At 54.8% G+C, this 115,343-nt stretch carries 102 protein-coding genes and 1 riboswitch (1 of these 103 only partly in view); of the genes, 38 read left to right on the forward strand and 64 right to left on the reverse strand.

Going from position 1 to position 115,343, the window contains the following annotated elements; all coding sequences use genetic code 11:
* A partial coding sequence (locus H8K27_RS09885) for a hypothetical protein (RefSeq protein ID WP_186862999.1) occupies nucleotides 1-231 on the forward strand: 231 nt, incomplete at its 5' end.
* 289 nt (nucleotides 232-520) lie between these two features.
* On the opposite strand, the gene H8K27_RS09890 is transcribed toward H8K27_RS09885, so the two are convergent.
* From H8K27_RS09890 to H8K27_RS09915, 6 genes are all read right to left on the reverse strand, one after another.
* Nucleotides 521-1,690 (reverse strand): ribonucleotide-diphosphate reductase subunit beta, encoded by a 1,170-nt coding sequence (locus H8K27_RS09890; RefSeq protein WP_186863000.1) that lies wholly within the window; start codon nucleotides 1,688-1,690, stop codon nucleotides 521-523.
* 135 nt (nucleotides 1,691-1,825) lie between these two features.
* Complete coding sequence (locus H8K27_RS09895) at nucleotides 1,826-4,744, reverse strand: ribonucleoside-diphosphate reductase subunit alpha (protein ID WP_186863001.1); 2,919 nt, start codon at nucleotides 4,742-4,744, stop codon at nucleotides 1,826-1,828.
* A gap of 483 nt (nucleotides 4,745-5,227) precedes the next feature.
* Nucleotides 5,228-6,667: a sigma-54-dependent transcriptional regulator gene (locus tag H8K27_RS09900; RefSeq protein ID WP_186863002.1), complete on the reverse strand. Its 1,440-nt coding sequence runs from the start codon at nucleotides 6,665-6,667 to the stop codon at nucleotides 5,228-5,230.
* Entirely contained in the window at nucleotides 6,664-8,430 is a 1,767-nt protein-coding gene (locus tag H8K27_RS09905; protein ID WP_186863003.1) for a sensor histidine kinase, read from the reverse strand. The genes H8K27_RS09900 and H8K27_RS09905 overlap by 4 nt, the downstream gene beginning before the upstream one ends.
* Nucleotides 8,431-8,451: 21 nt before the next feature.
* On the reverse strand, nucleotides 8,452-8,679 hold the full coding sequence (locus tag H8K27_RS09910; RefSeq protein WP_186863004.1) for a PP0621 family protein: 228 nt from the start codon (nucleotides 8,677-8,679) through the stop codon (nucleotides 8,452-8,454).
* The gene (locus tag H8K27_RS09915; RefSeq protein WP_186863005.1) at nucleotides 8,676-9,482 is read right to left on the reverse strand and encodes a cytochrome C assembly family protein; all 807 of its coding nucleotides are present in this window, start codon (nucleotides 9,480-9,482) and stop codon (nucleotides 8,676-8,678) included. Before H8K27_RS09915 ends, H8K27_RS09910 begins: the two co-directional genes overlap by 4 nt.
* Nucleotides 9,483-9,741: 259 nt before the next feature.
* Between H8K27_RS09915 and H8K27_RS09920 the strand changes: the two genes are divergently transcribed.
* Complete coding sequence (locus H8K27_RS09920) at nucleotides 9,742-11,904, forward strand: S46 family peptidase (RefSeq protein ID WP_186863006.1); 2,163 nt, start codon at nucleotides 9,742-9,744, stop codon at nucleotides 11,902-11,904.
* A 67-nt stretch (nucleotides 11,905-11,971) separates the two neighbouring features.
* Here H8K27_RS09920 and H8K27_RS09925 read toward each other — a convergent pair whose 3' ends face one another.
* From H8K27_RS09925 to nosZ, 7 genes are all read right to left on the reverse strand, one after another.
* A complete protein-coding gene (locus H8K27_RS09925) occupies nucleotides 11,972-12,616 on the reverse strand; it encodes a nitrous oxide reductase accessory protein NosL (protein ID WP_230419148.1) in 645 nt (214 codons plus the stop codon).
* Nucleotides 12,617-12,664: 48 nt separating this feature from the next.
* Nucleotides 12,665-13,195, reverse strand: a complete 531-nt coding sequence (locus H8K27_RS09930; RefSeq protein ID WP_186863007.1) for a nitrous oxide reductase accessory protein NosL — start codon at nucleotides 13,193-13,195, stop codon at nucleotides 12,665-12,667.
* Nucleotides 13,196-13,203: 8 nt separating this feature from the next.
* Complete coding sequence (locus H8K27_RS09935; protein ID WP_186863008.1) at nucleotides 13,204-14,016, reverse strand: ABC transporter permease; 813 nt, start codon at nucleotides 14,014-14,016, stop codon at nucleotides 13,204-13,206.
* 11 nt (nucleotides 14,017-14,027) lie between these two features.
* Nucleotides 14,028-14,987 (reverse strand): ABC transporter ATP-binding protein, encoded by a 960-nt coding sequence (locus H8K27_RS09940; RefSeq protein ID WP_186863009.1) that lies wholly within the window; start codon nucleotides 14,985-14,987, stop codon nucleotides 14,028-14,030.
* Complete coding sequence (locus tag H8K27_RS09945) at nucleotides 14,962-16,233, reverse strand: nitrous oxide reductase family maturation protein NosD (protein WP_186863010.1); 1,272 nt, start codon at nucleotides 16,231-16,233, stop codon at nucleotides 14,962-14,964. The genes H8K27_RS09940 and H8K27_RS09945 overlap by 26 nt, the downstream gene beginning before the upstream one ends.
* Complete coding sequence (locus H8K27_RS09950; RefSeq protein ID WP_230419193.1) at nucleotides 16,230-18,794, reverse strand: 4Fe-4S binding protein; 2,565 nt, start codon at nucleotides 18,792-18,794, stop codon at nucleotides 16,230-16,232. The genes H8K27_RS09945 and H8K27_RS09950 overlap by 4 nt, the downstream gene beginning before the upstream one ends.
* A 178-nt stretch (nucleotides 18,795-18,972) precedes the next feature.
* Nucleotides 18,973-20,895 carry a TAT-dependent nitrous-oxide reductase gene (gene nosZ / locus H8K27_RS09955; RefSeq protein ID WP_186863012.1) on the reverse strand — a complete coding sequence of 641 codons (1,923 nt, stop codon included), beginning with the start codon at nucleotides 20,893-20,895 and terminating at the stop codon, nucleotides 18,973-18,975.
* Between the two features lie 394 nt (nucleotides 20,896-21,289).
* On the opposite strand from nosZ, the gene H8K27_RS09960 reads away from it, so the two are divergent.
* Nucleotides 21,290-21,694 carry a c-type cytochrome gene (locus tag H8K27_RS09960; RefSeq protein ID WP_186863013.1) on the forward strand — a complete coding sequence of 135 codons (405 nt, stop codon included), beginning with the start codon at nucleotides 21,290-21,292 and terminating at the stop codon, nucleotides 21,692-21,694.
* 70 nt (nucleotides 21,695-21,764) lie between these two features.
* The gene (locus tag H8K27_RS09965; RefSeq protein ID WP_222610642.1) at nucleotides 21,765-22,856 is read left to right on the forward strand and encodes an FAD:protein FMN transferase; all 1,092 of its coding nucleotides are present in this window, start codon (nucleotides 21,765-21,767) and stop codon (nucleotides 22,854-22,856) included.
* A 21-nt stretch (nucleotides 22,857-22,877) separates the two neighbouring features.
* Here the strand turns inward: H8K27_RS09965 and H8K27_RS09970 are convergent, their stop codons facing one another.
* Entirely contained in the window at nucleotides 22,878-23,276 is a 399-nt protein-coding gene (locus H8K27_RS09970; RefSeq protein ID WP_186863014.1) for a MarR family winged helix-turn-helix transcriptional regulator, read from the reverse strand.
* A gap of 342 nt (nucleotides 23,277-23,618) precedes the next feature.
* On the opposite strand from H8K27_RS09970, the gene H8K27_RS09975 reads away from it, so the two are divergent.
* The 5 genes from H8K27_RS09975 to H8K27_RS09995 all read left to right on the forward strand — a co-directional run bounded on the left by H8K27_RS09975 (nucleotide 23,619) and on the right by H8K27_RS09995 (nucleotide 29,621).
* Nucleotides 23,619-24,188: a YIP1 family protein gene (locus H8K27_RS09975; RefSeq protein WP_186863015.1), complete on the forward strand. Its 570-nt coding sequence runs from the start codon at nucleotides 23,619-23,621 to the stop codon at nucleotides 24,186-24,188.
* 287 nt (nucleotides 24,189-24,475) lie between these two features.
* Nucleotides 24,476-25,264 carry a type IV pili methyl-accepting chemotaxis transducer N-terminal domain-containing protein gene (locus H8K27_RS09980; RefSeq protein WP_186863016.1) on the forward strand — a complete coding sequence of 263 codons (789 nt, stop codon included), beginning with the start codon at nucleotides 24,476-24,478 and terminating at the stop codon, nucleotides 25,262-25,264.
* 129 nt (nucleotides 25,265-25,393) lie between these two features.
* Complete coding sequence (locus tag H8K27_RS09985) at nucleotides 25,394-26,860, forward strand: pyridoxal phosphate-dependent decarboxylase family protein (protein WP_186863017.1); 1,467 nt, start codon at nucleotides 25,394-25,396, stop codon at nucleotides 26,858-26,860.
* A 29-nt stretch (nucleotides 26,861-26,889) separates the two neighbouring features.
* Nucleotides 26,890-28,137: an ATP-grasp domain-containing protein gene (locus H8K27_RS09990; protein ID WP_186863018.1), complete on the forward strand. Its 1,248-nt coding sequence runs from the start codon at nucleotides 26,890-26,892 to the stop codon at nucleotides 28,135-28,137.
* On the forward strand, nucleotides 28,134-29,621 hold the full coding sequence (locus tag H8K27_RS09995) for a hypothetical protein (RefSeq protein ID WP_186863019.1): 1,488 nt from the start codon (nucleotides 28,134-28,136) through the stop codon (nucleotides 29,619-29,621). The genes H8K27_RS09990 and H8K27_RS09995 overlap by 4 nt, the downstream gene beginning before the upstream one ends.
* 62 nt (nucleotides 29,622-29,683) lie before the next feature.
* Here H8K27_RS09995 and H8K27_RS10000 read toward each other — a convergent pair whose 3' ends face one another.
* From H8K27_RS10000 to H8K27_RS10020, 5 genes are all read right to left on the reverse strand, one after another.
* Nucleotides 29,684-30,115, reverse strand: coding sequence for a flagellar protein FlaG (locus tag H8K27_RS10000; protein WP_186863020.1), 432 nt, complete (start codon nucleotides 30,113-30,115; stop codon nucleotides 29,684-29,686).
* Between the two features lie 181 nt (nucleotides 30,116-30,296).
* On the reverse strand, nucleotides 30,297-31,094 hold the full coding sequence (locus tag H8K27_RS10005) for an ABC transporter ATP-binding protein (RefSeq protein WP_186863021.1): 798 nt from the start codon (nucleotides 31,092-31,094) through the stop codon (nucleotides 30,297-30,299).
* Nucleotides 31,095-31,913 carry an ABC transporter permease gene (locus tag H8K27_RS10010; RefSeq protein WP_186863022.1) on the reverse strand — a complete coding sequence of 273 codons (819 nt, stop codon included), beginning with the start codon at nucleotides 31,911-31,913 and terminating at the stop codon, nucleotides 31,095-31,097.
* A gap of 124 nt (nucleotides 31,914-32,037) precedes the next feature.
* Nucleotides 32,038-32,997, reverse strand: a complete 960-nt coding sequence (locus tag H8K27_RS10015) for an ABC transporter substrate-binding protein (protein ID WP_230419195.1) — start codon at nucleotides 32,995-32,997, stop codon at nucleotides 32,038-32,040.
* 178 nt (nucleotides 32,998-33,175) lie between these two features.
* Nucleotides 33,176-34,321, reverse strand: coding sequence for an ABC transporter substrate-binding protein (locus H8K27_RS10020; protein ID WP_230419149.1), 1,146 nt, complete (start codon nucleotides 34,319-34,321; stop codon nucleotides 33,176-33,178).
* A 301-nt stretch (nucleotides 34,322-34,622) separates the two neighbouring features.
* Here H8K27_RS10020 and ffh point away from each other — a divergent pair, with 301 nt between their 5' ends.
* Nucleotides 34,623-35,990 (forward strand): signal recognition particle protein, encoded by a 1,368-nt coding sequence (ffh, locus tag H8K27_RS10025; protein ID WP_186863024.1) that lies wholly within the window; start codon nucleotides 34,623-34,625, stop codon nucleotides 35,988-35,990.
* 241 nt (nucleotides 35,991-36,231) lie between these two features.
* Nucleotides 36,232-36,561, forward strand: coding sequence for an SWIB/MDM2 domain-containing protein (locus tag H8K27_RS10030; RefSeq protein ID WP_176802828.1), 330 nt, complete (start codon nucleotides 36,232-36,234; stop codon nucleotides 36,559-36,561).
* Between the two features lie 144 nt (nucleotides 36,562-36,705).
* Here H8K27_RS10030 and H8K27_RS10035 read toward each other — a convergent pair whose 3' ends face one another.
* Entirely contained in the window at nucleotides 36,706-37,329 is a 624-nt protein-coding gene (locus H8K27_RS10035; protein WP_408058432.1) for a lytic transglycosylase domain-containing protein, read from the reverse strand.
* Between the two features lie 102 nt (nucleotides 37,330-37,431).
* Nucleotides 37,432-39,162 carry a proline--tRNA ligase gene (locus tag H8K27_RS10040; protein WP_186863025.1) on the reverse strand — a complete coding sequence of 577 codons (1,731 nt, stop codon included), beginning with the start codon at nucleotides 39,160-39,162 and terminating at the stop codon, nucleotides 37,432-37,434.
* A gap of 225 nt (nucleotides 39,163-39,387) precedes the next feature.
* Between H8K27_RS10040 and H8K27_RS10045 the strand changes: the two genes are divergently transcribed.
* Entirely contained in the window at nucleotides 39,388-39,954 is a 567-nt protein-coding gene (locus H8K27_RS10045) for an RNA pyrophosphohydrolase (RefSeq protein WP_186863026.1), read from the forward strand.
* A gap of 3 nt (nucleotides 39,955-39,957) precedes the next feature.
* A complete protein-coding gene (locus H8K27_RS10050; protein ID WP_186863027.1) occupies nucleotides 39,958-40,500 on the forward strand; it encodes a CNP1-like family protein in 543 nt (180 codons plus the stop codon).
* An 81-nt stretch (nucleotides 40,501-40,581) separates the two neighbouring features.
* On the opposite strand, the gene proB is transcribed toward H8K27_RS10050, so the two are convergent.
* The 4 genes from proB to rplU all read right to left on the reverse strand — a co-directional run bounded on the left by proB (nucleotide 40,582) and on the right by rplU (nucleotide 43,931).
* Nucleotides 40,582-41,700: a glutamate 5-kinase gene (proB, locus tag H8K27_RS10055; RefSeq protein ID WP_186863028.1), complete on the reverse strand. Its 1,119-nt coding sequence runs from the start codon at nucleotides 41,698-41,700 to the stop codon at nucleotides 40,582-40,584.
* A 218-nt stretch (nucleotides 41,701-41,918) separates the two neighbouring features.
* On the reverse strand, nucleotides 41,919-43,031 hold the full coding sequence (obgE, locus tag H8K27_RS10060; protein ID WP_186863029.1) for a GTPase ObgE: 1,113 nt from the start codon (nucleotides 43,029-43,031) through the stop codon (nucleotides 41,919-41,921).
* 286 nt (nucleotides 43,032-43,317) lie between these two features.
* Complete coding sequence (rpmA, locus tag H8K27_RS10065; protein ID WP_176802834.1) at nucleotides 43,318-43,575, reverse strand: 50S ribosomal protein L27; 258 nt, start codon at nucleotides 43,573-43,575, stop codon at nucleotides 43,318-43,320.
* 44 nt (nucleotides 43,576-43,619) lie between these two features.
* Nucleotides 43,620-43,931, reverse strand: coding sequence for a 50S ribosomal protein L21 (gene rplU / locus H8K27_RS10070; RefSeq protein ID WP_162020347.1), 312 nt, complete (start codon nucleotides 43,929-43,931; stop codon nucleotides 43,620-43,622).
* Nucleotides 43,932-44,206: 275 nt separating this feature from the next.
* Between rplU and ispB the strand changes: the two genes are divergently transcribed.
* The 7 genes from ispB (at nucleotide 44,207) to H8K27_RS10105 (ending at nucleotide 50,993) form a co-directional block, all read left to right on the forward strand.
* A complete protein-coding gene (ispB, locus tag H8K27_RS10075; protein WP_268977342.1) occupies nucleotides 44,207-45,187 on the forward strand; it encodes an octaprenyl diphosphate synthase in 981 nt (326 codons plus the stop codon).
* A gap of 254 nt (nucleotides 45,188-45,441) precedes the next feature.
* Nucleotides 45,442-47,178: a type IV-A pilus assembly ATPase PilB gene (pilB, locus tag H8K27_RS10080; protein WP_186863031.1), complete on the forward strand. Its 1,737-nt coding sequence runs from the start codon at nucleotides 45,442-45,444 to the stop codon at nucleotides 47,176-47,178.
* 15 nt (nucleotides 47,179-47,193) lie between these two features.
* Nucleotides 47,194-48,420, forward strand: a complete 1,227-nt coding sequence (locus H8K27_RS10085; RefSeq protein WP_186863032.1) for a type II secretion system F family protein — start codon at nucleotides 47,194-47,196, stop codon at nucleotides 48,418-48,420.
* A complete protein-coding gene (locus tag H8K27_RS10090) occupies nucleotides 48,420-49,286 on the forward strand; it encodes a prepilin peptidase (RefSeq protein ID WP_186863033.1) in 867 nt (288 codons plus the stop codon). Before H8K27_RS10085 ends, H8K27_RS10090 begins: the two co-directional genes overlap by 1 nt.
* Nucleotides 49,286-49,909 carry a dephospho-CoA kinase gene (gene coaE, locus H8K27_RS10095; RefSeq protein WP_186863034.1) on the forward strand — a complete coding sequence of 208 codons (624 nt, stop codon included), beginning with the start codon at nucleotides 49,286-49,288 and terminating at the stop codon, nucleotides 49,907-49,909. The genes H8K27_RS10090 and coaE overlap by 1 nt, the downstream gene beginning before the upstream one ends.
* A 126-nt stretch (nucleotides 49,910-50,035) precedes the next feature.
* Nucleotides 50,036-50,791, forward strand: coding sequence for a cell division protein ZapD (zapD, locus tag H8K27_RS10100; protein ID WP_186863035.1), 756 nt, complete (start codon nucleotides 50,036-50,038; stop codon nucleotides 50,789-50,791).
* Between the two features lie 7 nt (nucleotides 50,792-50,798).
* Nucleotides 50,799-50,993, forward strand: a complete 195-nt coding sequence (locus H8K27_RS10105) for a DNA gyrase inhibitor YacG (protein WP_186863036.1) — start codon at nucleotides 50,799-50,801, stop codon at nucleotides 50,991-50,993.
* 17 nt (nucleotides 50,994-51,010) lie between these two features.
* Here H8K27_RS10105 and H8K27_RS10110 read toward each other — a convergent pair whose 3' ends face one another.
* The 10 genes from H8K27_RS10110 to H8K27_RS10155 all read right to left on the reverse strand — a co-directional run bounded on the left by H8K27_RS10110 (nucleotide 51,011) and on the right by H8K27_RS10155 (nucleotide 64,238).
* Nucleotides 51,011-52,570, reverse strand: coding sequence for a sigma-54-dependent transcriptional regulator (locus H8K27_RS10110; RefSeq protein WP_186863037.1), 1,560 nt, complete (start codon nucleotides 52,568-52,570; stop codon nucleotides 51,011-51,013).
* A 17-nt stretch (nucleotides 52,571-52,587) separates the two neighbouring features.
* Nucleotides 52,588-53,148 carry a hypothetical protein gene (locus H8K27_RS10115; protein WP_186863038.1) on the reverse strand — a complete coding sequence of 187 codons (561 nt, stop codon included), beginning with the start codon at nucleotides 53,146-53,148 and terminating at the stop codon, nucleotides 52,588-52,590.
* Entirely contained in the window at nucleotides 53,145-54,437 is a 1,293-nt protein-coding gene (locus tag H8K27_RS10120) for a D-amino acid dehydrogenase (RefSeq protein WP_186863039.1), read from the reverse strand. The genes H8K27_RS10115 and H8K27_RS10120 overlap by 4 nt, the downstream gene beginning before the upstream one ends.
* Complete coding sequence (gene alr, locus H8K27_RS10125; RefSeq protein WP_186863040.1) at nucleotides 54,434-55,636, reverse strand: alanine racemase; 1,203 nt, start codon at nucleotides 55,634-55,636, stop codon at nucleotides 54,434-54,436. The genes H8K27_RS10120 and alr overlap by 4 nt, the downstream gene beginning before the upstream one ends.
* A 410-nt stretch (nucleotides 55,637-56,046) precedes the next feature.
* Nucleotides 56,047-56,484 carry an NUDIX domain-containing protein gene (locus H8K27_RS10130; protein WP_186863041.1) on the reverse strand — a complete coding sequence of 146 codons (438 nt, stop codon included), beginning with the start codon at nucleotides 56,482-56,484 and terminating at the stop codon, nucleotides 56,047-56,049.
* Nucleotides 56,477-57,355: an ATP-binding protein gene (locus H8K27_RS10135; RefSeq protein ID WP_186863042.1), complete on the reverse strand. Its 879-nt coding sequence runs from the start codon at nucleotides 57,353-57,355 to the stop codon at nucleotides 56,477-56,479. Before H8K27_RS10135 ends, H8K27_RS10130 begins: the two co-directional genes overlap by 8 nt.
* A gap of 8 nt (nucleotides 57,356-57,363) precedes the next feature.
* Nucleotides 57,364-58,602, reverse strand: a complete 1,239-nt coding sequence (gene argJ / locus H8K27_RS10140; RefSeq protein ID WP_186863043.1) for a bifunctional glutamate N-acetyltransferase/amino-acid acetyltransferase ArgJ — start codon at nucleotides 58,600-58,602, stop codon at nucleotides 57,364-57,366.
* Between the two features lie 156 nt (nucleotides 58,603-58,758).
* Nucleotides 58,759-59,967: an acyl-CoA dehydrogenase family protein gene (locus H8K27_RS10145; protein WP_186863044.1), complete on the reverse strand. Its 1,209-nt coding sequence runs from the start codon at nucleotides 59,965-59,967 to the stop codon at nucleotides 58,759-58,761.
* A gap of 383 nt (nucleotides 59,968-60,350) precedes the next feature.
* Entirely contained in the window at nucleotides 60,351-63,110 is a 2,760-nt protein-coding gene (secA, locus tag H8K27_RS10150; RefSeq protein ID WP_186863045.1) for a preprotein translocase subunit SecA, read from the reverse strand.
* Nucleotides 63,111-63,281: 171 nt separating this feature from the next.
* On the reverse strand, nucleotides 63,282-64,238 hold the full coding sequence (locus H8K27_RS10155) for a M23 family metallopeptidase (RefSeq protein ID WP_186863046.1): 957 nt from the start codon (nucleotides 64,236-64,238) through the stop codon (nucleotides 63,282-63,284).
* A 61-nt stretch (nucleotides 64,239-64,299) separates the two neighbouring features.
* On the opposite strand from H8K27_RS10155, the gene H8K27_RS10160 reads away from it, so the two are divergent.
* Nucleotides 64,300-64,800, forward strand: coding sequence for a DciA family protein (locus tag H8K27_RS10160; RefSeq protein WP_186863047.1), 501 nt, complete (start codon nucleotides 64,300-64,302; stop codon nucleotides 64,798-64,800).
* Between the two features lie 33 nt (nucleotides 64,801-64,833).
* On the opposite strand, the gene H8K27_RS10165 is transcribed toward H8K27_RS10160, so the two are convergent.
* Nucleotides 64,834-65,385 carry a cob(I)yrinic acid a,c-diamide adenosyltransferase gene (locus H8K27_RS10165; RefSeq protein ID WP_186863048.1) on the reverse strand — a complete coding sequence of 184 codons (552 nt, stop codon included), beginning with the start codon at nucleotides 65,383-65,385 and terminating at the stop codon, nucleotides 64,834-64,836.
* 301 nt (nucleotides 65,386-65,686) lie between these two features.
* Here H8K27_RS10165 and H8K27_RS10170 point away from each other — a divergent pair, with 301 nt between their 5' ends.
* Nucleotides 65,687-66,574, forward strand: coding sequence for a LysR substrate-binding domain-containing protein (locus H8K27_RS10170; protein WP_176802853.1), 888 nt, complete (start codon nucleotides 65,687-65,689; stop codon nucleotides 66,572-66,574).
* A 78-nt stretch (nucleotides 66,575-66,652) separates the two neighbouring features.
* Here the strand turns inward: H8K27_RS10170 and H8K27_RS10175 are convergent, their stop codons facing one another.
* The 4 genes from H8K27_RS10175 to H8K27_RS10190 form a co-directional block, all read right to left on the reverse strand.
* A complete protein-coding gene (locus H8K27_RS10175; RefSeq protein WP_186863049.1) occupies nucleotides 66,653-67,573 on the reverse strand; it encodes an aldo/keto reductase in 921 nt (306 codons plus the stop codon).
* Nucleotides 67,574-67,667: 94 nt separating this feature from the next.
* Nucleotides 67,668-68,318 carry a DsbA family protein gene (locus H8K27_RS10180; RefSeq protein WP_186863050.1) on the reverse strand — a complete coding sequence of 217 codons (651 nt, stop codon included), beginning with the start codon at nucleotides 68,316-68,318 and terminating at the stop codon, nucleotides 67,668-67,670.
* A 79-nt stretch (nucleotides 68,319-68,397) separates the two neighbouring features.
* Nucleotides 68,398-69,522, reverse strand: coding sequence for an anhydro-N-acetylmuramic acid kinase (locus H8K27_RS10185; protein WP_186863051.1), 1,125 nt, complete (start codon nucleotides 69,520-69,522; stop codon nucleotides 68,398-68,400).
* A gap of 78 nt (nucleotides 69,523-69,600) precedes the next feature.
* A complete protein-coding gene (locus H8K27_RS10190; RefSeq protein WP_186863052.1) occupies nucleotides 69,601-70,968 on the reverse strand; it encodes a M23 family metallopeptidase in 1,368 nt (455 codons plus the stop codon).
* 296 nt (nucleotides 70,969-71,264) lie between these two features.
* Here H8K27_RS10190 and tyrS point away from each other — a divergent pair, with 296 nt between their 5' ends.
* The 3 genes from tyrS to H8K27_RS10205 are packed head-to-tail and all read left to right on the forward strand — an operon-like array spanning nucleotide 71,265 to nucleotide 73,697.
* Nucleotides 71,265-72,533, forward strand: a complete 1,269-nt coding sequence (gene tyrS, locus H8K27_RS10195; protein WP_186863053.1) for a tyrosine--tRNA ligase — start codon at nucleotides 71,265-71,267, stop codon at nucleotides 72,531-72,533.
* Nucleotides 72,530-72,985 (forward strand): D-aminoacyl-tRNA deacylase, encoded by a 456-nt coding sequence (dtd, locus tag H8K27_RS10200; protein WP_186863054.1) that lies wholly within the window; start codon nucleotides 72,530-72,532, stop codon nucleotides 72,983-72,985. Before tyrS ends, dtd begins: the two co-directional genes overlap by 4 nt.
* 58 nt (nucleotides 72,986-73,043) lie before the next feature.
* On the forward strand, nucleotides 73,044-73,697 hold the full coding sequence (locus H8K27_RS10205; protein WP_186863055.1) for a histidine phosphatase family protein: 654 nt from the start codon (nucleotides 73,044-73,046) through the stop codon (nucleotides 73,695-73,697).
* Here H8K27_RS10205 and H8K27_RS10210 read toward each other — a convergent pair.
* Nucleotides 73,685-73,933, reverse strand: coding sequence for a hypothetical protein (locus tag H8K27_RS10210; RefSeq protein ID WP_186863056.1), 249 nt, complete (start codon nucleotides 73,931-73,933; stop codon nucleotides 73,685-73,687). The two genes, H8K27_RS10205 and H8K27_RS10210, sit on opposite strands and share 13 nt — an antisense overlap.
* A gap of 154 nt (nucleotides 73,934-74,087) precedes the next feature.
* Here H8K27_RS10210 and dusB point away from each other — a divergent pair, with 154 nt between their 5' ends.
* The 6 genes from dusB (at nucleotide 74,088) to ruvB (ending at nucleotide 79,455) form a co-directional block, all read left to right on the forward strand.
* A complete protein-coding gene (gene dusB, locus H8K27_RS10215) occupies nucleotides 74,088-75,098 on the forward strand; it encodes a tRNA dihydrouridine synthase DusB (protein ID WP_186863057.1) in 1,011 nt (336 codons plus the stop codon).
* Between the two features lie 86 nt (nucleotides 75,099-75,184).
* The gene (locus H8K27_RS10220) at nucleotides 75,185-75,418 is read left to right on the forward strand and encodes a helix-turn-helix domain-containing protein (protein WP_110258221.1); all 234 of its coding nucleotides are present in this window, start codon (nucleotides 75,185-75,187) and stop codon (nucleotides 75,416-75,418) included.
* 54 nt (nucleotides 75,419-75,472) lie between these two features.
* Nucleotides 75,473-77,038, forward strand: coding sequence for a bifunctional phosphoribosylaminoimidazolecarboxamide formyltransferase/IMP cyclohydrolase (gene purH / locus H8K27_RS10225; RefSeq protein WP_186863058.1), 1,566 nt, complete (start codon nucleotides 75,473-75,475; stop codon nucleotides 77,036-77,038).
* Nucleotides 77,039-77,072: 34 nt separating this feature from the next.
* Complete coding sequence (gene ruvC / locus H8K27_RS10230) at nucleotides 77,073-77,615, forward strand: crossover junction endodeoxyribonuclease RuvC (protein WP_186863059.1); 543 nt, start codon at nucleotides 77,073-77,075, stop codon at nucleotides 77,613-77,615.
* Nucleotides 77,616-77,820: 205 nt separating this feature from the next.
* Complete coding sequence (ruvA, locus tag H8K27_RS10235) at nucleotides 77,821-78,402, forward strand: Holliday junction branch migration protein RuvA (protein ID WP_186863060.1); 582 nt, start codon at nucleotides 77,821-77,823, stop codon at nucleotides 78,400-78,402.
* Between the two features lie 15 nt (nucleotides 78,403-78,417).
* Nucleotides 78,418-79,455 (forward strand): Holliday junction branch migration DNA helicase RuvB, encoded by a 1,038-nt coding sequence (ruvB, locus tag H8K27_RS10240; RefSeq protein ID WP_186863061.1) that lies wholly within the window; start codon nucleotides 78,418-78,420, stop codon nucleotides 79,453-79,455.
* 176 nt (nucleotides 79,456-79,631) lie between these two features.
* Here ruvB and H8K27_RS10245 read toward each other — a convergent pair whose 3' ends face one another.
* Both H8K27_RS10245 and H8K27_RS10250 read right to left on the reverse strand, forming a co-directional pair.
* Nucleotides 79,632-80,657 carry a porin gene (locus tag H8K27_RS10245; RefSeq protein WP_186863062.1) on the reverse strand — a complete coding sequence of 342 codons (1,026 nt, stop codon included), beginning with the start codon at nucleotides 80,655-80,657 and terminating at the stop codon, nucleotides 79,632-79,634.
* A gap of 416 nt (nucleotides 80,658-81,073) precedes the next feature.
* The gene (locus H8K27_RS10250; RefSeq protein WP_186863063.1) at nucleotides 81,074-82,216 is read right to left on the reverse strand and encodes a porin; all 1,143 of its coding nucleotides are present in this window, start codon (nucleotides 82,214-82,216) and stop codon (nucleotides 81,074-81,076) included.
* Nucleotides 82,217-82,560: 344 nt separating this feature from the next.
* Here H8K27_RS10250 and coq7 point away from each other — a divergent pair, with 344 nt between their 5' ends.
* The gene (gene coq7 / locus H8K27_RS10255) at nucleotides 82,561-83,193 is read left to right on the forward strand and encodes a 2-polyprenyl-3-methyl-6-methoxy-1,4-benzoquinone monooxygenase (RefSeq protein ID WP_186863064.1); all 633 of its coding nucleotides are present in this window, start codon (nucleotides 82,561-82,563) and stop codon (nucleotides 83,191-83,193) included.
* A 16-nt stretch (nucleotides 83,194-83,209) separates the two neighbouring features.
* Here the strand turns inward: coq7 and H8K27_RS10260 are convergent, their stop codons facing one another.
* The 11 genes from H8K27_RS10260 to H8K27_RS10310 form a co-directional block, all read right to left on the reverse strand.
* Nucleotides 83,210-84,472 (reverse strand): putative Na+/H+ antiporter, encoded by a 1,263-nt coding sequence (locus tag H8K27_RS10260; protein ID WP_186863065.1) that lies wholly within the window; start codon nucleotides 84,470-84,472, stop codon nucleotides 83,210-83,212.
* Nucleotides 84,473-84,596: 124 nt separating this feature from the next.
* Nucleotides 84,597-86,879 (reverse strand): UvrD-helicase domain-containing protein, encoded by a 2,283-nt coding sequence (locus tag H8K27_RS10265; RefSeq protein ID WP_186863066.1) that lies wholly within the window; start codon nucleotides 86,877-86,879, stop codon nucleotides 84,597-84,599.
* Nucleotides 86,880-86,958: 79 nt separating this feature from the next.
* Nucleotides 86,959-87,669 carry a purine-nucleoside phosphorylase gene (gene deoD, locus H8K27_RS10270; RefSeq protein WP_186863067.1) on the reverse strand — a complete coding sequence of 237 codons (711 nt, stop codon included), beginning with the start codon at nucleotides 87,667-87,669 and terminating at the stop codon, nucleotides 86,959-86,961.
* Nucleotides 87,651-89,036, reverse strand: a complete 1,386-nt coding sequence (deoA, locus tag H8K27_RS10275) for a thymidine phosphorylase (protein WP_186863068.1) — start codon at nucleotides 89,034-89,036, stop codon at nucleotides 87,651-87,653. The genes deoD and deoA overlap by 19 nt, the downstream gene beginning before the upstream one ends.
* A 4-nt stretch (nucleotides 89,037-89,040) precedes the next feature.
* Nucleotides 89,041-89,811, reverse strand: a complete 771-nt coding sequence (deoC, locus tag H8K27_RS10280) for a deoxyribose-phosphate aldolase (RefSeq protein ID WP_230419150.1) — start codon at nucleotides 89,809-89,811, stop codon at nucleotides 89,041-89,043.
* Nucleotides 89,812-89,947: 136 nt separating this feature from the next.
* Nucleotides 89,948-90,565 carry a thiamine phosphate synthase gene (gene thiE, locus H8K27_RS10285; RefSeq protein WP_230419153.1) on the reverse strand — a complete coding sequence of 206 codons (618 nt, stop codon included), beginning with the start codon at nucleotides 90,563-90,565 and terminating at the stop codon, nucleotides 89,948-89,950.
* A gap of 10 nt (nucleotides 90,566-90,575) precedes the next feature.
* Nucleotides 90,576-91,433, reverse strand: a complete 858-nt coding sequence (gene thiD / locus H8K27_RS10290) for a bifunctional hydroxymethylpyrimidine kinase/phosphomethylpyrimidine kinase (RefSeq protein ID WP_186863069.1) — start codon at nucleotides 91,431-91,433, stop codon at nucleotides 90,576-90,578.
* Nucleotides 91,433-92,236 (reverse strand): thiazole synthase, encoded by an 804-nt coding sequence (locus H8K27_RS10295; RefSeq protein WP_186863070.1) that lies wholly within the window; start codon nucleotides 92,234-92,236, stop codon nucleotides 91,433-91,435. Before H8K27_RS10295 ends, thiD begins: the two co-directional genes overlap by 1 nt.
* 85 nt (nucleotides 92,237-92,321) lie before the next feature.
* Nucleotides 92,322-92,522 (reverse strand): sulfur carrier protein ThiS, encoded by a 201-nt coding sequence (gene thiS / locus H8K27_RS10300; RefSeq protein WP_186863128.1) that lies wholly within the window; start codon nucleotides 92,520-92,522, stop codon nucleotides 92,322-92,324.
* Nucleotides 92,523-92,534: 12 nt separating this feature from the next.
* On the reverse strand, nucleotides 92,535-94,448 hold the full coding sequence (thiC, locus tag H8K27_RS10305) for a phosphomethylpyrimidine synthase ThiC (protein ID WP_186863071.1): 1,914 nt from the start codon (nucleotides 94,446-94,448) through the stop codon (nucleotides 92,535-92,537).
* Between the two features lie 82 nt (nucleotides 94,449-94,530).
* Nucleotides 94,531-94,634, reverse strand: a riboswitch (TPP riboswitch).
* Nucleotides 94,635-94,723: 89 nt separating this feature from the next.
* Nucleotides 94,724-96,817 (reverse strand): tetratricopeptide repeat-containing diguanylate cyclase, encoded by a 2,094-nt coding sequence (locus H8K27_RS10310; RefSeq protein ID WP_186863072.1) that lies wholly within the window; start codon nucleotides 96,815-96,817, stop codon nucleotides 94,724-94,726.
* A gap of 237 nt (nucleotides 96,818-97,054) precedes the next feature.
* Here H8K27_RS10310 and H8K27_RS10315 point away from each other — a divergent pair, with 237 nt between their 5' ends.
* From H8K27_RS10315 to H8K27_RS10330, 4 genes are all read left to right on the forward strand, one after another.
* Nucleotides 97,055-99,940, forward strand: coding sequence for a valine--tRNA ligase (locus tag H8K27_RS10315; RefSeq protein WP_186863073.1), 2,886 nt, complete (start codon nucleotides 97,055-97,057; stop codon nucleotides 99,938-99,940).
* A 215-nt stretch (nucleotides 99,941-100,155) separates the two neighbouring features.
* Nucleotides 100,156-100,599, forward strand: coding sequence for a DUF2147 domain-containing protein (locus H8K27_RS10320; RefSeq protein WP_186863074.1), 444 nt, complete (start codon nucleotides 100,156-100,158; stop codon nucleotides 100,597-100,599).
* A gap of 458 nt (nucleotides 100,600-101,057) precedes the next feature.
* Nucleotides 101,058-102,665 (forward strand): methyl-accepting chemotaxis protein, encoded by a 1,608-nt coding sequence (locus tag H8K27_RS16680; protein WP_186863075.1) that lies wholly within the window; start codon nucleotides 101,058-101,060, stop codon nucleotides 102,663-102,665.
* A 115-nt stretch (nucleotides 102,666-102,780) separates the two neighbouring features.
* Nucleotides 102,781-103,029, forward strand: coding sequence for a YdcH family protein (locus H8K27_RS10330; RefSeq protein WP_186863076.1), 249 nt, complete (start codon nucleotides 102,781-102,783; stop codon nucleotides 103,027-103,029).
* 250 nt (nucleotides 103,030-103,279) lie between these two features.
* On the opposite strand, the gene H8K27_RS10335 is transcribed toward H8K27_RS10330, so the two are convergent.
* The 10 genes from H8K27_RS10335 to H8K27_RS10380 form a co-directional block, all read right to left on the reverse strand.
* Nucleotides 103,280-104,083, reverse strand: a complete 804-nt coding sequence (locus H8K27_RS10335) for a DUF3025 domain-containing protein (protein WP_186863077.1) — start codon at nucleotides 104,081-104,083, stop codon at nucleotides 103,280-103,282.
* A 5-nt stretch (nucleotides 104,084-104,088) separates the two neighbouring features.
* The gene (pyrC, locus tag H8K27_RS10340) at nucleotides 104,089-105,141 is read right to left on the reverse strand and encodes a dihydroorotase (protein WP_408058434.1); all 1,053 of its coding nucleotides are present in this window, start codon (nucleotides 105,139-105,141) and stop codon (nucleotides 104,089-104,091) included.
* 243 nt (nucleotides 105,142-105,384) lie between these two features.
* The gene (locus H8K27_RS10345; RefSeq protein WP_176802882.1) at nucleotides 105,385-106,113 is read right to left on the reverse strand and encodes an amino acid ABC transporter ATP-binding protein; all 729 of its coding nucleotides are present in this window, start codon (nucleotides 106,111-106,113) and stop codon (nucleotides 105,385-105,387) included.
* Nucleotides 106,114-106,183: 70 nt separating this feature from the next.
* Nucleotides 106,184-106,876, reverse strand: a complete 693-nt coding sequence (locus H8K27_RS10350) for an amino acid ABC transporter permease (protein ID WP_186863078.1) — start codon at nucleotides 106,874-106,876, stop codon at nucleotides 106,184-106,186.
* A gap of 2 nt (nucleotides 106,877-106,878) precedes the next feature.
* On the reverse strand, nucleotides 106,879-107,631 hold the full coding sequence (locus H8K27_RS10355) for an amino acid ABC transporter permease (protein ID WP_186863079.1): 753 nt from the start codon (nucleotides 107,629-107,631) through the stop codon (nucleotides 106,879-106,881).
* A gap of 234 nt (nucleotides 107,632-107,865) precedes the next feature.
* Entirely contained in the window at nucleotides 107,866-108,813 is a 948-nt protein-coding gene (locus tag H8K27_RS10360) for a transporter substrate-binding domain-containing protein (RefSeq protein ID WP_186863080.1), read from the reverse strand.
* A 191-nt stretch (nucleotides 108,814-109,004) separates the two neighbouring features.
* Nucleotides 109,005-109,901: an amino acid ABC transporter substrate-binding protein gene (locus H8K27_RS10365; RefSeq protein WP_186863081.1), complete on the reverse strand. Its 897-nt coding sequence runs from the start codon at nucleotides 109,899-109,901 to the stop codon at nucleotides 109,005-109,007.
* Nucleotides 109,902-110,179: 278 nt separating this feature from the next.
* Entirely contained in the window at nucleotides 110,180-111,466 is a 1,287-nt protein-coding gene (locus H8K27_RS10370; protein ID WP_176802887.1) for a Glu/Leu/Phe/Val family dehydrogenase, read from the reverse strand.
* Between the two features lie 299 nt (nucleotides 111,467-111,765).
* Entirely contained in the window at nucleotides 111,766-112,737 is a 972-nt protein-coding gene (locus H8K27_RS10375) for a LysR family transcriptional regulator (protein WP_186863082.1), read from the reverse strand.
* A 62-nt stretch (nucleotides 112,738-112,799) separates the two neighbouring features.
* Complete coding sequence (locus H8K27_RS10380) at nucleotides 112,800-114,689, reverse strand: ABCB family ABC transporter ATP-binding protein/permease (RefSeq protein ID WP_186863083.1); 1,890 nt, start codon at nucleotides 114,687-114,689, stop codon at nucleotides 112,800-112,802.
* A gap of 204 nt (nucleotides 114,690-114,893) precedes the next feature.
* Between H8K27_RS10380 and H8K27_RS10385 the strand changes: the two genes are divergently transcribed.
* Nucleotides 114,894-115,313, forward strand: coding sequence for an acyl-CoA thioesterase (locus H8K27_RS10385; RefSeq protein ID WP_230419158.1), 420 nt, complete (start codon nucleotides 114,894-114,896; stop codon nucleotides 115,311-115,313).
* Nucleotides 115,313-115,343, forward strand: the 5' portion of a protein-coding gene (locus tag H8K27_RS10390) for an alkaline phosphatase D family protein (protein ID WP_186863084.1). The gene runs 1,553 nt beyond the window's last position; only the first 31 of its 1,584 coding nucleotides appear in the window; the start codon lies at nucleotides 115,313-115,315; its stop codon lies off the right edge, out of view. Before H8K27_RS10385 ends, H8K27_RS10390 begins: the two co-directional genes overlap by 1 nt.

The raw sequence follows: 115,343 nt of genomic DNA on the forward strand, positions 1-115,343 counted from the left end.
ACAGTTTTTTTCGCTGCTGGTTTCGCTGCGGCTTTCTTTGCAGTCGCCTTAGCTTTTTTCGCGCCGACTGGCTCGTCTGGAGACGGTTGTGGTGCTGTTGCCATGGTGTTTCTCCTTCAATCGAGATGGAAAAAATCAGATAAAAGTAAAATCCGCTCTATCCTTTCAAGCGGATTATTCATCGGCACAAACAAGATCGCTGTTTGCGCTAATGAATTCGGCACCAGCTAAGAACACTGCGCCTCCTCGATCTGAAGCAGTATCTCAGCTATGGCTCATTTTCTGATCACGAAAATGACGCCTGACACCCGCATTCCGCAGGCGTTGGTATCTGTTTACAGCACGAGCTCAAAGCCAAAAACCGCAATATCCGACCCAGCCAGATATTGCGGCACTAACAGTGTTACATCCTGTAAGCTGTAACTGTTCATTCAGTTTGATGAGGCCTCTCGAGTTTTACATCTCGTGCAAACCATGAGCATTCCATTTCAGAATCCAGAGGCGCAGTACATGTCTGCTGCTATTCCCAATTCAGGGCTCCGCCAGTCTGATACTCAATGACGCGTGTTTCAAAAAAGTTGCGCTCTTTTTTCAGGTCGATCATTTCGCTCATCCATGGGAAGGGATTTTCTTCCTGCGGGAATAGCTGATCAAGACCAATCTGCTGTGCCCGACGATTTGCGATAAAGCGCAAATATCCTTTGAACATTGGCGCATTTAATCCGAGCACTCCACGCGGCATTGTATCCTCTGCGTAGCGATATTCCAACTCCACCGCACGCAAAAACAACGATTTAATTTCGTCGCGAAATGCAGGAGTCCACAAATGCGGATTTTCCATCTTAATCGTATTGATCAGATCGATCCCGAAATTGCAGTGCATCGATTCGTCGCGCAAAATGTACTGGTACTGTTCAGCCGCACCCATCATTTTATTCTGCCGGCCTAATGCCAGAATCTGCGTGAAGCCAACGTAGAAAAACAGTCCCTCCATCAGGCACGCGAACACGATCAGCGAACGCAGCAAAGTCTGGTCGGCTTCGGTCGTGCCGGTCTTGAATTCAGGATTCGTCAGCACGTCAATGAAAGGAATCAGGAACTGGTCTTTGTCGCGGATGGATTCGATCTCGTTATACGCGTTGAAGATTTCACCTTCATCCAGACCCAGCGATTCGACGATGTACTGATAGGCATGTGTATGAATTGCTTCCTCGAACGCCTGGCGCAATAAGTACTGACGGCATTCCGGCGCAGTGATGTGGCGATAGGTGCCGAGCACGATATTGTTGGCAGCCAGCGAATCAGCCGTGACAAAGAAACCGAGGTTGCGCTTGACCAGACGACGTTCGTCTTCAGACAGACCGTTCGGATTTTTCCACAGCTCAATATCGCGCTGCATATTAATTTCCTGCGGCATCCAGTGATTGGCGCAACCGGCCAGATATTTATCCCATGCCCATTTGTATTTGAAGGGCACCAGCTGGTTAACGTCGGTCTGGCCGTTGATGATACGTTTGTCGGCAGCGTTCACGCGGCGTGCGGTATCTTCGGCACTGACTGCATGCGGCTGGCTGATGACCGCAGGATTGAGCGCCACTTCCGGCATCTGCAAGCCAGGTGCAACTGGCAAAGGTTGTACCGGCGCCTGTCTGGTGGTGCTGGACGTTTCTTCATCATCCCAGGATAACATTTCTTAATTCCTTACAAAAAAGCGCTTCGATATCCATATCAGATCAAAGCGCAAAAACAGTTTATCTGCTGCAATCATTGATACGGGATAGCCGCATGGCAGGCTATCCCGTATAGCGAATATGAATGCGGGGTCTTATTGACAGGCTTCACATTCTTCAAAACCAGGGTCACCCGGACGCAGGTAACAAGCTGCACCATCTGCTTCCGCCGCCACTGCCGGCACAGGTGTCGCTGCGGGAGCCGCATTAAAGGCGCCGCTGCCGCCATCCACCGCCACCGCATTCAGGGCACCGGTCTTGGTTGTCGATTTTTCGGTATGTGTTGCACCGATCGTACGCAGGTAGTAGGTGGTTTTCAGACCACGCAACCAGGCCAGTTTGTAGGTTTCATCGAGTTTTTTACCCGATGCGCCCGCCATGTAGATATTCAGGGATTGCGCCTGGTCTATCCATTTCTGACGCCGCGCAGCGGCCTCCACCAGCCAGGAAGGGCTGACTTCAAAAGCGGTGGCATACAGGTCACGCAGATCTTGCGGAATGCGGTCAATGCGGGACAGGCTGCCATCAAAGTATTTAAGATCGGCAATCATGACCTCATCCCACAGGCCACGCAGTTTCAGGTCGCGCACCAGATATTCATTGATTTCTGTAAACTCACCCGACAGGTTCGACTTCACATACAGGTTCTGATAAGTCGGTTCGATACAGGCTGATACGCCGATGATGTTAGAAATCGTCGCGGTCGGCGCAATGGCCACGCAGTTCGAGTTGCGCATGCCGAATTGCTTGATGCGGTTACGCACCACGCTCCAGTCCATCATTTCGGAGAAATCTGCTTCCAGATAACCGCCGCGCTCTTCCGCCAGCATTTTCAGCGAATCCTGCGGCAGGATGCCACGATCCCATAAGGATCCTTGGTAGGAGCTGTAAGTGCCACGCTCTTCCGCCAGCTCAGTCGATGCCAGGTAAGCGTAATAGCAAACGGCTTCCATCGATGTATCAGCAAACTGCACCGCTTCATTCGAGGCATATGGCATACGCATGATGTGCAGGCAATCCTGGAAACCCATGATACCCATGCCGACCGGACGGTGGCGCAGATTCGACTGACGCGCCTTTTCTACGGCATAGTAGTTAATGTCAATGACGTTATCCAGCATGCGCATCGCTGTGCGGATGGTTTTCTGCAGTTTGACATGATCCAGCTGACCATTTTTCATGTGCGCAGGCAAATTCACGGAACCCAGGTTACAGACAGCGATTTCGCTTTCATTCGTGTTCAGTGTGATTTCAGTACACAGATTGGAGGAATGCACCACGCCGACATGCTGTTGCGGTGAACGGATATTGCATGGATCTTTGAATGTAATCCATGGATGACCGGTTTCAAACAACATAGACAGCATCTTGCGCCACAGATCCAGCGCCGGGATTTTTTTGAACAATCCGAGCTCGCCGGAAGCAGTTTTCGCTTCATACGCCAGATAAGCCTGCTCAAATGCTTTGCCGTATTTATCATGCAGATCAGGAACATCGGAAGGCGAGAACAGTGTCCATTCCCCTTTTTCCATCACGCGCTTCATGAACAGGTCAGGAATCCAGTTGGCCGTGTTCATATCGTGCGTACGGCGACGGTCGTCACCCGTGTTCTTGCGCAGGTCGAGGAATTCTTCGATATCCATATGCCAGGTTTCGAGATAAGCGCAGACTGCACCTTTGCGCTTACCGCCCTGATTCACCGCCACAGCCGTGTCATTCACCACCTTCAGGAAAGGCACCACGCCCTGTGACTTACCATTGGTACCTTTAATATGGGCGCCGAGCGCACGTACCGGTGTCCAGTCATTTCCCAGACCACCGGCAAATTTAGCCAGCAGTGCGTTTTCCTTCAGTGCATCATAAATACCGGCCAGATCATCGGACACGGTGGTCAGATAGCAGGAAGAAAGCTGGGAGCGCAGCGTGCCGGAATTGAACAGTGTCGGCGTCGAGCTCATGAAATCAAAGCTGGACAGCAGGTTATAAAACTCGATGGCACGGGCATTGCGATCTTTTTCTTCCAGCGCCAGCCCCATCGCCACGCGCATATAGAAAGCCTGTGGCATTTCGATGCGGGTGCCGCGCACATGCAGGAAATAGCGGTCATATAAGGTCTGCAGACCGATATAGCTGAACTGCAGATCACGGTCAGCGATGAGCGACTTCGCAAGACGATCCAGATCGAATTCGGCCAGACGCGCATCCAGCAATTCGGCAGCAATCCCTTTCTGGATAAACTGCGGGAAATAAGTGATGTATTCTGCTGCTGCGTCCTGCTGCGCCACTTCCTTACCGAAAACTTCTTTACGAACAGTATGCAGCAGCAGGCGTGAAGTCACCTGACTGTATGCAGGCTCTTTTTCCATCAGCGCACGCGCTGCCAGAATTGCCGATTTATGCAATTCCTCGACCGGTACGCCGTCATACAGGTTTTTCAGCGTTTCAGTCAGGATTGCTTCCGCATCGGCCAGCTTATCCAGACCTACGCAGGCTGCCGTAATCAGGGCGCGGACTTTTTCGATATCCAGCAGCACTTTTTCACCATCGGCCACCACGTGAATCTGCGGCAGCTTCGCCTGGGAAGCACGTTGCGCCTCCTGCGCCAGACGACGTTCTTCCTGATGTTTGGCACGATACAGCACATAAGCACGGGCGACGTCATGCTCACCGGAACGCATCAGCGCCAGCTCAACCTGATCCTGAATGTCTTCAATGTGGAAGGTGCCGCCAGCCGGCTGCCGGCGTAACAGCGCGGCCACGACAGTTGCCGTCAGCTGCTCAACCAGTTCGCGGACACGTGCCGACGCAGCACCCTGGCCGCCATTGACCGCCAGAAATGCTTTCGTCATTGCAATCGCGATTTTTGACGGTTCAAAACCAACCACGGCACCGTTACGGCGTATCACGCGGTGCTCACTGTATGTATGTGCAGACGTGCCTGACTGGGAAGCCGTGCTCAGCAAAGTACCGGGATCGGAATATGATGGCGTTGTTGTTTCAATTGAAGAGTGCATTGAGCCTCCAGAGTCGGGATTGGTGTCATTCCTGATCAGTCAGGATGACGCGCGGGTTAATTGAATATTGCGCCTAACTACTAGCCGGGTTCCCCCATTCAGAATGGCGGAAAACCTTGTCATTTCTTTGTTTTTAAGTCGGTTTCCCCTTGAATTGAAGTGCCGTTCAAGGGAAATGAAGCAAGAAAGGTAAAACCAGAAAAACCACTACATATAGTGCACAAATAACGAATGAACCTAATTCTAGTACCCGAGTTCGACAGATGCAACCGCTTTCCGTGTTATATTTTTTATTGTTTTTCACACAGGGTGATTGACTTTCAGGGATACTCAGAAATCCTTGTAAAGTGACGCAAGTGAGCACTAACAGAAAACCGGTCTGCAATACATCTGCCGGACGGCGTGTCAGAAAACAACCTGCGCTGGCAGGCTGCCATGTGATGGTGGGGTTAGGGATTGAAGGCGCAAGACTGAGGAAGGAAATCAGTCCTGAATTTTGAGCTTTTGTATCTGGTAACGCAGCTGGCGGAAACTGACGCCCAGCAAGTCCGCTGCCTGCGTCCGGTTATGGCGGGTTTTTTCCAGCGCCCGGCGAATCATCTCGCGCTCAATACTTTCCAGATAATCCGGCAGCGAGCAGGGCAATTCAGGAAACCCGAAATTTTCAGTATGTGGCGCTGCCTTTTCCCGCTCAGGCGCCGCGATGCTGGCACTGGGCACCGGAAGCGCGGGTAAACCTGGCTCCGGCATGGCGGTGACCGGTTTTCCACTTAATGCCAGGTCATCGGGCTGAATGCAGCCCTCATTTGCAAAAGCCAGCGCCCGCTCCAGAATATTTTCCAGCTCCCGGACATTGCCGGGAAAGCGATAGGCGCGTAAGGCTTCCAGCGACGCCGCCGACAAAGTCACGCTGCTTCCCGCCAGCCGCCCCAGAATTCCGGCCGCCAGCAATTCGATATCTTCCAGCCGTTCCCGCAACGGCGGCAAATGCAGCTCAATCACATTCAGCCGGTAATACAGATCCTGACGGAAACGCCCTTCTCTGACGCACTGCGCCAGATTCTGGTGTGTGGCACTGATAATACGGACATCGACCGACTCCTCCGTCGTCGCACCGACCTTACGGATACGCCGCTCCTGAATCGCACGCAGCAGCTTCACCTGCATGGCGAGCGGCAGATCCGCCACTTCGTCCAGCATCAAGGTTCCGCCGTTCGCTGCCTGAAAAAAACCTTCGCGATCATCCATCGCACCGGTAAATGCGCCCTTACGGTAGCCGAAAAATTCGGCTTCCATCAGATTTTCCGGTATCGCTCCGCAATTGACTGCAATAAAGGGCTTGCTCATGCGCGAACTGGACATGTGAATTTCCCGCGCCGCCAATTCCTTGCCGCTGCCGGATTCGCCGGTAATGATGACCGGCGCCATACTGCGCGCCAGCCGCTCTATCTGCGTCCGTACCTGCCGCATTCCGGCCGATTGCCCGATCAGCAAGGAGGCGACGACAGACTGCGTATCTTCAGTTTTTACCTGCGGCACTGCATTAATATTGAGTGCGGAATAGACCAGCTTACGCAGATGGTCGAGCGCCACTGGTTTTGAGACGTAATCAAACGCGCCGGCTTTCAGGGCATTGACTGCATTGTCTGCACTGCCAAAAGCAGTGATCACAGCCACCGGCGTATTTTTGTAACCGGCACTGATCTCAGCCACCAGCTCCATGCCTGAGCCGTCCGGCAAACGCATGTCAGTCAGAACCAGGGCATAGCTCTTATTTTGCAGCAACTGGCGCGCTTCAGCCAGATTTTCGGCACTATCGACATCCAGCCCCATCTTGATGAGCGTGATTTCGAGCAGCTCCCTCAGGTGAGCTTCATCATCCACCACCAGGATCCGCGGACAGGTCGCCACATTGATCGTCATGCATTCAGTCCAGAAAAATTAATCACAAACCGGCCGCTGGGTTCAGCATCAGCGGAATCAGTATCCACCCGGTATTCATAATCCAGCAGACAGTGGTTGTTCAGACACAGTTCACGCGCCATATACAGGCCCAGTCCGGTGCCCATGCGGGATGTTGTATAAAAAGGTTCAAACAGATGCGCCCTGACATCGTAACTGATTGCGGGGCCATCATCCTGAATATGCAGCTCCTGACGCCCGTTCACGCTGATCTGCGCATACAGACGAATGCTGCCAGGCTGACCGCTGGCATAGCGCACCGCATTCGACAACAGGTTATTCACCACTTCCATTAAATGTCCCGGATCAAAACTGATCTTGAAATCAGTGTCCTCGAAAACACGGATCAGATCAGGAGCTATCCGTCTGGTTTCCGAAAAATCCTGCACGCAATCACGCACCAGTTTCATCAGAAAATAGGGTTCGACGTCATTTTTGGCCTTACGCGACAACTTCAGGATATCTTCAATCAGCTGGTTCAGACGCGCCACATTATCATCCACAATCTTCAGCAAACGCCTGGCCTGACCAAGGTCTCCGTCTTCCTGGCCGCGATCGGCCAGATCTTCATTGAGCAAGGACGCGGCGTATGAAATCGAAGACAGCGGATTCCTGACTTCGTGCGCAATACTCGCCGTCAGGCGTCCCATGGATGCCAGTTTTAACTGCTGTGCCTGGTTTTCAATATCCGACACATCCTGCATGAAAATGACGGTGTAATTATGTCCGCTCGTCTGCAAGCCGGTAACTGCCGTGTCAGTCACGATCATAAACCGCAGCTTCAGGTGCGTCACGAAATGAGGATGATCAATGCGGCCCGGCAGGCTGGCAATGTCTCCCTCGGGACGCAAACCGGCCCTTGTTTCATCCAGATAGCAGGGGATGGATACGAAAGAAATATCCCCTTCCGGATTATTCACGGTCCGCGCGTTCTGATGCAGCTCCATGCTCATTAGCACATCCGCCATAGGACGCAGTGCAATGATATCGGTCAGCCGCGTGCCGATCATGGACTTGTCCAGATGCCCCCCGAGCATGCGTTCTGCGGCCGGATTAATCTCAAACACACAGCGATGCTGGTCAAGCACCAGAATCCCGTCATCCATATCATTAATAACCAGATGATTGATCGCCTGCTGTAATGCCAGCTCATTGCCGCGCTGCAACGCCAGTTGTTCCTGCCGGATCAGGTTGCTGGCGAGCCGGTTCACCACGTAGACCACGGCAAAATAGGAAGCGCCGAACAGCCCCGCCTGCGACACCAGATTTCCGTCGCTCTGTTCCAGCAGGCGGTAACTGGCTTCCAGCAGCATCAGCAGGCTGACTACCGCACAAAAAAAGAATGCCCATAGCAAGGGCGCCAGAATCGAAACACCCGCCAGAGGAAACAGGAACAGGATATGCAAACCGCCCTTGCCGCCGCCAGACCCGATATACAGCAAGGAGATGATCAGGATATCAATCGCAATCTGCGATAACAGTTGCAGGATGAAATGCCGGGTATGCACCAGTTTCAATACTGCAAAACCGATGCTCAGGAACAGATAAACGATGCAGATGTCGCGAGCAAACAAATGGGAATAAACCCAGATATCTTTGGTGCTGCGCAGATTCAGCAACAGCAGCAGACTGATCGCGACCATCACCCGCGAAATGTTCAGGGTCTGCAGCGAACGCCAGAATGAAGGGCTGGGGTCAGGGAAAGTGGAGAGTGGAATCAACATGGCAACTGATGGCGCACTGCATCAGTGCAGGTCAGCATGGGCTGTCGAGCAAAAGGTCTGCTGCCCGCGGATCACCGCTTCAGACGCCGGCAGGTAGATCTGGCAATGCGCGCAGCAGACCATGGTCTCGGCGTCTCCCGCAGCAGACGGTGCAACAGGCGGCGGCACATCCTGCGCCACCGGCCGGGCTTTTTTACGGATGGCAAGAATCACCAGCAGCCCAAAAACCAGCCAGATCAGCAATCTCATGTCAGGCTCCTGTGCAACAGAACTTCCAGCACAAAACGGCTGCCGACATACGCCAGCAGCAAGGTCAGGAATCCGGTCAGGGTAAAGTTCAGTACGGTCCTGCCGCGCCAGCCGCGCCAGTGACGGCCTGCCAGCAAAATGGCAAACAGCAGCCAGGACAGCAAAGACAGAATGGTCTTGTGATCCCATTTAAATGCGACCCCCAGCACCTGCTCAGAGAACACCACGCCCGACAAGACGGTCAGCGTCAGCAGGATAAATCCCAGCGTAATCATATGAAACAGGACTTTTTCCATCGTCATCAGTGCCGGCAGCTTGTCGATTACCGCATTCAGCCAGGGCCGGGTCTGCGACTGCAATTTGTGCAGATGCTTATCCTGCAGGCTCATGATGACCGCATGAAAGGCCGCGATCGTCAGCGTGCTGTAGGCCAGCAGCGCAACCGCAACATGCCATGGGAACATGGTCGTCTTACCGGTCAAGGCAATCATATTTCCGGGGAAAATCGCCGGTAACACCACAACAGCGACCGCTGGCGGAAAAATAAAAAATTTCAGCCCGTCCAGCGCGACATTCCGGTTCTCTACTAAGTAAACAGAAACCGTGACCCAGAGCGCAGCGGACAACATCACAGCAAAGCCGACCCGCAATGCATCGCCAGCCAGCAAGGCCTGCCACAGCGATACGCCGTGCAACAGCCAGGCCAGCATACCAGCGCTGGCAGCCAGACGGCGGCGTGTCAGCGGAATCGCCAGTGCAGCCAGATACATCAGTGCTGCCAGAAAAGATAAATAGATTTGCATCTGTTGAGTTTACACCATGTTGTTGCGATTGTTGATGATGAGAAGCCTGTGCAGAAGGCGACAAAAATCAAATACCGGCAGGATTTCTGGTCAGTGAGGAAAATATTTTCATTTATACAACAAAAATTCATGCGCCGGGCTTGCTGTTGTCATTGAACTTTTTTTGATTTTTTAACACTAAGCTGCTTGCGCTCACGCCATGCTGGGCGCACCAAGGGATAGTATTAATCGATTTTTATCACTTTTCTAGAATAAAACGATGAAAAAGACACTTATAACACTGGCCGTTCTCAGCACAGCGTCCGTCGCTTATGCCGACGAGGGGATGTGGATGCCTCAGCAATTGCCGCAAGTGGCAAAAGAACTGAAAGCAGCAGGTCTGAAACTGGACCCGAACACCCTGACCAAGCTGACCGAATTCCCGATGGGCGCGATTGTCAGCCTGGGCGGCTGCTCCGCCTCATTCGTCTCGCCGCAGGGTCTGGTTGCCACCAACCACCACTGCGTCTATGGCAGCGTTGCCTACAATTCCAAGCCGGAACGTAATCTGCTGGCCAATGGCTTTCTCGCCAACTCACTGGAAGAGGAATTGCCGGCGGCACCCGGCTCACGCATTTTCGTGACCAAAGAAGTCACCAACGTGTCTGACAAAATCATCGATAAAGAGGTCGCCAGACTGACTGGCAAGAAGCGCGTTGACGCGATTGAAAAAAATTCCAAGGCGCTGGTTGCTGAATGTGAAAAAGATGCCGGTCACCGTTGCAATGTGTATCCATACTACGGCGGGCTTGAGTTTTACATGATCAAGCAAATGGAAATCCGCGACGTGCGCCTGGTGCATGCTCCGGCTGAAGGTGTTGGCAAATTCGGCGGCGACACCGATAACTGGATGTGGCCGCGCCATACCGGCGACTACGGCTTCTATCGCGCCTACGTCAGCAAAGACGGCAAAGCCGCAGACTACAGCAAGGACAACGTCCCTTACGTTCCCAAACACTACCTGAAACTGGCGAAAGATGGCCTGAAAGAAGGTGATTTCGTCATGGTGCTGGGCTATCCTGGCCGCACCAACCGCCACCGCCTGCCATCGGAAGTCGCTTATACGTTCGACTGGAATTACCCGGCATTCGTCAAAGCCTCCGGCGAAGCGCTGGCGATCATTGCCAAAGAAACCGCCGACAGTCCGGATGCCAAACTGAAATACGCCAGCCAGGTGGCAGGCATCAACAATTACTACAAAAACCGTCAGGGCATGCTCGACAGTTATGCGGGCAGCGATTTCCTAGCACGCAAGACCAAGGAACATGAAGAACTGAAGACATGGATCAACAGCAATCCGGCACGTGCCAAAGAATTCGGTGACGATATTGTCCAGGTTGAAAAGCTGATCGCAGAACGCGATGCGAAGGATAAACATGACTTCTTCCTCGAACGCTCTTTCCCGCGTCTGCTGTCGACTGCGCGTGCGTTGTACCGCCTGGCGAATGAAAGCGCCAAGCCGGATGCAGAACGCAAAGCCGGTTTCCAGGTACGCGACCTGCCTCGCTTCAAGGCCGGCGTGGAAGCAGTTGAGCGCAACTACGTCGAAAACGTCGACAAGGCACTGGTGCTGAACAGCCTCAAACAATACGCTGCGCAGCCGACCAAAGACCGGAATGTCGATTTTGACAGCATCATGGGTATCAAGGACGGCATGAGCGAAGCCGATCTGAAAGCCTTGCTGGATAAAATGTACGCTGGCAGCAAGCTGGCTGACAAAGCCAGCCGTGCCGCCTGGTTATCCGCCAAACCGGAGGATTTCAAAGCCAGCGACGACAGCTTTATCAAAGCTGCGGTAGCAATGTATCCAGTCAGCATGAAGCGTGAAGCGGAAGATGAAGAACTGGCAGGTAAAATCCAGCAGTCTTACGCCAACTACATGAAAGCGAAAATTGCTTACATGAAGAGCAAAGGGCAAGCTGTTTATCCTGATGCCAACAGCACCCTGCGCGTGACTTTCGGTAAAGTGGCCGGACGCGACCACGGTACCGCTGACGGTCTGGCATGGACGGCATTTACCACAGTCAACGGCATTCCGCCGAAAGCCACCGGTCAGGGTGAATTCAATGCGCCTGCGGCACAGCTGGCAGCGATCAAGGCCAAGGACTTCGGCAAATACGTCGATCCGCATCTGAAAGCCGTGCCGGTCGCGTATCTGGCGACACTCGACATTACCGGCGGTAATTCCGGTTCTGCAGCACTCAATGCCAAGGGCGAACTGATTGGCCTGGCATTTGACGGTACGCTCGATTCCATCATTTCCGACTGGGATTACAACAAGGCCAACACCCGCTCGATTCAGGTGGATCTGCGCTACATGCTGTGGCAGATGAAACACGTTGATAAAGCAGATCGTCTGATCAAGGAAATGGGCGCAGAATAAACGCTTCCATCCCCCGAAAAAGCCTGACCATCGTGTCAGGCTTTTTTTATTACCTGCAGCCATCGGCTCAATGCGTGTGACGGCGCGCACCGTGCAACTGCTGCAGCAAAGCGGCATCCAGCTGCGTGCTGCGCAAGACCGAGCCGCCATGCGCACTGACGTAATCTCCGGCTGCCGCCAGATCGGAAAAAGCAGGCAGATTACCTGCCCGCATCGGCCCCGGCGTATCTGAACCGCGCACGTACCAGGCGCTGGCTGCAGCCAGCCATGTCCCTTGACGCAGGTCACGCACATAGGCAACGGCGACCTCGCTCTGCTGGCGGCCACGACTATAACGCCCGACATCCTGCAAATACACGAAGAGCGTCAGCGGCGAATCAAAAAACTGCGCATCGCCATTCCGGAAAATCAATTGCGCCGCCCATGTCCCGGTTTTGGCAGGATACATGCCGCAAACCGGGCAACGCGCATCGGGCGGCACCGGGCGGGCTGCATACATGCTCAAGCCGGATGCCGGATCAAACGGCTGCGGTGGCGCCACCACGCAGATCTCACCGCTCAGCACAGGTCCTGTGTTCACTTCATGCGTCTGCAACGGTAACAGGTGCACCAGACTGCCGGGCATCCACTGAAGACTGGCAAGTACAGACAAGCCTGCACAGGCGCCCCATACCCATCTCCACGCCACCAGCTTCACACGGTCAGTCAGCATGATTTTTTCTCCGTTTTTTATTGCAGGGTATCGCAGCCGGTACGTCTGCTACATCTTGCTGTCGTGCAGCGCACCGCCGCTCAGATCGACCATCTCAGCGCGGATATCGGCATAACGCAACAGCCGGCCGCCCCACTGGGTTGCAAACTGGCTGGCAGCACTCTCCTGTGAAAAACTCGCAATCGTTGTTCCCATTGATCCGCGCCGCCGGCTGCCAAATACGTAGTAAGCGGCATTCGCATCAATCCAGTTTCCCTGCGGTTGCTCCCAGTCCGCCTTACCCATATCCTGCACATAAACTGCCTGCACTTTCCTGACCTGCTCCGGCGCCAGCAGGGTATGAAACAGTTCAACGGTATCGCAAAAAAATACCGGATTATTCTGTCCCGCATAAAACACCTGCGCCTTGGGACCGGGAAAGTCCGACAGCAACATACCGTCCAGATCGCAGGTGGTGCGCGGATCGATCTCCAGCGGCGTCACGGACTGCTCTATTTTTTTCTCTCCGCATCCTTGCAGGATTCCCAGCATCACCGCCGTCAGCAGTACGGCGCGTCGTTTGTGATTGATTGCATTCATGATGTTCCTTATTTAAATCTCCAGCGCGCGACTGCCAGCGGCAGCACGATCCAGCCCAGCATGACCGTCGTCAGCAGCCAGGGCTGCGCCAGCATGGCCGGAACAATGCTGTTCAGGCCATACAGCCCGCGCATGTCTTCCAGCGAAAATACATTCAGGATGCGAAATACATCTGCCGGATTAAGCAGCAGCAGATAAGCAAAAATATCACCGCCGTATGCGCCGCCGGTGGCCACCAGCCCGCCCAGCAATAACAGATCAAACACCAGCACGAAGAAAAACCACAGCGCAATCGCCAGGCCTGAAGCGCGAGTCCGCTCGCGGGCCAGCACCGAGACGCAGACCGCCAGGCTGAGAAACACCAGCCCCAGCAAAACTGATGTCAGGACAAAGCCGAGATAGTGATACAAACCACCCCAGGAAAACTGCTGGAACAGCAGGACAGCGACCAGCGCAAATCCGCTGCAGGTCGACAGGCTGAGTGCCGCAGCCAGGCCGAGATATTTGCCTAACAGGATTTCGAGACGGGTAATCGGCAATGCCAGCAGCAGGTCGAGCGAACCGCGCTCACGCTCACCGACAATGGCATCGAACCCCAGCAGCAAGGCAATCAGCGGGATCAGATAAATCACCAGACTGACCAGACTTGCAATCGTGAATTCAATCGAGCGCAGGCCGATCTGCCCTTGTTGCGCACCGCCGAAATAAGTGATCACCAGCGAAAAAACGGTAAATACCAATGCAACTGCCAGCACCCAGCGGTTGCGGATACGGTCGCGGAATTCCTTGAACGCGAGGGTCAGAATTTGAGCAATTTCCATCTTCCTGTCCCTTAGTCCGACAAACCAAAAAAAACATCTTCAAGCGATGATTCACGCACACTCAGATCAGTCAAATCCGATCCCAGCGTCATCAGCGCAGCCAGCGCAGCCATTTTGTCGGCGCGCGGACAGCTCAGCTGCCAGCTACCGCTATCGTCCTGCGCACTCCACCTTACCTGCGGCAAATGCGCAGTCAGTTGTGCGGCGCGCTGGCCTATGTGCGCGCTGCAACGGATTTCCAGATGCAGCGGCATCTGCATCTGCTCGCGCAGATGCTGGACCGTGCCGCTGGCCTGAATTTTTCCGCCTGCCATGATCGCCAGACGATCAACCCTTTCCTGCAGTTCGGCCAGGATATGAGAAGTAATGATGATGCTGACGCCCTGATCGCGCAGCGTATGCAGGGTTGCGTAAAAATCACGGATCGCCTGTGGGTCAAGACCATTGGTCGGCTCATCGAGAAACAACAACCGTGGTGTTCCCAGCAAAGCCTGCGCAAATCCCAGACGTTGCCGCATACCTTTGGAATAATCGCGCACCGGTCTTTGCATCGCCTGCGCCAGCCCGACCCGCTCCAAGATGGTGCTGCACTGTGCCTGCGGTGCGTGTTTGAGCTGCGCAAAAAAGCGCAGCGTTTCCAGCCCGCTCAGATTGTCATAGAGCACCACATTTTCCGGCAGATAACCCAGTTGCCGCCGGGTGGCACGAAATGCCCGGCTGCTGGTTGCCGTACCGCAGATCAGCATCTGGCCTGCAGTCGGAGGAATCAGTCCGAGCATCATTTTGAACAGGGTGCTCTTGCCTGCGCCGTTATGACCGATGAGTCCGAAAATCTCACCTTGCCGGACTTCCAGATCAACACCGTCAACGGCATGCACTGCGCCGTAATGTTTTTTAATGCCGCTGGCATGAATCAGTGTGTCATCGCCGCGGGTGCCATCAGAATCAGTGGCCGGGGAAATGCTTGCCATGCCATGTACTCCATTCTTTGTGATTTGCCTGCATGTGCGGTCTGGGATCGACGATACCCGGCACCCGCAATACCGGAAACTGTTGCCCCAGCAGGCGCAGCGCCTGCAGTGCCGGACTCGCCAGCAGCAGCTTCATACCGGGATATTGCCAGGTCAGCCGGTCGACGATGTCGTTGGCTTCATAGGGCACATCGCCGATACCGTTGCCGTCACGATCCCAGCCCAGATAATTACTCCAGTAATTTCCTTCCTTGCGGCCCCAGCGTTCGTCACGGGCGCCGACGTAGCGAACCTGTTCACGATTGGCGATGAAGTCATTGTTTTCAACTGCATTGCGGGTCGAACCGGCAGAAATATGGACGCCGACAAAATTGTCCACCACCAGATTATTCCGGATGGTGGTGTACTCGACGTCATAGATAAATAAACCGCGCTGATTCCCCGCCACCACATTGTTTTCAATCACCGAATCCTGCGCGGTGCGCAACATGATGCCGTGATCGGAATTTCCCCAGGTGCGGTTGTTTCTGACCACGTTGTCGCGCACCTCCATCAGTGCCAGACCGCCACGGTTGTAGTAGCTGTCATTGTCTTCCCACAGATTAAAATTGGAATTCATGTAGTGCGTGCCATAGCGGCTGTGGTGCAGACGATTTTTCCGGAACACCGCATGGTGCGAGACATCCACATACAAAGCGTCGCGCACAAAGCTGATGTTGTTGCCGATGATCTGCGCCCCTGTCGTGTTATACAGCTGAATGCCATTGCCGCGCTGCGAGGAAGCATAGTCGCGCTTGCCAGTGATGACATTACCCTCAATGCGTACCTGATCAGATTTTTCTATCCACAACCCAAACAGGTTATAGCTCAGGTCACAATCCAGCACGGCAGCGCGGTGCGAACCCGGCCAGAGATAAATCCCGGCATTCTGATCCTTGAGACTGTCTCCCGAATCACGGACCTGCAATCCTTGCAGGGTGACGTCGGTCGCCTGTACCCGGATCGTGTCGCCGTGCAATCCGCCGCTGATGACCGGATGCTGAATTCCGCGCAGCGTCAGCGGCTTATCGATCACGAGATTTTCCTGATACAACCCGCGCTCGAGTTCCAGCACATCGCCCGCGGTTGCGCTGCGGACTGCCTGCTGAACGGATTGTCCGGCATGCACCCGGATCAGCGCAGCCTGCGCCGGGCCGCAGAGCAACGCGGCAGTCAGCAGCCAGCTGATCCGGTAATGGTATTTCATACCAGCAGCAATCCCAGTGTCTTGAGCGTCAGGAATAAGACCGCGCCAATCAGCAGATTCTTAAAGCCGACATAACTCAGCATATCCATCACGCTGGCATAGCGGTAATTAGCCTGCCACCATGGGCCGTCTTTCACATAGCGTCGCCCGGACAGACGGATCAGCACCTCATACACACTCCAGCCAAACCACCAGCCGATAATCGCTGCCGACGACAAGCGCCCCATCGCCGCCAGTAACCAGGCCAGGCTGACTGCCAGCGCCAGCGATAAACCGGCGATCTGCAAGGCCTTCTGGGATGCCCATCCTTCAGCACTCCAGGGCCAGAGATGGTCGCGCAATTCCAGCCACAGCCAGCGCAGACCGCGCGCACCAGCCTTATGCGGCGGCGCGACCGGATCGGTCGGCATGCGCGGATCGGGTCCCTGTTTTGTGCTGACGGTATTCACCGTATCGACCGATACCGGATGAATCGGAATAAAGTAGCCGTCACGGCCGATGGCAGTGATTTCCAGTCCGTCGCGCTCACGCCGTTTTCGCTCTTTGGCCAGCGGCGGACAGGCTTTGACATCGGTGTACAGCACCATGCAATCCAGGCAGTGCAGGCATTCGCGGTGATCGATCCGTCCTGCAGCATCAATCGCCAGCGAGCCGCAACCCACGGCGCAGGCTTTGCAGCTGTTGCAATCCTGTTTGCGGCGCAGGCCAAACCAGCGGAAGGTGCTCGGCATCGCCAGCGATGCGCCCAGCGGGCAGATGTATTTACAGTAAGGACGTTCAATGAACAGCGACAGCCCCAGCAAGGTGCAGACAAACAGACCATAAGGCCAGGCGCGGTGGCTGATGCCGACCAGGAATGTGGTCTTGAACGGCTCCACCTCTGCCAGCATTTCCGCCAGTCCCATCGAAAACACCGATATCGTGAGCAGACCAAAGAAAATCCCGTACTTGACCCATTTCAGCCTGTCATGCCAGACACGCGGCAGATGTCCCTGAAAGCGCTTCAGTCCGATCAGGCCACCAAGCTTGTACATGGCTTCGGATAAAGAACCGAACGGACACATCCAGCCGCAGAACAGCCCGCGTCCGAACAGGAACACGGTGACAATGATGAAAATCCAGAACAGGAAAATAAACGGATCCGTCAGAAATAAAGACCAGGTCCACTGAAACAGCAGTGCATGGAACCAGGTCAGCACCTGCGTAATCGAAGGCTGCGCCATCGCACCGAAACCGACGAAACCGATGCTCAGCGCCCAGGCACTGTATTTGAAGGCATTGACCGGCCATTTGTTCTTGTGGGTGGACAGACGGGTCAGTTTTTCCCGGAATGCATACACCACGCTGACCGCCACTAACAGCAGGGCAAACAGGGTTATCTCCAGCGCTTTGGATTTCCATACCCGCACCCAGGGTGCTGCCGCCTCTTCTATCTGTGGCCGGCCGCCTTCCAGATAACTGGCAGGCATCCAGTAAGCCGTATCGAAACTGGTAAAACTCTTGCTGCCGGTAGCGCGGTCAATACGGTTGCCGAGAAAGGAAAGTTTCCACGGATACGATGCCGAAAATCCCTTGGAGCGGATCACAAAGATCGCCGATTCCGTGTAAGCCGGCGCACCATCTGCGGCAATGCCGTACAGATTCAGATAATCCAGATCGCGGAAAGTAAACGAATCCCCACCCTGCTTCACCTGCACCCGGTCGTAGATGCCGCCGCGTACAAAACCGGAGCCTTTAAACGATTCCTTACCCGCTGTGCGTATCACGAACAGTGCATGCTCATGCGGCTTTAACTGACTGTGCAGATTATTCCAGCTGTTGTCGCCCAGGAGGCTGCGTCCGATATCAGGATGATTCAGATCGCCAAACCAGAGCTCGATGAACGGTGTGTCGCTGTGTTCCAGGCCAAGCTGTTCATTTTTCACCTGTACCTTTTGCAGCGCGCCCTCCTTCACCAGTTGTTCCCAGCTGTAATGCTGGCCGGTGACGGCATAATGCGCCGCTTCCCGCACCACCGGCGCCATGATGCCGACCTGACGCGCGACCGCCGCGCCGGAAGTCATCAGCACCTGATTCTGCGCAATCACCGTCACCGTGGCACCGGAAATCGCATCCACACCGAGCACGCCTTCATCGGCTCTGGTCTGACCGACTTCGATTTTGTCGGTGACCGATTTACCGACATATTGCTGGTTAAATTTCAGCAATGCCGATTCAGGAATACCGAGCAGCAAAATAGGCTCGGAATGTTTTAACACTTTAATGCCGGTGAAATGTCCTGTGACATCCATACCGATCAGCGTGACCACCGGCTTGCCTGAATAGGCCGGCGTATCGGTGATATCGGTCGACAGCATCACATAACCGAGTAATTTCTTTTTACCGGCCTCTGCCGTGCCGTAGGCTTCCACATACGGCGGCTGCCCCATACGGGGAGAAAAACTGCTGGCGGCCGGGAATACATCGGCACATGGCACCAGCGCGCATAAATCTTTTGCCGTATGCAGATCATCCGGCAATTTCGCTTCATAAGCCCCTGCCTGCGCCCGTGGCGCCATCATCAGCAAACTGCCCAGAAGGAAAAAAAATGCGGCCAGACGGTACGCAAAATCACGCACATCTCTGACCGCTAAGCTCTTGCAAAGTAAGTACATATTGTTCCCTGCGGAATCGGTAACGCAGCTCCGGCCATGCAGCGGAAAAACAGTTTCCGGTCTGTTTTTCCGCCTCAATGGACGATCAGCCCTCGACGATCATGCGTGTGCGCATCTCCAGATGCAAGGCATGACAGAAGTTGGTGCAATAGAGCCAGAATACGCCGGGCTTATCCGCCACAAAATTCACCGAAGCTGTTTCCAGCGGATTCACCACAAACTGCACGTTGTATTTGGGAATCGCAATACCGTGCGTCAGATCCTCGATCTTGTCCAGATTGGTCAGGATCAGGGTGACTTCATCGCCTTTTTTCAGCTTGAATTCGCGCATGCTGAATGCCGGCGCCTGCGAAGTCAGTTTCACCGTCACCTTCTTACCGTTGCGGAATACGCCGGACTCTTTCGGATCTTTGACTGCCAGCGGGAAATCATCCAGGTTGTACACCTGCTTCGGACGCAGCAGATCGCGCTTGAAGATGATGAAATCATGCGGCTCGCCCCGTACCGGATGGTCGGCCAGCAAGACCATTTTTTCGCCGGAGATATCGATGAACTGCTCGTTTTCCGGATGCAGCGGGCCAACCGGCAGGAAACGGTCTTTCGAGAATTTACAACCGACGGCGAGATATTTACCGTCTGCGGCGCGGGTTTCGGATTGCGAGGCATTCAGGTGACCCGGCTGGTATTGCACGTCAATCCGGTCAACCACATATTTCGCGTTCTTGTCGCCTTTGTGGAATTTAATCGCTGCATCAACATTCCATTTCACAACCTGGCTGTCCAGGAACAGCGTGGTGTAGGCATTGCCGCGGCCATCGAAGGCGGTATGCAATGGGCCCAGACCCAGCTCAACTTCCGCTACGATGGCATCATCGATTTTTTCCAGCTTGCCATCAAACCAGTCGAGCACTTTCGCCAGCTCGATCACCGTGGCAGTCGGAGACAGCTTACCGGCGCAGATGAAGTATTTGGCATCCGGGCTGGCGTTCACGCCGTGCGGATTTTTCGGAACGCTGACATAAGCCGTCAATGCGGTTTTCGGATCGCTATTCGCTGCATGCGTACCATCCACCACCGGTACTTTAGAGTCACCGATCGTCTTGAATTTGCCAGCCTTGACTGCCGCTTCGATACGCGCCACGTTGAAGAACAGGCAGGCATCGCGTTCCGCCGCCATCATGTCTTCATAATGCACACCCATTTCGGTGTTGTACTGATTGGTCGCTGCCAGCTTGCCGTCATACGACGTCGCCACCAGATCGCAGTTACCATCGATCAGCACCTGCCAGCGCACTTCCATGCTTTCTGCATCCACGCAGGTGAACAGGGAACGGTATTTGCTGCCGTCTTCGATACCGGCATTCGGCAGAGGAATCGAGAATTCGCCGCCGCAGAATACGCGGGTGGTGTAGTTGATTTTTTCATCCACCGGATCAGCCTTATCTGGGAAAATGCCGTGGAAGCCCTGCACATTCGGCAGATCGGTGATCTTGTCGCAGATGAAGTAATCGAGACGGATACGGGCAACGCGCGCATTGATCTTATCGTTGATCCAGGCGTAGCGGCCATCGTAGTTGCCGTCCTTGTAGGAAGCATGGGTGTGATGGGTGTCGGCGACGTTGTATTTCAGGCTGCCATCGGGTCTGGTGCCCATGACTTTCTTGGATTCATTGGTGATGCCCCAGCCAACCAGCGCATCCGGCACAAAGCAGGGGATGCGGTGAATTTCACGGCCGGACGGCAAGCCCAGCACGCGCATATCGCCGGAATGGCCGCCGCTCCACAAACCGTAGTAGGTATCGAGCTCACCCGGTTTCAGGTGAGTCACATCGGCGGCGCTGTGCGCTGCCGCACTGGCGCTGCCGGAAGCCTCTGCGGAAGCGGACGCGCCGGATTTGTTATTGCATGCCACCAGGCCAGTCAGACTGGCCAGGGCTGCCGTATTCATGAACTTACGACGCCCCATCGCCAACGCATTTTCTGTTGTCGGTTTTTGATCCTGACTCATGACAAGTTCCCCAATAAACGGCCGCTCCCTTTTCTCGCGAATGGCCTCGTTGATAAATTTTGACCGATGCAGATATTGCGGGATCAGGCGAATGCGTGATTGAGGTATATCAACACGCTCCCCGTCGGTGCCGCTGAGTTTTGAAAATCTTGACGCAAGTCATATTTTTGCCAATGGCGCTGTGAGAACATCGCTGCACTGAACAACAGATGCTTGTTCCGGGCAGGGTTTTTCCTTTTTTTTCTGTCGTCATCGCTGCTGCCTGACGCCCAGTAATTTGCGAAAAAAACCGCCGCCCGCTGCAGCCTTCCGCATGGTTTGCCGGGTGTTGCCCGCCAATGACGAAGCGCGCCGGATGCGCTGTATTTTTTAATTTTTTTGAGAAAGTCTCACGATGAAAATTGCTTCACTCGTTCTCGCCAGCATCAGCCTTGCCGTGCTGGCTGGCTGCGGTCAGAAAGCAGCGGAAACACCTGCAACAGAATCCGCCTCCACCCCGCCTGCAGCAGTCGCATCAGCGGCTGCGCCCGCCGCACCGGCTGAAAACAAAGTCGGAAAAACTGTATTCGGTAACACTTGCTCCATGTGTCACGCAGCCGGGGTGGCCGGTGCGCCGAAGCCGGGCGACAAAGCAGACTGGGGACCGCGCATCGCACAGGGCATGGACACGCTGTACAAGCATGCAATGGAAGGTTTCAGCGGCGCCAAAGGCCAGATGCCTGCACGCGGCGGCGCGCCTGCGCTGACCGATGATGAAGTCAAGGCCGGTGTGAACTACATGGTCGATCAGTCACGCTGATCTGCCGCGCCCCTGTGAACTCCGGTTCACAGGGCATCATCATTTTTTCATTTACCGTACAAGAGTCATCATGTCCGAATCTCAGCTGATATCTCGGCCGGCATCTCCGCCGATTCAAGCCGGACGCCGCCGCTTGGCGCTGGCGTTGCCGTTACTGGCCTGCGGCCTGATGCTGCCCTCTGCCCGCGCGGCAACACCTGCCGCACCAGATCTGTATCAGGTCAGCCGCCCGCTGATGGGAACGCAGCTGGATCTGGCGCTGCACGGCAAGGATCCGTCTGCCCTGGCCGATGCCGCGGATGCGGCATTGCGCGAAATGGCGCGGCTCGAAGCGATGATGAGCCGCTATCGTCCTGACAGCGCGCTGAACGCGATTCAGCTGGCAGCGGGCCTGCACGAAGTGGCCGTGCCGCCAGAACTGATGCAGGTATTGCTGATGGCGAGGCAGGCAGCGCAGCGTAACCCCGGACAGTTTGACCCGACGGTCGGCTCCCTCTGCGACTGGGATTTCGATCCTGCGCATCCGCATCTGCCGGAACCGGTACAGATCGCCCGTCAGTTACCGCTGGTTAATGCGCAGCATCTGATTCTGAATCCGCGCCGCAGCACGGCTTACCTGACGCAACGCGGTATGCGGCTCGATCTGGGCGGTATTGCCAAGCTGCCGATCCTGCAAGCTGGCATGGACGTTCTGCAACAGCACGGTGTACGGCATGCCATGATCAATGGCGGCGGCGATGTGCTGGTCAGCAGCCCGCCAGACCAGCGGCCGTGGCGCATCGGCCTGCGCGACCCGCACCAGCCGGAACGTTTGCTGGGCAGCATTGCGCTGCATCGCGGCTTCGTCGCCTCGTCCGGTGACTATGAACGGTATTTCATGCATGACGGACAGCGCATGCACCATATTCTCGACCCGAAAACCGGCTACCCGGCGCACGGACCGCATGGCGTTGTGCTGGTCAGTGAGCAGCTCAGTGAGATTAACGGTCTGGGTGCCGCCATCATGGTGGCAGGTGCAGAAACCGGCCGCAGACAGCTGGCCGGCATGCCGCGCACCGATGCGCTGATTGCCGGTGCCGGTGCCGGTGCCGGTGCCGGTGCCGGTGCCGGTCAGAGTATCTGGTTATCCGCCGGGATGCAACAGCGTCTGCAGGCAGTCTGAGACGACGACGGTTGCAGCGGCTCAGGCGTTCAGCAAACGCAGGACCTGCCTGACTTCCGCCAGCTGCACATGATGCAGCTGCGCCAGTTCAGCCACCAGCTGCGCACCTTTTGACGTCAGGTGAATTTCCACGCAGCGCCGGTCCTGCTGCCCGGGACGGCGCTCAATCAGCCCCGCTTTCACGCAGCGGCTGACCAGTGCGACAACGCCATGATGATGCGATTGCAGACGCTCTGCCAGCTCGGCAATGGTGGCCCATTCCCGTCCGGGAAAACCGCGTATCTGCAACAGCAGCAGGTACTGCAATCCGGTAATGCCGCGCTGGCTCGCCACCTCTTCACTGAAACGCAGGAAGCGTCTGAGCTGATACCGGAAAGCAGCCAGCATTTCAAAATCATTTTTAGTCAATGGCGACGTCATCGGAAACACCCGGCAAAGTTGATCGGAAGCAGGCAGTCATCATAGCGCAGATATTTCCTCGCCTGCGCGGTCTGCATCCACCTGCCTGGGCAGTCTGCGCGCTTCCTTTTTTCCGGTTTCATTGTATGGATTCCAGGTTTTCTTGACTTTTCCGATTTATATCATAGATTGATATAAATTCGGTTCATCGGCGACCGGCGCTGTCCGGCACCGATAACAGAATCTTTATATTGGAACCGGCGCACTCTGCTGCATCAGTCAACCGCCAGGGCGGCGGATCAGCGAATCACCACCTCCGCGTACGGCGACAATATTCCTGCCACCTCACAAGGACAAGACATCATGAATCTGCTGAATCTGGGAAAAATGCCTTTCTCTTTTCATGGCGGCTGGGACACAGTTGCCCGTATCCACCCGTCCGTGATCCGCAGCTTTGTGCTGCTGGTTCTGCCATGCTCGCTGATACCACCGCTGGCATTGCTGTATGCAGGCAGCCATCATGCCGGTCTGTACTGGGTCAGCGCCCCTTATCTGCGCTGGCAGGAAGTGGCCGCCGTGTTCTTCGTGATGGAGTTACTCAGCGTACCGCTGATGGGCTGGCTCATCGGCAGGATGGCGGCAGATCATCGGGTCACACTGGATTTCAAAGACAGTTTCCTGCTGGCGAGCATCACGGCAGTGCCGATGTGGCTGTCGAGCCTGGGCTTACTCTCCGCGGATCTGTGGCTGGTGATTGCCTGCGTGATCATGGGGCTGATGCTGGCTGCCAGTGTGCTGTACCACGGCCTGTATGCGATTCTGAAAATGGAAGATACGGTTGATGCTCAGGCGATGAGCTATCAGATTTTTTCCTTCGGCGGTGTGGTCTGGATCATGCTGTGCGGTTTCGTGGCGCTACCGCTGATGTTGTAATCACCGTTGAGCAATCTTTCATATCCGGTTTTTTTGATCTGTCCGGCAGGCATCTGCGCCGCCTGCCGGTGGCAGACTGCCATTCACATATACTCCCCCGTCTTTTTCAAAAAACAGCTCAGTTGTCATTATCAATAAACGGCCTTTTTACATACTCCCCGGAGTATATTTAAAGCATACGTTTCTGCGAGCATCTTCCCTGCGCTGCATCCGGCCTAGTTCCATTGACGAATAGACCAGACCGGCCGCGACGTTTAGCATCACCAGCATCATCCGGGAGATACACCATGAAACGCAGAACCTTCCTCATCGGCAGCCTGATTGCAGGCAGCGGCCTGATCGCACCGGCGCTGGCGCAAGTCACCAACATCAGCGATGCCATCAACAAAGCAGGACGACAGCGCATGCTGGCACAGCGGCTGGCGAAGGCCTATCTGCAGCTGGGTATGGATGTCGATACCGAACATGCCCGGAAGATTCTGGATCAGTCGCTGTCTGTGTTTGATCGCCAGCTGGTTGAATTGCGCACCTTCGCCCCGAATCCGGAAACGAAAGCCAGCCTGTCGGAAGCAGAAAAACTGTGGCTGGATTACAAGCAGCTTCTGGTCGGCAAAGCGCCGAATAAGAACGATGGGAAAAACATCCTCATTCTCAGCGACAAACTGATGCGGCTGGCGGACGACAGCACGATGCAGCTGGAAAAAATTGCCGGCAACAGCAGCGGCAAATGGGTCAACCTGGCCGGACGGCAAAGGATGCTGTCGCAGCGCATGGCCAAGCTGTACATGGCGATGCAATGGGACATCGCACCAGCCGATGCCGGTAATCTGCTCGATGGCGCCCGCAAGGAATTCATCGCAGCGCAAAATCTGCTCGGCAGCGCTTCCGTCAATACGGCAAAAATCAAGGATGAACTCGGACTGGCGCAGCAGCAATGGGTCTTTTTTGATCATGCGCTCCACCACGCCGAAGACCCGAAATCCCGGCATCAGTCAGCGGTGAATGTCGCCACCAGCAGCGAGCGCATCCTCGAGCAGATGGATAAAGTCACCAGCCTTTATCAGCAACTGGCCTGATCACGACTCTCAGCACGCATCCTGCCAGGCCCGCATTGCATGAGCGCTGCCATCGGCATGACCAGCGAAAGTTTGCTTAGTTGGTTTTTGAAGTGAGATAATCGGACATTGATTTTTTATGATGTGCCGATGAACAAGTCGCCTATCACCTCTCTGGACCCGGACGACTGGGTCGCATTTCGCCAGCAAAGCCATCGCATGATGGACGACATGCTCGATTATCTGGAACAGATCCGTCAGCGCCCGGTGTGGCAGGACATTCCCGAAGCAACCCGCGCCAAATACAGCGAATCCCTGCCGCGTGAAGCCATCAGTATCGCTGCCGCACACCAGCGCTTCATGGAAGAAGTGCTTCCCTATTCTGCTGGTAACAGCCATCCCGGCTTCATGGGCTGGGTGCAGGGCGGCGGCACGCCCGTCGGCATGCTCGCAGAAATGCTGGCCGCCGGCCTGAATGCCAATGTCGGCGGCCGCAATCAGATGCCGGTGGAAGTCGAGCGGCAAATCGTGCGCTGGATGCGTGAGTTGTTCTCATTTCCGGAAACTGCCAGCGGCGTGTTCGTGACCGGCACCTCGATGGCCAATCTGATGAGCGTGCTGATCGCCCGCACCGCAGCGCTGGGCAAGGACGTGCGGCAAACCGGCCTGTGCAGCGACCAGATCCGGCTCGTCGCCTATACCTCAGTCGAAGCCCACGGCTGCGTTGCCCAGGCGATGGATTTGTCCGGTCTCGGCAAACAGGCGCTGCGCCGCATTCCGGCCAATGCGCAACACCAGATGGATATCGCCAGCCTCAAAGCCGCGATCGCGGCCGACCGCGCAGCAGGCCTGCATCCCTTCTTCATTGCCGGCACAGCCGGTACCGTCGATGTCGGCGCAGTCGATGATCTGCATGCACTGGCTGCGCTGGCAAAAGCGGAACAGCTGTGGTTCCACATTGACGGCGCTTACGGCGCGCTGGGCATGATGTCGGACAAGGTACGCCCATTGCTGCGCGGCATAGAAAATGCCGACTCGATTGCCTTCGATTTTCACAAATGGGGCCAGGTTCCTTACGATGCCGGTTTCTTGCTGGTCCGCGACAGCAGCAAGCACATGGATGCGTTTGCCGCCCCGGTTGCCTATCTGCGGCGCGAGGCACGTGGCATCGCAGGCGGCTCGCCCTGGCCCTGCGACTTCGGTCCCGATTTGTCGCGCAGCTTCCGCGCATTGAAAACCTGGTTCACATTGCAGGTCTACGGCACCGAAAAATTAGGGCAAATGATTTCGCATACCTGCGAACTGGCGCAGTCGATCTGCAGCGCGGTTCAGGCGCATCCTGAACTTGAACTGCTGGCGCCGGTCGCACTGAATATCGTTTGTTTCCGCTATCGCGGCCAGCCATCTGCCCAGCTCACCGGTCATGAAAGCGACCGGCTGAATCAGGAAATCGTGTTTGAACTGCACGAGTCCGGCGTCGCCGCACCGTCGACCACGATTGTCGACGGCCGCCTTGCCATCCGGGCCGCGATTGTCAATCACAGGACCAGCGAGGACGATATTCAACGCATGCTGGCAGCAGTCATTGCCAGCGGCCGCAGACTGAGTTCCCGCTGACCGAAAAACCCGACCTATAAGGAGACTGTATGGCTGTTCCAGTCGAAGTTGCTGCACAGGCGTTTTCTCCGCTGATCGGCCTGGCGCCGATGATGCGGCATGTGTTTGAAGGTCAGGATTTACAGCCGCTCGCCACGGCATTGCTGAAACGTGCCGGCGATGATCCCGACGACGTAAATGCGATGATGGACTGCGTCACCGTCATGCAGCTGGCCGGCCACAAAGAACTGGCCATGACGATGCAGCAGCAGGCGATTGCGCAGCAATCTCTGTACACCTTCGCCCCCAAAGCACAGGTCGGGCTGAAGCTGCTGGTCATCATGGGACCAGGCGACCTGATGGCCAATACTCCGGTCGAATTGCTGCTGGAAGATTCCGATGTCGAACTGAGCCTGCTGTATCTGTCGCTCGATACACCGTGGCCGGAGATGGTGCCGGAACACGACGTGATGCTGGTGGCGATTGCCGAATCCAATGCCAATCAGGAGTTATTGCGCCAGGTCGGGCTGATGACTGCCAACTGGCCGCGCCCGGTGATTAATTTGCCGCAGCGGATTGCAGTCCTGTCACGCGATGGCGTCTGCGCCGTGCTGCAGGATTGTCCCGGCGTCGATATGCCGCTGACTGCCAGAGCAGAACGCGCCACCGTTGAGCAGCTGGCACAGGGACAGATCCCGCTTCGCAGCCTGCTGAGCGATGCAGATTTTCCGATCATCATCCGCCCGCTGGGTTCCCATGCAGGCACGCAGCTCGAAAAAATGAATACGCCGCAGGATTTGCTGCCGTATCTGCAGCAAGTCGGTGCGGCAGAATTTTATCTCTCGCGCTTCGTCGATTATTCAGGCAGCGACGGCCAGTACCGCAAGTACCGGGTCGCGGTTGTTGAGGGCAAGCCGTATATCTGTCATTACGCGATTTCCTCGCACTGGATGATTCATTACCTGAATGCCGGCATGGGCGAAAGCGCTGAAAAACGTGCCGAAGAAGCTGCCTGCATGGAACATTTTGACCAGGAATTCGGCCTGCGTCATCAGGCCGCGATTCTGGCGATCGACCAGCGCATGGGCCTGCCTTACCTCGGTATCGACTGCGCCGAAACGCAGGATAGCAAACTGCTCATCTTTGAAGTGGATAATGCCATGATCGTGCATGCACTGGATCCGGTGGATTTATATCCCTACAAAAAGCCGGCAATGGAAAAAGTATTCAAAGCATTCCGCCAGTTGCTGGAGCACGCCCGCCATTTTCCTGACACACCTGCTGCGTCCGCAGAATGAGTCAGTTAGCCTCTTGTGCAGCACTGCTGGTCAGCGGCGGTGATTCGCGGATCACTCCTGACCCGGCAACAGGCCGGAACAAATACGGCTGTCTGGCAACACCGGATACCGGCGTGATTGCACTGGGTTCGTCAACGGCTTCCTCTATTTCGGAAAAAGGATTCCGGGCCGCAGAAGCCCTGCTGCTGCGCTGCGAACAGCAGCTTGCCACAGCCAGCGAGGCAGAGGTGTATCGCCAGCAGATGGATCAGGTGCGCGGGGAATTGCTGACCTTGTGCGGCTGCGCTCCGGATTCGGGCGTGGAAGCCGTGATCGCAGCCTCCGGCACTGACATGCATCTGCTGATTGCCCAATTGTTGCAACTGCCGCTGACGCTGATGATCGATCAGGCTGAAACCGGAAGCGGGCTGGCGGCAGCACTGCGCGGCCAGCATTTCAGCAAAGATTCCACCTGCCGGGGCGGCATCCCGGACACGGCCAGCGTCAGCAACTGGCAAGGTAGCCTGCAGATGCTGCCAGCGCGCGACGAAACAGGGCAGGCGCTGACTGCCGGGCAGATGCGGGAATCCTTGTTTGCAGCAGCAGAACCTGCACTTGCAGCGGGCAGGCAGATATTGTGCATACTGACCGATGTCAGCAAAACCGGGCTGATTTTCCCGGACATTGCGAGCCTCAAGGCTTTGCAGCAACAATGGCCGCAACAGGTGCATGTACTGGTCGATGCCTGCCAGTTCAGGATCGCGCAATGCAGCCTGCAGGCCTATTTGCAACATGGCTTCATGGTCGCGCTGACCGGTTCCAAGTTTCTTGCAGGCCCCACCTTCAGCGGTGCATTACTGCTGCCAGCAGGCATTGCCGCGACATTGCGGTCACGCCCATTACCACCCGGTGCGCAGGCTTATTCAGTGGCTGGCGACTGGCCGGCCAGTTTTGCGGCGGCGCAAAGTCTGCCGCAACAGGCCAATTTCGGTCTGCTGCTGCGCTGGGAAGCGGCACTTGCAGAATTGCGCGACTTTGTCCGGCTCGATGAACAGCATATCCGTAATTTTTTATCCGATTTCAAACAGGCAGTGCTTGCCAGGCTCCGCAGCGATCCGCACTTCAGCGTGTTGCCCAATCCGGCGCTGGACCGCAGTGCGCTGCACGCCAGCGACAGCTGGGATGCAGAACAGAGCATCTTTTCATTCCTGTTATACCGCCCCGTTTCTGCCGGCAACAGACAGGTGCTGAACAGGGAACAAACGATGCAGATGTATCTGGCATTGCAACAGCCATCGGCTTCACACCGGTATCAGTTGGGGCAGCCCGTGCTGTGCGGGCTGCGCGACGGCATACCGGTCAGCGCTTTGCGCCTGTGCGTCAGCGCCGCCATGCTGAGCGCAGCGCACCAGAAACCGGTGGCGCAGCAACTGACCGACGGCGCCCTGGCGGCACTCGATCAGCTGGCGGTACTGATTGATGCAATGCAGCCACCCAGCACATAACGGCTTGAAATTTGTATTTCAGAAAAGTTTTACCTGTCCGGTAAACGACAACGGCAATCCGCTCAGGCGGATTCCCTGATGAGATGACCACTGCCGCCGCTGCCGATTGTTTCCGACAAAATCAGGGCTTCTTTGGAAGGAATCTGCAGCAGCAGATTATTGGTTTCTTTATCAATCACCAGCAACATCATCTTGCCTGAGCCGCTGTCAACGCTGAACTGCAGGCTGCCAAAATGCGGCTGCACATTCTGATTCAGCTGTTCGGCAGATTTTTTCAGCAAAGTGTGATTGTCGCTGCTCTGACTGGCAACACTGGCAGCCGTCGTATTGTCGCTGTCTGCCTGTACCGACTTAGCGGCAGCCACAGCTTGTGCAATCGTTGGCGAAGGCGGCAACGGTGAGAGCGCAACATCAGAGGGCGCAAGGTAAGCCTGTGCCGAGGTTTGCACCACAGCACCAGACTGATTACCGACAGAAAGTGTTACGCCGTCCATCCCCCCGCTCCCATCAACGCCTGTTGAGCCTGACTCATCCTAGCACTTAAGCCGGACAATCGCCAGTTTTTGTTGCAAATCATCAGCTTAGCGCATGAATGCAAGCTAATTATAAAATATTTAACTATTTTACAGGCAATTGACCGGCATTTCGCAGCACCGGTGCCATCTGCATCATGACTTAATCGACGGCGGCCATTTTCAGTTCATCGTTATGATGACGTTGCTGCTCCTCCATCACCAGTTGTCCCAGTTCACGCTTGAGCGCATTGAACTCGGGTGCTGCCGGATCGCGCAAACGCGGCAGATCGATCAGTAAATCTTTTTTGATTGTCCCGGGACGGTAAGTCATCACGATGATGCGGTCAGCCAGATAAATCGCTTCTTCAATACTATGCGTGACGAAGATGATGGTTTTTTTCAGTTCTGCCCAGATGCGCAGCAATTCGTCCTGCAAATTGCGCCGGGTCAGGGCATCTAACGCGCCGAAGGGTTCATCCATCAGCATAATCGGCGAATCCAGCGCCAGCACGCGCGCAATTGCCACCCGCTGCCGCATGCCGCCCGACAGGTCTTTCGGAAAGCGCTGCCGGAAATCCTTCAGCCCCAGCATGTCCAGCAACTCGGTGCAGCGGCGTTCGATACTGGGGTGCTCCAGCCCTTTGATTTCCATACCGAAAGCAATATTCTGCTCCACCGTCATCCACGGAAACAGGGCATATTCCTGAAACACCATGCCGCGATCCGGCCCCGGCTCGGTCACCCGCTGCGCATTCGCCATGATCTCGCCCGAAGTCGGCAAAGAAAATCCGGCAATCGCATTTAACAAGGTGGATTTGCCGCAGCCGGATGGTCCCAGCAGGCAGACGAACTGTCCCTGCGGAATCTCCAGCTGAATATCCCGCAGCGCTACCACTTCTTTATCGCCGGTCTGAAAAATTTTATTGACCGCATTGATGCGGATATGTGCCGTGCTCATTTAATTCTCCAGTCCGCGATGCCAGCGCAGCAGGTAGTTATTCAGTTTATTCATGGCGAGGTCAATTGCCAGACCCAGCAGGCCGATACTGATCATCCCGGCAATGATTTTGTCAGACCAAAAATATTCGCGCGCCTCCAGGATACGGAATCCCAATCCATTATTCACGGCAATCATTTCCGAAACGATCACCACGATGAATGCAGTGCCGATTCCTATCCTGACGCCGGATAAGATATACGGTACCGCAGCAGGCAGCATCACGCGCAGGAACAGCGTTCCCTGCCCTGCCCCCAGATTGCGTGCAGCGCGGATATAGATACCGTCAACATGGCGCACACCGGCAATCGTGTTCATCAGCACCGGAAAAAAAGCGCCGATCGAAATCAGGAATATCGCTGGCGGATTACCCAGCCCGAACCAGAGAATGGACAACGGAATATACGCAATAGGCGGAATCGGACGCAACACCTGGACCAGTGGATTGAGCCAGGCATACACCCGCTGGCTGGAGCCCATCGCCAGCCCCAGCGGCAATGCCAGAACGGTGCCGACAACAAAGCCGACCAGCACCCGGTACATACTGCCGATCGTATCGCGCACCAGTTCGCCGGAAAACATCCACGACAGGCGGCTCATGCTGGCAGGGTCATAGGCTTCCTGCGGCAAAGCGTACTCCACCCATTTCCTGACCACCGCCAGCGGGGACGGCAACACCTGCGGATTGACCCATTCGTTGCTGGTCACCAGTTGCCAGATTGCGATCAGGATCACGGGCACAATCAGCCCCGCGCCCATTTCACGCCATTTCAGTTTCATGTGTCATCCTCACAGTACCGGAAAAAAATGCAGGCTGGCGGCATGCGCCTTGCAGCCTGCGAATATGAGTCAGTGTTGGCCGGTGTTGACGGGCTTTGACTGGCGACTTGTCTGCCGATCTGACTTAGCGGATATTCAGGTTTTTCTTCGCCTGTTCCAGCAAGTCGGTTTTCACCCAGTCTTTCGCCACCGGCGGCTTTGTCATTTTGCCGATACCGTATTTCTGCATCAGATCCGTCGTGATCTGGATGTGCTCGGCAGTGACATCGTAAGAGTAAGGCGAATTCTCAATCGCATTCACAAAATCTTCATGGCTGACCTGGCCTTTGAACATATTTTCACGCACATATTTTTCGGCCAGCTCTTTGTTGTCGATAAAGGTTTTGGTAGCTTCAACGAAGCAGCGCATGAATTTTTCAGCCGTCGGCCGATGCTCTTTATAGAATTTTTCCGTCATCACCATGGTGCGCACCGGCTCACCGATCGGCGTATCGTAAGGCTTGATGATTTCCTTGCCAAAACCTTTGTTGATCGCCTGCGAAGAATACGGTTCAGATTGCATGATGGCATCCAGATTTTTGCCGAGCAGCGCCTGATTCAGATCGGGAAAGCCGAGGTAAATGATCTGCACATCTTTGCCCGGCTGATCGGAATACGTCAGGCCATTTTGTGCCAGCTCTGCCGCCAGCAGAATATCCTGGATGCCGCCCCGGGTCACACCGACTTTTTTCCCTTTCAGGTCTTTGACCGATTTGATACCGAGGTCAGCCCGGCCGACCAGACGCGCACCGCCTTTGGCGAAACCAGCCACCAGATAAATCGGCGTGCCGCTGGCACGCGCAGAAATCACGGCTTCTGAAGATACCGCACCGACATCGAGTTCCCCGGCAATCACTGCCTGCATGGCGTCGAGCCCTTTGGCAAACACGCGCTCCTCCACTTTGATACCGCATTTCGGCGCAATTTCCTTGATGTAGGAAACGGCTCCGTAGTGAGCAAATTTCAGATTTCCGAGACGCACGACTTCCTGTGCGTGCGCGCTGGCTGCCACACCCAGCAGGGTAGCCGATATCATGCCGAGCATCAGGGCTGTTTTTTGAATGGATGCTTTTTTCAACATACGATCTGTCTCCTTATAAATTTCTATGCTGCGACGGCGAGGATGCCGCAGGAAATAGCGTGGTCAGCCGGCTCTGTCTTGGCGGTTGCCTTGCTGTTGCAAGCCTGTGATTTTAGGCGGATTTTTCATCCCCGTCAGCGTATCAGCGAATGAAGTGCTTGTCGCGGCCGATCAGGGTCAGTTCGACAAACTCGCTGCCGCTGTGATCTTTTTCGCTGTAATCGACCATCAGCCCGCCAAAATCATGCCGCTTCACGCCCTCCAGCGCCCGGATCAATCCTTCTCTGGTCAGATTTTTTCCGGCGCGGCGCAAACCTTCAACCATGACTTTGGCAGACACGAAACCTTCCATGGCGGCGTAGGACTCGGGCACTTTATATTCTTTTGCGAGCTGCTTGAATTCCTGCCCCAGAACCGTGGACAGCAAATGCGGCGCAGGCATGATCTGCGACACCATGATGCCGGCCGCGTCCTTGCCAAGACTGTCAATAAATGATTGTGAGGCATTGTTGGACAAGGTCATGATCTGCACGCCGCTGCCCGCAGCGCGCAAGCCTTTGATCAGCTCGGCGGCCGGGCCGGCAGAGGCGACCAGAATCAGTGCTTTTGCCTGTGAGGCCTGCACGGCCTGTACCGCTGCCCGGACATCCGGCTTGGTGCGGTCATAACTGACGATGGCAGACGGCTTTAAGCCTTTCATCTCCATCGCGGCGCGGAATCCTTCCAGTCCGTCCTGCCCGAAGCTGTCATCCACATGCAGAATCGCAATCTCTTTCAGGCCGATCGTGGAAAACTGCTCGACCGCTTTCCTGACTTCAGCCTGATAAGTGGCGCGCACATTGAACACATAATGATTCACGGGACGGTGAAATACGGCTGCACCGGTGCTGGGGGCAATCAGGGGAATTTTGTGTTCGGCCAGCAAGGGCAGCAGCATCTGGGTGTGCGGCGTGCCACGGCTCTGAAACAGTGCAAAGACATGCTCCTGCCGGATCAGTTTGTCGGCATTTTTCGCCGTCAGCGCCGGATCGAACTGATCATCCAGCGTGCGGACATCGATTTTGCGTCCGTAGATACCGCCAGCAGCATTGATTTTCGCAAAATACGCATTGGCGCCCGCCATCATTTCCCTGACCGGACCGGCAATCTGACCAGTCACGCCGACCGTCTGTCCCAGTAACAGGCTGGTCTCTGTCACGCCCTCTTCCGCGCTGGCGGACAAAGGGGAAAACATGGCACCGATCAGCAGGCCGGCGAACCAGCGCCGCCGCAATCCGAACAAATTCATGAAGTCTCCTGAATAGCGATTTTATGCTGCTGCATCGCCGGATGCGGCAGTCTTTTTCTGGCTACACTGTATATCGCCGATCTGCCAATCAGAACACTGGGGATACTACTTAGCCTGTCCCGGTGCAGTGTGGTTGCAAGGCCGCTGGCAGTATGGCTGTATCGGCCACACAGCGTCAGGATTTTGGCTGGCATCCGGCGCCAATCGGTTAAAATGCAGGGTTGCCTGGCACACGACGGCATTCCGCCAGTCTGTGCGCAGGATGAAATTGCATTTACCTCAAAGATTTTACTGATCCGCTATGCTCGATAATCTCACCCAACGCCTCGCCAAAGTCGTCAAAACCATGCGTGGCGAAGCCCGCCTGACGGAATCCAACACGGCCGACATGCTGCGCGAAGTCCGCATGGCCCTGCTGGAAGCCGACGTCGCCCTGCCTGCCGTCCGCGACCTGATTGCCCGCGTGAAGGAAAAAGCGATGGGCGAAGAAGTGCTTGCTTCGCTGACACCGGGTCAGGCGCTGGTCGGCGTGGTACAAAAAGAGCTGGCCGTGCTGATGGGCGCCGATCTGGGGGACGAAGCGGCACAGCTCAGTTTTGCCTGCCAGCCGCCTGCTATCATCCTGATGGCAGGTTTGCAGGGTGCCGGTAAAACCACGACCGTCGGCAAGCTGGCGAAATACCTGCGCGAGCAGAAAAAGAAAAAAGTCCTGACGGTTTCAGCCGACGTCTATCGGCCCGCTGCGATCACGCAGTTGCAAACGGTCACGGAACAGGTTGGCGCCGATTTTTTCCCTTCCACGCCGGATCAGAAGCCAGTGGATATTGCCCTGGCAGCGCTGGACTACGCCAAAAAGCATTTCCATGATGTCCTGCTGATCGATACCGCTGGCCGCCTGGGCATCGATGAGGCGATGATGCAGGAGATCGCTGCGGTGCACGCTGCGGTCCGTCCAATCGAAACCCTGTTTGTGGTCGATGCGATGCTCGGTCAGGATGCGGTCAACACCGCCAAGGCTTTTAACGATGCCTTGCCACTGACCGGCGTCGTGCTGACCAAGCTTGACGGTGACGCGCGCGGCGGTGCCGCCCTGTCGGTGCGCCACATCACCGGCAAACCGATCAAATTTGTCGGTGTCGCAGAAAAACTCGACGGACTGGAAGCCTTTGATGCCACACGCATGGCGAACCGGGTGCTGGGCATGGGCGACATCCTGGCGCTGGTGGAATCCGCCCAGAAAAGCATGGACGTCGAAGCGGCGCAGAATCTGGCGCACAAGCTCAAGGACGGCGGCAAGTTCGATATGAACGATTTCAAGATGCAGATTTCCCAGATGAAAAACATGGGCGGTCTGGCCGGGCTCATGGACAAGCTGCCGGCCCAGATGCAACAGGCCGCAGCGGGCGCCAATATGGATCAGGCCGAAAAATCCGTGCGGCGCATGGAAGGCATCATCAACTCCATGACGCCGTTGGAACGCGCCAAGCCGGAACTGATCAAGGCATCCCGCAAACGCCGGATTGCCGCCGGTGCCGGCGTGCAGATTCAGGAAGTCAACCGCATGCTGGCGCAGTTTGAACAGATGCAATCCATGATGAAAAAACTGCGTGGCGGCGGCATGATGAAAATGCTGCGCGGCATGAAAGGCATGATGCCCGGTAAGCGCTGATCACGGATTACGCAGGCGCAGCAATGGGCTGGCACAGAGGATAAATACCCGGTGCCAGCCATTTTTTTAGATAGAAATCCAACGAAGCGGGAATTTCTGCCGGATTTCTTAAAAAATTCCAAAAAAACACTTGCATCACCGGAAAAACCGCACCACTATGAGCGAAGCGTGAAGTAACGCAATGCGGGAACCTGGCAACACGCCTGCGTTCCGTCGATGAAATTTGTGAAGGAGGCTATGTATGGCAACAGCAACGAAGAAAACAGCAGCAAAACCAGCCGCAGCGGCCAAGAAACCAGCGGCAGAAAAACCGGCAGCGCGCAAGCCAAATGCCGCATTCATGAAGCCGATGACAATTTCCCCAACACTGGCAGCAGTCATTGGCGCAGCGCCGATGCCGCGTACTGAAGTGACCAAAAAAGTCTGGGAATACATCAAGAAGCACAATCTGCAAGACGCAGAAAACAAGCGCAACATCAACGCAGACGACAAGCTGAAAGCCGTTTTCGGTGGCAAGAAGCAGGTTTCTATGTTTGAAATGACCAAACTGATCTCCGGCCATCTGTCCTGATTTCAGGCGCAGTCAGCGCCAGTTGCTTTGGGAAACTTCATGGGAAGTCTGCCCCATCCCAAACAAAAATGCCCGCATCGCGCGGGCATTTTTGTTTCCGGAGTCAGCTGAAATATTCAGGCTTTGCCGGATGCTGAAACCGTATCAGCCGTTACGGTTTTTATATTCCCAGTTTTTCCAGTTGGCCAGCACCGCGTTCGGATATTCTGGCCTGCCACGACTGCCGTTGTAACGGCCCAGTGCGAGAAACAGGTCACCCTTTTCCATATCGAGATACAAGCGCAGAATAGAGCAGCCATAGCGCAGATTGGTCTGCATCTGGAACAGCTTGGTCGCATCGCCATCCCCGATCGCACGCGACCAGAATGGCATCACCTGCATGTAACCACGGGCTCCGGCGGTGGAAGTGGCGTATTTGCGGAAACCGGATTCCACCTGCATTAACCCCATCACCATTGCCGTATCCAGACCGGCACGTTTTGATTCGTACCAGATGGTTTCCAGCAGTTCGATACGGGTCTGATAATCGGGTATCCGTTTTGCCAGCCGGGACGACATTTCACCCAGCCAGTGCAAATAACGAATACGGTCTTCGATATGGCTGAAATCGGGCTTCGGAGGACGCGGGTCAGCAATGGCTCTTGACAGCGCCAGCCGGACCGAATCGGCCATCGCCTCTTCCTGCTGATTACCGGCATAGACCGCACATGCCGGAAACAGCAGCATCAGCCACAACAGACGGCGAACTACAGCAAACAAACTGAACATGCTTTCCGATGACAAAAAAACGTGAAATCGGGGGAGTATCTGTAATTTCCGAGCGTTTGTCATTGTAAACAAAGGCTCGTTTTAGATACTCCCCCCAGTATTTTAAGCACCAGCAAGCTTGCCCTGAACGAAAGCCAGCATCCCGGCAACCGGAATATTGGTTGCCGCAGCGTCGCGGCGTCCGACATATTCCAGCTGACCTTCCTTCAGACCACGGTCACCGATGACGACCCGGTGCGGCACGCCAATCAGCTCCCAGTCTGCAAACATGGCGCCTGGACGTTCGCCACGATCATCCAGGATCACGTCGATACCGGCGTCCAGCATGGCCTGATACAGCTTTTCGGTCTCCGCTTTGACGGCTTCGCTGCGATCCATACCCATCGGACAGATCACGACTTCAAACGGGGCAATCGCAGTCGGCCAGATAATGCCTTTGTCGTCGAAATTCTGCTCAATCGCCGCGCCCAGAATCCGGGTCACGCCGATACCGTAGCAACCCATTTGCAACAACTGCGGCTTACCGTTTTCATCGAGGAAAGTCGCCTTCATGTCTTCCGAATAACGGGTGCCGAGCTGGAAAACGTGACCGACTTCGATACCGCGCTGAATTGCCAGCACACCCTTGCCGTCCGGCGAAGGGTCGCCGTCGACGACGTTGCGCAGATCGGCAACCACCGGTTCCGGCAAATCACGTCCCCAGTTGGCGCCGGTAAAATGGAAATCGGCTTCATTCGCGCCGCAGACAAAATCCGCCATATTCGCCACGGTGCGATCCGCAACCACGTTCACTGGTTTGCGGGTATTGATCGGTCCCAGGTAACCCGGTTTGGTACCGAACCATTCCACGATTTCGGATTCAGTCGCAAAACGGTAGTTCGCAAGGCCCGCGACCTTACTGGTTTTCACTTCATTCAGCTCATGATCGCCGCGCAGCAGCAGCAGCCAGACCTGCTTGTCTTCTTCTTTTTCGCCTTCCACGGTCAGAACGATGGATTTCACGGTGTTCTGCAAAGGAATCGCAAGCAGCTCCGCCACATCTTCACACTTGGCTTTGCCCGGTGTCGCGGTCTTGGTCAACGCCGCGCTGGCAGCAGGACGTGTCGCAGACAAGGCGACCGCTTCGGCAGCTTCCATGTTGGCAGCGTAATCGGAAGTCGGGCAATACACCAGCGCGTCTTCGCCGGTTTCGGCAATCACGTGGAACTCGTGCGAACCGGAGCCGCCAATCGCGCCGTTATCGGCAGCAACAGCGCGGAATTGCAGGCCGAAACGCTGGAAAATGCGGGTATAAGCGTCGTACATGATCTGGTACGACTGCTTCAGGCCTTCCGCATTGCGGTCAAACGAGTACGCATCTTTCATCGTGAATTCACGGCCACGCATCAGGCCGAAACGCGGACGGCGCTCATCACGGAATTTGGTCTGGATATGGTAAAAATTAATCGGCAGCTGACGGTAAGAACGGATTTCCGAACGCACCACGTCGGTGATCGCCTCTTCGGAAGTCGGCTGGATAATGTAATCACGTCCGTGGCGGTCTTTGACGCGCATCAGCTCCGGTCCCATCTTGTCCCAGCGGCCGGTTTCCTGCCACAGTTCGGCTGGCTGCACGACCGGCATCAGCATCTCTATGGCACCGGCCCGGTTCATTTCTTCCCGGATAATATTTTCCACTTTACGGATGATGCGCAAGCCCATCGGCATGTAGTTATAAATGCCGGAACCGAGGCGTTTGATCATCCCGGCACGCATCATCAGTTTGTGGCTGACGATCTCTGCATCGGCAGGGGCTTCTTTCAGTGTGGAAATAAAAAATCGGGTAGCTCGCATGACAGTGATTCTTTTTAAATGGAAGGTTATAATCAACTCAATTTTAAAGGATTAGCTGGCTAATGCGCCCACTCTTTGCATATTTGATGAAGGAAACCGCGTTTTGTTCGCCAGACTTGATGCTGCCCGTTCCCGGATCGGCATATTTTTGACGTAACCAACGCATTCAATTGCTTTTCAATTGCAGGATAAGCCGTTTAGCCACAGAAAGTTTTGAGGTTAAACATGCTAGATCGTGAAGGCTTCCGCCCTAACGTCGGCATAATTTTGCTGAATGCCAACAATCAGGTCTGGTGGGGCAAGCGTGTGCGCGAGCACTCCTGGCAATTCCCACAAGGCGGGATCAAATATGGCGAATCTCCTGAGCAGGCGATGTTTCGTGAACTGGAAGAAGAAACAGGACTGCTGCCGGAGCATGTCAAAATTATCGGCCGCACCCGTGACTGGTTACGCTATGAAGTACCGGATCATTTTATCAAACGCGAAATCCGCGGACATTACCGTGGACAAAAGCAAATCTGGTTTCTGCTGCGCATGATAGGCAGGGATTGCGATGTCAATCTGCGGGCATCGAATCATCCTGAATTTGATGCCTGGCGCTGGCATGAATACTGGGTGCCGCTGGATGTCGTGATTGAATTCAAGCGCGATGTGTACCAGCTCGCCCTGCAGGAACTGTCGCGTTATATCCACCGCAACGACCATCCTGCGACGCACCGGCAACGCAACAGGCAAAACCAGAAACCATCTCCTGCGCTGTCCACCGACACTGAACAGGAAAAATCGGAATAAACTATGCCAGACCTGATAATTCGCCGTATCCGCGCTCTTGCCGCCATCCCCCTGCTGATGCTGCTGCACCTGCCTTTGACGTCGGCAGCCGGCCAGCAGACAAAGCCGCCGGAAGACGATGAAGCCAGCAAGGAATGGCTGGAAACTGCGCTGCAGTTACCGGCCGCACCGACTGCTGAGAATCTGATCACGTTTTACAACAGCGGCAGCCAGTCTTTTGCGGTAGACCGTCTTTCGCTGTCCGTCGCAAAAGACGGCACCGTACGCTACACACTGATTGCAACCAGCAGCAGCGGAGTGAAAAACACCAGTTACGAAGCGATCCGCTGCGAAACATATGAGAAAAAACTGTATGCGTTCGGACGGACAGATGGCACCTGGTCTGCTTCCCGCCGCCAGGTCTGGGATCGCATCTCCAACACCGGTGCCAATAAACAGCACCATGTGCTGTTTACTGAGTATTTCTGCGATGGCACCACGCTTGCCGGAAAAGCACCGGAACTGCTGGATCGCCTGCAAGGGAAGCGGGTTCCCTACAGCCGCTGACCCATCACAGTCACACTGACAAGCTGCCCATAAAAAAGGACGCCGCAGCGTCCTTTTTTCATACTGTTCATGCACATCCGGTTACAACAACACCAGATTATCCCGGTGTATGAGTTCCGGCTCCTCGACAAAACCCAGTATGTTCAGGATTTCCGCAGAAGGTTTGCGGCGGATCCGGCGGGCATCAGCACTGGCATAATTCGACAGCCCGCGGGCAATCGCCCTGCCTGCCTCATCCACGCAGGTAATCACTTCGCCACGGCCAAATTCACCCGTCACATCCAGCACACCGATCGGCAATAAAGACTTGCCGTCCTGAGTCAGTTTCAATACGGCGCCGGCATCCAGCACCACCTTACCTACCGTCTGTAAATGGTCCGCCATCCATTGTTTGCGGGCTGCCAGCGGCGCCATGTCTGAAATCAGCTGCGTGCCGATCGCTTCACCCTGCGCCAGACGCAGCAGCACATTGTCTTCCCGCCCCCAGGCAATCACGGTGTGCGCGCCGGAACTGGCAGCACGCTTGGCCGCCAGAATCTTGGTCAGCATTCCGCCACTGCCCAGACTGGAACCCGCGCCGCCGGCCATCGCTTCCAGCGCAGCATCTCCGGCCCTGGCTTCATGGACAAATTCCGCCTCCGGATTTTTACGCGGATCAGCGGTGTACAAACCTTTCTGGTCCGTCAGGATAATCAGCGCATCAGCCTCAATCAGATTCGCCACCAGAGCGCCAAGCGTATCGTTATCGCCAAATTTGATTTCATCAGTGACCACCGTGTCATTTTCATTAATGATCGGCACCACGCCAAAACCGAGCAAAGTAAACAGCGTGGAACGCGCATTCAGATAACGCTCCCGGTCAGCCAGATCGGCATGTGTCAGCAAAATCTGCGCAGTTCCGGTCTGATGGGCCCGAAAACTGGTTTCGTAAATCTGGGCCAGTCCCATTTGCCCGACGGCAGCACAGGCCTGCAGCTCGTGGATTCCGGTAGGACGCTTGTCAAATCCCAGCCGTTGCCGTCCTTCGGCAATCGCCCCGGAGCTGACCAGCACCACCTCTTTTCCCATGGCGCGCAGCGCAGCAATTTGCGCTGCCCATTTTTCGATGGCAATACGATCCAGCCCTTTCCCATCATTCGTCACTAAAGAAGAACCGACTTTGATGATCAGGCGTCGCGCATGTTGGATCACAGAGTGCATAAAAAACCAGACAGAAATAAATTCAGAATGTCCAGATTATACTTTATGCCGAAAAATGCTTGTTATTCTGAATTAAATTCAGAACAAATAAAATTTTATTGATCATTGTCCTGAAAATTTGCATTCAGAAACTATCCGCATTGATCGCTGAGCGATTCATTTTCAGCATAAAAAAAGCCTGACACCAGCGTGTCAGGCTTTTCATCGATATCAGATAATCATTCTTCAATGATTTTAAAACGGGGATCATCCGGATCAATCGACAGGATACCCTGCGCCTCTTCTTTCATCTGGGTTTCCTGGGAGCGTTGCTCCTGCGTTCTCTTCTGCTCCAGATAAGCGTAAATCTCGGTAATCAGATCATCACAACCTTCACGGTTCAGAGCGGAAATTTCAAATACCGGACCTTTCCAGCCGAAGCGCTTGACGAAGTCTTTGACTTTCTTTTTGCGCTCATCGTCATTTAATACGTCAAGCTTGTTCAGCACCAGCCAACGCGGCTTTTCATACAGGCTTTCATCGTATTTGCGCAACTCCTTGATCAAAGCCTTGGCTTCCTTGACCGGATCGACATTTTCGTCAAATGGAGCCAGATCAACAATGTGCAGCAACAAACCGGTGCGCTGCAAATGCTTGAGGAACTGAATCCCCAAACCGGCACCGTCCGCTGCTCCCTCAATCAACCCTGGAATGTCTGCAATCACGAAACTTTTTTCATGACTGACGCGCACCATCCCCAGATTCGGGTGCAAGGTGGTGAATGGATAATCGGCAATCTTCGGGCGTGCGTTCGAGACAGCGGTAATGAAGGTCGATTTACCTGCATTCGGCATCCCCAGCAAACCAACGTCTGCCAGGACCTTCAGCTCCAGACGCAATTCGCGGCGCTCACCTTCCTTGCCTTCGGTACGCTGACGCGGCGCGCGGTTGGTCGAGGTCTTGAAGTGGATGTTGCCCCAGCCGCCTTCGCCGCCTTTGACCAGTTCAACTTGCTGTCCATGTTCGGTCAGGTCAGCAATCACTTCGTCGGTATTGCGGTCGGTAATTAAGGTTCCGACTGGCATGCGCAGGAAGATATCGTCGGCACCTTTGCCGTAACAATCAGCACCACGCCCGTTTTCGCCATCCTTGGCTTTATGCAGCTTGGAAAAACGGTAGTCAACCAGTGTATTAATATTGCGATCGGCCACTGCCCAGATACTGCCGCCACGGCCGCCATCGCCACCGTCCGGACCACCGAACGGACGGAATTTTTCGCGGCAAAAAGAGGCGACACCGTTACCGCCATCGCCAGCGATGACTTCAATTCTGGCTTCGTCAATAAATTTCATTTTTAAGCACCTAAAAAAGCTTGTATAAATCTTTGTTACCCAAATGGAACAATGGATTTATACAGGATCTCTCACAGACAATTTTTTTTGAACCAGCAGGGTTACATACCATTGTCCTGGCTAGGTGCTGCGATGCAGACAATCACATGCGGGACAAGGAGCTGTCATTCTGTCAGGGGAATTTTGCGTCAATACTAAACTAAAAAGGCTCTACCAATGGCAGAGCCTTTTTATTGTACTGGCTTGCGCCCTGGTTTGAATTACTTCAAAACGAACTCATCAAACCTTAAGCTGCAACAACAATTGCGTACTGGTGCTTGTTGGCACCTTTGATTGCAAATTGTACTTTGCCGTCAACCAGAGCAAACAAAGTGTGATCTTTGCCCATACCAACGTTTTCACCAGCGTGTACACGTGTACCGCGTTGACGAACGATGATACCGCCAGCATTGATTGCCTGGCCGCCGTAAACTTTAACGCCTAAGCGTTTCGACTCTGAGTCACGGCCGTTGCGCGTGGTGCCGCCGCCTTTTTTGTGTGCCATTTAATAGCTCCTTGATACAGGTAATAAACAATTAACCGGGAGGATTAACCGTTGATAGATACGATTTGCAGTTCAGTGTAGTTTTGGCGGTGGCCTTGACGCTTCTGGTAATGCTTACGACGACGCATTTTGAAAATGCGTACTTTGTCGTGACGACCGTGATCTACTACCTTAGCCAGCACCGTAGCACCTGCGACCAATGGAGCACCAAATTTAATGGTCTCACCCGCGCCCAATGCGAGCACTTGATCAATGGTGATTTCGGAGCCAATGTCTGCAGGTATCTGTTCTACTTTAAGTTTTTCACCGGCAACAACTTTATATTGTTTGCCACCGGTTTTTATGACCGCGTACATGGGAAACCTCATCAAATAAATAAAAAGAATTTTCTCCGCCCTGCCCATTACTGCCCGGGGAATTCGGGAAAACCCCAAATTATACATAGGCTGCAGCCTCAAGTCAAAGACAATTTGCACATTTTTTCAGCAGCCAATATACTGCCGCTGTCCCGGAATTGAGTGAACTTTCATGCTGCACATCAAAATCCGGCGTTCTTGCTATAGGTAACAGCGCAAATTCGATGACGGCGTCGTATAATCTCGCGGTCTTGGATTATTTAGCAGGATTCCCCTTGTCTGCCACTGCAAACCACAACCCCATTACTGAAGTGATTGCCACGGATATGTCGGCAGTCAATCAGGTTATCCGTCAGCAATTGCATTCCGACGTCACCCTGGTCAACCAGATTGCCGAATACATCATCAGTGCCGGCGGTAAGCGCATCCGTCCGATTCTCGTGTTGCTGATTGCCAATGCTTACGGATATCAGGGAAAACATCATCACGAACTGGCGGCGATCGTGGAATTTATTCACACCGCAACGCTGTTGCACGATGATGTGGTCGACGAATCTTCCCTGCGGCGCGGACGCCAGACCGCCAATGCCTTATTCGGCAATGCTGCCTCGGTGCTGGTTGGCGACTTCCTGTACTCCCGCGCTTTTCAGATGATGGTGTCGATCAACAGCATGCGCGTCATGCAAATCATGGCGGATGCCACCAATGTGATTGCCGAAGGGGAAGTTCTGCAATTGCTGAATATGCATGATCCGGATGTCACCGAAGAACGTTACCTGCAGGTTATCCGCTCCAAGACAGCCAAGCTGTTTGAAGCCGCTGCCGAAGTCGGGGCGCTGATTGCCGGCGCAAATGACGAGCAGATCAGCGCTGCGGGAGAATATGGGCGGAGCATCGGCACCGCATTTCAGTTAATCGACGATGTGCTGGACTATTCCGGAAATGCAGAAGACATCGGTAAAAATGTCGGCGATGATCTGCGTGAGGGCAAGCCAACCCTGCCCCTGATTTATCTGATGAAAAACGGCACCGATGCAGACAAAGAACTGGTGCGCTCATGCATTGAGCAGGGTGACGAATCGCAGTTTGACCGAATTCTGAGCGCCATCACCAGCTCCGGCGCGCTCGACTATACCCGGCGGGAAGCCATCCAGGCGGCGGAACGGGCCGCGGCAGCCGTCGCCACCTTGCCCGCATCGTCTTACAAAGAAGCACTCCTCACACTGAGTCAGTTTGCGGTACACCGCAATCACTGATCAACCGCAACCCCGCTCAAAATACCTATTTGCGATTGCCTTGATACAGGCAGTCGCAATTCGCTCTCCCTATCGGCAATATCCAGCCGCCAGCAGCATTATTAAAGCCCCCTCCCTTCGCACAAAGGCAACAGATCACGCATCCCGCTTGCCCCCAGTTGTAAAAATAAGTAGCTGAGCTTTACAAAACAAAGTATCGGCTGCATTATCCCGAAGCAACTGATTGATTTGGCAAACTTTACCTACTAATCATTATGTCCGCCGTCCCCCCCAATTCTGCATCACAGGTTTCGACACCCGGTCTGGCGAGGGCCTTATTGCAAGGTAATCTGCTGACTCCGGTGCAGGTTGACACCATTGTCAAAAAAACGCAGCAGGATAAGACTCCGTTTATTGATGAGCTGCTGCAAAGCAAACACATGAACGCGCGCGATCTGGCCAGTTTTTGTTCGGATACCTTCGGCTATCCCTTACTGGATTTAACGGTCATTAATGAAAGCCTGCTGCCGGACAAGCTGGTGGACCATAAACTCATGCAGACACAGCGCCTGCTCCCGATTGCCAAAAAGGGGAACAAGCTTGCACTGGCAGTATCCGATCCCACCAATAATTCAGCATTTGATCAGGTCAAGTTCCAGACCAGTCTGAGCATCGAACTGATCATGGTGCAGCATGACGTGCTGCTGAAATTACTGGAAAAAATCAGTAAAACCTCAGAACAGAACCTGAATGAATTGTCAGGAGACGATTTTGATCTGGATTTCAAGGACGATGATGCCACCCTCGCAGCGAATGCCGCTGCCGATGCGCAGGCCAATGAAGTCGATGATGCGCCGATAGTCCGTTTCCTGCAAAAAATGCTGGTCGACGCGATTAACATGGGCGCATCCGATCTGCATTTTGAGCCTTTCGAAAAATTTTATCGTATCCGTTTCAGGGTTGACGGCGAGTTGCGGGAAATTGCCCAGCCGCCACTGGCAATCAAAGATAAACTTTCGTCCCGGATCAAGGTTATTTCCAAACTCGATATCTCTGAAAAACGCGTGCCGCAAGACGGCAGGATGAAACTGGTACTGAGCCCCACCAAATCGATTGATTTCCGTGTCAGCACTTTACCGACGCTGTTTGGCGAAAAAATCGTGATGCGTATTCTGGACGGCTCTCAGGCACAGATGGGGATTGATGCACTGGGTTATGACCCGGATCAGAAAGAAACCCTGATGAACGCGATCCAGCGCCCTTACGGCATGGTGCTCGTTACAGGGCCGACCGGTTCGGGAAAAACAGTTTCCCTGTATACCTGCCTGAATGTGATCAACAAACCCGGCATCAATATTTCGACTGCCGAAGATCCCGCTGAGATTAACTTACCCGGCGTCAATCAGGTGAACGTCAACGATAAAGCCGGCCTGACGTTTGCCGCTGCGCTCAAATCTTTCCTGCGTCAGGATCCGGACGTGATCATGGTCGGTGAGATCCGTGACCTGGAAACAGCGGATATCGCGATCAAGGCGGCGCAAACCGGTCATATGGTGTTTTCCACGCTGCACACGAACGATGCGCCATCCACGCTGACGCGTTTGATGAACATGGGCGTGGCACCGTTCAATATTGCCTCCTCGGTCATCCTGATCACCGCGCAGCGGCTGGCGCGCAGGCTCTGCACCTGCAAACGCCCGGCGGACATTCTTGACGAGGTGTTGCTGCAGGCCGGCTTTAAAGAGGAAGATCTCGACGGCAGCTGGAAACCTTACGAACCAGTTGGCTGCGAGCGTTGCAGCGGCAATGGTTATAAAGGTCGCGTCGGTATTTATCAGCTGATGCCGATTTCGGAAGATATTGAGAGAATTATTCTCAACAGCGGCAGTGCAATGGAAATTGAAGCCCAGGCCCAGAACGAAGGCATCCGTAACCTCCGCCAGTCCGGCCTGTTAAAAGTGAAGCAAGGACTGACCAGTCTTGAAGAAGTTCTAGGATGCACTAACGAATAAGCGGAGAGCAGTTAAATGGCCACTAATGCAGCCAAGCCAGCAAAACAAACCAAAGAAATTCTCTATGCCTGGGAAGGTAAGGATAAATTCGGAAAAACCGTGCAAGGAGAATTACGCGCCGGCGGCGAAGCGATTGTCAATGCCACGTTGCGCCGTCAGGGAATTCTGGTCACCAAGCTGAAAAAGAAAAGCTACAGTACCGGCAAAAAAATTACGGATGCAGATATCACGCTGTTTACCCGTCAGCTGGCGACCATGATGAAGGCAGGCGTGCCGCTGCTGCAATCTTTCGATATCGTGGCAAAGGGTAATGCCAATGCATCCGTTTCCAAACTGCTGCAGGATATCCGCGCCGACGTTGAAACCGGGACTAGTCTGAATCAGGCATTTCGCAAGTATCCACTGTATTTTGACCCCCTGTTCTGCAATCTGGTCGGAGCGGGTGAGCAGGCCGGTATTCTGGAAGATCTGCTGACGCGACTGGCGCTGTACAAAGAAAAAACCATGTCGATCAAAAAGAAGATCAAGTCCGCGCTGACTTATCCGATCGCCATTTTATCGGTTGCGTTTATTGTGACTGCGGTCATCATGATCTGGGTGGTGCCAGCCTTTAAGCAGGTGTTTACCAGCTTTGGCGCCGATCTCCCTGCGCCGACCCTGTTCGTCATGGCTGTTTCGGATTTCTTCGTCAGTTACTGGTACATCATTTTTGGTGGTCTGTTTGGCAGTGTCTATTTCTTTTTCCAGGCATGGCGCCGCTCTCTGCAAATGCAAAGAACCATGGATAGACTGCTGTTGCAGGCGCCAATCTTTGGCGCAGTCATCCGCAAGGCGACCATTGCGCGCTGGACCAGAACGCTGGCCACGATGTTTGCGGCCGGCGTGCCTCTGGTCGAATCTCTGGATTCCGTGGGCGGTGCTGCAGGTAATGCAGTTTATCTTGATGCCACGATCAAGATCCAGACCGAAGTCAGTACCGGTACCAGCCTGACAGTGGCGATGCAGAATTCGAATGTCTTTCCGACCATGGTGACGCAGATGGTAGCGATCGGCGAAGAATCCGGTGCGCTCGACAATATGCTCGGCAAAGTCGCTGACTTTTATGAAGAGGAAGTGGATGAAGCCGTTGCGTCGTTATCCAGCCTGATGGAACCTCTGATCATGGTCATTCTGGGTGTGCTGATTGGTGGCCTGGTGGTGTCCATGTACTTACCAATTTTCAAGTTAGGCTCTGTGGTCTGATGCTGTCTGAATACATTTTCTTTACCTTGCCCGGAAACCCTGTGAGCACGGCGGTCTGGGCTATTTTCGGATTACTGGTGGGCAGCTTTCTGAATGTTGTCATTTATCGCCTGCCGAAAATGATGCAGCGGGAATCAGACAATTACGTCGCCAGTGAATCAGGACAGCCGCTGCCGCATACAGACCGTTTCAGTCTTGTGCTGCCGCGCTCGGCCTGTCCGCATTGCGGCCACCAGATCACAGCGCTGGAGAATATACCGGTGATCAGTTACCTGCTGATCGGTGGCCGGTGCACCAGCTGCAAATCCCCGATTTCAATCCGCTATCCACTGGTCGAACTGTTCACCTGTCTCTTATCAGCAGCAATGATCTGGCATTTTGGCAGCGGCCTGGCCGGACTGTCGGCCATGGTACTGGGCTTTTTTCTGATCGCCATGACCATGATCGATGCTGACACGCAATTATTGCCGGACGACCTGACCTTGCCTCTGATATGGTTAGGTTTGCTGGTCAATCTGAATGGCACATTCACCTCGCTGCCTTCTGCCGTGATGGGTGCAGTCGCCGGCTATCTGTCACTCTGGAGTATTTATTGGCTTTTCAAGCTCGCAACGGGCAAAGAAGGCATGGGCTACGGAGATTTTAAATTGCTGGCCGCACTCGGTGCCTGGATGGGATGGGCCATGCTGCCGGTGATTCTGCTGCTGTCTTCGGTTGTCGGTGCAGTGGTCGGGATCATCATGATCCTGTTGTCCCGCATGGGCAGAAACACCCCCCTGCCTTTCGGTCCTTATCTGGCAGGTGCCGGTCTGATCGCCTTATTCTTCGGCAAGAAACTGGTCGCCATGTATCTGGGCGGAGTTTGATGTCACGGCGTTTCAGTATCGGCCTGACTGGCGGTATCGGGAGCGGCAAGACCACCATCGCCAACATGTTTGCCGGGTACGGAGCGGCGATTGTGGATACCGACCTGATCGCACATGAACTGACCTGCCCGCAAGGACTGGCGATGCCAGCGATTCTGAGCAGATTTGGGCCGCAGTTCGTCAATCCCGATGGGTCCATGAACCGGCAACGGATGCGCGAACATGTCTTTTCTAATCCGGATGCCAGACATCAGCTTGAACAGATTCTGCATCCGCTGATCCGGCAGCAAACCGAACAGGCAGCACAAACGACGCCTGGTCTCTACCTGATTTTCGTTGTGCCGCTACTGACTGAGTCCGGCAACTGGCGGCAGAAGGCCGACCGGATACTGGTGATCGACTGCGAAGAGCAGACCCAGATACAAAGAGTCATGCAGCGCAATCATCTCTCGCAACAGCAGGTCATGGATATCATGCACGCGCAGGCGACCCGGCAACAAAGGGCTGAAATTGCCGATGACATAATCTTCAATGACGGTGATTTGCACCTGATCCGGCAGCACGTTTTTGAACTGCACCGGAAATATCTGCAACTGGCAGGCATCCCGCCGGATCAGAACTGAAACCGCAGCAATGTCCGGCTGGTTTGTGTGACAAAAAAATTGCACGCGGCATTTGTATTTTCCCGCAGTATGGTTCAGAATCACGTGATACTTGTGTTGGCACAAATCTAAAACAGGGACACTATTTTGATTGTTTACGAATACCCTTTCAATGAGCGTATTCGCACGCTGTTGCGGTTGGAAGACCTGTACGAAAAATTCATTTTTTTCCTGCATCAGTCTGATCCTTTACAGCATCATGTGGCGCTTTCCACCATTTTCGAAATGCTGGAAGTAGCAGGACGTGCTGACCTCAAATCAGACCTGTTGCAGGAACTTGAGCGACAAAAGCACACATTGATCAGTTTCCGCTCCAACCCGAATGTGCAGACAGACATGCTGGACAAGGTACTGGAAGACGTGGACCGTGCCAGCAGCGCACTGATTGCCTGCACTGGCAAGACGGGACAGAATGTACGGGACAATGAGTGGCTGATGAGTATTCGCGGCAGAACGATTATTCCCGGCGGCGCCTGCGAGTTTGATCTGCCCAGTTATCATGCCTGGCAAAAAAACCCTGCTGAAAAACGGTTTGCCGATATTTCCGCCTGGTTTGCACCGATTGCCCCTTTATTCGATGCCATTAACGTCGTACTGCGCCTGCTGCGTGAATCCGGCACCACCGCCAAAGTCGTTGCCCAGGCTGGCAGTTATCAACAGATGCTGCAGGGGAAAATCTATCAGTTGCTGCGTGTCAGCGTAGTACAGGAACTGGGAGCGATTCCTGAAATTTCAGCCAACAAATATATGCTCTGGATACGTTTCATGTCACAGGGAGGCGATATGAAGCCCAAAGCGGTTGAAAACGATATCCCGTTTGATCTGACACTCTGTAATTTTTAAAGAATCCATGGTTACCAAGGTAAATTGTCCGACCTGTCACGAGCAGGTTGAATGGGTGGAAGCCAGTCGCTGGCGCCCATTTTGCTCGGAGCGCTGCAAACAGATTGATCTCGGCGCATGGGCGGAAGAAAAATACAGCATCCCGGCAGTGAATTTGCCGGAAGACCCGAATACTGACGCTTCACTGAATCCGGACGCCTGAGCCTGCTGATTACTGCGCTAGCGTTTTTTCGGAATCCCGTATTTCCTGAGTTTGCCAGCGATCATGGAATGCGAGGTTTTCAGCCTGGCGGCAAGCTTCCGGCTGGAAGGGTATTGCGGATAGAGTCGTTCCAGCAGGGATTGCTCAAACAGGTCAACTGAAGCATCCCAGTCTTCGGCCACATCAAGATTCACCTCATCGGCGCTGATGCTGCCCTCTGCCCAATCCAGGTCTGCCGCATCCAGCACCCGCTGATCCGACATAGTGATCGCCCGGAACACCACGTTCTGCAATTGCCTTACATTGCCCGGCCAGCGGTTCGACACCAGCGCCGCGCAGGCGGAGGCATTCAGGCGGCATACGGCTTTCTGCGACTGGGTGCAGGCGCGTTCGATGAAATGCGCCGCCAGCGGCAAAATGTCATCCGGACGGTCACGCAGCGCCGGCATTTCCAGATGCAGCACATTCAGCCGGTAGAACAGATCTTCCCGGAACTGACCTTCCTGCACCATTTTCCGCAAATTACGGTGCGTCGCACTGATGATGCGGACATTGACACTGACTTCCTTGTCGCCGCCGATACGCCGGAATTTGCCGTCATTCAGAAACCGCAGCAGTTTTGCCTGTAAATACAGGGACATTTCGCCGATTTCGTCCAGAAACACGGTTCCACCGTCGGCCATTTCAAATAAACCCGGCTTGCCGCCGCGCTGCGCGCCGGTAAATGCGCCAGACATATAGCCAAACAATTCGCTTTCTGCCAGGCTCTCCGGCAGCGCGGCACAATTCAGCTCAAGGAACGGGGCATTGCTACGGTTACTGGCACCGTGGCAGGCTTTTGCCAGCAGCTCTTTCCCGGTGCCGGTTTCGCCGGTAATCAGCAAAGGCGCATCCACGACGGCGACCCGTGCCGCTTTTTTCTTAAGCGAACGGATTTGTTCAGATTCGCCGATGATCAGGTCAAAGCCGCTGCCAGCCGTGTTTTGCAGCGCATGAATCCGGCCGCCGATACGTGCCGGTGCATGGAATGTCAGCACGGCACCGAGCGACTTCACCAGCAAGGCCGGTTCCGGCAGCAATGGTTCAGAAACCGGTGTGACATCCATAAAAAAAGGTTCGCCGTTCAGAATCACTTCCCGGCTGGGAATGCGGAAACTGCTACGGAGCAATTCATTCTGGATTTCGGCATCATCCAGTATCTGCGACAGACTCAGGCGGCACAGACTGGCTTCCGTCATGCCCGCCACAGCAGCAGCAGCGGCATTGGCAATCACGACGCAGCCATTGCCATCAATCGCCAGCACCGGGTCTTCCATCACCGCCATGATGGTGTCCAGATGCAGGCGGCGGCGCATGCCAGGCAAAACATCGATCACCTGAATTTCGCCTACGCCGCGCACTTGCTGACAGTCCTGCCGCAATTCCGGCAGCATGTATTCGAGCAGATCCGGACTATCGATATAAATCTGTGGCGGATCCACTTCGACCGCCACCACATTCAGGCCCCGCTTCGCGAGTACGGCCAGAATCTCATGCGCAATACCAACCCGGTCCCTGAACTGTATATTGATGCGCATTGAGGAAGAGAGAAATATTAATAAGGTTCGGGGATATACACACGTGGCCGCGCGTGCTGGCTGCGGAAGCCGGCAGCCGTTGCCAGTCCGCGCAAACGGCTCAGATCAAACTGCTCCAGCTGCTGTACCACGGCGCGGTTCACGGTCATTTTAACCTGCATCATGAGCAGATCCACGCTTTGCTGGCTGCTGCTGCGGGAGGGAGAGGCCTGTTCATCAGTCGCTTCTGCACTATCTGCGGTCTGTGCAGCGGCTTTCAGCGCGGCACGCTCTTCAGCTTCCACGAAACAGCGATACACGTCGGCCAGCGTGATGACGCCGTTGCAGTCACGGCAATGCCAGGCATCTTTTTCCTTGGCGTCACGACCGACCAGACCATCCTTGCTCAGGGTCGACAAAATAGAACGGATCATGCGTGGCGTCTGGCCGGTGGCCTGCTGCAGGCCGGCGACCGTGGTGGCACGTGGCATGACCACCATGATCTGCGCCAGCAATTCGATCGCCGTATAAAAACGGGTATTCAGATTGCTGTCAGCAAACACTTGGGTGGAGGACAGTAATTGTTCAAACTGGCTCATGCCAACTCCCTCGAAATAATGATAGGACGATTCACGCTGCCATAGCGATCCATATACAGTCCCTCTGTCGAAATCGCGGGCCTCTTACCCGAAACGATGTCGGCAATAAACTGTCCGGAACCGCAAGCCATGGTCCAGCCCAGCGTACCGTGCCCGGTATTGAGGAACAGATTGCGATACGGTGTCGGCCCGATGACCGGGGTGCCATCCGGCGTCATCGGGCGCAAGCCGGTCCAGAATTCAGCTTTGGCGACGTCGCCGCCACCCGGGAATAAATCTGTGACTGAAAATTCCAGCGTATCCCGCCGGTCACGCCGCAATTCGAGGTTATAACCGGTGATCTCAGCGGTACCGCCAACCCGGATGCGGTCGCCCAGACGGGTGATTGCCACCTTGTAGGTTTCATCCATGACGGTCGATTCCGGCGCGCGGCTGGCATCGGTGATCGGCACGGTGATCGAATAACCTTTGATCGGATATACCGGAATCCGGATGCCCAATTCACGCAGCATGATGGGAGAATAGCTGCCCAGCGCCAGCACATAGCTGTCTGCCTTGAATTCACCGGCAGAGGTCATGACTGAAGTAATCTGATCCCCTTCCTTCACCAGGCGTTCAATGCTGACGCCGTAGCGGAACTGCGCGCCCAGACCCTCTGCCAGCTTCGCCAGATTCTGGGTGAATTTAAAGCAGTCGCCGGTCTCGTCTCCTGGCAGACGCAATGCGCCGACGAATTTTTCCTGCACGTTTGCCAGCGCCGGTTCCACCTGCAGGCAACCCGCCTTGTCCAGTTTTTCGTATGGCACATCGTAACGCTTCAGAATGGCGATATCAGCCTCTGCGGCATCGAGCTGCGCCTGATTGCGGAACAGTTGCAGGGTGCCCTGCATCCGTTCGTCGTAATGGATACCGGTATCCGCACGCAATTGCTGCAAGACGTCGCGGCTGTATTCTGCCATGCGCAGCATCCGGCCTTTGTTCACTTCATAGCGGGCGGAAGTGCAGTTCATCAGCATCTGCATGACCCAGCGCCAAGTGTTCAGGTCAAAAGTGGGGCTGATTGCCAGCGGGCTGTGTTTCATCATCAGCCATTTAATGGCCTTTAACGGCACGCCGGGACCCGCCCAGGGTGCCGAGTAACCGGGAGAGACCTCGCCGGCATTGGCATAGCTGGTTTCCAGCGCCGGTGCGGGCTGACGCTCGATCACGGTGACTTCGTGACCGGCTTTTGCCAGAAAATATGCAGAGGCGGTACCAATAACGCCTGCTCCGAGAATGACGACTTTCATGCTGAGACTCCTTGACTGCCCATCAGTGCGGGGGTGAATTCTTCTTGATTAGTATTGCCTGCTGCCTGCCCGGCCCAGGTACCGGCGGCCGTGGCATCATTCATGTAATGACGCTGATAACGGGCACCGAGACTGGTCAGAATTTCATAACCGATCGTGCCTGCCTTCTCAGCAATCTGATCGACCGTATTGGTCGCTGAAATGAGGTCAACCAGCGCACCGGGGTACAGATCGGCCTCAGCGACCCCGGTCACATCCAGCGTGATCGTGTCCATGGAAACCTTGCCCACCATCGGTGCCGCCTGCCCCGCGATATGCGCGACGCCGCAATTACTGAGACTGCGCAGCCAGCCATCAGCATAGCCCACAGCCACGGTCGCAATGCGGCTGACCCGCGTGCTGCGCCAGGTCGCACCGTAGCCGACGCTGGTATTGGCCGGGATTTCGCGGGTCTGGATAATGCGTCCCTGCAGATACGCAACCGCCTTCATCGGATTGGCCTGACCGGCAACCGGCGCCACGCCGTACAAGGCAGCACCGGGGCGCGCCAGATCAAAATGAAAATCTGGTCCCAGGAAAATACCGGAAGAATTTGCCAGACTGCCCTTGGCGCCGGGGAATAACTGACGCAACAGGCGGAACTGATCGAGCTGCTGCCGGTTCATCGGATTGGCCTGATCTTCCGCGCAGGCCAGATGACTCATCACATGCGAGACGGCAATTCCATCTAACATACTGGAGTCTTGTTTCAGCTGCGCCACTTCAGCCGCAGACAATCCCATGCGCGCCATGCCGGTATCGATCTGCACAATCGCTGGCAATGCCCGCTGCTCCTGCTGCGCCAGCCGTTGCCAGGCCCGTATCTGCGGCAGACTGTTCAATACCGGTGTGCACTGATACGCCAGAAAATCAGCTTCGCAACCGACTGGAGAGCCGTGCATCACGATAATCTGGGCGGCTTGCTGCAAATGCGGACGCAAGGCAATGCCTTCTTCCAGATGCGCGACAAAAAAATGCCGGCACCCTTCTGCATACAGCGCCAGAGCGACTCTTTCCGCTCCCAGTCCATAAGCATCCGCCTTGACCGCAGCACCGCAGACTGCGGTACCCAGCCGATTCCGGAGCAAACGGTAGTTATCGCGCACTGCCTGCAAGTCGATATGCAGTACAGCGCCGGCTCTTGCTTCTATGTGTTGCATAGTGTTTGCACTCCATTACTTCAGAGAAATGAGATATTCACTCTTAGCAATGCCTGTGCCATCTGTCGTTATCACAATAATTCAAGGACTTAACCACGGTGTCGGTATGACACCCTGATACTGAATGTATACTTTTCAATACACCTGATGCCGTAAAACGGATGACCACATCTCATCACCAGTCTTAAGTGTACTCAAACAATGACGGTGTACAATAAAAAATACACCGTACTAATTTCAATACACCACAAAATAAAAAGGGTACAGAAAATAATCTCAGCCCGAAAAGTAACAGAGAATTGGCGAAATGACAGAGAAAGTTGCGCTAAAAAGACAACGCAACGCTCCGGATTGACAAGATGAAAAGCGGTAAAAAACGGCATGGTTATGCCGTTTTTGATTCACAGGTCTCAGTCTGGTATGGTCAGACTGGCATCAGTCTGCAATAAACCTAACCACGCCAGCAAGGGAATGGTTGCGGGCAGCAGCGGACTGACGCCGACACTGCCTTGCCAGGCAAACGCCTGCCCTTCCAGGCTTTGCGGTTCACCTTGCCATTCACGGCTGATGTAAAAATGCAGCCGGACATGCGCATGCGGATACACGTGTTCCACGCCGCACCAGGGTTCGGCACTGAGGATATGTATTCCCAGCTCCTCGACAAACTCCCGCTTCAGCGCATCCAGAATCGGCTCCCCCGGCTCGACTTTTCCTCCGGGGAATTCCCAGTAGCCGGCATACGGCTTGCCTTGCGGTCTTTGTCCAAGCAGTACGTCGCCATTGGGTGTCATCAGAATACCGACGGCAACATCAATCGGGCCTTGCCGCGCAACTGCCGTGTCACTCATGCACTACCCCATTCAGCCTGCCAGCGTAATCGCGTGCAAACTGCCACGCCACCCGTCCGGAGCGGGAGCCGCGCTGCAACGCCCAGCGCAGCGCTTCAGGGCGCGCCGCAGCAATCTGCTCTGCCGTGCAGGAAAAAGTCTGCAGCCAGTGCGCCACGATGCCGAGATAATCATCCTGCCGGAACGGATAAAACGAAACCCATAGTCCAAAGCGTTCGGACAAGGAAATTTTTTCCTCTACCGTTTCCCCCGGATGCAGGTCGCCGTCATCACCGTGCGTATAGCCGCTGTTGTCGGACATTTTTTCCGGCAGCAGATGGCGGCGGTTTGAGGTCGCATAGATCAGCACATTATCTGACTGCGCGGCAATACTGCCATCCAGTGCGACTTTCAATGCCTTGTAACCGGCTTCACCTTCTTCAAACGACAGATCGTCGCAAAAAACGATGAAGCGTTCAGGGCGTTCAGCCACCAGATCGACGATATCCGGCAGGTCTGCCAGGTCGGCTTTATCCACCTCGATCAGGCGCAGCCCCTGCGCGGCGAATTGTTGCAGACAGGCTTTGATCAGCGAGGATTTGCCGGTACCGCGGGCTCCCGTCAGCAGCACATTGTTTGCCGGTCTTCTCTGCACAAACTGCTGCGTGTTCTGGGCGATCTGGGCTTTCTGATCGGTGATGTGGTGCAGGTCATCCAGCGTGATCACGGAAGGATGGCGCACGACCTGCAAATAACCGCTGCCGCCGCGCTTGCGCCAGCGAAAGGCATATCCCGCCAGCCAGTCCGGTACGGGATGCGCCACCGGCAGCAGGGTTTCGAGGCGGGTCAGCACCTGCTCGGCACGGATCAGGAAATGCTCAAGCTGATTCATGGCAACACTCAGGAACGGTAATCGGCATTGATCGAAACGTAATCATGCGACAGGTCGCAAGTCCAGACGGTGGCCGCAGCATGACCGCGCGCCAGTCTGACGCGGATCGTGATCTCGCTTTGCTGCATGACGCGCTGGCCGTCCTGCTCCTGGTAATCGGGATTGCGCCCGCCGTTTTTCGCCACCCAGACATCATCCAGATACAGGTTCAGCTTGCTGACATCCAGATCGCCGACACCAGCATAACCAATCGCGGCCAGAATACGTCCCAGATTCGGATCGGAAGCAAAGAAAGCTGTTTTGACCAGCGGCGAATGCGCGATCGAATAAGCGATCTTGCGGCACTCGTCAACAGATTGCCCTTCTTCCACCGCAATCGTGATGAACTTGGTCGCACCTTCGCCATCGCGGATAATCATGTGCGCCAGTTTCTGTGCCAGTGCGGTCACGGCAGTAGCCAGCAATCGGTATTCGGGAGAGTCGATTTCAGTAATTTCCACCTCGCCGGCACCGGTGGCGATCAGCATGAAGGAATCATTGGTAGATGTATCACCATCAATCGTGATGCAGTTGAACGACTGATCTGCAGCCTGCTTCACCAGATGATCGAGCACCGGTTGCGCAACTTTGGCGTCCAGTGCCAGGTAGCCCAGCATGGTTGCCATATTCGGCTTGATCATGCCTGCACCTTTGCTGATGCCGGTCATCTGCACCGTCTTGCCATCAATCTGTACGGTGGCGGATGCCGCTTTCGGCTGCGTATCGGTGGTCATGATGGCTTCGGCAGCCTGGAACCAGTTGTCTTCTTTCAGATTCGCAATTGCCTTCGGCAAGCCGGCCACCAGCCGGTCTACCGGCAGTTGTTCGAGAATCACGCCGGTGGAAAACGGCAGGATCTGCGCCGCTTCGCACTGCAGCAATTCTGCCAGCGCAGCACAAGTGGCATTCGCAGCCGCCAGCCCGGTGTCGCCGGTACCGGCATTGGCGTTACCGGTATTCACCACCAGTGCGCGGATGGTACCAGTCGCCATCCGCAGCCCTTCCAGATGCGCCTTGGCGACCTGCACCGGGGCCGCACAGAAACGATTGGTGGTGAACACACCAGCCACGGTAGCCGTTGGCGCCAGTTCCATGACCAGCAGGTCTTTGCGGTTGGCTTTGCGGATTCCTGCTTCTGCGTAACCCAGACGGATACCTGCAACCGGCTTCAGATCAGCAGCAACAGGAAGGGGAGAATTAACGGCCATGGTAGTTTTCCTAGCGATGAAATCAAGCCGACATTGTAGGGCATTTTATTACGCTGCGATGCAGAAAACTGCGCCTGCCGTCTGCCTGTGGCCTGCCGCCGGCAGAGGAGCAAAACAGGCTGGCGGCAGGGTATTACGGAAGTGTGGAAACTGCGATCAGAGACCGACGATCATCTGCGCAATGATGTTTTTCTGGATTTCGTTGGAGCCGCCGTAAATCGACAGCTTGCGCATATTCAGATAATTGCTGCCCAGCGCACGGAGTTCGCCGGAAGTGGCGGCATAACCGGTAAATGCATCATCCATCGCCTCGCGCTGGAATGCCTGCGCCTGCGGTCCGGCAGCAAGCATCATCAGCTCGGTGATGTTTTGCTGAATTTCCGTGCCCTTGATTTTCAGAATCGAGGCTTCCGGTCCCGGTGCGCGCTGCTGCGCCTCGGCGGACAAAACACGTAAATTAGTCATCTCCAGCGCCATCAGGTCAATCTCAACCTGGGCAATCCGCTGTGCAAATTGCGCATCTTCCAGCAATGACACACCGTTGCGGCACTGCTTTTCGGCGAGCCGCTTGAGCCGCGCCAGTTCGCGTTTTGCAATTCCGATGCCGGCAATATTGGTGCGCTCATGCCCGAGCAGAAACTTGGCGTAAGTCCAGCCCTGATTTTCCTCGCCGACCAGATTCTGCGCCGGCACCCGGACCTGATCAAACCAGACTTCATTGACCTCGTGCGCGCCATCTGCAGTGATGATCGGCCGCACCGTCACGCCCGGGGTACGCATATCAATGAGCAGGAAGGAAATCCCGCGCTGCGGCTTGACCTCTTTGTCGGTACGCACCAGGCAAAAAATCCAGTCGGCATATTGCGCCAGCGTGGTCCAGGTTTTCTGGCCATTAACCAGATAATAATCACCATCGGCATCCCGCTGCCGTACCGCGCTGGTCTTGACGGCGGCCAGATCGGAGCCCGCGCCGGGCTCGGAATAGCCCTGACACCACCATTCTTCACCCGCCAGAATCTTCGGTAAAAACCGTTGTTGTTGCGCTGGGGATCCGAATTCCATCAGCACCGGCGCCACCATCTTGATACCGAACGGTGGCAGCCGCGGCGCACCAGCGGCAGAACAGGCTTCATCAAACAGGTATTTTTGTACCGCATTCCAGCCAGTGCCGCCAAACGCCTGCGGCCAGGTACTGCCACCCCAGCCACGGGCATGCAGGATGCGCTGCCAGCGCAGGTAATCGTCACGCTGCAAAGGCCAGCCCTGCCGCACCTTGTCACGGATATCCGCCGGTAATGCCTGCGCCAGAAAGGTCTGCACTTCCTGACGAAACGCCAGATCAGCCGCACTCAGATTCAAATCCATAGACACTCCACACAGAATGGTCGGAACAAGGGAAACAGAAACTTTCAGAACGAGTATGCCGGAAATCGGCAGGCAAGGCAGCCAGCTCGGCAACGTCAATGCTTCCTGCGCCACAGAACCCATTGCGCAGAAATATACTCCCCCGATGTTTTATCAAAACCGACCTGACATCCAGATAGAGATTGGGCGTTTATAAATACTCCCTGGGAGTATATTTTTAATGCTTCCAGACATTAAAAATATTCATGCGGGCAACAACATGGACGCGACATTCATGACCAATAAAAAAGGGATGAGTTTCCTCATCCCTTTCTCTGTCTGCACATGCTTGCAAATGCTTCACGTACCTTCGTTTGCCTGATCCGGTCAGCTCACGTGGTTGCTCAGGCCAGCTTGCCGTGACACTGCTTGTATTTCTTGCCGCTGCCGCACGGACAAGGGTCATTGCGGCCCACCTTTAAGCCATAGACCATTTCCGGCTGGCCGTCGCTCTCCAGTGCAGCTGGCGCCAGCATATCTTCAGGGGAAGCATTGGCGTCGAAGTCCGCGTGCTGGTAATGCACGTTTTCGACCTGCGGCTGTGCCATCTGCTCTTCCGCCGCCTCGATTTCTTCGCGCGACTGGATCCGCACCGTGACCACGGTCCGGATCACTTCGCCTTTAATCAGGTCCAGCATTTGCGCGAACAGTTCAAAGGCTTCACGTTTGTATTCCTGTTTCGGATTTTTCTGCGCATAACCGCGCAGATGAATACCCTGGCGCAGATGGTCCAGCGCTGCCAGGTGCTCGCGCCAGTGGGTGTCGATGCTCTGCAACATCACGCTGCGCTCAAAGCCCGCAAATGATTCTTTACCGACCAGCGCCACTTTGGCATCGTATGCCGCATCGGCGGCTTGCTGCACGCGCGCCAGAATGTCTTCGTCCACCAGATTCGGCTCGTCAGCGAGCATTTTCTTCAGCGGCACATCCAGCGCCCATTCCGATGCCAGCACGGCTTCGAGCCCGGCGATGTCCCATTGCTCTTCAACCGATTCGGCAGGCACATACGTTCTGACGACATCGGTAAACATGCCATGCCGCAGCGATGTCATCAGTTCGGTAATATCCTGCGCTTCAAGCAATTCATTACGCTGCTGGTAAATGACTTTACGCTGATCGTTCGCCACGTCATCGTATTCGAGCAACTGTTTGCGGATATCGAAGTTGCGTGCCTCGACTTTACGCTGGGCAGATTCGATAGAACGGCTGACGATACCGGCTTCGATCGGTTCGCCCTCCGGCATTTTCAGACGTTCCATGATCGCGCGCACGCGGTCACCGGCAAAAATGCGCAGCAACTGATCATCGAGCGACAGATAGAAACGGCTGGAACCCGGATCGCCCTGACGGCCGGAGCGGCCGCGCAGCTGGTTGTCCACCCGGCGGGATTCGTGACGTTCGGTACCAATGATATGCAGACCGCCTGCGTTCACCACTTTTTCATGCAGCGACTGCCATTCATCACGCAGTTTTTGCGATTGCGCCTGTTTTTCAGCATCCGACAGGGCAGCGTTTGCTTCGATCATCTGGACCTGTTTGGCGACATTGCCACCGAGGACGATATCGGTACCGCGCCCCGCCATATTGGTCGCAATCGTGATCGCCTGCGGACGTCCTGCCTGCGCGACGATTTCCGCCTCGCGCGCATGCTGTTTTGCATTAAGTACGTTATGCGGCAGTTTCGCCTTCGTCAAAATGCCGGACAACAGCTCGGAATTTTCAATCGAGGTGGTCCCGACCAGCACCGGCTGACCGCGCTCGTAGCAATCCTGAATATCTTTCAGCATCGCGCCGTATTTTTCCTCGGCCGATTTATACACCTGATCCTGACGGTCTTTGCGCTGGGACGGACGGTTCGGCGGAATCACCACGGTTTCCAGACCGTAAATTTCCTGGAATTCATACGCTTCGGTATCTGCCGTACCGGTCATGCCGGACAGCTTGGCGTACATACGGAAATAATTCTGGAAAGTGATCGACGCCAGTGTCTGGTTTTCGTTCTGGATGCGCACACCTTCCTTGGCTTCAACCGCCTGATGCAAGCCGTCCGACCAGCGACGGCCGGTCATCATACGGCCAGTAAATTCATCCACGATCACGATTTCATCGTCCAGCACCACATAATGCTGGTCTTTGAAATACAGCGCATGGGCGCGCAGCGCCGCATACAGATGATGGATCAGCGTGATATGCGCAGGATCGTACAGCGATGCGCCTTCCGGCAGCAGGCCCATCTGGGTCAGGATTTTTTCGGCTTTGTCATGCCCTGCTTCGGTCAGCAGAACCTGATGCGCTTTTTCATCTTTGGTGTAATCACCGGGGACTTCGATGACGCCTTTGCCATCCGGTGTTTCTTCGCCGATCTGCAAAGTCAGCAGCTTCGGCACTTCGTTCATTTTGTAATACAGCTCGGTGTGATTTTCTGCCTGTCCCGAAATAATCAGCGGTGTGCGGGCTTCATCGATCAGGATCGAATCGACCTCGTCCACCACCGCGAAATTCAGGCTGCGCTGCACGCGTTCCTTGGCCTCGAACACCATATTGTCGCGCAGGTAGTCAAAACCGAATTCGTTATTCGTACCGTAAGTGATGTCGGAGGCATACGCTTCCTGCTTGGCATCGTGATCGAGCTGCGACAGGTTGATGCCGGTGCTGAGACCCAGCCAGCCGTACAGTTGCCCCATCCATTCGGCATCGCGTTGCGCCAGATAGTCATTCACCGTCACCACATGCACGCCTTTGCCGGACAGCGCATTGAGGTAAATCGGCAGGGTACCCATCAGGGTTTTACCTTCACCGGTCCCCATTTCCGCGATTTTCCCGTAATGCAGCACCATCCCGCCGATCATCTGGACGTCGAAGTGGCGCATTTTCAAGACGCGCTTACTGGCTTCGCGGCATACCGCGAATGCTTCGACCAGCAGATCATCGAGCGTTTCGCCTTTCGCAACGCGGGCCTTGAATTCAGCAGTCTTGGCTTGTAATGCCTCGTCTGACAGCGCCTCGAACTGAGGTTCCAGTGCGTTGATCTGACGCACCGTTTTTTGGTATTGCTTCAAAAGCCGCTGATTACGGCTGCCGAATATCTTGGTCAGGAATGACATGCTATGAACGAAAAGTTAAATTCTGGAAAAAGATTGCCGCAATACTTGCCTTCACAGCAACATTAAGGGATAACTCACGATTCTACCATGCGGCTCAGGCTTCACCAGTAAACACTGAGCAAAAGCTGGCCGTATTGGCAGGAGTTGGTGGCAATTTGTGCAAACTCAAGCTTATTTTTGATTCAAAGCTGCAACATTTGCCAGATTGGCGCCCGCAGACAGGAATTTATGCGGATTTTGCGGCACGTCTTTGACCCTGACCTCGAAATGCAGATGCGCACCGGTTGAGCGTCCGGTTGAGCCAATATCGGCGATATGCTGGCCGCGTTTGACGATATCGCCGAGTTTCACATAGATTTTAGAGGTGTGCGCATAACGGGTAATTAAATCCCCGCCGTGGTCAATTTCCAGCATATTGCCGAATTGCGGATGGTATTCGGCGGCAATCACCACACCGCCAGCCGCAGCCACAATCGGGGTGCCGGTCGGTGCCGGAAAATCAATGCCTTCGTGAAAAGCATTGCGTCCCGTGAACGGGTCTAACCGCCAGCCGAAACCGGACGCGTTGTAACTCACATTCACCGGCTGAATCGTGGGCAGCAGCTTGGACTGCATCTTGAATCCCATGAGCTTGGTTTCCACCACATTCAGATAATCGGAGCGGTGATCCACATCGGTGGACAAGGCGTCCAGCGCCGCCTGAAACTCGGACATATTCAGCTCATGCGCAGGGGCGCTGGAAATTTCCGGTCCGCCCCGCGGTGGCAGCTCCTTGAAATTAAACTCTTCCGGTTTGATGCCGGCCAGCCCCTGCACCCGCTCCCCCAGCGCATCCAGCCGGATCAGCTGCGCCTGCATTTCTCCCAGTTTGACAGCCATTGCCGCCAGGTTTTCTTTCACATAGCGGTCTTTGGCGTTGGGATCATTGACCAGGGATGCGCTGGCCGGAAGGATGCTTTTCAACAGCGGCACATCGGCGCTCGCCAGCCGCAAAGTCACGGCGGCCATCAGTGCGGCACACAGCATGGTGACGATCAAGAATCCTAACAATCCGATCACAATGTGATGCGTCGCCAACGTGACGGATTTGGCCTGCGTGAAACGGGAATGCATCAGAATGATCTGCATTTCTCTCCCCTGTGAGCTTCTGACGCTAAAGACTGCGCCGCTTTATGGTAATGTGCTGCCCATGCCGACATCTTCATCACCTCCGTTTCGAATCCATATCAGGCGCGGACGCCCGGTTCAGGGTGCCAGCGGCGCTGCCGATTTTCTGCGCATGAATGAAAAATTCTCGCCTCTGTTGCCGGCGATCCAGCGCAATGTGTCGTTACAAAAAGATTGTGCGGCAATCCTGCCACCGATATTTGATACTTGTGAAGTCATGCAGCTGGCTGAAAACCGGCTGACGCTTTCTGCGCCGAATGCCGCCCTGGCGACGAAGCTGAAACAATATTGTCCGAAACTGCAGGCTTACCTGCTCGAACGTGGCTGGCAGATTAACGCAATCCGTATCAAAGTACAAGTCAAGCGGACGGTGCCCAAAGCACCGCCGGTCAAACAGCTGAAACTGTCCGCCACCGCCCTGCAGGCATTCAGTCACCTGGAAAAAACCATGGATGACAACACACAGAATGCCGCATTGAAAATGGCGCTTACCAGGCTGCTGGAACGGCACCGGCAAAAATAAGGCACACTCCAGAGCACGCGCCGTTCCGCCGCATCAGCGCTCACGCTCCTTTTCCCATAGCACATCGGCACCGCGGCTTAAGTGATTCAGCACCCGTGCCAGCACAAACATCAGATCGGACAGGCGGTTCACATACTGCCGCGGCGCATCATTGATGGGTTCGCTTTTCCCGACACTGACAATGGCGCGTTCCGCCCGGCGGCATACGGTGCGGCAAACATGCGCCAGTGCAGCCTGGCGCGAGCCTCCCGGTAAAATGAAGTCTTTCAGCGGCGGAAGATTGGCGTTGTATTTTTCCAGCAAGGCATCCAGCCTGGCAACTTGTTCCGCCGTGATCAGCTGATAACCCGGGATACAGAGTTCACCGCCCAGATCAAACAAGTCGTGCTGAATCGAAATCAGCTCCTGCTGCATCTGCTCCGGCAAATTCTCACACAGCAGAACCCCAATATGGGAATTCAGTTCATCCACATCGCCCATAGCGTGCACCCGCAGCGCATCCTTATCGACACGACTGCCGTCACCCAGCCCGGTTGTTCCGGCATCGCCGGTGCGAGTTGCAATTTTAGAAAGCCTATTACCCATGTTATGTCCGAAATCCGCAATGAAGTCACAGAGCATAAGACAAAAATGCCCGGTACGCATCATAATAGGGCGCTGGATAAGCAATTCATGCGGAATGGCTGAACGCATGCGCCGGAAAATCTGTTGCATTCCGGCTTCGTAATACTCATGTCAGTATTGTTCACGACAATGCTGACATCCGGCCGGGAACGATGCGTGCGAGATTGGTGTATATCGTATGTACAAAATGTTGCCCGCCGCCTGCGCGCCTTGCAATACAATCCGTTCAGCCCGCAAAACAGAATAATGACCAGGACTCACGATGGCTACACGATTACCACCGGTTCACGCTCTTTCCGCTTTTGAAGCAGCTGCCCGCTTCGGATCCTTTGCCGTGGCTGCGGAAGAACTCTGCATCACCCCATCCGCCCTGTCGCACCGGATCCGCCTGCTGGAAGAGCATCTGTGCGAACGGGTGTTTGTGCGGGAGGGACGCAGTGTCACCCTGACGGAATTCGGCCGGCGCTATCTGGATGTTGTCAGGGCTGCGCTGCGTACCCTTTCGGATTTTCCCCTGCCTAACAAAACGACCCAAAATCAGATGCGGGTCAAAGTGACGGTACCGCCAACTTTTGCCCGTTACATGTTCATGCCGCGACTGGCCGAATTCATGGCCGAATATCCGGACATTGAAGTCGAAGTCTATCTGTTCGTCCCGCTGTACGATCTGAGCCTGTCGGAAAGCGATGTCGAAGTCCGCTTCGGCGCTGGGGAATATCCCAATCTGGTGACCAAAAAACTGTTTGTCGAACCCAGTTTCGCCGTCGCCAGCCCCGCCTATCTGAAGACCATCCCGCCGGTCAAAACACCGGAAGATCTGCGCCATGCACGACTGCTGCGCTCAGCGCTGGAGCCGTGGCAGCCGTGGTTCGAAGTCGCCGGACTGGACTGGGCAGAACCGACGCGCGGCCTGCGTGTGGATGATCTCGGTCTGCTGCTGGAAGCAGTCAAGCATGGTCACGGCGTGGGTCTCACGCGTCAGCATTTCGCGCAGGACATGATTGACAACGGCGATGTGGTCCGTCTGTTTGATACCCAGCTGGCCAGTCCGCCGCATGCCTATTACCTGGTGCATGAAGCCCAGCCCAGCCTGCGGCCTGAAGTGCAGCTTTTTATCGACTGGATGCAATCAGCCTATCAGGTCATCTGAACATAGTGAGTCGTCCGGCACACAAAACTGCGTGATGCCGGAACGAATCCAGCAATTCATCCTGCATTGATTCCGGCATTAATCAACCGAGCGGCCGGCGGATGCCGTCCAGAGCCGGAACCAGTTCTCGCGCGACAAGACCTGCGTGCAGGCCTGCACAGCCTCGCGCACTGCTGCCAGCCGGCCGGAACCTGTCAGGACAACCGGACGCGAAGGATGCTGCAGCACCCAAGCCAGCGCCACCGTGCTGACAGGCAAACTGAGTTCTGCCGCAATCTGCTGCAATACCTGCTGCACCCGCTGCAATTGCGGCGATGCAGTCGGCTCCTGCGTCAGCAGGCGGCCACCCGCCAGCGCCGACCAGATCATCGGAACAATCCGTTCGCGCTGGCACAGATCGAGCGTGCCATCGGTCAATGCCTGCATCTGCAACAACGATAACTCTATCTGATTCGTGACCAGCGGCACGCGGGAAGCCAGCAGCGCAAACTGCGACGGCGTAAAATTGGAAACGCCGAAATGCCGCACTTTGCCACTCTCCCGCAATTGCGTAAATGCTGCGGCGATCTCATCCGCATCCATCAGCGGATCGGGCCGGTGTATCAGCAGCAGATCCAGCGTTTCAATCTGCATCGCCCGCAACGACTGTTCAGCAGAAGCAATGATGTGTTCGCGGCTCGTATCGTAATGCTGGATGCTGTGCGCGGGCCGCTGCGGTGACACCAGCCGGATACCGCACTTGCTGACAAACTGGAAGCGCTGGCGCAACCCGGGGGCGATATGCAGCGCCTCACCCAGCAAGGTTTCACTCTGGTAGTCGCCATAGATATCGGCCTGATCGAGCGTGGTCACCCCCAATTCCAGCGCCTGCTCCAGAAAACTGACCCGCTCCTGGGGTGTCATTTGCCAGCTGGCCAACCGCCATAAACCGAGAACAATACGGGAAAATGCGGGACCATCCGCTGCCATGTTGATGCGTGGGGCAATCGTCGTATTCATAAAATCCGTGGTGATCGTAAAAAAATATACGCCGGTCAGCGACCGGAAAAAAACAGCGGTATCTCCGTAATGCTTGAGGTACCTGCTATATCAGTTATGCCTCTTTTACCTGCGATATCGCAGCCTGCAGGCTGGCAGTTTTGGTATACCCCGAAGCCACCATATGCAAAGCGTTCTGATGCAACAGCAACAAGGTCGGAAACCCGCGAATATCCCAGCGCTGGCATTGCTGGAATTCCTGCTGCGTGGCCATCATGCAGGCAGGCGAATTCAATGTTTCAAGAAAGCTCTCGGCATCAAAACTGCCGGCACCGTCAATCTGGTTGAGCGCATCGGTCACGATCACGGCAAGCTGCGCCAGATCCGTCACATCAGCCCCCTGGGCATAAAACGCCCGCTGAATCGCATGAAAAACCGGAAGCAGCTGGCGCACGGTCAGATGATCGGCCACCATTTTTGCCGCCACAAAAGCGCGGCAGGCAGGTTCCGTATCGTAAATAAAACCGGGTTGACCCATGGCCGCTTCAGAAAATGGCAGACCGCTGGCTTCTGTCACATGCTTCCAGTGCTGATGCAGAGTCTGCCGCAGCTCGTCGCTCAATGGTTCTTTATTGTAGGCACGCAGGCCGCCGACCAGGATATCGAGTTCTGCGTCCGGCATGCTGTCGAGCAAGGCCTGCAGCTCGGGGCCAAATCCATAGCACCAGGAGCACATCGGGTCGGCAACATAGATCAATTGTGTCATGGCAGCTCGCTCAGAAAATCAGTGATGCCGTATTGTATAGAAAGCCGGCGCACTGTACAGGACGCCGCCGGAATGCAGATCAGGCCGGATACCAGGCGCCCAGAATCCGTGGCCCGCGCGCACCAGTCACCGCCGCCAGGTTTCCCGGCTGACGCAGGCAGAATTGCTGTGCCAGCCAGGCAAAAGCCAATGCTTCCACCTGTTCCGGTGCAACGCCCAGTGACGCGGTGCTGTCGACCGCCACCTGCTTTTGCGTTGCCTGCAATTCGCTCCGCAGCAAGGACATCAGATGCGCATTGTAAGCACCGCCGCCACAGACATAGACAGCACTGACGTCCCTGCAATCGGCAGTCATGGCCTGCGCCAGCGTGCGGGCGGTGTAAGCGCACAAGCTCGCCTGCACATCGGCGGCAGCCAGATCAGGCAATGACCGCAGATGGGACAACAACCAGTCGCCGTGAAACAAGTCGCGTCCGGTACTTTTCGGCGCCGGCAACGCCAGATAAGGCTCCTGCATCAATCGTTCCAGCAATGCCTCTGACACGCGCCCCTGTGCCGCCCAGGCACCGTCACGGTCATACGCAGCGCCCTGCTGTCTTTGTATCCAGAAATCCATCAGGACGTTTCCTGGTCCGGTATCAAAACCATGCGTACTGCCATCTGCCGCCAGCACGCTGATATTGCTGATGCCGCCGATATTGGCCACCACCCGCGTTTCACCGGCTGCACCAAAAATAGCGCGATGAAAAGCGGGCACCAGCGGTGCTCCCTGACCGCCGGCCGCCACGTCGCGGCTGCGAAAATCAGCCACCACACTAATCCCGGTCAGCTCTGCCAGCAAAGCCGGATTATTGGTCTGACGCGTATAGCCCAGTTCTGGCCGGTGGCGTATGGTTTGCCCATGCGCACCGATTGCACTCACCTTCACCGGCCCCGATTGCGCCAGCAAAGCGCTGACGCATTCTGCATACACGTTCGCCAGCCGGTTTGCCAGCAGCGCTTCCAGATGAATTTCATTATTTCCCGGCTGCTGCAGCGACAACGCATCCGCACGGAATGTCTCGTCGAAAGCGACATAAGCGCTTGCCAGCAATTCGGTTGGCGCAGCCGAAGATGCTGGTAATCGGACCAGTACGCCATCCACGCCATCGAGGCTGGTGCCAGACATTAAACCGATGTACAGCTCTTGATTTCCGTAACGCATAGTCGCTTCAGTCACGTGAATGCATGCTTGAATGAAAAAAGGCCGAACATCTGTCCGGCCTGGATGGAGTGATGACGATCAGCGGGATGCGAGTTTCATCGTCTCGGCAAAACGCTCCGGACGCATCAGGTTGAAACGGTGCGTCATGTCAGCCGCAATCGCCCTGAACCGCGGCATATCGTTCCCGGCCAGTGGCGGAGCATCGGGTACCACAATCGACATCGGGTCTTTCGGCTGATTACTGACACGGAACTCATAATGCAGATGCGGTCCGGTGGCCCAGCCGGTAGAGCCGACATAACCGATCACATCGCCCTGGCTGACATGAGTGCCTTTGTGAATCCCCGGTGCAAACGCGCTCATGTGACCATATGCCGTGCTGTAAGCTCCCCAGTGTTTGATGACGATCAGATTTCCGTAGCCATTGCTTTTTCCGGCCATTTCCACCACACCATCACCGGAAGCACGAATCGGCGTACCGGTCGGCGCCGCAAAATCCACGCCCTGATGTGCTTTCCAGACACCAAGAATCGGATGCATACGCATAGAAAAACCAGAAGAAATACGGGTAAATTTCAGAGGAGACTTTAGGAAAGCTTTCTTGAGTGACTTACCGTCAAACGTGTAATAACCACCCGGCCCGCCAGCTTCATCAAACCACACCGACTGATAGGTTTTACCGGCATTGGTGAACTCACCGGCCAGCACACGGCCAGTTTTCACCAACTGACCGTTCTGCCAGAAACTTTCATAGACGACATTAAACTGATCGCCGCGCTGCAATTTACGGAAATCGATATTGGTTTCAAACATGCTGACGATCTGCGAAGCGACCGGATCTGAAATATTGGCTTCATCCGTCGCGGCAAACAGCGAGGAGCGGATATTACCGGAAGCCATTTCAACACGCCGCTCCAGCTTGGCATTCACTTCCGTCGCCACGAAATGACCGTTTGCATCGCGGTTGATTTCAATATTCCGTGCAGGCTTGTCGTTGCCATCCTGCAGCGTCATCTGCAACCACTCCAGCTCTCCCTCTTCATTCGTGCGGGCGCGAACAGCCTTGTCCGTACGAAGCTGCAAAAGATTGCGTGCAATACTGTCGGATTTAATGAATTTATCGGCCTCTTCATCATCGACGCCCAAACGCAGCAGCAGTGCGCTCAAGGTGTCGCCGCGACGGATGGTTTCTTCCCTGATGAAATGCTGTTCGCTGGCTTCCAGCGCTGCAATCTGCTCATCGAGTGCCGGGAGCGGTAAAGTCTGGGTGATTTTCTTGACTGGTAAATCTGACGCATCGGGAGCCAGTGGCGCTACCGCTGCCGCACCGACTGCACATACCGCGAAAAATAACGCGGTGACAGAAACCACTCGGGTAACGCGGGTAGAACCGGGCAACCATCTGCTGCCAGTCACCACGCGAAGTAATTTATCTGTTGGACGCATGCAATAAGTTAAAATTGACTGTTTTTATAAAAAATTCTCTGTCGTTACAGGTCTGAAGCAGATTGCACAAAATGCATACTATGCGACTCAGGCTACAGATAGGAACGACAAACAAAGCCGGAATTATAAAACAAGTAAACCTGGTAGTAATTCTGAAACTGCACCTGAAACTGAATCTGAAATCAGGCCGAGCTCAGACGAGAACCAGGGTACAGAATTAAGCAAAACGCTGATTATGAATTCAGAATACAAATCCTGACCAGCGGTGTTACAAAAAAATTTGATGTGAATTAAACATGACTTCTGCACAAGCAACTACCTCTACTTCCGCCCCATCTTCATCACCAGCCCCTTTGCCATTGTCTGAAGCGGTTTTACATGCGCTCGCTGTGACCAAGCGCGGTGTTGACGAATTGCTCATAGAATCTGAATTTGCACAAAAACTCGCGCGCAGTGAGCAAACTGGCAAGCCTTTGCGCATCAAACTCGGACTGGACCCGACCGCGCCCGACCTGCATCTGGGTCACACTGTCGTGCTGAACAAAATGCGCCAGTTGCAGGATCTCGGACACAACGTGATTTTCCTGATTGGCGATTTCACCTCGATGATCGGCGACCCGTCCGGCCGCAATGCCACGCGTCCGCCGCTGACGCGCGAGCAGATTGAGGAAAATGCGCAGACTTATTTCAAACAGGCGAGTCTGGTGCTGGACGCGGCAAAAACCGAAATCCGCTACAACTCCGAATGGTGCGATCCGCTGGGCGCACGCGGCATGATTCAGCTGTCATCCAAATACACCGTGGCGCGCATGATGGAGCGCGACGATTTTACCAAGCGCTTCAAAGCCGGCACGCCGATATCGATTCACGAATTTCTGTATCCGTTAATGCAGGGCTATGATTCGGTCGCCCTGCAATCCGATCTGGAGCTGGGTGGCACGGATCAGAAATTCAACCTGCTGGTGGGCCGTGAATTGCAAAAAGATTACGGACAAGAGCCGCAATGCATTCTGACCATGCCTTTGCTGGAAGGTCTGGACGGCGTCGAGAAAATGTCCAAGTCGAAAAATAACTACATTGCGATCACCGAACCGGCGAATACCATGTTTGCCAAAGTCATGAGCATTTCCGATGAAATGATGTGGAAATACTATGACCTGCTGTCCTTCTGTTCGATAGAGCAAATCGCGGCATATAAGAAAGCCGTGGCAGAAGGCCAGAACCCGCGTGATATCAAAGTCGCTCTGGCGCAGGAAATCGTTGCCCGCTTCCACAGCAAGCAGGCTGGTGAAGAAGCACTGGCAGATTTCGTGAACCGTTCTAAAGGCGGCATTCCGGATGACATTCCGGAAGTTACGCTGGCGGGTGCGCCGCTCGGTATCGGTCAATTGCTCAAGCAGGCAAATCTGTGCGCCTCCACTTCGGAAGCACTGCGCATGGTGGAGCAAGGCGGCGTGCGCATCGACAGCGCTGTCATCAGCGATAAAGGTTTGAAAGTCGACGCCGGCAGCTTCGTGCTGCAAGTCGGGAAACGCAAATTTGCCCGCGTGACACTGACCGCATGATCGCCTTATTGCAGCGCGTCAGCCATGCCAGCGTGGTAGTGGATGGCGTCAGCATCGGTGCGATACAGGCGGGTCTGATGGTGCTGGTCTGCGCAGAACGCGGAGATACCGAAAAAGAAGCAGACACCCTGCTGAGCAAATTACTCGGCTACCGGGTTTTCAGTGACGATGCCGGCAAAATGAACCGCAGCATCCGCGACACACAAGGCGGGCTGTTGCTGGTGCCGCAGTTCACGCTGGCTGCCGACACCCAGGCCGGCACCCGGCCATCGTTCACGCCTGCCGCGCCGCCCGAAGTCGCCAAACAATTGTTTGATTACTTCGTCGCGCAGGCCTGCACGCAACATGCGCAGGTAGAGACTGGTCAGTTTGGTGCCGACATGAAAGTCTCGCTGACCAATGATGGGCCCGTGACGTTCTGGCTGGAAACCAAAAAGCAAGCGGCGCCGTAATGTGCGTCAATATCTCGGCTCCCATCCCCCACCGGCACTCGTCAAAATCTATTCAACCATGACAGAAATTCTTCTGATACGGCACGGCGAAACCGCCTGGAATGCCATTAAACGTCTGCAAGGCCATCTCGATATCCCGCTCAACGCCGAAGGTACACGTCAGGCAAAAGCACTGGCTGCTGCCCTGCAAAACGAAAAACTCGATGCCATCATCTCCAGCGATTTACAGCGCGCCGTGCAGACCGCCGGAGAAATCGCCCGCCTGCAAGGGATCAGCACCCGTATTGACGCGGGCTTACGCGAGCGTTGCTACGGCGGCTTTGAAGGGCAGTTATACAGCGAGATTCCGCATCTGTTCCCGGAAGCACACGCCGCCTGGAAATCTCATGATCCGGACGCAGAGTTTCCACCGGGCGAAAACGCCGGAGAAACCACACGCCGGTTTCATCAGCGCGTGATGGATCATATTTATCACTACGCAAGACAATTCGCGCATCAGAAAATTGCCCTCGTTGCCCATGGCGGTGTGCTGGAATGCGCCTACCGTGACGCCCGGCAGCTGCCGCTGAACGCGCCGCGCGAAGTCACTATCTTCAATGCCAGCATTAACCGTTTCCATTTCGACGGCAAACAACTGCAATTGATACAGTGGGGCGATATCGCGCATCTGGATGCCGACGATACGCTGGACGAAATCGATCACCCCAAATAAGCCACGGCAGGCAGCGTTTCCCTTACTGAAACCGCCTGCCGCTCCGGCACATACTGCGGCGCTGAGCAGACGTCGCAAGGCATAAGTACTGCACCAGAAATGTTTTGCGTCAGCCCGGCAACTGATAAACATTCCCTATTGATCCCTGCCGTAAAATCATTCATCACAATCACAGAATCGGGCTTGGGTTTCCGGAGAAGTATGATCAGCAATCCATCAAAAAAACCCCGCTTCATGCCGGCATCAATCCCAGTGCAGGTGTGTAAAAAAGCAATGAAAAATAATTATTTGTCACAATAAATAATCTCTTTTTTAGAATGATTTTTGCCAATTATTTAGGCAGCTTTCAGGTAGAATAGCGCTTCTTCAAAATTCCCCTGTCAGCGCATCGTGCAAATCGGCTCTTACCTTCTGCGAAATAATCTGTTTGTAGCACCGATGGCAGGCGTGACAGACCGGCCATTCCGCCAGCTATGCAAAGAACTGGGCGCAGGGTATGCCGTGTCAGAAATGGCAGCATCAAATCCCAAGCTGTGGGAAACCGAAAAATCAACACGCCGCACCAACCACGAAGGCGAGATGGAGCCCAAGGCCGTGCAGATTGCCGGCGCCGATCCGCAGATGCTGGCCGATTGCGCCAGGCACAATGTCGATAAAGGCGCACAGATCATCGATATCAACATGGGCTGTCCGGTCAAGAAAGTCTGTAATGCCTGGTGTGGTTCTGCGCTGTTGCAACACGAAACGCTGGTCGGTGAAATTCTGGATGCTGTCGTTAGCGCGGTCGATGTGCCGGTCACGCTGAAGTTCCGCACCGGCTGGGATCGCGCGCATAAAAACGCACTCACCATCGCGCGCATGGCGGAAGCCGCAGGCATACAGATGCTGACGCTGCATGGACGTACCCGCGCCGACGGCTACAAAGGCGAGGCTGAATACGAAACGATTGCCGCAGTTAAGGCAGCGGTGAAGATTCCTGTTGTAGCGAATGGCGACATCACCACACCGGAAAAAGCCCGCTACGTACTCGATGTGACTGGCGCCGACGCCATCATGGTCGGCCGCGCGGCGCAGGGCCGACCGTGGATTTTCCGCGAGATTGAGCATTTCCTGAAAACCGGTACTCATCTGCCACCGCCACTGATTGCGGAAGTCCGTGAGTTAATGTTGCAGCACTTACAGGCCCATTATGCGTTTTACGGTGAATTCCTCGGTGTACGAACGGCACGCAAGCATATCGGCTGGTATGTACAGGATCTGAGCGGTGGCGAAGAATTCCGGCAACAGATGAATCTGCTCACCGATTGCGAACAACAACTGGCTGCCGTCAGTCATTTTTTTGATTGCATGGCCGGGGAACGGTTACAATACCGCCCCTTTGAAGAAAAACTGGCAGCGTAAACAAGAGTCGTCGTGTGTATTACGCCCAGCTGCTGACAGACGGGTGGTCAACACCACCATGCATAACCAAACCAAATAAAAACAACATGAGCAAAGATAGTATCCAAGACGCCGTTCATAAAAATCTGGAAAAATATTTCCGCGATCTGGGTGAACAACCCGCCTCCAATATTTACGACATGGTTGTGCTGGCTGTCGAAAAACCGATGCTGGAAATGGTGATGACGCGCGCCTCCAGTAACCAGTCGCAAGCAGCGGATATGCTGGGCATTAACCGTAATACCCTGCGCAAAAAACTGCAGCAGCACGGCTTGCTGTAAGCAGCTGGCACCTCATGCAGCCTGACACCGATTTCCCTACTTAATGAAAATATCATGATCAAACAAGCCCTCATATCCGTCTCCGACAAGACCGGTGTGCTCGATTTTGCACGTGAATTGTCCGCACTCGGTGTCAAGCTGCTGTCCACTGGCGGTACCGCCAAACTGCTGGCCGATAACGGTTTGCCTGTCACCGAAGTGGCAGACTACACGGGTTTTCCGGAAATGCTGGACGGTCGTGTGAAGACGCTGCATCCGAAAGTCCATGGCGGCATTCTGGCGCGCCGCGACTTCCCTGAGCATGTCGCAGCACTCGAACAACACGGCATTCCTACCATCGATATGGTAGTGGTGAATCTGTATCCATTCCAGCAAACAGTCACCAAGGCAGAATGCTCACTCGAAGATGCGATCGAAAACATCGACATCGGCGGCCCGACCATGTTGCGTTCCTCCGCAAAAAATCACAAAGACGTGACAGTGATTGTTGATCCCAGCGACTACGCGATCGTGCTGGCAGAAATGAAGGCCAATCAGAACGTCGTCAGCTATGACACCAAATTCACACTGGCAAAGAAAGTGTTCGCCCACACAGCACAATATGATGGCGCGATCACGAATTACCTGACCAGCCTCGGCGCAGACAAAGCGCATACAACCCGCAGCGCCTATCCGCAAACACTGAATCTGCATTTTGAAAAAGTTCAGGAAATGCGCTACGGCGAAAACCCACATCAGTCTGCCGCGTTCTACCGCGACCTGAAGACCGTTGCCGGCGCGCTGGCGAATTACACGCAATTGCAAGGCAAAGAACTGTCTTACAACAATATCGCCGATTCCGATGCTGCATGGGAATGCGTAAAATCGTTCAAAGAATCTGCCTGCGTGATCGTCAAACATGCGAATCCTTGCGGCGTCGCATTGGGTGCAACACCATTCGAAGCCTACAGCAAAGCGCTGCAAACCGATCCGACTTCCGCTTTCGGCGGCATCATCGCCTTCAACCGTGAACTCGATGGTAAAGCCGCAGAAATCGTCGCCAAACAATTTGTCGAAGTGCTGATCGCACCATCTTTCACTACCGAAGCAAAAGCGATTTTCGCGGCTAAACAAAACGTACGTCTGCTGGAAATCGCGCTGGGTGACGAGATCAACCAATACGACGTCAAACGCGTCGGCGGTGGTTTGTTGGTACAGGCCCCCGACTCGAAAAACGTGTTGCAGGAAGAATTGCGCGTCGTCTCCAAACTGCAGCCAACACCGCAGCAAATGGCCGATATGATGTTTGCCTGGCGTGTTGCGAAATTCGTCAAATCGAATGCCATTGTCTTCTGTGGCAACGGTATGACACTGGGTGTCGGTGCAGGCCAGATGAGTCGTATTGACTCGGCACGGATCGCCTCCATCAAGGCGCAGAATGCCGGTCTGACGCTGGCTGGCTCTGCGGTAGCATCGGATGCATTCTTCCCGTTCCGCGACGGACTGGATGTCGTGGTGGATGCCGGCGCCACCTGCGTGATTCATCCGGGCGGCTCGATGCGCGATCAGGAAGTGATCGACGCAGCGGATGAACGCGGCGTGGTGATGGTCTATACTGGCACCCGTCATTTCCGTCATTAATCAAACGCCTTGCTCTTCGCGGGGCAAGACAAGCATGAAAATATTAGGCATCGACCCCGGCCTGCGCACTACTGGCTTCGGGGTCATCCACAAACAGGGTCAGAAGCTGACATACATCGCTTCCGGGACCATCAAAACCGTCGAAGGCTCCCTGCCCGACCGGCTCAAAACGATACTTTCAGGCGTCTCTGAAATCGTCCACACCTATCGTCCCGATTGCGCAGCCATCGAAAAAGTGTTCGTGAATGTGAATCCGCAATCAACGCTGTTGCTGGGGCAAGCACGCGGTGCTGCCATCTGCGCACTCGTTTCGGCTGAACTGAGCGTGGCGGAATATACGGCCTTACAGGTCAAGCAAGGAGTGGTCGGTCATGGCCGTGCCAGGAAAGAACAGGTGCAGGACATGGTGCAGCGTTTGCTGATGTTATCCGGCACGCCAAGTCCCGACGCTGCAGACGCACTTGGTGTTGCTATCTGCCATGCGCACAGCGGCGAGGCGCTGGTGACGCTGAGTGCGATCGCGCCTGAACTGGCAAAAAAGGGATTGCGCGTCAAGGCAGGCCGGCTGATCGGGTAGCACCCGAAAAGACAGCGACTGTTATCCGGTCAATTTCTGCACAAACGAACAGGCGCACTCCGGTTTCAGGTCTCATGTGAAGGTGAAGGATTTGCCGGGTTTCCCGTCACCACAATACAACGGTAAAAATCGCACCGATAACTCTCCTCAAGCTCCCCAGAATCGTTTACTATCACTGCTTATTCATACAGTATGAAAGCCGGACATGATCGGTCGCATTGCAGGTACCCTGATAGAAAAAAATCCTCCTCAGTTACTGATCGATTGCCAGGGTGTCGGCTATGAAGTGGATGTGCCGATGAGCACGTTCTATAACCTGCCCACGCTGGGAGAAAAAGTCGTTTTGCTGACGCATCTGGCGATACGCGAAGACGCACACGTGCTGTTCGGTTTTGGCAGCGCAGAAGAACGGGCGACCTTCCGTCAGCTGATCAAAATTTCCGGCGTCGGTGCACGCACCGCCCTGTCAATCTTATCAGGCATGTCCGTTGCCGATCTGGCGCAGGCGATTACGGTACAAGAAGCAGGCCGCCTGACCCGGATTCCCGGCATCGGGAAAAAAACCGCAGAACGCTTGTTACTCGAACTGAAAGGCAAGCTGGGGGCAGATTTATTCACTACCGCCGAAGCATCTGCCGGCGGCGATCATAGTGCGGATATCCTGAATGCCTTGTTAGCCCTGGGTTATTCAGACAAAGAAGCCCGCCTTGCCTTAAAAGCCATTCCAAAAGACAGCAACGTATCAGACGGCATCAAACTCGCTCTGAAAATCCTGTCCAAGGCCTAATCTCCGGGATCTGCGATGAGTATACAAACTGATAATCTTTCCATCGACTTTTCTGAACAGCGGATTATTGCCGCCACACCCGCCTCCTCCGGCGAAGAGGCGATCGAACGTGCATTGCGCCCCAAGCAGCTTGACGAATACGTAGGGCAGGAAAAAATCCGCGGCCAGCTGGAAATCTTCATCACCGCCGCACGTCAGCGCAAAGAGGCGCTGGATCACACATTACTGTTCGGACCACCAGGTTTAGGAAAAACAACGCTGGCCCATATTATCGCTCGCGAGATGGGTGTGAATTTGCGGCAAACATCCGGCCCGGTACTGGAGCGTGCAGGTGATCTTGCCGCACTGCTGACCAATCTTGAAGCGAACGATGTCCTGTTTATCGACGAAATACACAGGTTGTCACCCGTCGTTGAAGAGATTTTGTACCCCGCACTCGAAGACTACCAGATCGACATCATGATCGGCGAAGGCCCCGCTGCCCGCTCCGTGAAACTGGATCTGCAACCATTTACACTGGTCGGTGCCACGACCCGCGCCGGAATGCTGACCAATCCGCTACGCGACCGTTTTGGCATTGTAGCGCGGCTGGAATTTTACACACCGGACGAATTAACCCGGATCGTCACCCGCTCATCGGCATTATTGAATGCCCCCATTCACGAAGATGGTGCCAAAGAAATTGCGCGCCGCTCTCGCGGAACACCGCGCATTGCGAACCGACTCTTACGCCGGGTGCGCGATTATGCCGAAGTCAAAGGAAATGGTGAAATCACAAAACACACTGCGGATGCCGCATTGCGGATGCTGGACGTGGATATCGCAGGTTTTGATCTGATGGACAGAAAACTGCTGGAAGCCATTTTATTCAAATTTGGCGGCGGTCCGGTCGGACTTGATAATGTGGCGGCAGCAATTGGCGAAGAACGCGATACGATTGAAGATGTGCTGGAACCTTACCTGATTCAGCAGGGCTACCTGCAACGCACCCCGCGCGGACGCATTGCCACTTCGCAGGCATATGAACATTTTGGAATTCTCCCTCCTGACTAATCGTTTATCCGGGAAAATCACAGGGCCGTTCAGTTAACAGAAACATCAGCGAGAAGATGCCGTCATGATGTGGCTGAAAAATCCTGATCGTCATATTGATCATCTGTCATTAATAAAAAAAGCACCAGAAATCCGGTGCTTTTTTTCAGACGAAGCGCCCAAAACGGGCGCTGACATCAGAATGCGTGATGAATACCTACATTCACCAGGCTTGCTGTTGCGCCATTGGCAACAGCCAGACCGCCGCCGTTGATGTTTGCATCATTCGTTACACGAGAGTAAGAACCGTAGAAATTCGTACGCTTGGACAAGGAATGTGTAAAACCAACTGCCAGCTGAGTGCTGTTGTTTGCAGTGGATGCCATATTGTTTTGCAGACGTGCTGCTGTTGCCAGGATGTTGTCAGCAGCAGTGACTGGCACGGTTACGCCCAGCATGTAACCTTTTTGATCCAGTGTATTGTTGTCTGTTGTGTCTTTGGAGTAGCCAAATGCTGCCTTAGCTGCGCCAAAATCATAAGTTGCGCCCAACAATACGGACTTCAGACCATTGCTGGCTGCATCATTTTGTTTGTAGTACACAGCGCCGACATACAATGGGCCTGCAGCATACTGACCGTTGATACCAACAGAACGGCTAGCAGATGTATTACCAGCGACTTCGCCGAAACCATACAGAGCCATGGTGCTGAAGCCGGACATGTCTGCAGACTGGTAGCTAATGCTGTTGTTGACACGCCATGAGCTGGCGGACAGGAAACCGAAAACACCGCCTGTGGAAGTGGAGCCGCCAGCAACGCCGGATGTGAATCCCAGATCAAATGGATCAACTGCGTCGAAGAAGTAGAACTGTGGTGTGTACTGACGACCCATCTTCACAGTACCGAAGTCACCTTGCAGACCAACCCAAGACTGACGACCGAATGTCAGGCCACCTTGTGATGCGCCAGAATCCATGTAAATACCAGCTTCCAGAGCAAAAATCGCTTTCAAGCCGCCGCCCAGATCTTCTGTGCCCTTGAAGCCGAGACGGGAACCGCCTTGCTCGCCGCTGTCCAGTGCATATTTAGTACCAGAACCATTACCGCGATTGCCCGCCTGAACTGCCATATCAGCGATACCATAAACGGTTACAGAAGACTGCGCTTGTGCGGAACCTGCAACAGCAGCCATAACTGCCAGAGCGATGAGTGATTTTTTCATTTAATTTCTCCAAAGGATTTCAAATAACAAAGCTGCGTTTCAATCGTGAAGCAAAAATTCATAACTTGTGATGAAACCAAACTTCTTGTCTGTGAACTGCTAATCTCAACATACTGTATTTGACCAAATATGACAGTCAAGAGCCAAGCTAAATCCACATATTGTAATTATTTAAACAATGTTTTGTCTCACACCAGCAACAAATTCGATATTAAATTGCAAACAAGTAAGTTTTTTATTAATACCACTTCCGCTTTTGACTACCTATAAATTTCCTGTAAATTCGTTATTTCTCCATTCCCAGGAAAAACCCGTATTTGAAAACGTCAGCGATCAGGGCACTAAAAAACAAAAATGCCAGCACAATTGCTGGCATTTTTGAAGATCTGTGAAATCAGCAGAATTACATCGCCGGATCAGAATGCATGCAAAATACCGACGGCAGTGCGTACTGCGTGATCCTGATTAGCCAGATTGCCGATGATGCCCAGAGCCAGACTGGTGTCTTGCAGAGCGGCAGAGCCTGCTTTGGCATAAGTCAGGGATGCATAGGCAGTAGTGCGCTTGCTGAATGCATATTTGACCAGGCCAATGTATTGGTCTGCTTTACCATCCAGATCGCCGGAACGCTTGGTACCATAGTATGCGCCGGTGATCGTTGTCTGTGGCGACATCAGGTAGTCTACACCCAGGCCGACAACCTTGATCTTGCGATTATTTGCGTTACCGAACGGCGCGATCACGATATTCCCATCCACGGTATCCTGAGCATAAGTAGCGCGCAAAACGAAAGACGGATCCACTTTATACTTCGCACCTGCAGCCCATGCTGTCAATGTTGCTGTATTTGTGAAATCCTTCATCTTGGCATAAGCAACCGCGGCACCGTTTGTACCGTCAGTAAAGAAGCCAGATGCGCCCATGTATGAGCTGGCACCGGTGTCGCCTGCTTTTTCACCAAAGCCATACATCAAAGCGCCGCCGAAACCGTTTGTGATCGGGGAAACATACTTAATGGAGTTATTCTGACGCAGCGCAGTACCGCCCTGATTCGTACCAAAGCCACCGTACAATGCACCGGAATTCATACCGCCGAACATCACGTTCGGGTTGCTGCCTGCGTGTGCCAGCCCGATCGGATCGGCCAGACCAACGGAATCCACACCCAGAATATTGTTACGTCCAAAGGTCACTGTACCAAAGTCGCCGGACAAACCTACCCAGGACAAACGGTCAAACAGGGAACTGGAATTACCACCCTGATTAAACACATTGCCGCCGAAACCGGCACCAGCAGCGCCCGTGTCGTTAAACAGCGTGCCTTCCAGATTGAAAATCGCCTTCAGGCCGCCGCCGAGGTCTTCGCTGCCTTTAACACCCCAGCGGGATGTCAGCAACTGGCCTGGATCCATTGCTATTTTACTGGAACCTGTCGCCGTCTGATTAGTTGTATAGACAGTAGCAGCATCAACGATACCGTAGATCGTCACGGAAGATTGTGCAGAGGCTGTTGCGGCGAAAGCGCCCAGAATTGCGAAAGCAAGAAGTGATTTTTTCATTGAAAACGTCTCCAAATTGGTCATGTGATTCGGCTATGTATTGGTAGCTCTTATCGTTGGATTGATTACGGCTACTTGGTATTGGTATTGCCAGTGCTTCCAAACTGATTGATTAACAATCCAAGACTGATTGAACCAAACTACGCTGATTTGGGCAAAGAGAATTTGCGAACGACCGTATTTAAGCAAATTAAATGTGGTGCGATCACAACAAAATTGGATTCAAAACTGACAACCAAAACCCCGTAGCAAATCTGTTTCAAAGCAGTGCAACCGCAGCAAAACGGCAGAAACGGAGAGATGTTTTAAAATGACGATTACTTCTCCATCAGACAGGATTTACTATGGCATTCCCCTTCCCTGACCGCGCAATCCTGACTTTTGACCGCGCTTTACGCACGGTTACGGCACAGGCGCGCAGCTCACGTCCTTACCCGGCTGCAGAGATCAGCAGTGACAATCTGAATGAACAGCAAAAGAAACACAGCGCGGGGCTGATGCGGGTCAATCATGTCGGTGAAATCTGCGCCCAGGCACTGTACGATGCGCAAAGCGCCTTTTCCCGCAGCGCAGAAGTGGAACGCCAGCTGCAACACTCCTGCATTGAAGAAGAAGATCATCTGGCCTGGACCGCAGCGCGGCTGCAGGAATTAAATTCGCATACCAGCCTCTTAAATCCGCTGTGGTATGCCGGCGCCTATTGCTGCGGCGTCGTCGCGGCAAAATGCGGCGATGCTGTCAGCCTCGGCTTTGTTGTCGAAACAGAACGACAGGTGGAAGCCCATCTTGCAGGCCACCTGCAGCAATTGCCAGAGCAGGATCAGCGCTCACGCGCCATTGTCGAACAGATGCGGCAAGATGAAATCGAACATGGCGCAGCAGCGCAAGCGCTGGGTGCAAGGGAAATGCCGGTACCGGTCAGATGGCTGATGAAAGGCATGGCTAAAGTGATGACCTCAACGGCTTATTTTATTTAAGGTTTCTTGTAAAAACTCACATAAAATAAAAGAAGGCGGCAGCAATGCCGGTCGGTATCAGCGCTGCTGCAAACAGGCCCGCGGGATTGATTACCTGTCCGGCAAAGTGCTCTTTGAGGATGGAAAAACCCGCGGGATTCGGCGCATTTGCAATCACCGTCAACCCGCCGCCAGCGACGGCACCGGATACCAGGGCATATTTCGCGCTGTCAGACAAGCCGGATACCAGCGACCCCAGATAAGTCAGTGCTGCGTTATCCGTGACGGCGGTCAACGCAGCCGCGCCCACGAACAAAACCGCATTATCCATTCCGGCCAGCACTGGCTGCAGCCACCATTGCTGCTGGCCGCCAAGCACAACCAGCCCCGCCAGAAAAAACGCCACCAGCAAACCTTCCCTGAGCATCAGCCTGTCCTGATATTGGTTGTAGGCTTCGGTAAATCCGAGAAAGAATAAAAACAGCCCAAGAAACACGACAGGATAATGGGCAAACCAGACGGTGGCGCTCAAAAACAGAAAATGCACCAGCACCACGGGCCAGGGAATGCTCATGCTGGCGACGGGCTGGTCGCTGTCTGCCAGCGCACTGAGTTCACGGCGAAAAAAAATCGTCAGAAACAGCGCGTTCAGCACCACGGCACAAGCAGCCTTCCAGCCAAATACCTGCAGCATGAATGCGCTGTTCCATCCCCATTTTTCCGCTACCATCAGTACCGGAGGTGCCGCAAATGATGTCAGCACGCCGCCGACAGACACATTCACAAACAGGACGCCCAGCGTCATGTATCTCATCTTTTCAGAGATTTGCCGGGAATAAAACCGGTCGCGCAGCATCAGCGCTGCCAGGGTCATGGCGGCGGGTTCTGTAATCAATGAGCCGGTCAGCGGAATCAAAGACAGGCACAAAAAATATGTCGCCAGATGCGCATTCAGCGGTAGCCCGTACGCCAGCCGCGAAACCAGCTGCTGCACCGACCACAGCACGGGACGGGTGCCGGCAATGACCAGAATCACGAAGACAAACAAAGGCTCAGTAAAATTCCTGGACTCCAGATAATGCACAGCCTGCTTCTGATCGGTCATCAGCGCCATCACACAAACCAGCACCAGTGCCCAGAAGCCGAATACCACCTCCACCTCGCCCAGCAAATGCCATAGTCCGGCATGATGCCGACTGTGATGCGCGCGCCGTAAAAAGTAAGCGCTTGAAAAAGTATGCAGTACTGCCAGCGCAAAAATACCTGCCGCAGCCACGGGCAATAAGGATGCCGTTATCATGTTATCTCCTGAAAGCAGATACCGGGCGGAATCTGACTGCTTGTCATCCACTCGGTATGGCTGCGTTTTTGAATGCTGAGCCTTTCAGTTTTTCAGCCGCTGCCACTGACGCATCTGCCCGCGCTCAAATCTTGTCAAGTTTCGCAATACTCAGGTCCAGCAGCTTCATACCGAATTGTCCGAAATTAATATGGGCTCGCGCACTGCTGCCGCTGCCTTCGATATTGACAATCACCCCTTCGCCAAATTTTGCATGCAAGACATTTTGCCCGATGCGCCAGCCATGACTATCCTGCGCTTTGCTCATGCCCTGCGCGAGCCGGTTCGCCTCTGCTGCGGGCGCTTCGTCCCAGGCGGATTTCTTATTCCCGAACCAGCTCGGCTGGATTTTCGGCGACAGCCATTTCAGGGATTCGTCCGGTAACTCATCCAGAAAGCGGGAACGCATGTTGTACCGTGTCTGGCCATGCAACATACGGGTCTGCGAGAAACTCAGGTACAAACGCTGACGCGCGCGCGTAATCGCCACATACATCAGCCTGCGCTCTTCTTCCACGCCGGATGCTTCCTGCATACTGTTTTCATGCGGGAATAATCCTTCTTCCAGACCGGTGATAAACACGGCATCAAACTCCAGCCCTTTGGCGGAATGCACCGTCATCAGCTGCAGGGCATCCTGCCCTGCCTGCGCCTGATTATCACCAGCCTCCAGCGACGCATGCGACAGAAATGCCGACAGCGGAGACATCACCGCCGGTAAGGCTGCATCGGCATCGATCACCGTCACACTATCTGCTGCGGGTAATAATGCCGCAGCGCTGGCAGGACCGGTCAGCGCCGGCGCTTCGCGGCTGAATCCTTCCTCGGAAACAAAAAGGGTGGCCGCATTGATCAGCTGCTCCAGATTTTCAATCCGGTCAGCCCCTTCTTTTTCAGTCTGGTAATGGGTCAGCAGGGTACTCAGATCCAACACGACCTGCACCATTTCCGGCAAAGGCAGATTCTGCGTTTCAAAACGTGCAGACTCAATCAGCCGGACAAAATTCGCCAGCGATGATCCTGCCTTCCCCCCCACATGCGGTACTGCCGCATACAAGGAAATACCGTGCTGCCTGGCGGCATCCTGCAATTGCTCCATGGAGCGGGCGCCGATTCCGCGTGCCGGGAAATTCACGACCCGCAAAAACGCAGAATCATTATGCGGATTGTCCATCAGCTGCAGGTAGGCGATGGCATGCTTGATTTCGGCACGCTCAAAAAAACGCTGACCGCCATAGACGCGATAAGGAATACCGGCGGTGAACAAGGCATGTTCGATGACGCGCGACTGAGCATTGGAGCGGTACAGGATCGCAATCTCACTGCGCAGGCTGCCTTCACGGATCAGGTTTTTCGCTTCATCGATGATCCAGTTGGCCTCCTGAATGTCGCTGCTGGCTTCCATGATACGGACAGGCTCGCCATGTCCGGCATCGGTGCGCAGATTTTTACCAAGACGTTTGCTGTTATTCGCGATCAGCACGTTGGCGCTGTCCAGAATATGTCCGTGAGAGCGGTAATTCTGCTCCAGCTTGATGAGATTCCGTACCTGGAATTCGCGTTCAAAAGCAGACATATTGCCGACGTTGGCGCCACGGAATGCGTAGATGCTCTGATCGTCGTCACCGACCGCGAATACGGCCGCCGGCTCCTGCTTTCCTGCGCCTGCCATCAGTTTCAGCCATTGGTATTGCAAATCGTTGGTATCCTGAAACTCATCCACCAGAATATGCCGGAAACGCGCCTGATAATGTTCGCGCAAAGGCTGGTTGCGGCTCAGTAATTCATAGGTGCGCAACAACAGCTCGGCAAAATCCACCACGCCTTCACGCTGGCACTGGGCATCATACAGGTCGTACAGCGCAACCATCTTGCGGTTGAAATCATCGTGCGCCTCCACCTGCGCAGCTCTCAGCCCCTGGTCTTTGGCGCTGTTGATGAAATACATCAGTGTTCTTGGCGGGAATTTTTCATCATCAATATTATTCGCTTTCAACAGACGCTTGATGAAAGACAGCTGATCACCGGAGTCCAGTATCTGAAACGTCTGCGGCAATCCGGCGTCGCGGTGGTGCGCGCGCAGCAAGCGGTTGCAAAGACCGTGGAAAGTACCGATCCACATACCGCGCGTATTGATCGGCAGCAGCGCCGACAAGCGCGTCAGCATTTCCTTCGCCGCCTTGTTGGTAAACGTCACTGCCAGAATCCCGCCGGGAGAAACCTGTCCGGTCTGTATCAGCCAGGCAATCCGGGTGGTCAGGACGCGCGTCTTGCCGGAGCCGGCACCTGCCAGGATCAGCGCGGATTGAGAAGGAAGCGTGACAGCCGCCAGTTGTTCGGGATTGAGGTTGTGAAGTAAATTTTGCATCCCGCGATTATACGGGACTCTGCGGTACTGTCAGGCGATATGAGACTCGGCAGCACTGACGCCGCGACCCCATCCGGGTTCAGATTTCCAGTGCGGCAGTCAGGGCAATCTCCATCATGCGTCCAAAGCTGTGCTGCCGTTCCGCGGCCGTCAGGCTGGCGCCGCCACGAATCTGGTCAGCAACGGTCAGCACCGTTAACGCACTGGCCCCGTATTCAGCCGCCAGCCCGTACAAACCGGCGGCCTCCATCTCTACCGCCAGTATCCGCATCTTTTCCATCTTCTCCAGCATTTCCGGCTGGGCCGAATAAAACAGATCGGCAGAAAACACATTGCCGACATGCACCGGATAATGCAGTCGCCGGGCGGCATCGCAAGCCTGCGCCAGCAGCGCATAATCGGCAATCGCTGCAAAATCATGGTCCAGAAAGCGCATGCGGTTGACCTTGCTGTCCGTGCCGGCTCCCTGCGCAATCACGATGTCCTGTAATTGCAGGTGGGGTGCAATCGCGCCGCAGGAACCGACCCGGATCAGGGTACGGGCGCCATACTCGCGGATCAGCTCGGTGGCGTAAATACTCAGGGAAGGAATGCCCATGCCATGTGCCATCACCGAAATTCTGCGGCCACGGTAATAGCCTGTATAGCCATACATATTGCGGATATCCGTCACCAGCTTTGCCTGCTCCAGCCAGTTGTCGGCAATCATGCGGGCACGCAGCGGATCGCCGGGCATCAGCACGATATCTGAAAAATCACCGGGAGATGCCGCTATATGTGGGGTCGCCATGTTTTACTTTCCTGAGGATGCCCGGCCTGCAGGCAGGCCAGTATCTGCTGCGGGGCAAAGGGTTGTACATCGGCCAGCTGGAATGCCTCGCGCACAGCGATGGCGGCGCGCTGATACGCCCCCTCGTCCCGGGCATGAACGATGGCAAGCGGCGTTTCGCTGGTGACTGGCTGCGCCAGCTCGGCCAGATGGCTGAGGCCAACCCGCAGGTCAGGCACCGCATCCGGCTGCGCGCGGCCACCACCCAGCCTGACAACCGTCCATCCCAGTGCCCGGGTGTCGATCTGCTCGACATAGCGCAGCTCCCCCGGCGGGATTGCCGCATACACAGGGCGCACGCAATCGGCTGCCGGTAAATAATTTTGAAAATGGCTGATGAAGTCAGACGGGCCACCCAGTGCGGCACACATCTGTTCAAATTTTTCCGCCGCCCGGCCTGATTGCAACACCTCCTGCAACATCTGTCCGGCCTGCGCCGGATCGTCTGCCAGGCCGCTGATCTGCAGCAATTCGGTCCCCAGTGCAAGCACAACCTGATGCAGACGCGGCGGACATTGATCCTGACGGAGATAATGCATGGCCTGCACCAGCTCCAGTGCATTTCCCGCGGCACTGGACAAAGGCTGATTCATGTCGGTCAGCAAGGCCGAACAGGTCATGTCCATACCGGCAGCCACTTCCCGTATCCAGCAGCCGAGCTGGGTGGCACGGGTCAGGTCAGGGCTGACTGCGCCGTTGCCCAGCTTGATATCCATGACCAGATAGTGAATACCTGCCGCTTTTTTCTTGGACAGGATGGAGGCGGTAATCAGCGGAATGGAGTCAATCGTGGCCGTCACATCCCGTACCGCATACAGACGCCGGTCAGCCGGTGCCAGCGTTTCCGTCTGGCCGACAATCGCCACGCCACACTGCAGGATCACCTGCCGCAGTTTTTCAATGTCCGGCGTGATGCAGTAACCCGGAATTGCTTCCAGCTTGTCCAGCGTGCCGCCGGTGTGCCCCAGTCCGCGGCCAGTAATCATCGGCACCACTGCGCCACAGGCGGCCAGCATCGGCGCCAGCACCAGCGACACCAGATCACCGACGCCGCCGGTCGAATGTTTGTCCACCACCGGCCCGGGCAACGCCATGCCGGACCAGTCCAGCATGGCTCCCGAAGCGGCCATGGCATTGGTCAGATACACACATTCCTGCCGGTTCAGACCACACAGCCAGCTTGCCATCGCAAAAGCGCCCAGCTGACAATCAGACCAGCTGCCGTCACAGATACCCTGCACAGCGCTGGCAATCTGCGTTGCACTGAGAATGTCGCCATCACGCTTGGCGGCAATCACTTCCTGCGGGAGAAAGGCTCTGGCAGGCATGTTGTCAGTAGGAAGAAGACGGGGTATGGCGTGTGCCGGCAAGCGTTGCGCTGACATCCGCCAGCAGGCCGGAAGCGCCAAAGCGGAAATGCGAAGGTGTCACCCAGGACGGCCCCATGATCCGGTCTGCCAACGCCAGATAGACCGCCGCATCCTCCAGTGTGCGGATGCCTCCTGCGGCTTTGAAACCACATTGACCGCCCTGCTCGGCAATCACCTGCAACATGATCTCTGCCGCTGCAGCAGTGGCATTGACCGCCACTTTTCCGGTCGATGTTTTAATGAAATCAGCGCCTGCCTGAATCGCAATTTCGCTCGCCTGCCGGATCAGCGCAGGCGACTGCAGGACGCCCGTTTCCAGAATCACCTTCAGGGTTCTGTCGCCACAAGCCTGCTTGCAGGCACGCACCAGACGCTGCCCGGCCACAGCATCGCCGGCCATCAGCGCGCGGTATGGAAACACCACATCCACTTCATCCGCGCCGCGCATCACGGCTGTCTGCGTTTCAGCGACAACGGCTGCCATTTCATGCGCACCATCCGGAAAATTACAGACTGTCGCAATCCGCACTGCATCAGCATGCTCATGGAATAACTGCTTGCGTGCCAGACCGATAAAACGGGAGTAAATGCACAAAGCCGCCACATACATCTGACCGGTCTGCACTTGCCCGCACAAGCTGACAATACGCTCCGGCGTATCATCTTCATTCAGGCTGGTCAGGTCAATCAGCGGCACAACCCGCCCTGCCAACGCACGGCGATCATTCATCATGGCGGCATCCATACCAGCTCCCGGTCAAACAAACAGAATGCTGATTCTAGTAGTGCCAGCCTTTGCCCGCCGGTCTTTTTCCCGGTTTATTGCTACATATCAAAGTGGTTTCCGCACACCAATATTTTCCGGAGAGTTAAAACAGCATGGCAAACTGGCGCGCCGCCTGTTGCGGATCAGGTGCCTGATACACGCTGCTGATGGCAGCCACCATCTGCGCCCCTTCCTGCACCAGCGGCGCCGCGTTTGTCGCTGTCATACCGCCGATCACCACTTTCGGCAAATGAATCTGCGCGGCAGCTTCCGACAGCAGTGTGACCGGCGTCGTCACCGGATAACGCTTGACCCGGGAAGGATAAAACCCGCCGAATGCAACATAGCTGGCACCATCTGTCTGCGCCGCCAGCGCCAGCTCCAGGTCGCCATAACAGGATGCCCCGACGATCTTATCCGGCCCCAGCATGCGCCGCGCCTGCGCCACCCCGGCATCGGTCGCCCCGACATGCACACCGTCGGCGTCAAGCTCCTGACACAGTGCCAGATGATCGTTAATCACAAAGGGACAGGCATATTGCCGGCACAGCTGCTGCAAAGCGACAGCCTGTTCGCGCTGTAAAGCAGCCGGTGCCGTTTTATGCCGGTACTGCAGCAGCCGGACGCCACCCTGCAGCGCCTGCTCCGTCACCTGCAATAACTGCGCCGTATCGTCCCAATCCGGTGTTACCAGATACAGGCCTGTCAAACTGGAAGTCATAGATATCCTTTCATGTGCCACGCATGTTAAGCATGGCTGTATCGTCCGCAGAGCATGCCGGAGCCGGGCTCCGTTGCGGAATCTGCTGTCCCGCGGCAATGCGATAAGCCTGCGCCAGACACGACTGTGTGTATTGCTGCGCCAGAGTCAGGGCTTGCTCCATGCTTTGCCCGCATGCCAGCTGGCCCGCGATCGCCGCCGCCAGCGTGCAGCCACTGCCGTGAAATTCACCGTACAAACGCGGCCACTGCCATGTCTGCGGCATTTCCCAGTGCCGATGCCGGTACCAGTGGTTGATAACGTCCTGCTCAGTGCCATGCCCGCCTTTCAGCAGAATATCCGCCGATACCTGCTGCATCAGCCCTTCGATCTGCGCCGTCCTGTCTGCCGCAGACGGCGACAGGCGCTGCAGTTCCGGCAAATTTGGTGTCAGCAGTGTCGCCACTTTCAGCAGCGGCTGTATCGCAGCAACAGCATCATCCAGCGACAGACTGTCACCCTTGCCGCTGCCCAGCACGGTGTCCACCACCACGGGTAAATCCGGCTGCTGCAATTTCATTTTCTGGATCAGGCTCGCCAGCGCCATCGCATTCTTGGTATGTGCCACGATGCCCACCTTGACCGCACTCACCGGGATTTTTGCGATCAGCGTCATCGCCTGCTGCAAAATAATTTGCGCATCCACCGCATGCACCGCATACGCATGGTCGTTGTCCTGCACGGTCAATGCAGTGATGACCGGCAGAGCATGCGCACCCTGTGCAGCAATCGCTTCGATGTCTGCCTGAATACCGGCACCACCGCTGGGGTCATGCCCGGCAAACACCAGCACGCAAGGGCGCTGCAAAACAGCCTTAGCCGTGGCCATCAGACGATGCGCCCCGCCATCGGTGAGGATGGCGACGCAGCAAACTTGCGCGGCATGCGTCCCGCCAGAAATGCCTCACGCCCTGCCTCCACCGCCAGCCCCATTGCCCGCGCCATCCGCACCGGATCTTTAGCACCGGCAATCGCGGTATTCATCAGCACGCCATCACACCCCAGCTCCATCGCAATCGCGGCATCGGACGCAGTGCCAACGCCCGCATCAACCAGCACCGGCACCCTGGCCTGTTCGATAATCAGTGACAGATTCCACGGATTCAGTATGCCCATGCCGGAACCGATTAAAGACGCCAGCGGCATCACCGCAACGCAACCGATGTCCTCCAGCATACGCGCCTGTATCGGATCGTCGCTGCAATACACCATGACGTCAAAGCCATCCTGCACCAGTGTTTTCGCGGCTTTCAGGGTTTCCGGCATATTCGGGAACAAGGTCTTTTCATCGCCCAACACTTCGAGTTTGCACAGTTTGTGACCACCTAACAATTCACGGCCGAGCTGCAAGGTGTAAACCGCATCGTCTGCGTTATAACAACCGGCAGAATTCGGCAGAATTGTGTATTTCGATGGCGGCACCGCATCCAGCAAGCTCGGCGCATTCGGGTCCTGCCCGATATTCACACGGCGTATCGCGACCGTGATAATTTCTGCGCCCGCCGCTTCGGTCGCCAGCCGGGTCTGTTCTAAATCTTTGTATTTACCGCTGCCGACCAGCAAGCGCGAACGGTAAGTTTTACCGGCGATCGTCAGGCCGCGTTCTGTTTGATTTTGTGTTTCTGTTTGCATATCCACATCCTTTTCTGTTTTCTCTGAACAACGGTGCACCAGGCTGACCATCATTAGCATGGTGCATCGCTGCATTCAGATCACATCAGCCACCGCCGATGGCGCGCACCACATCCACTTTGTCATCCGCCTGCAATGCATGATCTGCCCAGCGTGAACGCGGAATAATCTGGCGGTTCACCGCTACCGCAATCGCTTTCTCCGTCAGGTTCAGATCGGCAATCAGTTCAGCCAGCAGCTGCGCTGGCCTGAGCTGATGCGGCGTGCCGTTTAACTGGATTTCCATCATCGTCGCCACTTACTGTTTTTTATAAATTTCAGCGCCGGATTTAATGAATTCCACCGCCTTGACTTCCATGCCTATTTTCAGCGCATCGATTTCGCTGATGCCTTGGTTCGCCGCGTAATCACGGACTTCCTGCGTGATTTTCATCGAACAGAAATGCGGGCCACACATGGAGCAAAAATGCGCGACTTTGGCAGAATCTTTCGGCAAGGTTTCGTCATGGAATTCACGCGCCTTATCCGGATCGAGACCGATGTTGAACTGATCTTCCCAGCGGAATTCAAAACGCGCTTTCGACAAGGCGTTATCGCGGATTTGCGCGCCAGGATGGCCTTTCGCCAGATCGGCGGCATGGGCGGCGATTTTGTAGGTGATGATGCCGTCTTTGACGTCCACTTTATTTGGCAAACCCAGATGCTCTTTCGGTGTCACGTAACACAGCATCGCTGTGCCATACCAGCCGATTTGCGCCGCGCCAATGCCGGAAGTGATGTGGTCGTAACCCGGTGCAATATCGGTCGTCAATGGTCCCAGTGTGTAGAACGGCGCTTCGTGGCACTGTTCAAGTTGCAGGTCCATGTTTTCTTTGATCAGGTGCATAGGCACATGACCTGGGCCTTCGATCATTACCTGTACATCGTGTTTCCACGCGATCTGCGTCAGTTCGCCCAGTGTTTTCAACTCACCCAGTTGCGCTTCATCATTGGCGTCGTAAATCGAGCCAGGACGCAAACCGTCACCCAGACTGAATGACACGTCATAGGCTTTCATGATCTCGCAGATATCTTCGAAATGCTCGTACAGGAAGCTTTCTTTATGATGCGCCAGACACCATTTCGCCATGATGGAACCGCCGCGTGAAACGATGCCCGTCATGCGCTTCGCCGTCATTGGCACATATTGCAGACGCACGCCAGCATGGATGGTGAAGTAATCGACGCCCTGCTCTGCCTGCTCGATCAGCGTGTCGCGGAAAATCTCCCAGGTCAGGTCTTCAGCCTTGCCATTGACCTTCTCCAATGCCTGATAAATCGGCACAGTACCGATAGGCACCGGCGAATTGCGGATGATCCATTCGCGCGTTTCGTGGATGTGTTTGCCGGTCGACAAATCCATCACGTTATCGCCGCCCCAGCGTATGGCCCAAGTCATTTTTTCGACTTCTTCACCGATCGATGAAGTCACTGCGGAGTTGCCGATATTGGCGTTAATTTTGACCAGAAAATTCCGGCCAATGATCATCGGTTCGACTTCTGGATGATTAATATTCGCCGGGATGATGGCACGACCGCGCGCGATTTCGGACCGTACGAATTCCGGCGTGATTTCGTTCGGAATCGATGCGCCGAAAGACTGACCCGGATGCTGGCGTCCCATCAAATCTGCCAGCTTGTTGCCCATAGGGCCGGATGCTTTTAATTGTTCCAGATATGCTTTTCGTTGCAGGTTTTCGCGGATGGCGATGTATTCCATTTCCGGCGTGATGATGCCTTGCCGCGCATAGTGCATCTGCGTGACGTTTTTGCCAGCCAGCGCGCGGCGCGGTTTGCGTTTCAGATTGAAGCGCAGTTCCGCCAGTTTGGGATCATTCAGACGTTCAATGCCGTATTGCGAGCTGGGACCACTTAACTCTTCGGTATCGTTGCGTTCCGCGATCCAGGCACCGCGCACAGATGCCAGGCCTGAGCGGATATCAATTTTTACATCAGGGTCGGTGTAAGGGCCGGAAGTGTCGTAGACGTAAATCGGCGGATTTTTTTCGGAACCGAACATCGCCGGTGTATCAGACTGGCTGATTTCGCGCATCGGCACACGGATATCGGGGCGGCTGCCCTGTACATAGATTTTGCGGGAATTCGGCAGCGGCTGAATCGCGGCTTCATCGACTGTCGCGGTGGCGGACAGAAATTGTGGGTTGGCATTCATTTTGGCTCCTTTGCTCTTTGCATATTGGCAGGAGCCAGCAAAGGAGTTTGTAAAGAGGCTTGCCGTGTCGCAGGGACGGAGTGGCAGTCTTTAGCAGCTTCCCTTCGCTGGCATTATCCAGATCAGGTTCGAGGGTATTTCTCACCCGTCATCGCACCAGTGCGGACAGGACCCCTAGCATTGTTTCCCATCGCCAGACAATGACTGCTGCCGGGTGACGGGATACCGCCATTATAGCGGTTTAATTGGAAAATTCCGGAAAAACTGCACCGGCCTTAATGCGGCTCCGGTGTTTTATCAAGCGCCATCTCCAGCTTGGGCGGGCCGGAAACTTCGATCAACTCGACCATGCCATGGGCGATTGCCGCAGCCAGATCGGCTTCAAGAACAGGCAGTGCCACATCAGAGGATACCTGCAAGCGGGAAACACCGTACGCACGGTTGCGGCCATTCGCCTTGCCCAGATACAGGGCCATGTCAGCGATCTGCAGCACTTTTTCCCAGCCAAATACCGATTCCGGCACATCAGAAAATGGGAGCGAAACAAAGCCTGCCGTCATCGTGACCTGGATTTCTTTTTCGCCAGCCAGTATCGGCTCTCCGCCAACCGTCTGCAGCAAGCGCTCGACCAGGCCAGCCGTCTGGGAAGGATGCGATTTCGGCGAAAACACCAGAAATTCCTCGCCGCCCCAGCGCAGCACCATGTCAGTATCCCGCACCGCTTTGCGCAGGCGGTGCGCCACTTCCATCAGCACCGCATCACCGGCAGCATGTCCCAGCCCGTCATTAATCTGTTTGAAGTGGTCGATATCGAGCAGAATCAGGCAGTCTGGACTGTTTTCCTGCACATCGCGCCGTTCGGCTTCTGCCTGCGCCAAGCGCATTTTCATCATGTCCAGGAAAGAGCGGCGGTTGTACAGGCCAGTCAGCGGATCGCGCACCGCATGGAATTCCAGCTGAGTATTGGCTTCGCGCAATTGCTGGTTAATCCGTTTGACGCGCCGGTAAAGCAGGAACAGGAACAGGCCGACCAGCACAGTCACAATCGCACCCAGTATCGTGACAATCTGCTGCAGGCGGTGATTGCGGATGTCGGCATCCTTCAGGTCGTTTTCCTTTGCCAGCAATTCAATCTGTTTTTGGCGTTGCTCGGCGTGGAATTGTTCCTGCAATACAGCAACGGCCTTGGCACGATCCGAGCGGAATAGTTCATGGCTGAGTTTCTGCTGGTGGCGTACGGTTTGCAAGGCTTCTTTGTACAAACCAGCGCGTTCATACATCGCAGCCTGCTCACCCAGCACGGATTCGGCATCGGTTTTCTGGTCAGAATCCAGAAAATATTGCACCACCTCATTAATCAGCTCAACGCCCTGGGCAATTTTCCCCTGGCCTGCCAGCGCAAACCCCAGGTTCACGCGGGCAATGGCGATTGACTGTTTATCCTTCAGCGCTTCAGCCTTCTGCAACCCCTGTCTGGCATAATTTTCTGCCTGCCGGTACTGGTTCATAATCAGGTAATGATCGCTGATATTGATCAGACTGGTCACGGCCATCGTGGGCAATCCCGCTTCCCCCGACAGTTTCAGAGCGCGTTTATAGGCTTCAACTGCTTCCTGATTTCTCTGCATTGCCGACAGGGCAATGCCCTGGCTGATGCTCAGCGAAGCCTGGGTTTTCGGTGAATGCGACAAGGGTGACAAGGAAAAGGCTTCATCAATCGTTGCCAGCGCCTTTTCCGGGTCTTTCATATTGGTGTACAGCTTGGCAATGGCATCGAGCTTGTATAAACGGCTTTCGACTTTGCGCGTAGTCAGCTCATCGGTCAGCCGCAATGCTTCGAGATAATGCTGCAGTGAAGCTTCAAAATTGCCGGTAATGTAATAGACCGATCCCAGCGCGCTCTCCAGGCGGGTGCGGACTTCGGCGCTGGCATTGCTGTGCAGTGCAGTCCGGATCTGCAGCAGATTTTTCAGCGCATCGTCAGGTTTGCCATCATCGATCAGTGCATAGCATTCCATGATGCGGGCAATTGCCACCCCATCCAGATCATGCTCGGATTCCGCCAGTTTTTTTAATTCTGCAATGCTGTCGATTGCAGACTGTATCCGTCCTGCATCGTAATACAGACTGACCATCGCCTTGAGTGTCTCCAGACGCACTTTGGGCGCAGTGGCGGCAGTCTGTTTTTGTTTCAGCGACTCCAGCCGTTTCAAGGCTTCCGTATTATCACTGTCGGACAGTTTGCGAATGTTGAAAACCTGCTCAAGATCCGCCTTTTCGTCTGCTTGCGCAGGAAATGCCGATAGCAACAGCCCGAACACGCCGCAAACATACAAAGATGTCAGAGTCAACGTCCTGAGGTTCGTCATCGATATCAATATGCAACGAAAAGTAAGTAAATGTGAGTTTCCATCGTAACACTTTATCGCCACAGAAAAGTATTTTTGACGTAAAAGTCGAAATTTCTGAAAAGCAAGTAGCAAAACTTCCACAGCGCGCTTCTGCTAAGTACGGACAAAAGCCGGGAGAAATCCAGTGTTAGCATCATATCCGGTAGCGCCGTCATTTATAATCAAAGGTTTAGCACACTCAACTTTCAGACAATCATGGAATTAGCGAAGTCTTTTGAACCGGCAGAAATCGAACAACAATGGCGCTCCGAGTGGGAGCAGCGCGGGTATTTCGCGGCCAGCATGGACGATGGCAAACCTTCCTTCTCGATCCAGTTGCCGCCGCCAAATGTGACCGGCACGCTGCACATGGGTCATGCATTTAACCAGACCATCATGGACGGCCTGACGCGCTACTATCGTATGCGCGGTCACAACACCGCCTGGATACCCGGCACAGATCACGCCGGTATCGCGACACAAATCGTGGTGGAGCGCCAGCTTGATGTGCAGAAGATTTCGCGCCATGATCTCGGCCGTGAAAAATTCCTCGAAAAAGTCTGGGAATGGAAAGAAAAATCAGGCTCCACGATCACCGGCCAGATGCGCCGTATGGGTGCGTCTGCCGATTGGGACCGCGAATATTTCACGATGGATGCCGAACGCTCCAAGTCAGTCACCGAAGTATTCGTGCGTCTGGTCGAACAAGGTCTGATCTATCGTGGCAAACGTCTGGTGAACTGGGACCCGGTGCTCGGCACGGCGGTCTCCGATCTGGAAGTGGTGTCGGAAGAAGAAGACGGCTCGATGTGGTATATCCGCTATCCATTGGCGGACAATTCGAGCTATCAATTTCCGATCGCATTTGATGAAGCGGGCAATGCGACCAAATGGGAAGATCGCAATTTCTTAGTCGTCGCCACAACCCGTCCAGAAACCTTGCTAGGCGACGTTGCCGTAGCTATTGATCCGACGGACGAACGCTATCTCCATCTGGTCGGTAAAATGCTGAAACTGCCGCTGACCGACCGTGAAATTCCAGTAATTGCCGACAGCTATGTCGATAAAGAATTCGGCACCGGTTGCGTGAAGATCACGCCAGCACATGACTTCAACGATTACGCCGTTGGCCAGCGCCACAACCTCGACAAAATCAGCATCCTGACACTGGATGCAAAGATCAATGAAAACGCGCCGGCAGTGTATCAGGGCATGGACCGTTTTGTCGCACGCAAACAAATCGTGGCCGATCTGGATGCGCAAGGTTTGCTCGAATCCGTTAAACCACACAAATTAATGGTGCCACGCGGCGACCGTACAAATGTGGTGATTGAACCGATGCTGACCGATCAGTGGTTCATGGCGATGAGCAAACCTGCACCAGAAGGCACGCATTTCCCGGGCAAATCGATTGCTGAAGTCGCGCTCGAAAAAGTCGCTAATGGCGAAATCAAATTCGTGCCTGAAAACTGGACCAATACTTATAACCAATGGCTCAATAACATTCAGGATTGGTGTATCTCGCGTCAGTTGTGGTGGGGTCATCAGATTCCGGCATGGTATGGTGACAGTGGCGAAGTATTCGTGGCACGTAATGAAGCAGATGCCAAAGTTAAGGCAGTGGCAGCCGGCTATACCGGCGCACTGAAGCGCGATGACGACGTGCTCGATACCTGGTTCTCTTCTGCGCTGGTACCGTTCTCAACCATGGGCTGGCCGGAGGAAACACCGGACATCAAGCACTTCCTGCCTTCGTCGGTGCTGGTGACCGGCTTCGACATCATTTTCTTCTGGGTGGCACGCATGGTCATGATGACCACGCACTTCACCGGCAAGGTACCGTTCAATACCGTGTATGTGCATGGTCTGGTGCGCGATTCCAGCGGTCAGAAAATGTCCAAATCGAAAGGCAATACACTGGATCCGATTGACCTGATCGACGGCATCAGCGCTGACGATCTGGTGGCCAAACGCACGGTTGGCCTGATGAATCCTAAACAGGCAACGGCGATTGAAAAAGCCACCCGCAAGGAATTTGCCGATGGCATCCCGGCGTATGGCACCGATGCCTTGCGCTTCACGATGGCGAGCTATGCGTCACTCGGCCGTAACATCAACTTCGATCTGGGTCGCTGCGAAGGTTATCGTAATTTCTGCAACAAGCTGTGGAACGCAACCCGTTTCGTGCTGATGAATACGGAAGGTAAGGATTGCGGTTTCGGTACAGATGTGACCGATGCTGATCTCGATTATTCGCAAGCCGATAAATGGATTATCTCGACGCTGCAACGCGCGGAAGCAGAAATCGAAAAAGGCTTTACCGACTACCGTTTCGATAACATCGCTTCCGCCATTTACAAATTCGTCTGGGATGAATATTGCGACTGGTACCTCGAAGTCGCGAAAGTCCAGGTACAGCAAGGCACGGAAGCACAACAGCGCGCCACCCGCCGCACCTTGCTGCGCGTACTGGAAGCGACACTGCGCCTGGCGCATCCGGTGATTCCTTTCGTCACCGAAGCGCTGTGGCAAACCGTTGCGCCGCTGGCTGGCAAGACCCTGAATCCTGCAGGCGATTCGATCATGGTGCAACCATATCCGCTCGCCGTCGCAGCGAATATCAACGAAGCTGCAGAAGCCTGGATGCATGCACTCAAAGCAATGACCGATGCTTGCCGCAATCTGCGCGGTGAAATGCAATTATCGCCGGCACTGCGCGTGCCTCTGCTGTTGCAGGCAGCGAATGCAGAAGACAAGGCGCGCCTGCAATCCTTTGCACCGTATCTGCAGGCACTGGCAAAACTCTCGGAAGTGCAGGTACTGGATGCCTTGCCTGAATCACCGGCGCCGGTCTCCATCGTTGGTGAATCAAAACTGATGCTGAAAGTCGAGATCGACGTTGCTGCCGAACGTGAACGTCTGAGCAAGGAAATCACGCGTCTGGAAACAGAAATCGGTAAAGCAGAAGCCAAGCTCGGCAATGAAAGTTTTGTCGCACGCGCCCCGGCTGCGGTGGTCGCCCAAGAGAAAGAAAGAATGGCGAATTTCTCCGCCACACTGGCCAAACTGCGCGAACAATTCGCCAAATTGCCCGCCGCGTAAAGCCAGTGCATGAAAATCGCCCCGGTACGGATCGTGGTGCCGGGGCGCTTCTGAATATGGTCAATTCATCAGCATTAATGTTAAAGTAATTGCTCTAAAATTAATGTGCGTCATGCCAACTGCGGCACGTACAATCTTTGACGGCAAAAAATGCTTTTCATGCCGGTACCGCAGGGAAAACGGTCCGGATAAAATAAATTAACATTGGTGAGACCATGAAAAAATCCCGGCTTTTTGCATTACTCCTGTCCTTTTCATTATCGTCCTTCGCGCATGCGGATGAGTCCCCGGTCGGGCTCTGGAAAAATATCGACGATAAATCCGGTAAACCGAAAGCGCTGATCCGCATCACGGAAACCGGCGGTGAATATCAGGGGAGAATTGAAAAACTTTTTCTTGAGCCCGAGGCCGATAAAAACCCGAAGTGCGACAAGTGCGAAGGCGTGAATAAAGACCAGCCTATCGTCGGCATGACGATTCTGTTTGGTCTGAAAAAAGATGGCGATGAATACAATGGCGGTAAAATCCTCGATCCGGGCAATGGCAAGCTGTACAGCAGTAAACTGACCCTGATCGACAACAATAAAAAACTCAATGTTCGCGGCTATATCGGCACGCCGTTTCTGGGACGCAGCCAGATCTGGTTGCGCGAACAATAAGCCGGCCGGCAACAACGTTTCCGCCACCCCGCAAAGGAAGCCATGCGCTTCCTTTTTTATTGCCGCTGACCTGTACTGCCAGACAATCCGGGCTGGCGCAAAACACTGGCCGTGATTAAACAATCTCCCGGATTGATTGAAAAGTGAAAAATTATATCAATGCTGAAATCGGTTTAATAAAATTATCTATCCCTTTTTACTGAAAACCAGAACAAATAACAGTGGTATTTTTGAGAAAAATGATTCCACAGACAAATTTCTGCACTAAGATTAAACACCCCAGCCCGATGCGGTCATCAGAATCCGTCACGGCTATTCTGGCAGATATGATTTTAGGACTGACTCAAGATTGTCCTGGCTAGGCGGAGCGCCACAGGCAGCGTATCCGGTACGATAAGGTACGACCACGGTGCCGGTACGGTTTTGCGTGCCCTGTATTTTAAGAAAAGAGACTGACCATGAACTACCTGACCGATCTCAAGATTCGCACCCGCCTGATGCTGGGCTTTGGCCTCGTATTGCTGTTTGCAACAGTCTTATTGATTCTCGGCTTATATAAAATGAGCCAGCTGCAAGGTTCGACCGATTATATTTTTCAGAATAAGGTCGCCAGTCTGGACGCCGCCACCGAGATGCGCGAACAGGGCCGCGCGTTGGCACTGGTGTTGAGAAAAATGAGCTCTCCGCGTGATCTGGCTGAAGCCGAGCTGGAATCAAAACATTTGGCGACCACGCTGGCAATGTATGACAAGTCTGAAACGCTGGCAAAAAAACTCATCGATGATGCGGCGGGGCAGAAAACGCTGAAGCAGGCGCTGGATCAGAAAACGGCCATCTTGACGATCTCTAAAAAAATCCGTGATTTTGTCGCCGAAGGCAATTATTTCGACGCCTCCGCCATGCTGCAAACGGAATTTGTCGCACCGCATGAAAAATGGATGAATGAATTATCCGAACTGGCAAAGCAGCAGCATGAAGCGATGCAGATTACTTACGATGCGTCCAACAGCAATTACAAAAAATCCCTGACCAGCATGCTGATCATCGGTTTGCTGACATTGGCACTGGGTGGTGTCGCTGCCTTCCTGATTGCCCGCAGCATTATCGGTCCGATTAAGAACGCAGCCGAATTTGCCGACCGTATCGCCAACAGCGACCTCAGCACCAGCATGGATGCGGAGGGGCGGGATGAACTGGCAGATTTGTTGCGCTCGCTGTTGCAGATGCAAAATAATCTGCTGGCAACCGTGACCCAGATCAAGCAGGGAACTGAAACCATTACCGTCGCTTCCCAGGAAATTGCGCATGGCAATGCTGACCTGTCGAGCCGTACTGAATCACAGGCCGGTTCGCTGGAAGAAACTGCCAGCTCGATGGAAGAGCTGACCAGCACCGTCAAGCAAAACGCCGATAATGCGCGCCAGGCGAATCAGCTGGTGGTGTCTGCCACGCAGGTTGCGGTGCGGGGCGGCAATGTAGTGAAAGAAGTCGTTGCCACCATGGGGTCGATTAAAGACAGCTCCAAGAAAATTGTCGACATCATCAGTGTGATCGACGGTATTGCCTTCCAGACCAATATTCTGGCGCTGAATGCTGCAGTGGAAGCCGCGCGCGCCGGGGAACAGGGACGCGGCTTTGCCGTGGTCGCCTCCGAAGTCCGCAATCTGGCGCAACGCAGCGCCACGGCGGCCAAAGAGATCAAGCTGCTGATCGACGACTCGGTCAGCAAGGTCGATCAGGGCGGCGTGCTGGTCGACAATGCGGGTAAAACCATGGATGAGATCGTCAAAAGCGTGCAGCATGTGGCGGACATCATGAGCGAGATCACGGCCGCCAGCATGGAGCAGAGTTCCGGTATTGAGCAGGTGAATCTGGCAATTACCCAGATGGATGAAATGACCCAGCAAAATGCGGCGCTGGTGGAGCAGGCCGCTGCTGCCGCAGAAAGCATGGAAGAGCAGGCGCTGGCCTTAACGCAGGCCGTCAGTATCTTCACGCTGCCCGCAACACACCGCAGTACGCTGCATCCGGCAAGCCAGCAAACCTTGCGACTGAACGGACAGTAAACGGTCTCAGGATGGGTTGGAGATGGCGGAATAATTGATTTATATCACGTTATCAATGGATGAAACGAATACCATCAGTACAGGCAGACGTTTTCAATTTTTAACTGGAGCAGACATGCAAGTAGATCATCATCCTTTAGCACTGGAATTTCCTGAATTCAAAGACAAAATCCATGCCCTGAAATTGCAGGATGCCCACTTCGCCAAATTATTCGGTGAATATGACGAAGCGGACAAGGCGATCAACCGCGCAGAAAATGGCGTGGAACATCTGGCCGATACCGCGTTGGAAAATCTCAAAAAACTGCGCATCAACCTCAAGGATCAGTTATTCCAGCTGCTGCAAAATACAGCACAGGCTTAATGTCCATGTCATAACATGACTGGCTGCGGGGCGGCTCACTGCCCCGCCCTGCCAGCGATACCACTCAATCCTGCATCAGCAGATTTTCTGCTTCAGATTCTCTTTCGCATCCCACACAAAGTCCGGCTGGACAAACACTGTCGTCAAAGCATTGGATGGCTTGAACAGGTCACGCGGCTGACGATGGCGGCGCTTTCTGCGCGATATGTCAGAGAACGGACGCAGACTGAGGGCATGGAAGCCGGGCGTGTCAGATAGCGCTGCGGCACGGGCGGAATACCTGCTGATCGGCATAAAATGCGCTGTCCTGCTGCGGCCACCAGCCGGGAATACCCAGCACGGGCAAAGGCGAGTAAGCGGCGGTCGTCAGCGGTGTTTGCTGCAATTGCAGGCTGACGGCGTGGTCGATATAGGTTTGCTTTTCTGTCGCTGTCAGTGCTGCATACGCAGCAGGAACCCGTAGCAGCCAGGTGTGTGCCGTGATGGCTTTGTAGGGCTGTACCAGCTTCTCCATCAGCGCATGACCAAAGCTCCACACTTCGGCCATTTGCGCAAACTGCTCCCGCTGTATTAAAAATGCCTGCTGCCAGGCATGGGACTGCAAAGCCTGCACCAGCGCATCGCCTGCTGCGCTATCCTGCACGACCAGCACGGCGGCATTTTCATCGAAAATCGTGGCGGCATCGCGTGCCGGGCCGCGTGATTTGCCGATGCCAAGCGCCGCGATCTGCGCCGACTGCAATGCATTGAGCTGGCGCTTAATCCGGGGGAAAGTCAGCCAGACCAGCGCATTAAAAAAATCATGCAGATTTTCCCGTGTCGGCACCTCGCCACTGATGCTGATATGCGCCTCGTAGGCGACACCTTCGGGCAAGGCTTCCTGCGCAATGAAACGCAGCGGCAGTCCGCGGTGATTGTGCAGCGCCAGCATGGCCGCCTGCCGGTTCAGCGCGTCGCGCCAGGAATCTGCCACCAGCAAAGGCGCTGCCGCAGCCCGCACCGGTTCAAACCAGGGCTGCGTCCAGCTGATGTGATCGAAAAACCGCACCGTCATGCTGCTCAGGCTGCCTGCATTTTCCAGTGCAGGGTTTCACCACCATTTAATGGCACGATGGTGGTGTCGGCAAACGGCAACTCTGCCGGCAAGGTCCAGGCTTCGCGCTTGAGCGTGATCGTGCCGGTGTTACGTGGCAGACGATAAAAATCCGGGCCGTTGAAGCTGGCAAACGCTTCCAGCTTATCCAGTGCCTGCGCCTGATCGAAGGCTTCGGCATACAGTTCCATCGCATGCAGCGCGGTGTAGCAACCGGCGCAGCCGCAGGCGTGTTCTTTCAGCCCTTTCGGATGCGGCGCAGAATCGGTGCCGAGGAAGAACCGGGGGCTGCCGGAAGTGGCTGCCTTTAACAGCGCCTGACGGTGTGTTTCCCGCTTCAGGACGGGCAGGCAATAGTAATGCGGACGAATACCGCCTTTGAAAATCTCATTGCGGTTATACAGCAGATGATGCGCGGTGATGGTCGCCGCCACCGGACCGGATGCTTCGGCCACATACGCAGCGGCTTCGCTGGTGGTGATGTGTTCAAACACGACGCGCAGTTCCGGCATATCTTTGCGCAGCGGCTGCATCACACGCTCGATGAAGACGGCTTCGCGGTCAAACAGGTCAATCGCACCATCCGTCACTTCCCCATGCACCAGAAACGGCAGCCCGACTTCCTGCATGACTTCAAGCGTCTTGTAGCATTTTTTCAGATCGGTCACGCCGGCATCGGAATTCGTGGTCGCCCCTGCCGGATACAGTTTGACGGCGTGCACAAAACCACTGTCTTTGGCGCGGCGGATTTCATCCGGCGGCGTATTGTCGGTCAGGTACAGCGTCATCAGTGGTTCAAACTGCATGCCTGCCGGCAAAGCAGCGAGAATGCGCTGGCGGTAAGCGGCGGCCTGCCCGGTTGTCGTCACGGGCGGCTTCAGGTTAGGCATCACGATCGCACGGGCAAACTGCGCCGCAGTATGCGGCAGAACGCTGGACAAAGCAGCGCCATCACGCAGATGCAGGTGCCAGTCATCGGGACGGGTGATGGTCAGGGAAGAAATCGGGGACATGCGCATAATCACTTTCAGGGTCAAATACCGGATAGGCGACATTTTACCTTTGCCCGTACCGTGCTGAAACAATAAAAATATACTCCCCCTGAGTATATTTAACTCCCTTTTATTTTATATGGACATCAAGGCAGATTTTTAAAATATTCATGGGAGTATCTGATGCGCAGCAAAATAATCCGGCACAAAGCAAAACTGCCCGCCGGTGAAAACCTGGCAGGCAGTTTGCAGTCTGATGTCAGATCAGGATTAATGCGTGATGATCTTGGCGAGGAAATCCCGTGCCCGGTCTGAACGGGCATTGGTGAAGAACTCATCCTTGGCGCAGTCTTCCACAATCAAGCCCTTGTCCATGAACACGATGCGGTTGGCGACTTTTTTGGCGAATCCCATTTCGTGCGTGACCACCATCATGGTCATGCCTTCCTGCGCCAGCCCGACCATGACATCGAGCACCTCGTTAATCATTTCCGGGTCAAGCGCAGACGTCGGCTCGTCGAACAACATCGCAATCGGGTCCATCGACAAGGCGCGGGCGATGGCGACACGCTGTTGCTGACCGCCGGAAAGTTGTCCGGGGAATTTGTCTTTATGCGCCAGCAGACCAACGCGGTCCAGATATTTCAGACCGCGCTCGGCCGCCTCTTCTTCGGAACGGCCCAGCACCTTGACCTGGCCCAAAGTCAGATTCTGGCGAATCGACAAATGCGGAAACAGCTCAAAGTTCTGGAACACCATGCCGATGCGGGCGCGCAGCTTGGACAGATTGGTTTTCGGATCACCGACAGACACCCCCTCCACGGTGATCTCGCCTTTCTGGAACGGCTCCAGACCATTGACGGTTTTAATCAGGGTGGACTTACCCGAACCCGACGGGCCGCACACCACGACCACTTCACCTTTGGCGACTTCGGTGGTGCAATCGGTCAGCACCTGAAACTGACCATACCATTTACTGACATTATTAATTTTGATCATATGAATCTCCCAAATCCTGTAGCAAATATCAGCGCAGCCGGCGCATCCGTGGCGCCGGTCCCGCGCCTGTTTAGCGGATAATCGCGACTTTCTGCTGCAATTTTTTCACCAGGCTGGACAAGCCGAAGCACATGATGAAATAAACAATCGCGACAAATGAATACATCTCGACCAGACGGCCATCGCGCTGCGCCACTTTGGATGCCGCGCCGACAAAATCGGTGATCGACAAGACATAAACCAGCGAAACGTCCTGGAACAAAACAATTGTCTGCGTCAGCAGCACCGGCAGCATGTTGCGGAATGCCTGCGGTAAGACGATATAACCCATGGTCTGCCAGTAATTCATCCCGATCGCATAACCGGCCCAGATCTGTCCGCGCGGAATCGACTGAATACCCGAACGCATGATCTCGCAGTAATACGCCGCCTCAAACATGATGAACGTAATCAGCGACGACGACAGTGCGCCAATCTGCATCGGCTCGCTTGCGCCAGTCAGCCAGGCACCGATATAAGGCACCAGAAAATAAAACCAGAAAATCACCATCACCAGCGGAATCGAACGCATGATATTCACATACGTCGTCGCCACCAGAGAAACCAGCTTGTTGCTGGACAAGCGCATCATCGCCAGCAGTGTACCGAGAACCGTGCCGCCGATCATCGACAGGAAAGTCAGCTTCAGCGTGAAGGTCATGCCTGTGGTGAACAGGTAAACCCAGGAACGCTGGATCACATCAAAATCGAAATTCGAAAACATGATTATTGCCCCCCTGTCTTGGCAGAGCCAGAAGTGATGAAACCAGGAACCGCCAGGAATTTTTCCAGCAGATTCGCTAGCACAATCGCGATCACCGAGACAGCCAGATAAATCAGTGTCGCTGCGGTGAAGGCTTCAAATACCTGAAAGGAAAATTCCTGCATAGAGCGCGCGCTGGCGGTCAGCTCCATCAGGCCAATGGTCAGTGCCACCGAACTGTTCTTGATAATCGCCGCCACCTCGTTGGTCAGTGACGGAATAATGATACGGAACGCCATCGGCAGCAGCACATAGCGGTACGTCTGCGGCAGCGTCAGTCCCAGCGCGGTTCCTGCCATGCGCTGACCGCGCGGCAAAGCATTAATGCCTGTCGACACCTGCACGGCAACGCGCGCCGAAGTAAAGAAACCGAGGCTTAGCACGGCGGTGATAAACGGTGCGTTTGGCAATGCCTTGAGCCAGTTTCCCATGTCCGTCGGCACCAGTTCCGGCATCACGAAATACCACAGAAACATTTGTACCAGCAGCGGAATGTTGCGGAACAGTTCCACATAGCCGTTGGCAAATTTAACTGCCCATTTATTTGGTGTGGTGCGGATGGTGCCGATCACGGCGCCCAGTACCAGCGCGATGATCCACGCCAGCGCCGCTGTTGCCAGCGTCCACCACATACCGGCAATCAGAGAATCCATGTAGGTGCCTGCGCCATCCGGTGCAGTCTCCCAGAAAATATTCCAATTCCAGTTGTAATTCATCTTACTTCCCCTCAAACAAAGTGGATCATCTTGGTTATGCGGAACGCTCACCGGTTGCCGGGATGATGCCCGGTGTGGCTGTTTCGGGATTTATCAGAAAGACAGTGGGAAACCCGATTCCGGTTATGCCGGAAAGGTTATGCCAGTCATCAGCCTTTTTACCGTTCCAAATTAAAACGGGAGGCGAGTATCACCCCCCGTTGATGATTTCACTACAATCTCAACAAACTACGTTTACTTTTTCTTTTTCAGAACCGCTTTCTGCGCTTCCGGAACAACGGCATAAACAGCCGGATCACCGGAGTCAGTTGGCTTGGCCATCACCGCCTTGAGCTGCTCGGAAGCAGGCCAGTTCAGCGAAATACCTTTTGGCGGAATTGGCTGCATGAACCACTTGTGGTAAATGCGGTTGATGTCGCCGGAAGTCAGCACATTGCCAATCGCGGTATCCACCACCTTTTTGAATGCAGTATCGTCTTTGCGCAGCATGATGCCGTATGGCTCGACCGACAGGGCTTCCTTGCTGATCTCATATTCGCCAGGATTTTTGGAGTTCGCAGCCAGCGATGCCAACAGGATATCGTCCATCACGAACGCCACTGCGCGGCCGGTTTCGACCATCAGGAATGCTTCTGCATGATCTTTGGCAGGCAGAATGTTCATGCCCAGATTCTGGTCTGCATTCAGTGTGGTCAGCTGCTTCAGATTGGCTGTACCGGAAGTGGACACGACAGACTTGCCCTTGAGGTCAGCCAGCGATTTGATGTTGGATGATTTTTTTGCCAGGATACGGTTGGCAGTCACGAAAGTGGTCGGCGCAAAGGCAACCTGCTTCTGACGTTCTGCGTTATTCGTCGTGGAACCGCACTCCAGATCGATCGTGCCGTTTGCCATCAGGGGAATACGGGTCGCCGAAGTCACCGGATTGAGCTTCACATTCAGGCTGCTCATGCCCAGCTGACGCTGTACTGCGCTGACGATTTTCATGCACAGATCAATCGAGTAACCCTGATAGGATTGTTTATCGTCCAGATAAGAGAAGGGAATGGACGAATCGCGCACCCCCAGAGTGATCGTACCGGTTTCCTTGATTTTTTTGAGTGTGCCGGTTTCCTGCGCCTGCGCTGCGCCTGCGATCAGACCTGCACTCATCATCAATGCCAGAACTTTTAATAATTTCATACTATCTCCTCAAGTTAATCCAAAAAAGATCACACTGCGGAGTGTATCAAAACCCTCAGAGCACTGATCTTTATTTTTCACTTCAGTAATACGTACAAATACGTAAAACGTCGTCTATTTGCAGCAACCGCTTATTTTTTACTCTTTTCTACCGTTTACCTGCAGCCAGGCTCAGGACTTCAAACTTTACTTCAGTCGGCCACTTTATCCGTCGGGAAACGGAGATTATCCCGCAACAAAAATCCCATCGGCATATTCAGGTTCGCGCCTTTGGGCGGAATCGGTTTTCTGAACCATTTGTCATACAGCCGGGTGATTTCACCGTCATTCATCAGGCGTGCCATTTCGCGGTCCAGCAACTCCTTGAAAGCGGGGTCGTCCTTGCGCAGCATGATCGCATAAGGCTCAGTCGATAAAGGGTCGCCGACGATTGCGTATTTTTCAGGATCTTTGGCGTTGGCCTTAAAGCCGTACAGCAATACGTCATCCATAGGGAAAGCGTCGGCCTGGAATTTTTCAATCATGCCAAACGACTCGGCATGGTCGTTGCCCTCCAGCAGCCGCAGATTCAGATTGCGTGCTTTGTCGCGGTCCGCCAGTAATTTGACGGTCGTGGTGCTTTTGGTGGTGACGACTTTTTTATCTCTGAGATCGAGCCAGTTCCTGATGCCGGAATCAGTGCGCACAATCATGCGGGTCGTGGCAAAAAAATGCGGAATGGTGAAGCTGACTTGCTTGCGGCGCTCGGCATTATTGGTGGTGGAGCCGCATTCCATGTCGGCCTTGCCTTCCACAATCGCAGGAATACGGTTACTGGTGGTCACCAGCAGGTAATTCACTTTGAGCTGAGGCAGCTTGAGTTCTTTTTTGATCGCATCGACCAGTTTCAGACAGATATCGACGGAGTAACCGAGCGGCGTTTTCGACTCGGTCAGATAAGAGAAGGGAACGGATGCCTCACGGTGTGCAATCGTGATGGTCTGGGTTTCCCGGATATGACTCAGGGTGTCGGCGGCGCATGAAAGCGGAATGCTCAGGGCGCAGACGCCAAGCAAACCGGTCTTCAACCATCGATTGACTACTTTCATACAACCTCCTTTTGACAAGGACGGGATAGTAATAAAAAACAGCACTTGAGTCCAAATGAAAAAACGATCTCTTACAAAATTTTATTTGGTTTTAGCCGGACACACCTGACACCAACCAAATATATGAATAACCATGCTCAAAAAAGCAATAAATTTATCTCCCCATGCATCTGACTGCCGTATTCGTTGCAGCTTAGATCATGGGGCATTTTTTTGCCAATCCGCACGACGTTTCCGGTTCTGCACAACAAGCGTGCGCAGAACCGGGCAGCAAACGTTTATGGATACAGGCCGCGTACTTCACGCGCCTGCAGCACCCGGGAACAGCCGATGATAAACGCGGCAGTCCGCAGCGATACCTGCTTGTCTTCCGTCACCTGCCAGACCGCGCTGAATGCCTCGCGCATGATGCGGGTCAGACGCTGGTTGATTTCATCTTCCGTCCAGAAGTAGCTGGAAAAATCCTGCACCCATTCAAAGTACGACACCGTCACACCGCCGGCATTGGCAATCACGTCCGGCACCACCAGCACACCTTTGTCGCGCAGGATGTCGTCTGCTTCCGGCGTGGTCGGGCCGTTTGCGCCTTCCAGAATGATCCGGGCACGGATCTGTCCGGCATTTTTTTCAGTGATCTGCTGCTCCAGCGCCGCCGGAATCATGATGTCGCAATTCACCGCCCAGAATTCCTCGTTCGGCAACACCGCTTCCACACCGGTGAACCCGGCAACACTGCCGTTGGCTGCCACATGCTCCAGCAATTTGTGCGTATCGAGTCCGTTGGAATGGAAAATGGTGCCGCCATGGTCCTGAACCGCCACAATCTTTGCGCCTGCTTCGGCAAACAGGCGCGCTGCGATGCCGCCGACATTACCAAAACCCTGCACAGCAATTCTTGCACCAGCAATATTCAGGCCAATCTTGGCAGCGGCTTCAGAGCCGACCACAAACACGCCGCGCCCGGTCGCTTCGCGGCGTCCCAGACTGCCGCCGAGGGAAATCGGTTTACCGGTCACGACGCCGGTGGCTGTGCGGCCTTCGTTCATGGAGTAGGTATCCATCATCCACGCCATGGTCTGCTCATTGGTGTTGACGTCCGGTGCCGGAATATCTTTGTCCGGGCCAATGATGATGCCGATTTCCGAGGTGTAGCGACGGGTCATGCGCATCAGTTCGCCACGCGACAGGGTTTTCGGATCGACCCGGATACCGCCCTTGGCACCACCGTAAGGGACATTCACGGCAGAATTTTTGATCGTCATCCAGGCAGACAGCGCCATCACTTCGGACAGGGTCACATCCTGATGGAAACGCACACCACCCTTGCCCGGGCCGCGTGAGGTATTGTGTTGCACACGGTAGCCCTCAAAGTGGGCAATCGTGCCGTCATCGCGCTCGATCGGAACATCCACGATCAGGATGCGCTTAGGGCGCTTCAGGGTTTCCACCCAGCGTGACAAATGGCCCAGATACGGGGTGACGCGGTCAATCTGTTCGAGATACACGGACCAAGGACCTGTCTCTGTCGGGGTAAGATAGGACGGGATCTGGTGTTGGCTGGACATGGTATGGCCTCCTGTGGTGTTAAGACATGTTATTCAGCATTCCGCGGCCACGATCGGCAGCCCGTCCGGAAGGTGAGGCATAGTAGTCTTATCGCTCAGGGGTCAGCCAATGCTTTGTTTGCATTTATCTATGCACTAATTGCATAACCATACAACTGGACTTCAGGTAACATCGGGTGCCGCCAGTTCTGCCCTGCTTATTTCTTTCTCTGTTTGAGTGCCTGCCGTATTACCCGCGTTGTTGCCCTGACTGTTGCCTGCATTGTCTTTTTTCCTTACATTTCGTATGCGTCCGGCGCTTATTTTTCAGATGCCAGCCGGGTCCGTTTCGGTTTGCTGTTCTTGCCGCTGTCCTGCAACTGCTCCAGATAATCCCACAGGCGCGACACAATCAGCTTGCCCGGGCGCTGCAGTGAAGGCCGCTCGCGGTACAGGCGGATTTCCATATTCACTTCCCATCCGCCGCTGTTGCCATCGGCGCGCGCCAGCTGCTTCTGCTTGAGCTCGCGGGTCACCGCCGACTCCGGCAGGAACGCAATGCCGCGGCCTTCCAGCGCCATCATTTTCAGGCCTTCCGCCATATCCGTTTCATAGCATTTTTCCAGATGCAGCGGTACTCTGGCGTCGTTCAGAATCAGATCCACCATGCGCCCCAGATACGCATTATTGGCGTAAGCAAGAAATGGCAATGGTGTATCCGGCGTACCGGGCAACTGCAATTCCGGCAGCCCCTGTTTATTGCAGCGGGTATAGGCACGCAGGGCTTCGCTGCCCATGCTGATCATGTCGTACTGACTGGCGTCGAGCAATAGCGGCTGGCGCGGATGGTGATAGCACAACAGCAGATCGCAACCACCCTCCACCAGCGTCATCACCGCATCATGCACATTCAGCGCCAGCAAACGGCTGTTGATTTCACCGAATGCTGACTCCAGCCCGGTCAGCCAGCGCGGCACATAGGTCAGCGAGAGCGTATGCGGTACGGCGAAATCAACAGTGGTCTGGGTGCTGGTGCGTTTGCCGCGCAACAGGGCGCGCGCATTGTTGATCTGCCCCAGCATCGCGATCGCCTGTTCGTAAAACACTTCCCCGGCATGGGTGAGGCGCGTCGGATACGAGGTGCGGTCAATCAGGTCGCTGCCCAGCCAGGCTTCCAGTGACTGGATGCGGCGGGAAAATGCAGGCTGGGTCACATGCCGCAATTCTGCCGAACGGCTGAAACTGTTGGTCTCCGCCAGTGATACGAAATCTTCTAACCATTTGGTTTCCATAACTGCACTCTGTCTGTTCTGATGAGGGATTGTTGATGAACCGCCTGTCCGTATCCGGCCGGTCAGGCAGCGGGCATCAGTCCGGTGACGGTACCGGCGGCATCAGCAACATCAGCGGTCTCACCGCCATCACTGGCGCCGCTTTGCTGACGTTCCCACATCTGCGCATACAGGCCCTGTCGCGCCAGCAATTCCTGATGCGTACCGCGCTCGGCGATGCGGCCTTTGTCCATCACCAGGATCTGCTGCGCATCAGCAATCGTCGACAGGCGATGCGCGATCACCAGACTGGTATGACCTGCAGCAATCTCCTTGAGCTGCGCCTGTATCATCTGCTCGGCCTGCGAATCCAGTGCTGACGTGGCTTCGTCAAAAATCAGGATCGATGGATTTTTCAGCAAGGTGCGGGCAATCGCCACCCGCTGCTTTTCGCCGCCGGATAATTTGAGGCCGCGCTCACCGACCATGGTCTGATAACCATCCAGCAGCGACTCGATGAAATCATGGATATAGGCAGCTTTCGCCACCGCGATGATTTCATCTTTATCCGCTCCCGGCCTGCCGTAAGCGATGTTGTATTCGATGGTGTCGTTAAACAGCACCGTATCCTGCGGCACGATGCCAATTGCAGCGCGTACTGAAGACTGCATGACGTCGCGCACATCCTGACCGGCAATGCGGATAACGCCGGACTGGATATCGTAAAACCGGAACAGCAGGCGCGACAGCGTCGATTTACCGGAACCGCTATGTCCGACAACGGCAGTCGTGGTACCAGCCGGAATCGTGAAGTTCACATCAAATAAAATCTGACGCTTTTCTTCGTAGCTGAAATTCACATGCTCAAACCGTATTTCAGCACCACCCTGCTGCGCGATCTGCAATACCGCAGCACCGGGCCGGTCAGCCACATCCTGATTCTGGTCGAGCAGGGAAAACAGCTTTTCCATGTCTGCCAGACTCTGTTTGATTTCACGGTACAGCACACCCAGAAAATTCAGCGGGATATACAGCTGCAGCATGAATGAATTGACCAGTACCAGATCGCCCAGACTCATCTTGCCGTCAATCACGCCCTGCGTGGCACGCCACAGAATCAGCGTGACCGCGCTTGCAATGATCAATGACTGCCCGGTATTGAGCAGAGACAGGCTGCTTTGTGATTTGACGGCGGCAATCTCAAAATTTTTCAGTCCCTGATCGTAGCGCTGCACTTCATATTCTTCATTACCGAAGTATTTGACGGTTTCATAATTGAGCAAGGAATCAATTGCCTTGGTGTGCGCTTTGGAATCGAGCTCATTCATCGTACGCCGGAAATGGGTGCGCCATTCGGTGACGGAAATCGTGAAAATAATATAGGTGACCAGTGCGCCAAATGTAATGAGGCTGAACCAGATATCGTAATGCGTACTGAGGTAAATCAGCACCAGCGCGATTTCCAGCAATGTCGGCACAATGCTGAACAAAGCATAGGACACCAGCGAGGACACTGCGCGGGTACCGCGCTCGATATCGCGCGTCACACCGCCGGTCTGCCGGTTCAGATGAAAACGTAGCGACAAGGCGTGCAGATGACGAAATACTCTCAACGCGATGGTGCGCACGGCACGTTGCGTCACTCTGGCAAACACGAATTCCCGCAATTCCGTGAAGGCGGTGGTGGACAAGCGTAACGCGCCATAGGCAATCAGCAGACTGACCGGCAACACCATCAGCGCTGCCGGATGCGCCGGGGTGACCGTCATGTGGTCAATCAATTGTTTCAGAATCAGCGGCACCCCCACATTCGCCAGCTTGGCGCCGACCAGAAACGAGAGTGCCAGCAGCACCCGCCATTTGTACGCCCACAGATATGGCAGCAGGGTGCGTATGGTCGACCAGTCGCCGCGTGGCTGGCTGGCTGCGGGATTGTCAGGAAGGCGGCTGCCAGTGTTTTCTCTGCGACGCATCGGAAGTGTCTTTTCTCGAAGTGGTTTATCATGTCGGGCAAACTGCCTGGGGCAACGCAACGCCATGTATATGCACGGCCCAGCCCCGCGGCAACACTGCCCGCTGACAGCTTGCTCTGTTTTCCGGCGATGAACGCCAACCCTCGCAAATGCGGGCGGAAAAACAGAATAAGTATTGATTGTAACGTTTTAAGGAACCCAACGATGTCCGATCATCTCGAAACCACGCTTCCGGCACGCATGCCCACTCTGCGCGTGATGCCTATGCCCTCTGATGCCAATGTGCACGGTGACGTTTTCGGCGGCTGGATCATGGCGCAGGTCGATATTGCCGGAGCAATTCCGGCGGCGCGCCGCGCCAATGGCCGGGTTGCCACGATCGCGGTGAACTCCTTTCTGTTCAAGCAACCGGTATTTGTCGGTGATCTGCTGTCGTTTTATGCCGATGTCGTGAAAGTCGGTAACACCTCCATCACCATTGCTGTCGAAGTCTATGCCGAGCGCAACCGTCTGCAGGCCAGCACGGTCAAAGTCACTGAAGCCACGCTGACTTATGTGGCAACCGGCGAGGATCGCAAACCACGCCAGATCCCACCGCTCGAATCGCTGTCAGCCAGCGCATAATGACCTCACGCCGCCTGTTTGTGCAGCGCG

Source organism: Cognatundibacterium griseum (genome assembly GCF_014284195.1).
GTDB lineage: Bacteria > Pseudomonadota > Gammaproteobacteria > Burkholderiales > Burkholderiaceae_D > Undibacterium > Undibacterium griseum.

Bases quoted from the DNA above. Each gene is read 5' to 3' on its own strand.
- H8K27_RS09890 (WP_186863000.1), bottom strand. From the start codon at position 1,690: ATGTTATCCTGGGATGATGAAGAAACGTCCAGCACCACCAGACAGGCG.
- H8K27_RS09895 (WP_186863001.1), bottom strand. From the start codon at position 4,744: ATGCACTCTTCAATTGAAACAACAACGCCATCATATTCCGATCCCGGT.
- H8K27_RS09900 (WP_186863002.1), bottom strand. From the start codon at position 6,667: ATGACGATCAATGTGGCGACCTGTCCGCGGATCCTGGTGGTGGATGAT.
- H8K27_RS09905 (WP_186863003.1), bottom strand. From the start codon at position 8,430: ATGTTGATTCCACTCTCCACTTTCCCTGACCCCAGCCCTTCATTCTGG.
- H8K27_RS09910 (WP_186863004.1), bottom strand. From the start codon at position 8,679: ATGAGATTGCTGATCTGGCTGGTTTTTGGGCTGCTGGTGATTCTTGCC.
- H8K27_RS09915 (WP_186863005.1), bottom strand. From the start codon at position 9,482: ATGCAAATCTATTTATCTTTTCTGGCAGCACTGATGTATCTGGCTGCA.
- H8K27_RS09920 (WP_186863006.1), top strand. From the start codon at position 9,742: ATGAAAAAGACACTTATAACACTGGCCGTTCTCAGCACAGCGTCCGTC.
- H8K27_RS09925 (WP_230419148.1), bottom strand. From the start codon at position 12,616: ATGCTGACTGACCGTGTGAAGCTGGTGGCGTGGAGATGGGTATGGGGC.
- H8K27_RS09930 (WP_186863007.1), bottom strand. From the start codon at position 13,195: ATGAATGCAATCAATCACAAACGACGCGCCGTACTGCTGACGGCGGTG.
- H8K27_RS09935 (WP_186863008.1), bottom strand. From the start codon at position 14,016: ATGGAAATTGCTCAAATTCTGACCCTCGCGTTCAAGGAATTCCGCGAC.
- H8K27_RS09940 (WP_186863009.1), bottom strand. From the start codon at position 14,987: ATGGCAAGCATTTCCCCGGCCACTGATTCTGATGGCACCCGCGGCGAT.
- H8K27_RS09945 (WP_186863010.1), bottom strand. From the start codon at position 16,233: ATGAAATACCATTACCGGATCAGCTGGCTGCTGACTGCCGCGTTGCTC.
- H8K27_RS09950 (WP_230419193.1), bottom strand. From the start codon at position 18,794: ATGATGGCGCCACGGGCGCAGGCAGGGGCTTATGAAGCGAAATTGCCG.
- nosZ (WP_186863012.1), bottom strand. From the start codon at position 20,895: ATGAGTCAGGATCAAAAACCGACAACAGAAAATGCGTTGGCGATGGGG.
- H8K27_RS09960 (WP_186863013.1), top strand. From the start codon at position 21,290: ATGAAAATTGCTTCACTCGTTCTCGCCAGCATCAGCCTTGCCGTGCTG.
- H8K27_RS09965 (WP_222610642.1), top strand. From the start codon at position 21,765: ATGTCCGAATCTCAGCTGATATCTCGGCCGGCATCTCCGCCGATTCAA.
- H8K27_RS09970 (WP_186863014.1), bottom strand. From the start codon at position 23,276: ATGACGTCGCCATTGACTAAAAATGATTTTGAAATGCTGGCTGCTTTC.
- H8K27_RS09975 (WP_186863015.1), top strand. From the start codon at position 23,619: ATGAATCTGCTGAATCTGGGAAAAATGCCTTTCTCTTTTCATGGCGGC.
- H8K27_RS09980 (WP_186863016.1), top strand. From the start codon at position 24,476: ATGAAACGCAGAACCTTCCTCATCGGCAGCCTGATTGCAGGCAGCGGC.
- H8K27_RS09985 (WP_186863017.1), top strand. From the start codon at position 25,394: ATGAACAAGTCGCCTATCACCTCTCTGGACCCGGACGACTGGGTCGCA.
- H8K27_RS09990 (WP_186863018.1), top strand. From the start codon at position 26,890: ATGGCTGTTCCAGTCGAAGTTGCTGCACAGGCGTTTTCTCCGCTGATC.
- H8K27_RS09995 (WP_186863019.1), top strand. From the start codon at position 28,134: ATGAGTCAGTTAGCCTCTTGTGCAGCACTGCTGGTCAGCGGCGGTGAT.
- H8K27_RS10000 (WP_186863020.1), bottom strand. From the start codon at position 30,115: ATGGACGGCGTAACACTTTCTGTCGGTAATCAGTCTGGTGCTGTGGTG.
- H8K27_RS10005 (WP_186863021.1), bottom strand. From the start codon at position 31,094: ATGAGCACGGCACATATCCGCATCAATGCGGTCAATAAAATTTTTCAG.
- H8K27_RS10010 (WP_186863022.1), bottom strand. From the start codon at position 31,913: ATGAAACTGAAATGGCGTGAAATGGGCGCGGGGCTGATTGTGCCCGTG.
- H8K27_RS10015 (WP_230419195.1), bottom strand. From the start codon at position 32,997: ATGCTCGGCATGATATCGGCTACCCTGCTGGGTGTGGCAGCCAGCGCG.
- H8K27_RS10020 (WP_230419149.1), bottom strand. From the start codon at position 34,321: ATGAATTTGTTCGGATTGCGGCGGCGCTGGTTCGCCGGCCTGCTGATC.
- ffh (WP_186863024.1), top strand. From the start codon at position 34,623: ATGCTCGATAATCTCACCCAACGCCTCGCCAAAGTCGTCAAAACCATG.
- H8K27_RS10030 (WP_176802828.1), top strand. From the start codon at position 36,232: ATGGCAACAGCAACGAAGAAAACAGCAGCAAAACCAGCCGCAGCGGCC.
- H8K27_RS10035 (WP_408058432.1), bottom strand. From the start codon at position 37,329: ATGTTCAGTTTGTTTGCTGTAGTTCGCCGTCTGTTGTGGCTGATGCTG.
- H8K27_RS10040 (WP_186863025.1), bottom strand. From the start codon at position 39,162: ATGCGAGCTACCCGATTTTTTATTTCCACACTGAAAGAAGCCCCTGCC.
- H8K27_RS10045 (WP_186863026.1), top strand. From the start codon at position 39,388: ATGCTAGATCGTGAAGGCTTCCGCCCTAACGTCGGCATAATTTTGCTG.
- H8K27_RS10050 (WP_186863027.1), top strand. From the start codon at position 39,958: ATGCCAGACCTGATAATTCGCCGTATCCGCGCTCTTGCCGCCATCCCC.
- proB (WP_186863028.1), bottom strand. From the start codon at position 41,700: ATGCACTCTGTGATCCAACATGCGCGACGCCTGATCATCAAAGTCGGT.
- obgE (WP_186863029.1), bottom strand. From the start codon at position 43,031: ATGAAATTTATTGACGAAGCCAGAATTGAAGTCATCGCTGGCGATGGC.
- rpmA (WP_176802834.1), bottom strand. From the start codon at position 43,575: ATGGCACACAAAAAAGGCGGCGGCACCACGCGCAACGGCCGTGACTCA.
- rplU (WP_162020347.1), bottom strand. From the start codon at position 43,931: ATGTACGCGGTCATAAAAACCGGTGGCAAACAATATAAAGTTGTTGCC.
- pilB (WP_186863031.1), top strand. From the start codon at position 45,442: ATGTCCGCCGTCCCCCCCAATTCTGCATCACAGGTTTCGACACCCGGT.
- H8K27_RS10085 (WP_186863032.1), top strand. From the start codon at position 47,194: ATGGCCACTAATGCAGCCAAGCCAGCAAAACAAACCAAAGAAATTCTC.
- H8K27_RS10090 (WP_186863033.1), top strand. From the start codon at position 48,420: ATGCTGTCTGAATACATTTTCTTTACCTTGCCCGGAAACCCTGTGAGC.
- coaE (WP_186863034.1), top strand. From the start codon at position 49,286: ATGTCACGGCGTTTCAGTATCGGCCTGACTGGCGGTATCGGGAGCGGC.
- H8K27_RS10105 (WP_186863036.1), top strand. From the start codon at position 50,799: ATGGTTACCAAGGTAAATTGTCCGACCTGTCACGAGCAGGTTGAATGG.
- H8K27_RS10110 (WP_186863037.1), bottom strand. From the start codon at position 52,570: ATGCGCATCAATATACAGTTCAGGGACCGGGTTGGTATTGCGCATGAG.
- H8K27_RS10115 (WP_186863038.1), bottom strand. From the start codon at position 53,148: ATGAGCCAGTTTGAACAATTACTGTCCTCCACCCAAGTGTTTGCTGAC.
- H8K27_RS10120 (WP_186863039.1), bottom strand. From the start codon at position 54,437: ATGAAAGTCGTCATTCTCGGAGCAGGCGTTATTGGTACCGCCTCTGCA.
- alr (WP_186863040.1), bottom strand. From the start codon at position 55,636: ATGCAACACATAGAAGCAAGAGCCGGCGCTGTACTGCATATCGACTTG.
- H8K27_RS10130 (WP_186863041.1), bottom strand. From the start codon at position 56,484: ATGAGTGACACGGCAGTTGCGCGGCAAGGCCCGATTGATGTTGCCGTC.
- H8K27_RS10135 (WP_186863042.1), bottom strand. From the start codon at position 57,355: ATGAATCAGCTTGAGCATTTCCTGATCCGTGCCGAGCAGGTGCTGACC.
- argJ (WP_186863043.1), bottom strand. From the start codon at position 58,602: ATGGCCGTTAATTCTCCCCTTCCTGTTGCTGCTGATCTGAAGCCGGTT.
- H8K27_RS10145 (WP_186863044.1), bottom strand. From the start codon at position 59,967: ATGGATTTGAATCTGAGTGCGGCTGATCTGGCGTTTCGTCAGGAAGTG.
- secA (WP_186863045.1), bottom strand. From the start codon at position 63,110: ATGTCATTCCTGACCAAGATATTCGGCAGCCGTAATCAGCGGCTTTTG.
- H8K27_RS10155 (WP_186863046.1), bottom strand. From the start codon at position 64,238: ATGCAGATCATTCTGATGCATTCCCGTTTCACGCAGGCCAAATCCGTC.
- H8K27_RS10160 (WP_186863047.1), top strand. From the start codon at position 64,300: ATGCCGACATCTTCATCACCTCCGTTTCGAATCCATATCAGGCGCGGA.
- H8K27_RS10165 (WP_186863048.1), bottom strand. From the start codon at position 65,385: ATGGGTAATAGGCTTTCTAAAATTGCAACTCGCACCGGCGATGCCGGA.
- H8K27_RS10170 (WP_176802853.1), top strand. From the start codon at position 65,687: ATGGCTACACGATTACCACCGGTTCACGCTCTTTCCGCTTTTGAAGCA.
- H8K27_RS10175 (WP_186863049.1), bottom strand. From the start codon at position 67,573: ATGAATACGACGATTGCCCCACGCATCAACATGGCAGCGGATGGTCCC.
- H8K27_RS10180 (WP_186863050.1), bottom strand. From the start codon at position 68,318: ATGACACAATTGATCTATGTTGCCGACCCGATGTGCTCCTGGTGCTAT.
- H8K27_RS10185 (WP_186863051.1), bottom strand. From the start codon at position 69,522: ATGCGTTACGGAAATCAAGAGCTGTACATCGGTTTAATGTCTGGCACC.
- H8K27_RS10190 (WP_186863052.1), bottom strand. From the start codon at position 70,968: ATGCGTCCAACAGATAAATTACTTCGCGTGGTGACTGGCAGCAGATGG.
- tyrS (WP_186863053.1), top strand. From the start codon at position 71,265: ATGACTTCTGCACAAGCAACTACCTCTACTTCCGCCCCATCTTCATCA.
- dtd (WP_186863054.1), top strand. From the start codon at position 72,530: ATGATCGCCTTATTGCAGCGCGTCAGCCATGCCAGCGTGGTAGTGGAT.
- H8K27_RS10205 (WP_186863055.1), top strand. From the start codon at position 73,044: ATGACAGAAATTCTTCTGATACGGCACGGCGAAACCGCCTGGAATGCC.
- H8K27_RS10210 (WP_186863056.1), bottom strand. From the start codon at position 73,933: ATGAAGCGGGGTTTTTTTGATGGATTGCTGATCATACTTCTCCGGAAA.
- H8K27_RS10220 (WP_110258221.1), top strand. From the start codon at position 75,185: ATGAGCAAAGATAGTATCCAAGACGCCGTTCATAAAAATCTGGAAAAA.
- purH (WP_186863058.1), top strand. From the start codon at position 75,473: ATGATCAAACAAGCCCTCATATCCGTCTCCGACAAGACCGGTGTGCTC.
- ruvC (WP_186863059.1), top strand. From the start codon at position 77,073: ATGAAAATATTAGGCATCGACCCCGGCCTGCGCACTACTGGCTTCGGG.
- ruvA (WP_186863060.1), top strand. From the start codon at position 77,821: ATGATCGGTCGCATTGCAGGTACCCTGATAGAAAAAAATCCTCCTCAG.
- ruvB (WP_186863061.1), top strand. From the start codon at position 78,418: ATGAGTATACAAACTGATAATCTTTCCATCGACTTTTCTGAACAGCGG.
- H8K27_RS10245 (WP_186863062.1), bottom strand. From the start codon at position 80,657: ATGAAAAAATCACTCATCGCTCTGGCAGTTATGGCTGCTGTTGCAGGT.
- H8K27_RS10250 (WP_186863063.1), bottom strand. From the start codon at position 82,216: ATGAAAAAATCACTTCTTGCTTTCGCAATTCTGGGCGCTTTCGCCGCA.
- coq7 (WP_186863064.1), top strand. From the start codon at position 82,561: ATGGCATTCCCCTTCCCTGACCGCGCAATCCTGACTTTTGACCGCGCT.
- H8K27_RS10260 (WP_186863065.1), bottom strand. From the start codon at position 84,472: ATGATAACGGCATCCTTATTGCCCGTGGCTGCGGCAGGTATTTTTGCG.
- H8K27_RS10265 (WP_186863066.1), bottom strand. From the start codon at position 86,879: ATGCAAAATTTACTTCACAACCTCAATCCCGAACAACTGGCGGCTGTC.
- deoD (WP_186863067.1), bottom strand. From the start codon at position 87,669: ATGGCGACCCCACATATAGCGGCATCTCCCGGTGATTTTTCAGATATC.
- deoA (WP_186863068.1), bottom strand. From the start codon at position 89,036: ATGCCTGCCAGAGCCTTTCTCCCGCAGGAAGTGATTGCCGCCAAGCGT.
- deoC (WP_230419150.1), bottom strand. From the start codon at position 89,811: ATGATGAATGATCGCCGTGCGTTGGCAGGGCGGGTTGTGCCGCTGATT.
- thiE (WP_230419153.1), bottom strand. From the start codon at position 90,565: ATGACTTCCAGTTTGACAGGCCTGTATCTGGTAACACCGGATTGGGAC.
- thiD (WP_186863069.1), bottom strand. From the start codon at position 91,433: ATGGCCACGGCTAAGGCTGTTTTGCAGCGCCCTTGCGTGCTGGTGTTT.
- H8K27_RS10295 (WP_186863070.1), bottom strand. From the start codon at position 92,236: ATGCAAACAGAAACACAAAATCAAACAGAACGCGGCCTGACGATCGCC.
- thiS (WP_186863128.1), bottom strand. From the start codon at position 92,522: ATGGAAATCCAGTTAAACGGCACGCCGCATCAGCTCAGGCCAGCGCAG.
- thiC (WP_186863071.1), bottom strand. From the start codon at position 94,448: ATGAATGCCAACCCACAATTTCTGTCCGCCACCGCGACAGTCGATGAA.
- H8K27_RS10310 (WP_186863072.1), bottom strand. From the start codon at position 96,817: ATGACGAACCTCAGGACGTTGACTCTGACATCTTTGTATGTTTGCGGC.
- H8K27_RS10315 (WP_186863073.1), top strand. From the start codon at position 97,055: ATGGAATTAGCGAAGTCTTTTGAACCGGCAGAAATCGAACAACAATGG.
- H8K27_RS10320 (WP_186863074.1), top strand. From the start codon at position 100,156: ATGAAAAAATCCCGGCTTTTTGCATTACTCCTGTCCTTTTCATTATCG.
- H8K27_RS16680 (WP_186863075.1), top strand. From the start codon at position 101,058: ATGAACTACCTGACCGATCTCAAGATTCGCACCCGCCTGATGCTGGGC.
- H8K27_RS10330 (WP_186863076.1), top strand. From the start codon at position 102,781: ATGCAAGTAGATCATCATCCTTTAGCACTGGAATTTCCTGAATTCAAA.
- H8K27_RS10335 (WP_186863077.1), bottom strand. From the start codon at position 104,083: ATGACGGTGCGGTTTTTCGATCACATCAGCTGGACGCAGCCCTGGTTT.
- pyrC (WP_408058434.1), bottom strand. From the start codon at position 105,141: ATGCGCATGTCCCCGATTTCTTCCCTGACCATCACCCGTCCCGATGAC.
- H8K27_RS10345 (WP_176802882.1), bottom strand. From the start codon at position 106,113: ATGATCAAAATTAATAATGTCAGTAAATGGTATGGTCAGTTTCAGGTG.
- H8K27_RS10350 (WP_186863078.1), bottom strand. From the start codon at position 106,876: ATGTTTTCGAATTTCGATTTTGATGTGATCCAGCGTTCCTGGGTTTAC.
- H8K27_RS10355 (WP_186863079.1), bottom strand. From the start codon at position 107,631: ATGAATTACAACTGGAATTGGAATATTTTCTGGGAGACTGCACCGGAT.
- H8K27_RS10360 (WP_186863080.1), bottom strand. From the start codon at position 108,813: ATGAAATTATTAAAAGTTCTGGCATTGATGATGAGTGCAGGTCTGATC.
- H8K27_RS10365 (WP_186863081.1), bottom strand. From the start codon at position 109,901: ATGAAAGTAGTCAATCGATGGTTGAAGACCGGTTTGCTTGGCGTCTGC.
- H8K27_RS10370 (WP_176802887.1), bottom strand. From the start codon at position 111,466: ATGTCCAGCCAACACCAGATCCCGTCCTATCTTACCCCGACAGAGACA.
- H8K27_RS10375 (WP_186863082.1), bottom strand. From the start codon at position 112,737: ATGGAAACCAAATGGTTAGAAGATTTCGTATCACTGGCGGAGACCAAC.
- H8K27_RS10380 (WP_186863083.1), bottom strand. From the start codon at position 114,689: ATGCGTCGCAGAGAAAACACTGGCAGCCGCCTTCCTGACAATCCCGCA.
- H8K27_RS10385 (WP_230419158.1), top strand. From the start codon at position 114,894: ATGTCCGATCATCTCGAAACCACGCTTCCGGCACGCATGCCCACTCTG.